Consider the following 115343-nt stretch of genomic DNA (forward strand, 5'->3'; position numbering starts at 1 on the left):
CAAAAGATCGTAAAGATATTAAAAAAGCAAAAGATATTTTAGACCATGATCACGATGGTCTTGAAAAAGTAAAAGATCGTATTTTAGAATATTTAGCAGTGACACAATTAAAAGATTCATTACGTGGCCCGATTCTTTGCTTAGCTGGACCTCCAGGAGTAGGTAAGACATCACTAGCTAAATCGATTGCGACTTCTTTAAATCGTGAATTTGTGCGTATTTCATTAGGTGGCGTACGTGATGAATCAGAAATTCGAGGTCACCGTAGAACGTATATTGGTGCTATGCCAGGACGTATTATTCAAGGAATGAAAAAAGCAGGAACGATTAACCCTGTATTTTTACTAGATGAGATTGATAAAATGTCGAATGATTTCCGCGGAGACCCTTCATCAGCGATGTTAGAGGTGTTAGATCCAGAGCAAAATAACACATTTAGTGATCACTATATTGAAGAAACATACGATTTATCAAATGTTTTATTTATCGCGACAGCAAATGATTTAAGTAGTATTCCAGGACCGCTTTATGACCGTATGGAAGTCATTCAAATTGGCGGTTATACAGAACAAGAGAAAATTCAAATTGCGAAAAACCATTTAGCACCTAAACAAATTGAAGAAAACGGTTTGAAAAAATCACAAATTCAATTTAGAGAAGATGGTTTAAAGGAAATCGTTCGTTACTATACGCGAGAAGCGGGTGTTCGAGGGTTAGAGCGTACACTTGCATCCGTATGTCGAAAAGCAGCGAAGCAAATCGTCATGGAAGAAAAGAAACGAGTTGTTATTACAGCGAAAAATGTAGCGGACTACTTAGGTAAACGTAAAGTGTCGCATGGTCAAATGGAAGAAGAAAATCCAATTGGTGTAGCAACAGGTCTTGCTTACACAACAGTTGGTGGCGATACATTACAAATCGAAGTATCGATTACACCAGGTAAAGGAAAACTCATCTTAACAGGTAAATTAGGTGATGTGATGAAAGAATCTGCACAAACTGCTTTATCTTTTGTCCGTTCTAAATTAGACTTATTAAAGGTAGAGCAATCTTACTTTGATGAGCATGATATTCATGTTCACGTACCAGAAGGCGCTGTACCAAAAGATGGTCCATCAGCAGGTGTAACGATGGTAACAGCTCTTGTATCAGCGATTACGGAAACACCCGTCCGTAAAGAAGTTGGTATGACGGGTGAAGTGACACTTCGCGGACGTGTTCTACCAATCGGTGGTTTAAAAGAGAAGTCGTTAAGTGCGCACCGCGCTGGTTTAACAACGATTATCGTTCCAAAGAAAAACGAAGCGGATATTGAAGATATACCAGAGAGTGTACGAAAAGAGCTAACATTTAAGCTAGTGTCAAGCGCTGACGAGGTATTGAAAATAGCGTTAGACGGAGGGAAAGAATAACATGAAAGTCCATAATGTCGAGATGGTCATCAGTGCAGTTCGACCAAATCAGTACCCAGAGGACGGGTATCCAGAATTTGCACTTGCAGGTCGCTCAAATGTCGGTAAATCATCTTTTATTAACAAGATGATTGGTCGTAAAAGTTTAGCACGTATTTCATCAAAACCAGGTAAAACACAAACACTAAACTTTTATAAAATTGAAGAACAACTATTTTTCGTAGATGTTCCAGGCTATGGTTATGCGAAAGTATCAAAATCAGAGCGTGAAGCATGGGGAAAAATGATTGAAGAATATTTTACAAGTCGTGAAATATTAAAAGCGGTTGTGCAGATTGTTGATTTACGTCATGAACCAACAGACGATGATTGCATGATGTACGATTTCTTAAAGCATTACAACATTCCTTGCATTATCATTGCGACAAAAGCAGATAAAGTGAAAAAAGGAAAATGGGCGCAACATAAAAAAGTGGTAAAAGAGACACTTGATATGGACCCATCTGATCCACTCATTCTTTTCTCATCTGAAACAGGTATGGGATTTGACGAAGCATGGGCAGAAATTGAAAAACGTATGTAAAGAACAAGCAGATGAAGTGATACCACTTGATCTGCTTTTTCACATCTAAAAAGGGGATTGCTATGGGACAAATACCAATTTATTTGAATAGTGAACAGATTCGCATTTTAATTGTGGGCGGTGGTAAGATTGCTTATCGAAAATGTCGTACACTTGTAGAAGCAGGAGGACAAGTTACGGTGATTGCGCAACAACTATTACCTGAATTTGAACATTATTTAACGGAACAACAAATATCATTACATAAAAGATTGTATGAATTAGGTGAGGCAGCACAATATGAATTGGTGATAGCTGCAACGAATCAAACGACAGTGAACGAACAAATTCAACAAGATAGCCAAGCAATTATTTGTCGAGTAGATGACGCAAAAAAAGGGAATGGAGTACTACCGGCAGTTGTACAGCGTGGTGATTTTGTTTTAAGTATTGGAACAAACGGTGCAAGTCCAATTTTTTCTAGGAAAATCAAAAAGCAGTTGTCACAACAGTTTGATGCGCATTATGAAAGCTACATTGCTTTTTTACAGCATGTACGCGTGCAGTATAAAGGACAAAAAGAAGTACTTGAAGAAGTGACGAATGAGATATATGTTCATATGACAGACGAAGAGAGAAACGAGACATTACAACAATTTGTAAACAACCTGTTTGAAGAACGTAACTGAATTTGTTAAAATGATTCTGGAAATATGCTGGATTGTATATAAATATGACAGTAATCGCAATTATATAAGACTTTGTAAATATAAAGTGACAGAGTATGGTATAATCATAGACGATAATTATAGAACGTGAGAGGTGTATGACGTCATGCATACAATTGTAGTAGGCTTGAACTACAAAACAGCTCCTGTCGAAGTTCGTGAAAAATTCTCAATAACAGAAGAAGCACTAGCTGAGGCAATGCGAGCATTACAAAATGAAAAAAGTATATTAGAGAATGTAATTGTTTCGACATGTAATCGTACAGAAGTGTATGCTGTCGTTGATCAACTACATACTGGTCGTCATTATATTAAACAATTTTTAGCGAATTGGTTTAATATGCCGGTTGCAGAATTCGAAAATCATCTTTACATTCGTGAAAATGATCAATCGATGCAACACTTATTCAAAGTGACTTCTGGAATTGATTCAATGGTTCTAGGAGAAACACAAATTCTTGGTCAAGTAAAGCATAGCTTCTTAGAGGCACAACAAATTGGCACAACAGGGACATTGTTTAATCGTTTATTTAAACAAAGTGTAACGTTTGCGAAAAAAGCACATGGCGAAACGGCGATTGGTGAAAATGCAGTATCTGTATCGTATGCAGCTGTTGAGCTTGCAAAGAAAATTTTCAATACACTGGACAAAACACATGTCGCAATTCTTGGTGCTGGTAAGATGGGCGAACTTGCTATGGAAAACTTATATGGTAGTGGTGTAGGAAAAGTAACTGTTGTCAATCGTACGATGGAAAAGGCAGAAATACTGGCTGATAAATTCCAAGGTACAGCGAAGTCGATGCAAGAATTACAATGTACATTACTTGAGGCAGATATTTTGATTACATCAACTGGTGCAAAAGATTATGTCATTGATTATGATTTAATGCGTTATGTGGAGAAGATGCGCAAAGGGAAGCCTCTATTCATGGTAGATATCGCAGTACCACGTGATATTGATCCGAAAATTAGTGAACTTCAAAGTGTTTTCTTATATGATATTGATGATTTACAAGGAATTGTCGAAGCGAACCTAGCAGAACGTGAACGTGCTGCTAACGAAATTACACAGATGATTGATACAGAAATCCATGAATTCAAAGATTGGATGGGAACACTTGGCGTTGTTCCAGTTATTTCAGCATTGCGTCAAAAAGCGGCGACAATTCAAGCTGAAACAATGCAAAGTATTGAAAATAAAATGCCGAATTTAACAGATCGTGAACGAAAAATTTTAAGTAAGCATACCAAATCAATCGTCAACCAATTATTAAAAGAACCAATTCTACAAGCAAAAGAATTGGCAGGTTCTCCAAATGCAGCGAAGCAATTGGAACTGTTCCAACGTATTTTTGGGATTGAAGAAGATACACAGGCTCAAATTGAGCAACAGCAACTACAATCAGAAGAGCGCTATCAAAAACGAGTAGCAGAAGAAGCCGTTGCAGAACCTAAATTTACTTTTTAAGAGCTGATTTAAGAACGTTTTCGTATCTATGTGTTAAAATATAGATGCGAGAGCGTTTTTTTCATGATATATAAGGAGCGTCGTATATGACCGATTTAGCAATGACCCGATTGCACGAAGCAATCGTTGTGCTATACGCAATCGGGATAATTTTTTACTTTGTAGATTATTTAAAAAAAGATGCAAAGTCACGTCGAATCGCTTTTTGGTTTGTTTCGGTTGTTTGGATTTTACAATCAGCTTTTTTAATTGTATATATTATTCAAACGCATCGATTCCCGATTCTGACACTATTTGAAGGGATTTATTTTTATAGTTGGTTATTAGTATCCATCTCGATTTTACTGCATTGTGTTTATCGAGCCGATTTACCTGTATTCTTTATTAATATTCTCGGGTTTATCTTTATGGTTATTCATACATTTGCACCAAACCAAGTGGCGCAATCACCTGTAGGTGAGAATTTAGTTTCTGAGTTATTATTTATTCACGTGATGTTTGCGATTTTGTCTTATGTTGCTTTTTCATTATCTTTTGTCTTTTCGACATTGTACGTTATTTTATACAATGTATTAAAAAAGAAAAAATGGACGAAGCAGTGGACGAGGCTACCATCGCTTGGACAAGCAGAAAGTAGTTCAAATTGGGCAATGGTAATTGGGATTCCCATTCTTTTTATCAGTCTGATTTTAGGGTTTATGTGGGCTTATATCACCGTCGATAATTTAAATGTATTTGATGTAAAAATCATCGGTTCATTCATTACATTGTTTGTCTATTGTATGATTGTGTTATTGAATCGTCGCGATCAACTACATTCAATTCGATTGGCATGGGTCAACATATGTGCCTTTTTATTGGTTATTATTAATTTCTTTTTAGGAAGTAGCTTATCAGGTTTCCATTTTTGGTATTAACAGAAGGGTAGGATTATTTTGCGTAAAATTATTGTTGGTTCAAGAAGAAGTAAGTTAGCCTTAACTCAAACAAATTGGTTCATCGAAGAATTAAAGAAAACAGGTGCACCGTTTGAATTTGAGGTCAAAGAGATTGTGACAAAAGGCGATCGTATTTTAGATGTACAGTTATCAAAAGTTGGCGGAAAAGGTTTGTTTGTAAAAGAGATTGAACAAGCCTTATTCGACCAAGAGATTGATTTCGCTGTACATAGTATGAAAGATATGCCAGCGGTTTTACCAGAAGGTTTAGTTATTGGATGTATTCCAAAACGTGAAGATGCGCGTGATGCCTTCATCTCAAAAAATCATGTAAAATTCATGGATTTACCAGAAGGTGCGGTTGTCGGTACATCAAGCTTACGTCGTAGTGCTCAATTATTAAAAGCACGCCCAGACTTAACGATTAAATGGATTCGTGGAAATGTAGACACACGTTTAGCTAAATTAGAAGCTGGCGAATATGATGCGATTATTTTGGCTGCTGCTGGTTTAAAACGACTTGGTTGGTCAGATGATGTTGTAACTGAATATTTATCAACTGATCTTTGTGTGCCTGCTGTAGGACAAGGATCTTTAGGAATTGAATGTCGAGCAGATGATGCCGAATTGTTAGCGGCATTGGCAAAAATGACAGACCAAGCGACTTGGGAAACAGCACATGCAGAACGTGCTTTTTTAGCAGCGATGGATGGTGGATGTCAAGTGCCAATCGCTGGATACGCAACATATGAAGCAGGGCAATTACATTTTGAAGGACTTGTTGCTGCACCAGATGCTTCTGTCTTCTACCATGAAAAAGCCACACACACAGATGCAAAAACAGTAGGAGAAGTAGTAGCAAAACAACTGACTGAGCAAGGTGCGTATGAATTGATTCAAAAAGTAAAAGCGGAGCAAAATGAGCAATAATCAACCGCTTCAACATGATACCATTGTATTAACAGGTACCTCGATTACAGGTCAAGCTCAGTCACAAATCGAGGCGCTAGGTGGAGAAGCACTTCATTTACCTTTGATTGAAGTGGCCGATGTACAGTCAAATGATGATGGCTTATTTTTGCAGCGTAGTCAGCAAGTAGATTGGCTAATTTTTACAAGTCAAAATGCAGTACATGCATTCATTAGAAAAATGGAACAATATGAACAGGATGCAAGTTTGTGGATAGAACAGCGAATTGCAGTTGTGGGTGAAAAAACAGCCGAAGCTTTAGAAATGGCAGGTTTTTCAATTCACTTTGTTCCGACAACGTATAGTGCAGATACAATGGTGAAAGAGTTTAATCGTTTTTTACAGCCTGAAACGACCTGTCTATTTATGCGAGGTTCGATGGCGAAAGACACGATTCCAAATGGTCTCAAATGTCGAGTAGAAACATGGACAATTTATGAAACACGTCCAACAAAAAAGTCAATTCCAGAATTGAAAGAGCAAATTCAACATAAAAATTGTACGGTTGTTTTTGCAAGTCCCTCGGCTGTGCGTGTGTATGCTGAGGAAATATTACCTCTACACGATTGGGAACAAATCCAAGTGGCAGCGATTGGTCATGTAACCGAAAAAGCATTAATCGCACTTGGTGCATGGGATATTATCCAGCCAAAAACATACACGATGCAACAGGTAATTGAAGAAATCGCAAGAAGAAAGGAATCTTAATATGACAAACTTACAATTTAAAAGACACAGACGTTTACGACAAAATGCAACGATGCGTGCAATGGTAAAAGAAACGTATCTACATAAAGAAGATTTCATCTACCCTATTTTTGTAATGGAAGGCGAGAATGTTAAAAACCCTGTCGCTTCTATGCCGGGAATTTATCAATTCTCATTAGATCGTTTACATGAGGAAATGGATGAGGTTGTTGCCCTAGGTATTCCTTCTGTTATTTTATTCGGTTTACCTGCTGAGAAAGACGCAGTTGGGTCAGAAGCTTATCATGATCATGGGATTATTCAAAAAGCGATTCGCTTTGTAAAAGAGAACTATCCTGAAGTCATGGTCATTGCAGATACATGTCTATGTGAATATACATCGCATGGTCACTGTGGTGTTGTGTCAGAAGATGAACGTATTTTAAATGATCCTTCACTTGATTTATTAGCACAAACAGCTATTTCACAAGCAAAAGCAGGTGCTGATATTATCGCACCTTCAAACATGATGGATGGTTTTGTTGCGGCGATTCGTAAAGGATTAGATGAAGCTGGATTTGAAGATACACCGATTATGTCCTATGCAGTAAAATATGCTTCTGCTTACTATGGACCTTTCCGTGAAGCAGCAGATGGGGCACCAAAGTTTGGTGATCGTAAAACGTATCAAATGGACCCATCAAATCGTTTAGAAGCGATGCGTGAAGCAGCTTCAGATGTTGAAGAAGGCGCTGATTTCTTAATCGTTAAACCAGCATTATCGTATTTAGATATTATACGTGATGTACGTAATAACCATGATATGCCAGTTGTTGCTTACAATGTATCAGGCGAATATGCAATGGTCAAAGCAGCAGCATTAAATGGTTGGATGGATGAAAAGCAAACGGTTTTAGAAACATTACTAAGTATGAAACGTGCAGGTGCAGATTTAATCATGACGTACCATGCAAAAGATGCGGCACGTTGGTTGGAGGAGAAATAGAGATGACACGTTCTTTTGAAGAATCACGTAAAGTTTTTGCAGAAGCAGTAGATTTAATGCCTGGTGGCGTAAATAGTCCTGTTCGTGCGTTCAAAGCTGTTAAACAAGAGCCAATCGTTATGGAAAAAGGTCATGGAGCGATTATTACAGATGTCGATGGCAATGATTATATCGACTACGTTTTATCTTGGGGTCCACTCATTATCGGTCATACACATCCAGACGTAGTAGCAGCGATTCAACGAGTTGCTACAACAGGTACATCATTTGGTGCGTCAACACGTATTGAAAACGAATTAGCGAAAGAAGTGATTCGTCGTGTACCTTCTGTTGAGATGATTCGTATGGTATCGTCTGGTACAGAGGCTACAATGTCTGCCATTCGTGCAGCACGTGGTTTCACAGGTCGCGATAAAATCTTGAAATTTGAAGGTTCATATCATGGACATGGTGATTCACTATTAATCAAAGCGGGTTCAGGTGTTGCGACACTTGGTTTACCAGATAGTCCTGGCGTTCCAATGTCAATTGCACAAAACACATTAACAGTTCCTTATAATAATTTAGAAGCAGTTCAACAAGTATTTGAAGCATTCGGTGAAGAGATTGCAGCAGTAATCGTTGAACCGGTTGCTGGAAATATGGGCTGTGTACCACCGCTTCCAGGCTTCTTAGAAGGTTTACGTGACTTGACGAAAAAAGCAGGTTCTCTATTAATCTTTGATGAAGTCATGACTGGTTTCCGCGTAGGCTACCATTCAGCACAAGGTTACTACGGTGTAACACCTGATTTAACATGTCTTGGTAAAGTAATCGGCGGAGGACTACCTGTAGGTGCTTTCGGTGGTCGTCGTGATATTATGGAACGAATCGCACCAGCTGGTCCAATCTATCAAGCAGGTACGCTATCAGGTAACCCACTTGCGATGACAGCAGGACTTGAAACGATTCAACATTTAACAGAGGATTCATATAAACACTTTGAAAAATTAGGGGATCGTTTAGAAGCTGGTTTTAGAGAAGCAGCTGAAACATACAATATTCCACATACAGTGAATCGTGCAGGTTCAATGATTGGTTACTTCTTAACAAATGAAAAAGTAATCGACTTTGATACAGCGAAAACATCTGATTTAGAATTATTCGCTGAATACTATGGTTTAATGGCACAAGAAGGAATCTTCTTACCACCATCACAATTCGAAGGTGTATTCGTATCAACAGCGCATACAGAACAACATATCGACCAAACAATTGCAGCTTTCCAAAAAGTATTTAAGCAATTACGTCGTTAATTTTTAAGAGATACTTCGGCACAGTATATGTGTCGAAGTTTTTTTATGCACTGTATTGCTAAAAGCTATAAATTCAGATACAATTAGCTTATTCAAATAAACAATTGCAATGATTGGGAGGAGTAAGCATTTTTACTTGTCGAGAGAGGAAACGGTTGGTGAAAGTTTCTCAAGTAGATGTCTGAAGGTAGCCCATGAGCAAATTTCGTGAACAGATTTTAGTAGCGAAATTCGGTTTAGAGACCGTTATCCAATGAAGTGCCAGTCAACTGTGCTGGAATAAAGGTGGTACCGCGAATTCTTTCGTCCTTTTTTTAAGGATGTGAAGGATTTTTTTTATGCCCAAAATGGATGGTCAAGAAATGAAGGAGGACGAAAACATGTCAGAACAAGAAATTTCAATGCCAACGAAGTATGACCCACAAGCTGTTGAAACAGGTCGCTACGAGTGGTGGCTACAAAAAGATTGCTTTAAAGCACAACCAGAGAGTGATAAAGAACCGTACTCAATCGTAATTCCACCGCCAAACGTAACAGGTAAATTACATTTAGGTCACGCTTGGGATACAACATTACAAGATATCTTAATTCGTATGAAGCGTATGCAAGGTTATGATGCATTATGGTTACCAGGTATGGACCATGCTGGTATTGCAACACAAGCAAAAGTAGAAGCAAAATTACGCGAACAAGGCGTATCTCGTCACGATTTAGGTCGTGAAAAATTCCTAGAGAAAACATGGGAGTGGAAAGAAGAATATGCTGAAACAATTCGTGCGCAATGGGCGAAACTAGGTTTAGCATTAGATTACTCACGCGAACGTTTCACATTAGATGATGGTTTATCAGATGCGGTAAAAGAAGTATTCGTAAAATTATACGAAAAAGGCCTAATCTACCGCGGTGAACGTATTATCAACTGGGACCCAGCAGCACAAACAGCACTTTCAGATATCGAAGTAATTTATAAAGATGTACAAGGTGCATTCTACCATATGGAATACCCAATCAAAGATAGCGACGAAAAAGTAGAAATCGCTACAACACGTCCAGAAACAATGTTAGGTGACTCAGGGATTGCAGTAAACCCGAATGATAAACGTTACGCACACTTAATCGGTAAAACGGCAATTCTACCAATCGTAGGTCGTGAATTACCAATCGTTGCAGATGACTATGTAGACATGGAATTCGGTACAGGTGTTGTAAAAATGACACCAGCACATGACCCGAATGACTTTGAAGTAGGTAATCGTCATAACCTAGAGCGCATTATGGTGATGAATGGCGACGGTACGATGAATGATATGGCTGGTAAATATGCAGGTATGGACCGCTTTGAATGCCGTAAAGAAATCGTAAAAGATTTACAAGAACAAGGTGTATTAATTAAAATCGTCGATCACTTACATTCAGTAGGTCACTCAGAGCGTTCTGGTGCAGTAGTTGAACCATATTTATCAAAACAATGGTTTGTTAAAATGGGACCACTAGCAAAAGAGGCACTTGATTTACAAGCGAAAGAAGACGAAAAAGTAAACTTCGTGCCACAACGCTTTGAAAATACGTACACACGTTGGATGGAGAATATCCATGACTGGTGTATTTCACGTCAATTATGGTGGGGACATCAAATTCCAGCTTGGTATCATAACGAAACAGGTGAATTATATGTAGGTACAGAAGCACCAGCTGATGAAGAAAACTGGACACGCGATGCAGACGTATTAGATACATGGTTCTCATCTGCATTATGGCCTTTTTCAACAATGGGGTGGCCAGACGTTGAATCAGAAGATTTCAAACGCTACTTCCCAACAGGTGCACTTGTAACAGGTTATGACATCATCTTCTTCTGGGTATCTCGTATGATTTTCCAATCACTTGAATTCACAGGAGAGCGTCCATTCAAAGACGTATTAATTCATGGTTTAGTACGTGACGGTGAAGGTCGTAAGATGTCGAAATCACTTGGTAACGGTGTTGATCCGATGGACGTCATCGCAGAATACGGTGCAGACTCATTACGCTTCTTCTTAGCAACAGGTTCATCACCAGGTCAAGATTTACGTTATACAACTGAAAAAGTAGAAGCGATTTGGAACTTCTCAAACAAAATTTGGAATGCTTCACGTTTTGCATTAATGAATATGGAAGGCATGACATATGATGAGATTGATTTAACAGGTGAAAAATCAGTTGCAGATAAGTGGATTTTAACACGCTTAAATGAAACAATCGAAAAAGTAACAGAGCTTGCTGAGAAGTATGAGTTTGGTGAAGTAGGTCGTTACTTAAATAACTTCATCTGGGATGATTTCTGTTCTTGGTATATCGAGATGGCGAAATTACCATTATACGGTGAAGATGAAGCAGCGAAGAAAACAACTCGTTCAGTACTTGCTTACGTATTAGATCAAACGATGCGTCTATTACACCCATTAATGCCATTCATCACAGAAGAAATCTGGCAACACTTACCACACGAAGGCGACACAATCGTAAATGCAGCATGGCCAACAGTACGCGAAGATCTTCACTTTGAAGAAGAAGCGAAAAACATGCAGTTATTAATGGATATTATCCATGCAGTTCGTAACATTCGTGCAGAAGTAAATACACCAATGAGCAAACAAGTACCAATGTTCATCTCAGCAAAATCAGATGTAGAATTAGCTGTACTTGAAGCGAATAAAGGATATATCGAAAAATTCTGTAACCCAGAAACATTAACAATTGGCTTAAACGTAGAACCAGAAGGTAAAACGATGTCAGCAGTTATTTCAGGAGCAGAGTTATTCTTACCACTAAAAGGTTTAATTAACTTAGAAGATGAGATTGCACGTCTTGAAAAAGAGTTAGACAAGTGGAATAAAGAAGTAAAACGTGTTCAAGGTAAATTGAACAACGAGAAATTTGTTTCAAGCGCACCTGAAGCAGTTGTTGCAGCAGAGCGTGAAAAAGAAGCAGACTATCTTGAAAAACAAGCAACTGTTCAAAAACGTATTGCAGAACTAAAAGAAATGTAATAAAAAATAGCCTGGGACATATGTGTAAAAACACCGTCTCATATGAGCATAATAAAAACCAGAATCGCACTGTGGCGCGATTCTGGTTTTTTGTTGCGAACTCTAAAAAGAAAATGAAATGTTTTATCTCAGTATCTTTTTTTAATAAATTGTTACGTTTACATAATGATTCACTAAATAATCCATCAGTAAATCAGGTAAATATTCATCGAATAAATCATAGAATGAACGAGCACCTACAGGGTCTTCAATTTCATTCAATAGCCATGTACCGTCTTCTAGTAGTAAGAAGTCCATACCGATATAATCGCTACGAATGGCTTTTTGCATCGCAAGTACATGGTCCATTTGAAGTGAATCAAGTTCATATTTTTCAATCGAACCACCTAATGTGACATTCGAACGAAAATCAGCACGACCTTGACGTTTAACCGCACCAATAATACGGTTACCGAGCACCCAAACGCGAACATCTGTCGCATTGGATTCAATATAAGGTTGAACCAGTGTTAAACGATTTTCAAACTGTTTTTGACAAGCATTTAACTCTTGTTCATCCTGACAAAGCATGACTTCTGAGCCACCATGTCCATCAATTGTTTTAAATACAAGTGGATACTCGTAATCTGAAGCTTGTTGATAGAGTGGAACAGTTGGAATGCCAAGTGTTCGAGCAAATTGTAAAGTCATATATTTATTATTTGCGAGTGCGTTTACGTGACTGCTATTTACAACCGGAATATTTGCTTGTTCCAATGAAGTAACATAGTCACAGTTACGTGCACGATAAAATACAAAACAAGCATCTTGGCAATGTTCGACTAATTCTGGAACAGAGAAGTCATTTAACAGCACAAGTTGCAAGTCAATCATCTGTTTTTTTGCAGATACGACGAGCTGATTGATAAAGGCCATATTCACTTTTGCATCAGCTGCGTCATATACAAGATATGCGCGTTTCAAAATCTTCTCATCCTAACTTTTTTAAAATATGCTGAACGAATGCATCGCCCACGTGAATACCTGTTACATTGTAAATGTTTCGAATATGTGAAGCTGCGTTGACTTCACATACAAGTGGCTGGTCTTGTTCATCAAACAGTAAATCAACACCAGCGAAGTCAGCACCAACAGCTTTGGCTGCTGCGAGCGCTAATTGTTCCTGTTCTTTTGTTAATGTAATCGTTTCAGCTTTACCACCATTTGTAATATTCGCTCTGAAATCTGTTTCAGAGTGACGATACATCGCAGCGACGACTTCATCACCAATCGTATTGACACGAATATCACGTCCATAGCTTGATGCGATATATTGTTGGAAGATGAAGTCAACACCACGTAGTGTATCTACCTTTTCGAAAAAGTCTTCTTGTGTTTCAATTAAATACACTTTCATACCAAATGAACCATGCGCCTCCTTAATAATAAGGGGTAGTCCAAGTTCTTCTAATACACCTTCAAAATAACCACTTTCACGAATTGTGAATTTAGGGTAGACTTTCGGCGCAATAATCGTTTTTGGCATACGAATATTTGCTTTGGCTAATTGTATGTATTGCTTTGCTTTATTGTCACATGTTTCAATCACTTCAGGGTCATTGAAAACGGGAATTCCTTGATTTTTTAAATACGTAGCAAGCAAAATATCCTTATCTAAAAAGATGACAAAATCAGGTGCTTGTTCTAGCTTTTTAGCGGAATGCATTTGAATTTCATAATTTTTATAAATAAACGGTTGAACGCCATGATTTTGACAGGCTTCAGCCATGAGTCTTGCTTGATCTAAAAATTTATCCGATACAAGACTACCATTGTAAATAATCCAGCATGTCTTCATACGTTCAAACCTCCGAATAACAGTGTTATAATAAAAACAATCAATACAAATTTTAGCACGAATTACGTAGAAAATGAATAGGTAGGGAAAATTCCATGATTCCAATGTTTGAAGAATATCAAAATACATATAAAATTGAGAGTGCAAATGAGATTAAGCCTGGTCTTGAAGCGATTCAAGTAGCGATGGAGAAGTTAGGTAATCCACAACTTGCTGTACCAACCATCCATGTCGCAGGTACGAATGGCAAAGGTTCTACAATTCGCATGATCGAACGAATCGCACAGGAACATGGTTTGACGACTGCAACATTTATGTCACCCTGTATCGAAAATGTCCACGATCAAATTCGGTTGAATGGACAATCGATTACACCTGAGCGGATGAATCGAGCGTTCGAAGAAGCGAAAGAAGCAGGGCTAAGTGGCTTATTGACAGAATTTGAATTATTAACAGTTATCGCTTTTATTGCCATTCGTCAAGCTAAACCAGACCTTGCGATGATCGAGAGTGGTATGGGTGGGCGTTTTGATAGTACGAATGTGGTAGAGCCCATTGTATCAGTCATTCCAAGTATTGCATTAGAGCATACGAATTTTTTAGGTGATACACTAGAAAAGATTGCATGGCATAAAGCTGGGATTATTAAAAAGAATGGCTATGCTGTAATAGGTGAAATGCCTGAAACTGCACAAAAAGTAATCGAAGAAGAAGCGCATATGCAACAAGCAACGATTAAAATAAATGGCAAAGATTTTAAAGTGTTAGATGATACGTGGTCGAATGAAGTAATCTGTATGTCAGGATTACATCCAAGCTTAAAAGGCGAACACCAAAAAGGGAATATGGCACTCGCGATTCAAGCATTTATAGAGGTGGCGAAAGTACTGCATATTGAATTAGTAGAAGATAGAGTTCAACAAGCTGTAGCAACTACTAATCTTGAAGGGCGTTTTGAACAACTTGCTTCACATGTTTGGTTAGATGGAGCGCATAATCCAGCAAGTGCAAGGAGCTTGCGAAAAACCATTCAACAAGTATTGAAAGGCGAAAAAGTGACGATGGTTGTTGGGATTTTAAAAGATAAGGATGTAGAAGCGGTATTGCGTGAACTTGAACAAGTGTCAGATGATTTTATCTTTGTAGCAGTTGAGCGTGAACAAGATCGATTAATGCAACCAGAAGAATTAATGAAGTTAAGTCATGCAAAGCACAAACAAATTGCATCATCTGTTTTACAAGCTGTTCAAGAGAAGCAAAAAGAAGGGTCTGTAGTCGTAACAGGTTCACTCTATCTTTTAGCGCAGTGGCGTTCGATTTTACAGCAAGTATTAGAATGAAGAATTTTATTCTAACTGAATGTAAGAAAAGCCAACATCACGCTTGTAGCACGATGTTGGCTTTTTGTCTTTTATTCAGACTGTTTAATTTGTCCGTACAAAGCAAAATGTTTCGGTTTATCATATACTGCATATTGAATCGGAATATTAACATTGTCTTTTAACGGTTTATGCTGCACATTTGAGTCTGTAACGACAATGGCTTGACCAAGAATAGAACCTTTAAAGTTTGTCTTGTCTTTCAATTCAATATTCGCTTTCGGTGCGAGTAATAATTTTCCTATATTTGTTTTCCCACCATTCATGACTACACGTTTACCACCCGATAAAATATTGCCTTTATACGTGTTTGCTCGTAAAGTGACATCTGCTTTTTTAGTATAAATAAAACCACTACTACGGAAATTTTTCGAGAATTCTAAAGCAGCATCCCCATCAAAATAAGTAGCGACTTTTGCTTCTTCTGCTATAATCTTACCTTCAGATTCACCCATTTCTTGAATGAATAATTTGAGTGTTCCACTGCCTAAAATATGAAGTTTTGCGCCACCAGTTAAATTTAGTGTATCTAATCGTAAAGTTTGTACACCGTCGCCAATATCAATATAAGTATCTACACCGTCCAGTGTTAACTCTTGAAGACGTTCTTCAGAAGAAGTGAATTGATAAGGTGTTTCGATTGAGAAGTCTTCTTGCGTTTTATCGGTTACGGTTAGGACACCATTTTGTAAGTAATAATACTTGATTTTTTTATCTTTTTTTTCAGGGTCTGGATTAGGGATAATTTCAGTTACATATTTTTCTTCTTCATTATATGGCTGTTCATCGATTGTTTTTAATTCATTCGTTGGGAAGGTTGGTAAAAAATTATTGAAATTTTGTTCATTCCAAATTTTTAAATCCGATGCTTCTGTATTCCCATCGTTAAAACATTCATTTAAATAATTTGTTCTGGTCATTTCATATTGGCAAGAAGAACCATCTATTTGAATATTGCGTGGATTTTTACTCGCCATTAATCCCCAAACCTTTGAAGCATTCTGGACAACAATTTCCTTAGATGCATGAATGGCATAAGGTGGCTCATAGCGACCTTGCCTCATCGTTGTATCAATTTCTAAGTCTAATTGAAGGGATTGCTTTAATTTTGTCTGCTCTCCACCGATACGTCCAGTCGATTGAATTGTATATTGATTTGGTTTTGAATCTTTTATAATGAGTGTGGTAGAGGTCGGCTGTATATCATCTACTTTTTGATGTGTGTCCCATGTTTTCGGGATACCTGATTTACGGTTTAATAAAGTTTGAATTTTATAAAGAGAAATTTCTTTTACATCAAAGGCTGCTTTTTCAGATGGACTTAATCGCTCGTATCGTTTTTGAACATCTTGATAAATTTTTACCATCTGTTGTTTAATTTCTAGTCGTGCATAATCTAATCCTTCATTTGCAACTAGATAGCTTCCTTTCGTATCTTTTGTTGTGACAAGAGGAATTTGTTTTCCTTCCACTGCTTTGTTCACAATGAAGCCAGAAATAATGAATAGACTAATTAATAAAATTGCAATGAGCGACCCATTCTTTTTTTGTAAAGGTCGCTTGTTTGTTTTTCTCACGTAATTCACCCCGGTTAATCAATTTGATTTCTGTGTATGTAAAAAGTCATGTTATTTATAATATACCCATTTTTTTCTATTTTAGCTCTTTTTTTGATGTATTATAGTAATAATCGTTTTTTTTAATGTAATTATCATACAATTTACAAAAAGTGTACTCAATAGCTATCTTGTTAATTTTTAGGGCAATATATTTATTTTACAAACTAAAAGTATTATAATAAAAAAACGTATGAAAGAAAAAAATAAATTCTATCTTTTTCCTTAAAATGTATTTGTTATGTAAAAAAATAGGGTATGTATCCAAGTAGTAACATGTGGAATGTATAATTAAAAGAGAGAAAAAGAGGAGGTACCCAAAATGTTAGGCAATAAGAAAAAGACTTTGTCTATTGTTTATAATGACTTTATGGTAAGTATGTTAGCGGTTGTAGGAAACGATTTGAGGAAGGGAATTACATATCAGATTCCTCTACAGGAAGGAATCGTACAACATGGACGTATTTTAGATCCAGATTCTTTTTATCGCGCTTTAAAAACCCCTTTAAAAAATTTAAAAATTAAAAAGTATCATGTACGTGTTATTGTACCGAATCATGATGTTGAAATGAAACAAATTATTATTCCAGAGAATTTAACAACATTTGACGAAGTTGATGATTATATATTTAAAGAAATTGGTAAATCAATTCATTTAGCATTCGAAACTCCTGTTGTTGATATTTATGATGAAGATCCAACGGATGGTGAGGCGATGCTTTTTGCAACAGAGCGTAATGAAGTCGATAAAATTATTGAAGTTGTGGAATCACTAGGTCAAATACCAGAAGTTGTCGATATTAAATCTTTAGCAAACTTACGTACATTAGAAAAAGTAATGCCTTCTTATACTGAAAAAACATCGATGATATTAGATTGGTCCATCAATGAAGTGACAATGTCGATTGTTGAAAATCATCATGTCAAATTATTGCGTACGCATACAATTCCAACAACACAGTCAGATTGGATGTTAAAAGAACAAGAAGCACACAGTTTTACACATACATTGTCTAATCATATTGAAATGTATATGGATGAACTCAGCCATGCATTCGTTGAAATTCAACATATATGCCAGTTTTACGAAATATCTTTAAATAAAGGAATGAAGCAAGTTCAACAACTCATTGTATTAGGTGATCATCCAATGTTGCCAGAGATTACAGAGTTATTGCGCGTGAAATTCCCATTAGAAGTAGTTCAAATAACAGATGAACAAGTAGGGGAAGTTTTTGCAACGTATCAATTAAAACATTGTAGTTTACTTGGATTAGAGATGAAGGAGGCTTCGATGGTATGATTCCAAATATTAACCTCCTGCCGCAAGATCAGTATCAACCCAAAAGAAAAAATAGTTTAATGAAACTAATCATCATTATTTTATTGTTTATTGTAATTATTTTTTATGGTATTAACTATTATTTGTTAAGTAATGATATTGCGAAAATGGAGAAGAAAACTGATCAGTTAGCGACACAAATTCAAACAGAAGAAAAAACGTTAACACAAGTACAAAGTAATCCATCTTATGCGATTGCAACGTCTGTACAATTTGCTGAGAAATACCAAACACCTATATCAAATATTATTGAAGTCGCTAATAAATATATGACAGGTTCTGGTGAATTAGCAGGGTTAGATTATAAAGATGGCCAGGTTGAATTTATCGTGTATTTTGATAATTTAAATGAAGCTTCGACATTTGTTCGTAATTTAGATAATGAGGCAATCTTCAAAACAGTAAAACTTGATTCAGCTTCGACTTTTACAAAAGTAGATGTGGATAATGTTGGTGAAGAACAGACATTGAATGAGAATGCACAGTACAAAGCGATTATTCTTACGACATTAAATCCATCAGCAACTATTAAAACGGGGGGTGCGAAATAATGCGTGCAAAAAAGAAGAAAAATAATTCATTTGTGTACACATTATCCATTCTCCTCGTTATAGCGATTGGTGTGGGATTATACTACTATGTGTTGAAACCAGAAATGGTTTTATACGATTCACTTAATCAAAAATATACTGAACAACAAAAGTACTTAACTAAATTATCGACTGAACAAAGTCAAGCAAAAAAAGAAGTTGAACGTGCACGTACGATGAAGTCACTTGAATCGAAAATTCCTGCAAATGCGGATTTACAAAGTATTGTAGATGCTTTAGATGAAGTGGAGTATGCAAGTTCAGCAGCTGTAACAAATATTCGTTTTAATAACTATGAAGAAGAGACCAAAGAGGTGCTTGATGAAAAGAGCACGAGTCTAACAGAAGCAGAGCTATTCCAAGTAGATGGGAATGAATTACCAATTTCTCCGTTAGCAAATCAGAAAAAGCCAGAACACTTGAAGTTAATAACAATGGATTTATCTGTGAGTGCATATGATGTAAAAGATTTGAATCGCTTTATTAATAAAATAGAAAAATTGTCGCGTTTGTTCATTGTGGATGCAGTTAAGTATGAAAATACGAATGAAAAAGAAGGTTTAGTTACAGCGAAAATACAAGCGACAACATTTTATGTAGAAACAAAAAGTAAAAAAGAAACAACTAAAGTAGCGAATGAGCAAAAGACCGTGAGTAAATAATTGATGTTATGCGCATTTATAAAAGTACACCCGTCATTAATCTAGATGATGCAAGGGTGTACTTTTTTTGTGAAAGTCGCTTTATTTTAAATCTAAAAAGAAAAATGAGTTTTTTTATAAAAAAAGAGTTAAATAAAGGATTGTTTTTGGTAAATAAAGTGAATAGTACAAAGAGTCCTTTTTAACCATACGCTATAATTTATGGAAAAAGGAGGAATTATATGAACCCCACACCAATCCATATTATAAGTTCTAACCCTTATGAAAAGGGGATATGGCAAAAATATTTTGAATATATGTCATATCAAACATTTGAATTGCCTAATGAGTATATACATGAACATCAACAAGTAAGTGAAGTACATCTTTATTTATACCAATTACTAACAGGTATTTATGATGTATATCGTTTAGCCTATCACCACTTTTTTGAAGTAGAAAAGAAAAAGCTTACGTATGAACAATGGTTATTTTATGTAAAAAAACATCCTTTTGCAAAAACAAAAGTAACGACAATGATTTTACTTAAATATCGTCAATATATTTTAACTGATGTTTATGAAACGCCTGTTCGTTCTTTACAGCCGCAAATAAAAAACCTTCAAAAATATATTCAAACTAAGGAACCTTTTTTAGATGATGTTAGTTATAATAGGGTAGGAGAAGGGCAAACTTGTAAAGACGGTAGTGAATATATTTTCACGCATGCAATTGAGTTGCCATTCCAAAGGGTTGAAATGATGTTGAGAAAGTTGGCGGAAATGGAACATCTTGATGAGGTGATGTCATGATGAAAGAAGTCAATCATTGTATCCAACAAGTAGCAACACAAGAACGACCGAGAGAACGATTGGTTTTGTTTGGTGCAGAACAACTTTCGAATCATGAGCTATTAGCGATTTTAATTGGCTCAGGAACGAAAAAAGAATCTGTTCTTGATATTGCAACACGATTATTAAATCAGTTTGAAACATTACTCAATTTGAAGCATGCCACAATTGAAGAACTGCAAGCAGTTGATGGAATTGGTCGCGTTAAAGCGATGTATTTATTGGCGGCTTTTGAACTAGGAAGAAGAAGTCATCTTCCGAATCGTTTAGAGCGAACGGTTGTGAAACATCCAGATGATGCAGCAGACTATCTAATGTCTGATTTAGCACAGTTAATGCAAGAGCATTTTGTCGTTCTATTTCTCAATGTGAAAAATGAAATCATACATAAGCAGACGATTTTTATCGGTAGCTTAAATGCGAGCATTGTTCATCCGAGAGAGATTTTTCGTGAAGCAGTAAAGCGCTCGGCAGCATCAATTATATGCGCGCATAATCATCCGTCAGGAGTGCGCCTGCAAGGTGCGTAATTTTAGTGATTTCTAAAGAAATCTAGAACTCCTTACAGTGTTCTATGGTCAGCATCTTACCTTGAGGAGAAATCCATAGAGGGAACATAGCATGATGTGAAAAGGAGAAGAGACGACAAAACTATCTAATGTCGAGTCAGTTCTTCAGACCAAGTGATATATGGTAAAAGCTAAACTGCTTGAATCCTAGACGAATGAGCGATGGGTGCGCCGTTGTCTACGATAGTTAACAGGTAACGAGGACAAAATGGGAGACACATCGACGCTGTGTTTGCTGGGTATTGCCTGAGCCCTGTCCATAGTAAGGTTTGTCCTTCAATCCTCAACTAGAGGAAACCGTCGAAAGGGATACCTAACCATCACGTATCTAAAATTATGACATAATGCAGGGATTACCTAAGTGCAAGTGCCATTTGGCTATTAGACATAGGTCTATGAAAATTGCATATGGTAACGGAGTCTCCATAGTACCCAACGTTTGCTTGTAATGAGTTTAGCAGGGGGAAGGGAGACAGGTTGATGTTAACGTTAACTAGAAAGGAGTCATGAATATGGCAACCAATCCATTTCGACAGTTAGACGTTATAAGGAACGCTTCTCAAAAAGGAAACACCATTACGGATTGTTATCGTCTTATGTATAACAAAGAGTTGTGGATTAAAGCATATGCAAAACTATATCCGAATGCAGGAAATCTAACAAAAGGAACATCTAATGAAACAATAGATGGTTTCAGTTTACAAAAAATAGATGACATCATAGAGCAATTAAAGGCTGGAACATTCCGTTTTGCACCAGTAAGAAGGGTTTACATTCCTAAATCAAATGGAAAAAAGAGACCTCTAGGAGTTCCTAATTTTAAAGATAAGTTAGTACAGGAAGTTATGAGAATGATATTGGAAAATGTTTATGAACCAAGATTCTCTGACAACTCACATGGGTTTAGAGAAGGTAGAAGCTGTCATACAGCACTTTCTCAAATTAAAAACACATGGAAAGGATTAACGTGGTGTATTGAAGGAGATATTAAAGGCTTCTTTGACCATATTGACCATACTGTACTATTAAAACTTATCTCCAGGAGAATAAATGACCATCGTTTCCTGCTATTAATTCATAATGCACTAACCAGTGGTGTAATGGAGAATTGGACATACCATAAAACCTACAGTGGTACACCACAAGGAGGAATCATTTCTCCTATCTTAGCTAATATCTATCTTCATGAGTTCGACCTCTTTATGGAAAAACAAATGGAGGCATTTGATAAAGGTAAAGTTAGAGAAAGAAATGAAGATTATATTAAGATTCGAACAAAAATCAGTTCACTGTCACGAAAGATTAAAAGACTCGATGAAAGAAACGGACATAATCATTGGGAAGGTAGGAGAGAATTAGTCCTCAGTATTCAGGAACTTAAAGCAAAACAAATAGAAGTTCCCTCTATCAATCCAATGGATAAAAACTATCAAAGAATGAAATATGTCCGTTATGCTGATGACTTTGTGATAGGAATTGCTGGCTCAAAACAAAGTGCTATGAAAATAAAGGAAACGATTAAATATTTTCTTGAGAAGGAACTCCATCTTGAACTTAGTGACGAAAAAACACTAGTTACCCATCTAGAAAACTCAGTTCCCTTTCTTGGATATGAATTTCACAGATGGGATGAGGTTAAGGTCAAGAGGGTTACTTACAAAAACCAAAAACATCCATTAAAAAAGAGAACCTTATCAGGTGCTATAAAGTTAGAGATTCCTGAAAAGAAAATCAAAGAATTTGCAATTAAAAACGGATACGGTAATTTAGACAACTTTAAAATTATCCACAGAACAAAACTCATAAACAATACGGAAATGGAAATTCTTCATACCTATAACGCTGAATTGCGAGGAATCGCCAACTACTACAAGTTAGCTAATAACTATCATCATTTAGATAAACTATTTTACTTAGCTGAAAGTAGTTTCATAAAAACAATCGCTAATAAACGAAGAAGTACCTCTATGAAGGTTGCTTCCAGTATGAGAACTCATAAACAAGGTGTCCTATCCCTTGTTAGGAAAGACAAACACGGCAATGAAAAACTACATCAATTCGTAAAGCTGAAAGAACTGCCGAAGTATAAAGGTGCAATCAAAGCAGACTCTCCCAATATTGATGTATTGGTAAATACAATGAAATATTCGGGTAGAACTGAATTTGAACAGCGTTTATTAGCAAACAAATGTGAAGCGTGTGGTACAACAGAAGGTCAGATGGAAGTTCATCATATCCGTAAATTAAAGGACTTGAAGAATAAAAAACACTTAACATATTTGGACAAGAAAATGATAGAACGCAACAGGAAAACCATTGTTCTATGCTACAAGTGCCATCATGACCACCATGAGAAACAAATTCCGATTAGTCAACTGGCGAGCCGTATACGCTGAAAGGTGTACGTACGGTTCTGAGGGGGGAACTGTGAAACCTGCTTTGGAAACAAAGCAAGGCGCATGGTTCCTACCCTACAATCCAACTCCAAGCCCTGAAGATATAGAAGTAACGAAGAGAATAGCAGAAGCCGGAGGAATTATTGGAATTGATTTACTAGATCATATTATCATAGGCGATTATCGGTATATTAGTATGAAAGGAAAAGGTTTCTTCTGATACTGTTCCTTTTTATATTTTTCCGTTATAATGAAACGTATGATTTTATGACAGCTAGTTATTATAAACGGCTAAGGAAAGGAAGAAATTAACGTGTTCGGATTAGGTGGAAAAGATGTCGGTATTGACCTTGGCACAGCAAACACACTTGTATTTATTAAAGGGAAGGGTGTCGTACTACGTGAACCATCTGTTGTAGCGAAAAATACGCAAACAAACACAACAGTAGCAGTAGGTAACGAGGCTAAAAATATGATTGGTCGTACACCAGGATCAATCGTAGCAATTCGTCCAATGAAAGATGGCGTTATTGCAGATTTTGATATCACAACGACAATGATTAAGCATTACTTACAAAATGCTTTAAAAGTAGTAGGTAGTTCATTCAAAAAACCAAACGTTGTTATATGTGTACCATATGGTATTACGTCAGTAGAAAAGCGTGCAGTAATTGATGCAGCACGTCAAGCGGGTGCTCGTGAAGCGTTCGTAATTGAAGAACCATTTGCAGCAGCAATCGGCGCAAATTTACCAGTATCAGAACCTACAGGTAGTATGGTTGTAGATATCGGTGGCGGTACAACAGAAGTAGCAGTAATCTCACTTGGTGGTATTGTAATCAGTGAATCTGTACGTGTAGCAGGTGATGCAATGGACCAAGCGATTATTGCATACATCCGTAAATCATATAACCTAACAATTGGTGAGCGTACAGCTGAAACAATTAAAATGGAGATTGGTTCTGCGACAAGTTCAATGGATGAAGAGCAAAAAATGGAGATTCGTGGACGTGACCTTGTAACAGGTTTACCAAAAACAATCGAAATTTCTTCTATTGAAATTGCAGATTCATTACGTGAATCGATTTCAGCAATTATTGATGGTGTAAAGAAAACTTTAGAACAAACACCACCAGAGCTTTCAGCTGATGTTATGGAGCGCGGTATTGTCTTAACAGGTGGCGGAGCATTACTTCGCAACTTAGATAAAGTAATTAGTGATGAAACAAACATGCCTGTATTTATTGCAGAAAATCCATTAGATTGTGTAGCGATTGGGACAGGTATGTCATTAGACCAAATCGATACATTAAAACAACAGCAAACAATTTAAGGGAGGGGAATCGGCAATGCCACAATTCTTATCGAATAAACGATTAATATTTCTTCTTATCGGAGTCATTCTGTTAGTGGCATTGATCAGTTGGACCTTAAGCGATCGCGATAAGGTATCACTCCCTGAACAAATTATTAAAGATACAGTCGGCTTAGGACAGAATATTGTTGCTAAGCCGGCTGGTTATGTTACAGGGCTTATTAATAGTGTAGATGACTTATTGAACACATATGATGAGAATAAGCGTCTTAAATCACGATTAGAAGAATTTGGTACACTTCAAGCAGAAGTAAATGAATTAGAAGTTGAAAATAAAAAGCTTCAAAAGTTATTAGATAAAAAAACGGATCTTCGTGTATATGATCCAATTCAAGCGAATGTTATCGCGCGAAATCCTGACCAATGGGAAGAAAAGTTAATTCTAAATGAAGGATCTTCAAATGGCGTGAAAAATAACATGGCTGTTTTAACATCTGAGGGCTTAGTTGGGAAGGTTGTTCAAACAACACCTTACACATCAGAAGTAGAATTATTATCAACGAATAATACAAATTACCGCGTATCGGCTACTGTCTCAAGTAAAGGCAAAGAAGCGCGTGGTTTAATTGAAGGTTATGATGCAAAAAGAGGCGAATTAATGCTAAAACGTATTGATTCAAAATTGAAAATTAAAAAAGGTGATAAAGTAACAACTTCTGGTTTAGGGGGTATTTTCCCTAAAGGTATTTTAATTGGAGAAGTAACAAAAGTGACAACGGATGATTTCGGTCTAACAAAATTAGCGTATGTTAAACCAGCAGCTGATTTCCAAATGATTGATCACGTAGTTATTGCAAAACGTCAAGCAATCCAAGTGGATGGTTCAGACGGTGATGCTACGAATAAAAACCTTTCTTCAGAAGGGAATGACAAGTAATGGCGAAGTATTTAATTCCTGCTGTCGCCGTCATTCTATTCTTCTTAGAAACAGAATTCTCACTTTTTTCACCGATTGATATTAATGGTCAACGAGAATATTTAGTTCCTCGCTTTGTTATTCTTTATTTAATTTTCCTCTCTATCTATTATGATAAGAAGCGCGCAATGATTTATGGACTTGTTTTTGGACTCGTGTACGATATTTTTTACATTGATATTATCGGTTTGTACACTTTCCTTTATCCGTTCATTTGTTTTATTGCTGGTTCTACAGTAAAATATATACATCAGCATCTAGTTGTCACAACAACATTATCATTATTGCTCGTAGCACTTCTGGAAATTGCGTTGCATCAATTTTTCTTACTCATAGGTTATACTGATATTTCTTTTACAGAATTTTTAAATCATCGTTTAGTACCGACAATGATTGCCAACTCTGTATTTTTAATTATGCTTGGTTGGACGTTTAAGTACTTACTTGAAGCAAGGGTTCTAGAAAAAGCAAATCAGTCAATAATTTAATGGAGTGAGGTGGCTTTTTTGACAACGAAACAACTTGTCAGTCTAAAGGGGACAAAAGAAGGTTTTGTCCTCAAATTAGACGACCAATGTGGCTATGAGGAATTATTGCGTGAATTGGAAGGAAAGCTTGCAGAAGATCGTCTTGATGAACAAGTAGAGGTCCAGATTGCAATCGGAAACCGTTATTGTACAGATGAACAAATGAATGAATTGCTTCAAGCAGTACAGGAAGCATTGAATGTTCGCGTATCGAAAGTGAAAAGTGACGTCATTACGATTGAAGAATCGAACCAGCGTATAATGGAAAGTCAGTCTTCTACATATATTGGCATCGTACGCTCTGGTCAAACTGTCAGTTCAGAAGGAGATCTTGTCATTGTTGGAGATGTAAATCCGAATGCACAAGTTACAGCAGGCGGAAGTATTTATGTCTTAGGAAAGTTAAAAGGAAGAGCACATGCAGGGAAAAATGGCAACTGTGAGGCAGTTATTGGAGCGTCATTTTTATCCGCTACACATTTAGCAATTGGTCATGTTCTTGAAATCATGACGAATGAAAAGCAAGAGTTGGCTGAAACACCAGAAATGGAATGTGCTTATTTACTTGATGACGAGACAATTGGCATTAAAAGGCTTCAAGAACTGCGTATTATTAGACCGAATTTGTCTACGTTTAAGGGAGGAAGCTAATGTGGGAGAAGCTATTGTAATTACTTCCGGTAAGGGTGGAGTTGGTAAAACAACAACCACTGCCAATCTAGGGACTGCATTGGCACTGCAAGGGAAGTCCGTCTGTTTAGTCGATACAGACATCGGACTACGTAACCTAGATGTTATTTTAGGGTTAGAAAATCGTATTATCTACGATTTAGTCGATGTGATTGAAGGACGATGTAAAGTTCATCAGGCACTTGTAAAAGATAAGCGATTTGAAGAATTACTATATTTATTACCTGCTGCACAAACAGCGGATAAGAATGCGGTTAACCCGCAACAAATGAAAGATTTAATCGATGAGTTAAAAGAACAATTTGACTATGTTTTAATTGACTGCCCAGCAGGAATTGAACAAGGTTACCGCAATGCAATTGCGGGTGCTGAACGAGCGATTGTTGTGACAACGCCAGAAATTTCAGCTGTTCGAGATGCAGATCGCATTATTGGCTTATTAGAGCAAGAAAATATCGAGCCACCCAAATTAATTATTAATCGTATTCGTACGCACCTGATGGATCGCGGCGAAACACTTGATATTAATGAGATTACAATGCATCTATCACTCGATTTAATTGGTATTATTCCAGATGATGATCGCGTTATTACATCTTCGAATAAGGGGGAACCGATTGTGTTAGAACCATCTACACAAGTGGGGAAAGCTTATCGTAATATCGTGAGACGTGTAATGGGTGAGTCTGTACCATTAATGACACTAGAAAAAGAAAAGCAAGGAATCTTCACTAAATTTAAAGCTTTATTTTCAAAATAAAGATGCGAGCGAATTTCACCGTTTTAGGTTTAGAAATTCGCTTTTTTCGTACAATAAAAAATTTTAGTTGTTATAAATAGAAGAATATACGTTATTATACGAAAGTAACTTGACGACTTTAAAACCGTATGGTATTATTTCATATGTTATGTAGCACCCGTGCTACAACCGCACTGACGAGGTTCAAGTATCTTTTAGATCACCTTTGAAGGCGAGTCTGAGTCTATTGAGGAGGTGCAGTTATGTACGCAATTATCGAAACAGGTGGTAAACAAATCAAAGTTGAAGCGGGCCAAGAAATCTACGTTGAAAAAATCAACGCTGAAGCTGGTGAAGTGGTAACTTTTGACAAGGTTCTTTTCGTTGGTGGTGACGACGTTAAAGTTGGAGCTCCATTCGTAGCTGGTGCAACAGTTACAGCTAAAGTTGAAAAACAAGGTCGTCAAAAGAAAATTACTGTTTTCAAACTTAAAGCTAAAAAGAACTACCGTCGTAAGCAAGGTCATAGACAACCTTACACTAAACTAGTAGTTGAAGCTATCAACGCTTAATTATTAGTGAGGTGAAAAAGTTATGATTACAGTAGAAATTCATAGTAATGAAAATCGAGAATCATATGGCTTTGAAATTTCAGGACATGCCTATTCAGGTGAACCTGGTCATGATTTAGTTTGTGCAGGCGCATCTGCTATTGCCTTTGGTAGTGCAAATGCGATTGGACAACTACTTCAAATTACGCCGGGAATCGAGCAAGGTGAAGAAGGCGGCTATTTATCAGTCGTTGTGGATCCTGCCGATTTAACTCCTGAACAAGACGCAAAACTGCAAACAATTCTTCAAACAATGGTAACCCAGTTTTATACGATGGTTGCTAGTTATGGAGATTATATCGAATTAAAATATAAAATGCTGTAGGAGGTGGAACATTATGTTATTGAAATTAGACTTACAGTTCTTCGCATCTAAAAAAGGTGTAGGTTCTACAAAAAACGGTCGTGATTCAGAGTCAAAACGTTTAGGCGCTAAACGTGCTGACGGTCAATTCGCTTCTGCTGGTTCAATTTTATACCGTCAACGCGGTACAAAAATTTACCCAGGTGAAAACGTTGGTCGTGGTGGCGATGATACTTTATTCGCTAAAGTAGACGGCATTGTTAAATTCGAACGTTACGGTCGCGATAAGAAGAAAGTTAGCGTGTATCCTGTAGCACAAGAAGCTTAATTTAAAAGTTAAGGACTGCAGTAATGCAGTCCTTTTTTGTGGTGAAAAAACGGTGTTTGCTTCAGATGCAAATACCGAATTTTTTTCGCTCAATAGAGAAATTTTCATAAAAAATTGTTATACTAACAACAAGAACATCTCGCTAAAGGAGTGTTTACTTGTGATAGATCAGCCACTATCCGTAAATGAAGTGCTTCGGCACATTCAACATGATTTTTTAAATCAATTACAATTAATCAAAATGAATCTGGCTCTAGACCATGTCGAAGAAGCCAATCAACTTGTTGACCAACTCTCAACAAAATATCAACGATTTTCAATTATAAATGGACTGAAATGTGCGCATTTAATCGAATGGCTTCAGACATGTCAGTGGCGTTTTCCTTCTATAACGATTACAATGGAGAGCGATATTTCCGATAGCGCTCCAACAGAGTGGGACGTTCCTCTGCGTAATTATTTAGAGAGCTCGCTACAGTCTGTACATGAAACAATCGACCCGTTTGTTGAACAAAATTGTCATATCTATGTGATGTCTACGAAACAAAAAGTGGAGATTGCAGTCGAGATGAAGGGACATTTTGAAAAAAGCGATTTTTCAATCCCGATTCAATCAGAAGATTTAAGTGTAATCCATGAGGAGTATTCAGATACAGTGTGGCGTTATCGTGTCATAGGAAGTAAGGAGGGAAAGTAAATAATGTTTGTCGATCACGTAAAGATTTATGTTAAAGGCGGTGACGGTGGCGATGGTATGGTCGCGTTCCGTCGAGAAAAATTTGTTCCAAATGGTGGACCAGCAGGTGGCGATGGTGGTAACGGTGGAGCCGTTATCTTCAAAGTAGATGAAGGACTTCGTACGTTAATGGATTTCCGATTCAAACGTCACTTCAAAGCTGAACCAGGTGAGAACGGTATGAGCAAGAACGCACATGGTCGCGGTGCAAAGCCAATGGTTGTTAGCGTGCCACCAGGTACAGTCGTAACAGAAGAAGAAACAGGTCGCGTTATTGCCGACTTAGTAGAACACGGACAAGAAGCAATCATTGCACGCGGTGGACGCGGTGGACGTGGTAACTCACGTTTTGCAACACCTGCAAATCCTGCGCCAGAACTTTCTGAAAAAGGAGAGCCAGGACAGGAACTTAATGTTATATTAGAGTTAAAGGTATTAGCTGATGTTGGTTTAGTTGGTTTCCCAAGTGTAGGTAAATCTACTTTACTATCAGTCGTATCTTCAGCAAAACCAAAAATTGGTGCATATCATTTTACAACGATTGTACCAAACTTAGGAATGGTTCAAGTCGGGGATGGCAAATCATTTGCAATGGCTGACTTACCAGGATTAATTGAAGGCGCTTCTGAAGGTGTGGGCTTAGGACACCAATTCTTACGTCATATCGAACGTACCCGTGTTATTGTACACGTAGTTGATATGTCAGCGATGGAAGGTCGCGACCCATACGAAGATTACCTAACGATTAATCGCGAGTTAGAGCAATATAATTTACGCTTAACTGAACGTCCACAAATTGTTGTAGCCAACAAAATGGACATGCCAGATGCAGAAGAAAATTTAGCTGAGTTTAGAAAGAAAGTAGGAGAAGATATTCAAATCTTCCCAATCTCAGCTGTTTCACGTCAAGGTTTACAAGAACTACTTTATGCAGTGTATGAATTACTAGAAGTAACACCTGAGTTCCTACTACACGATGATGAAGAGGAAGAAACAGATGCTACAGTACTTTACAAACATGAAATTAAAGGACCAGATTTCGTTGTAACACGCGACGATGACGGTGCTTTTGTATTAAGTGGTGACACAATCGAACGTCTATTCAAAATGACAGACTTTAGTCGTGAAGAATCAATTCGTCGCTTTGCACGCCAAATGCGTGGTATGGGTGTCGATGATGAGCTTCGTGAACAAGGTGCTGAAAATGGCGATACCGTTCGTATCTTAAAATTTGAATTTGAATTTGTAGAATAAACGATTCAGGGGGGAAAAAGATGAAAAATGTAGCGGATCAAAGATATTATTTAGTTCGTGAAGATGTTTTAACAGATGCGATGCACAAAACGTTGCAAGCTAAACATTTGCTACAATCAGGAAGCGTCTCATCTATCTGGGATGCTGTGAAACAGGTTGATTTATCTAGGAGTGCTTTTTATAAGTATCGAGATGCTGTTTTCCCCTTTCACTCAATTGTTCAAGAACGCATTTTAACAGTGTTCTTGCAATTAGAGGATCGTAAAGGTACATTAGCTAGACTTCTTTCTACAGTTACCGATACACATTGTAATGTATTGACTATTCATCAAACAATTCCGATTCAAGGTAGAGCCAATGTAACATTGTCCTTAGACGTGACTGCAATGGATGTTGATTTAGACGACTTATTACAAAGTCTGAAAAAACTTGATTTTGTTGAATCAGCAGAAGTGATTAGTTCAGGCGCGTTATAAGAGGGGGCTTTTGTGTTGGAATCAAAAGAGTGGGAGAATCGGGTGGCTTATCTAGGCCCAGAGGGTACATTTACGGAGTTGGCGACAAAAGAATTGTTTCCAAACGATTGGACAATCCCTTTTAAGACAATTCCAGAATGTATTGAAGCAGTTGACTCAGGACAAGTTGATCGTGCAGTGGTACCCGTAGAGAATGCTTTAGAGGGTACAGTACCACTGACGATTGATTATTTATTCCATGAGGCAGATTTGTATATTGCGGCAGAGGTCTTGTCGCCGATTGAGCAGCATTTAATGGTACATAAAGATCATGCAGCGCATTATGGTGAGATGGAGCGCGTATATTCGCACCCACACGCCCTTGCGCAGTGTCATAAATTTTTGCATTACCATTATCGTTCTGTACCACTAAGTCAAACGACTTCAACAGCAGCAGCGGCACAATATGTGTCAGAACATCCAGAGAATAATATCGCAGCAATTGCGAATATTGCAGCGGCGAAACAGTATGATTTGGCAATTGTAGAACAAAATATTCATGATTTCCATTTTAATCATACACGTTTCTTTGTATTATCGAAGCGTAATGACCGTATTGAACGTGAAGCGGATCAGGGACCAATTAAAACAACGTTGATGATTAAGTTACCAAATGATCGTTCGGGTGCATTGCATCAAGTATTATCTGTGTTTGCATGGCGTCAAATCAATTTAAGTAAGATTGAATCTCGTCCATTAAAAACAGGACTTGGTGATTATTTCTTCATCGTTGACTTACTAGAAGACGAGCATGCACCTTTAATGATGGGTGCGATGGAAGAATTGAGAGCGCTTGGCTGTTCGGTTAAGTCATTAGGTAGTTATTATACGTATCAACAAAAATAAAAACGAGGTAGTGTGGAAACACTCGCCTCGTTTTTTATTATGCTTCAGGTAATAGATAACCCTTTAGATGTAATTGTTCAATCGCTGCATCTAATTTTTTCTCATCATCAGCTGAAATCACGTGTAGATGAGCACCCTCTGTTAAATTCATTAGAAGGCTTGCTTCAGTTGCGGTCACTTTTTGAATAAATTGTTGCACATCATAACGACTTGATACCATAATCGATGCCGTAATTTCACCATATACGGGATGTTCTACCGTTACATTTTTAACCGTTACCCCTGCATCAACAAGTGTATTCAGTTCATCTTCTGCTTGTTCCGGTGTATGGAAGCTCGCAATCTCGCGTTCAAACACACGATGATTTGGATGTTCAGATAAATAGACGTAACCTTGACTTGTCGCCATGATTGGTTCGTCCTTTGCTTTTAAGAGCGCCATGTCATTCACAATCACTTGACGCGATACATTTGTTCGTTTCGCAAGTGCTGTCCCTGTGACAGGGCGTTGTTCATTTTTCAGAATCGTAATAATGGCTTCACGACGTTCTTCACCTAATAATTTTTTCATATGATTAACACCTCGATTGAATGCTTTTACGCTGTTAATCATATCATATATTTTTAAAAATGAATCACCTTATAATCGTTCGAAAGCATTCGTGAATTGTGGTATGATAGCTACTATGGGAATGTGTGTTTGTTTTTAGCGCACGACGGATTATGCTATAATGCAAAAGGCTATGAAAAGGAGAATTCGTGTATGTATGATTATATAAAAGGGCCTGTTACGCGTGTAACACCCGAATACATTGTTGTAGAGGTGACAGGTGTAGGCTGGCAATTGAATACACCAAACCCGTATGCTTTTCATGTATCAAATGAGGAAATTCAAGTATTTACACATCTAAGTGTAAGAGAAGATGCACAGCAACTATTTGCCTTCACGTCACTTGAACAGCGTGAGCTATTTCGTAAGTTGATTCAAGTGTCAGGGATTGGACCAAAAGGTGCACTTGCGATTCTTGCAAGTGGACATCCATCGCAAGTAATTACAGCGATTGAACAAGAAGATGAAGCTTTCTTAATTAAGTTCCCAGGTGTCGGTAAGAAGACAGCACGTCAAATGATTCTCGACTTAAAAGGGAAGTTAGATGCATTACTTGAACATGTAGAATTACCGAGCGCAGAAGATGAATTACCGTTATTTGGCGTGAATCCGAATAAACATGAACTTGAAGAAGCGATGCTTGCTTTAACAGCACTTGGTTACTCAGAGCGTGAACTTGCAAAAGTGAAGCCACAACTAGATGAAAATGAGCAATTACATACGACAGAAGCTTACATGAAGGAAGCGCTCAAAATATTATTAAAACAAAAATAGGAGGTGCAGATTGATGGAGGAACGGATTGTATCAGGTGAGTCTACAGAATTAGATGAACAATTAGAACTTTCATTAAGACCTCAAACACTTGATAGTTATATTGGACAACAAAAAGTAAAAGAGAATTTACGCATCTTTATTGAAGCGGCAAAAATGCGTGAAGAGTCGCTCGATCACGCACTATTATTTGGACCTCCTGGACTTGGGAAAACGACGCTTGCGGCAGTTATTGCACATGAGATGGGTGTTAATATTCGGATGACGAGTGGACCGGCAATTGAACGACCAGGAGATTTAGCTGCGATTCTCAGTTCATTAGAACCGGGAGACGTGTTATTCATTGATGAGATTCACCGTCTACCGCGTGCGATTGAAGAAGTGCTATATCCAGCGATGGAAGATTTTTGCCTCGATATCGTAGTTGGTAAAGGTCCGACAGCACGCTCTATTCGCCTTGATTTACCACCATTTACATTAGTTGGTGCAACAACACGTTCAGGCGCATTATCTGCACCACTTCGCGACCGTTTTGGTGTATTATTAAGGTTGGACTATTATGATGAACCCTCACTTGCCGAAATTGTAAAAAGAAGTGCGGACTTATTTGGTGTTGCAATTCATGACCAAGCAGCGAATGAATTAGCAAGACGCTCGAGAGGAACACCGCGTATTGCAAACCGTTTATTAAAGCGTGTACGTGATTATGCACAGGTTTTAGGAGATGGTGAGATTACGGTATCACTCTGTCAGACTGCTTTAGAGCTTCTACAAGTCGACCCACTCGGTTTAGATCATATTGACCGCAAATTAATCGAGGGAATGATTGAACGCTTTAGAGGAGGTCCTGTAGGCTTAGATACGATCTCTGCAAGTATTGGTGAAGAATCGATGACAATTGAAGAAATGTACGAACCTTATTTAATGCAAATCGGGTTCATTCAACGAACACCAAGAGGTCGTATGGTTACAGCACTTGCTTATACACATTTCGGATACGCGTATCCAGCAGAAACTTAATGAAAAGAAGGAAGTAACGATGAAACTAGAAGATTTTGATTACGTATTACCAGAAGAATTAATTGCGCAAGTACCACTTGAAAATCGTGCTGCAAGTCGATTGATGGTATTAGATAAAGAAACAGGTGAAGTAGAACATCATCACTTCCCGCATATTGTGGAAGAATTAGAAGCAGGAGACTGCCTAATTTTAAATGATACACGCGTACTACCTGCTCGTTTAATCGGTGAAAAGAAAGAAACAGGGGCACATATCGAAGTGCTACTCATTAAGCAAACAGCTGATGACGAATGGGAAACATTAGTGAAGCCCGCTAAGCGTATTAAAGTGGGAACCGTTGTCACATTTGGTGATGGTCTATTAACAGCTGAATGCACAGGTGAATTAGAGCATGGAGGTCGACTTTTCAAGTTTAATTATGAAGGGATCTTCATTGAGATTTTAGAAAAGTTAGGTACAATGCCTCTACCACCTTATATTCATGAGAAGTTAGATAACCAAGAGCGCTATCAAACGGTTTATTCAAAAGAACTAGGTTCAGCAGCAGCACCGACAGCCGGTCTGCATTTTACAGATGAAATTTTAGATGCCATTCGTGCAAAAGGTGTACAAGTTGCTTTTGTAACTTTACATGTAGGGATTGGTACATTCCGTCCTGTAAGTGTTGAAACGATTGAAGAACATGATATGCATGCGGAGTTTTATAACTTACCAGCTGAAACAGCTCAAATCATCAATGATACAAAAGCGAACGGTGGACGTGTCATCGCAGTAGGTACAACATCTACACGTACACTTGAAACAGTCGCGCAAAATAATAATGGTCAAATTATCGCAGAGTCAGGTTGGTCAAAAATCTTTATCTACCCTGGTTTTGAATATAAAGCAATCGACGGAATGGTTACAAACTTCCATTTACCAAAATCATCTTTAGTGATGATGATTAGTGCATTAGCAGGTCGTGAAAACGTACTGAATGCTTATAAAATCGCTGTTGAAAATAAATACCGATTCTTCAGCTTTGGTGATGCGATGTTCATTCGTCCACAAAAGAAAGGAAATTAATTTATGTCAGAACAACCAATTCGCTACGAACTGATTAAAACATGTAAACAAACGGGAGCACGTCTAGGGATTGTGCATACCCCACATGGTTCATTTGAAACACCAGCTTTCATGCCAGTAGGTACACAAGCAACAGTAAAAACGATGGCACCAGAAGAAATTAAAGAAATGGGCGCAGGAATTATTTTAAGTAACACTTATCATTTGTGGCTACGCCCAGGACATGAGATTATTAAGGAAGCAGGCGGACTTCACAAGTTTATGAACTGGGACCGTGCGATTTTAACGGACTCAGGTGGTTTCCAAGTATTCTCATTAAGCGATATGCGCAAAATCACAGAAGAAGGGGTACATTTCCGCAACCACTTAAATGGTAGCAAAATGTTCCTTAGTCCAGAAAAAGCAATGGAGATTCAAAATGCACTTGGTTCAGATATTATGATGGCTTTTGATGAATGTCCTCCATTCCCAGCAACATACGAATACATGAAAGCTTCTGTTGAACGTACTTCTCGTTGGGCAGAACGTTGTTTAGAAGCACATGAACGTCCACAAGATCAAGGACTATTCGGTATTGTACAAGGTGGAGAATTCGAAGAGCTACGTAAACAATCTGCAAGAGATTTAGTCTCTATGGACTTCCCAGGGTATGCAATTGGTGGTTTATCAGTTGGCGAACCAAAACCAATTATGAACCGCATGTTAGAATATACTACGCCATTACTACCTTCGCATAAGCCACGTTATTTAATGGGTGTTGGCTCACCAGACTCATTAATCGATGGTGCGATTCGTGGTATTGATATGTTTGACTGTGTATTACCAACACGTATTGCACGTAACGGTACGTGCATGACAAGCCAAGGTCGTGTTGTCGTGAAAAATGCAAAATATGCAAAAGACTTTACACCGCTTGATCCAGAGTGCGATTGCTACACATGTAAAAACTATACGAAGGCATATATTCGTCACTTAATTAAGGCAGATGAAACATTCGGTATCCGTTTAACTTCGACACATAACTTGCACTTCTTGCAAAACTTAATGCGTCAAGTACGTCAAGCAATTCGTGAAGACCGTTTAGGAGACTTCCGCGAAGAATTCTTTGAACAATACGGGTTTAATAAACCGAATGCAAAAAATTTCTGATTCTTGTATAATAATGAATGAGAAAGAGAAAGGGGGAATAGAAGAATGGATTTTGGAGCTTTAGGTAACTTCTTACCATTGATCATTATCATTGCGTTAATGTACTTCATGTTAATCCGTCCAGCGTCAAAGCAGCGTAAAAAGACAGCAGAAATGCAAGCAGCTTTATCACGTGGGAACAAGATTATTACAATCGGGGGACTACATGCAACGATTGATGCAATTGACGATAAAACAGCAGTAGTTGTATTAGAAGACGGTACAAAAATGCGTTTTGAGCGTGCAGCAATTGGTCGTGTTGTAGAAGACGACGCAGCTGAATAATCAGTGTATAAAAGACAGGCTGGGACATAAGTGTAAAAACACTATTCCATATGAGCATAAGAAAAACTGGAATCGCGCTGTGGCGCGGTTCCAGTTTTTCGTTGCAAACGTTAAAACGGGAAGTGAAATATTTTGTCCCAGACTGTTTTTTGTTTGAATAAATTGGAATTAAAGGTGTAATATAATAAAGATGGTATAAAGGTCATAATAGATAGGTCATGAATCGCTTTTATCTGAAAAATGTGAAATAATAGAATCAACTCACGTTTGAAGGAGCGAATGTTTTATGCCTACAAAAGATGAAAGACCACGAAAGATGGCGGATAGCCAAACCTATGCAAAAGTTTCAAAGTCTGAAAAACGTTTACGCTTTTTAGGCTATGTGATTATGACCATATTAATCGTGGCAATGCTTATTTGGACAGTCCGTGTATTTCTAATGTAGAGGAGGCGCATTTTACATGATGCCATTCGAATCATTGTTTCAGAAGTTGCAAACGGTTTTAAATATGAAGTGTGAAGATTTACAGGCTCAAGGTGTGGAGCAACCGAATCCATCTGTTATATGGCACTATTTTGTTCATCAACAATGGTGTGATGTGGAATCAGAGGAAGAAATGCATATTCACCAGATGGTCAGTGATTTACTAGCTTTAACAAAACAGCAATATTGTACATATATTGAGCAAACATCATATAAAATGACACCATTTGCTGAATTAGAAGAAGAAGAAATTGCCGCATTGCTCGAAAGTTAGAAAAAATTTACTGAGAAGGTTTGACAGCAGGAAAGCACTGTTTCATAATAGACCTGTTACGAATAACGGTGACAAATTGACGTTATTCCATTATAGTAATAATATATTGGTATTATATTACTGCATTTAAGAACAAGCGATGTGTTAAATGTTCAGGGAGGATTTATACATGAAATTGAGAAGTCGAATTGTTGCTTTCTTCATTGTTGTCATTGCATTATTTGCAACAATGGGAGCGACAACAGAAGGCATCGTAAAGAACATTAATCTAGGTCTTGATTTACAAGGTGGATTTGAAGTTCTTTATCAAGTAGAACCTTTAAAAGGTGCTAAGCCCATTACAGAAAAAGATTTACAAGCCACTGTAACGGCCATTCAAGAACGTGTCAACGTGCTTGGAGTGAGTGAGCCAAGTATTCAAATTGAGAGTGGTAATCGCATTCGTGTGCAGTTAGCTGGTGTTAAAGATCAAGATGCCGCACGAGAGCTATTAGCAACACAAGCGAACCTAACATTCCGCGACGTTAATAATAAGCTATTATTAGATGGTCGCGATTTAAAACAAGGTGGAGCAAGTGATGGCTTCGATTCTCAAACGAATCAACCAATCGTATCATTAAAATTAAAAGATGCGAAAAAATTCAGCGAAATCACAACAGACCTTTCACAACGTGGACCTGGTCAAAACTTAATGGTCATCTGGTTAGATTACCAAAAAGGTGATACGTATGAAAAAGAAGCCAAAAAAGAAGCTGCTGGTCAAAAGCCTAAATTTATCTCAGCTGCGTCTGTACAAAATCCTCTGAACACAACAGATGTTCAAATTTCAGGTAACTTTACTGTACAAGAAACAAAGGATTTAGCAGGTATTTTAAATGCAGGTTCATTACCTGTTCAATTAAAAGAAGTGTACTCAACATCAGTAGGGGCGCAATTTGGCCAAGATGCTTTAAAATCAACAGTACTGGCTAGTATCATTGGTGTTTTAGCTATCTTCTTCTTTATGTTAGTTGTTTACCGTTTACCAGGTGCTGTCGCAATCGTGACATTAAGTGTCTTCACATTCATCACATTATGGATTTTAGACATGATTAATGCTGTATTAACATTACCAGGTATCGCCGCTTTAGTATTAGGGGTAGGTATGGCAGTCGATGCGAATATCCTCATGTACGAGCGTCTAAAAGAAGAAATTCGTGTTGGTAAGTCTGTAAAACAAGCGTTCAAAGCAGGTTCGAAAAACTCATTCTCTGCAATCTTTGATGCGAACATTACAACATTATTAGCAGCAGGCGTATTATTCATCTTCGGTGTAAGTACAGTAAAAGGTTTCGCAACAACATTAATCATTACAATCTTAGTCAGCTTCTTAACAGCTGTTTGGGGTACACGTGTATTACTTGGCTTACTTGTAAACAGTGGTTACTTAGATAATAAGAAAACATGGTTTGGTGTGAAAAAATCAAGTATTCATGGCATTGAAGAAGGCTTTGATACACTCGATTTAAAAACGAAATTCGACCGATTCGACTTCGTTCACACACGTAAGCGTTTCTTCACGATTTCAGCTGTTCTTATTTTAGCTGGTTTAGTCGTTCTAGGAATCTTTAAACTAAACTTAGGGATCGACTTCTCAAGTGGTGCGCGTGTTCAATTACAATCTGAACATAAGTTGACAACACAAGAAGTAGAGAAATTCTTAGATAAAACAGGCTTCCCATCTAAAAATATTGTCATTAGTGGTGACAAATCAGAATATGCAGCTGTTCGTTATGATAAAGACTTCTCAAAAGAAGATGTCCAAAAAATGAACGCAGCCGCAGACAAAGCATTTGGTTATAAAGCTTCTGTAAGTTCTGTATCGCCAGACGTAAGTAAAGAGATTGCACGTAATGCGATGTATGCACTTGCGATTGCAGCAGTCGGAATCATTATCTATGTAGCAATTCGCTTCGAATGGCGCATGGGTATTGGTGCGATTGCCTCACTAATTCATGATGTATTCTTCATGGTAGCGATCTTCAGTCTGTTCCGATTAGAAGTCGATATGACCTTTATCGCAGCAGTTCTAACGATTGTTGGTTACTCAATTAATGATACGATTGTTACGTTTGACCGTATTCGAGAGAACTTACATCGTGCAAAAGTTATTAAAACACCAGATGATTTAGCTAATATTGTCAATAAATCATTACGTCAAACATTAGGTCGTTCGGTTAATACTGTAATGACAGTCATCATTGTTGTTGTATCATTATTAATCTTTGGTGCACCATCAATTGAAAACTTCTCCATCGCGTTACTAATTGGTTTAGTAACAGGTATGTATTCATCTATTTACATCGCAGCACAGATTTGGTATGTATTAAAAGTACGCCAAATGAAAAAGCTTGGTGGTAAAGTGAATGTAGAGAAGAAAAAACGTCAATGGGGTTCAGATGAACCACAAGTATAATGTTTAGACTAAAGCACTAGCTTATGAAAATAAGCTAGTGCTTTTTGTGTAGAAAAATATATTCAATTTATACATCTGATGATATAATTTGGATAGAGAAAGGGGAGATTCATGTGAAATATACAAAAATTCTAGTCGGCAGTCTCTTTCTAGCATGGCTTGGCTTTCAACCGATTTCAGCTCATGCCGAAAAAGAAGTAGAACACGTATCTGTTTTTTATAAGTCAGAGGCAGGGAAGGAACTTGTTTTAGATCAAGTGGAAGACGCAAAAAAATTAGATGCAATTGATGCAGTAGTTGGAACATTTTCAAAAGAAGAAATTAAAAAATTAGAAGCTTCTAAACAAATCGAGGTTGTACATACAGGTACACGAAAATTACGTACACAAGATGTTGGACTTCCCGTACCATTCGCAAATTTCACAACGAATTGGAACCAACAATTAATCACTGTTCAAAATGCATGGAAAAAAGGATTGGATGGTCAAGGCGTTAAAGTAGGAATTATCGACTCAGGTATAGCCAATCATATAGCCCTTCCAAAAGTGCAGCGCAAAACGATTATTTCTGACTCAAGTCAAGTTACGTATGCATCGAGTGCTACATCACATGGTACATTTGTTGCAGGTATTATCGCAGCACAACCAGGAAAAGCGGGCAATGTAATTGGTGTGGCACCTGGTGTTGAATTATATAGTTATAATATTGACGGCAAAGACGGAGCCGATTTAATCGACTTCATGACAGCAATCAACTATGCGATCCAACAAAAAGTCAATATTTTAAATATTTCGATGGGAATCTCTCAAGCGGATTTATTATTACCGAATGAAAAAGTAAGCGACAATCCATTATATATCGCAGTGAAAAAAGCATTGGATGCAGGTGTAATGGTCGTTGCAGCTTCAGGGAATGACGGACGTAATCAAATTGATTATCCAGCTGCGATCCCAGGTGTTGTAGCAGTTGGTTCAGTTGAAAAGACGAAAAAGTTGTCTTACTTCTCCAATACGGGGAGTGTATTAGACCTTGTAGCACCGGGAACGGATATTACATCACTTGCATACAGTGGCGGTACATCTACCGGCTCAGGCACATCGTTTTCAACGCCACATGTGACAGGTTTACTCGCATTATTAAAACAAGCGTATCCAAAAGAATCTGCGAAACAACTAGAAAATCGCCTCTATGCAAATGCAATAGATTTAGGCGTAAAAGGACCTGACTCAATATATGGTTACGGACTCGCACAATTTTCGTCTAAAATTTTAACAGCGAGTGTACAACCAGTTGAATCAGCAGCCGCTAAATATGTTCGTGTGAATCAATCCAAAATTAAAACAATCGTTCAAAATATGAATAATAAAAAAACAGTTCATTATGTAACGGAATTTATTCCACTCTATACCGTTACAAATCAATTAACGAAAGCACAAAAAACAAGTGTTGAAGTATACCGTAAAAAAGTCGGCGCAACGATTGTTTCAAGTACTCAAAAATCAAGTCGAATCAAAGCAACGAATTATACAACATTGAAAACTAAAAAAACATCGACATGGATATGGGCAACACCAGTGAAAAAGTCGACAGTTCGTACATCGGCATATGCAGTATATAAAGACGGTGCGAAAGTATCAGGCTTCACCTTCTCGACGAGTGCCTCAGGTAAATATACAACAGTGAAAGCGACGAAAACACTCGCAAAAGGCACGTATTACATGACACTTGATCCGAAAAATGTACGCACAACGAAAAACAAAACAGTGAAACCCGTCATTGTGAAATATGTAGTGAAATAAAAAATCGACTTCGGCATGAGATGCTGAAGTCGGTTTTTTTGATATGAAAAAAGAAGAAACCTCGCTAGGAGATTTCTTCTCAATTATTTAAGGATTATTAACCTCGACTGAACCACTATCAGAGTTTGGTGTTAAAGAGGAGTCGATTTGACCATTTGCCCCCCCACCTGTACCAGAATTATCATTATCTATATTTGGTTTTTGATAAATTACTTTAGTACCACCAGACATAGTTATATTGTTCCCTATAAGAGCCCCCGTAATTTCACCCCCACCACTTACATTAATATTAAATTTTGGAGCATAAAAATAAAGGGGAGTTTTTGTAGAACTTCCTCCACTGATTCTAACATCTTTTTTAGCGATATCATTATCTCCTCGTAATATAATATTCCCAGAGAGCTTTATCCCTCCATTTATATCAATAGGCGCATATAAAAAATCTAAATTAACAGCATTTTCAAAACCACCATTTATTGTAGGTTTATTATTTCCAGTATAGTAAATATTAGTTTCTTTACTATTTATTGTAGTAGTATTATTTAATTTTAGAGAGTCATATGCAAAAATATTTACTTTTTCTGTCATATTCATTGTGGAACTAGAGCCGAATGTAACTTTATTAGAATATATATTTAAATTTTTAGCATTAGATATATGACCACTACCTGATTGAGAAAATTCATCTGCGGAATAAATATTAATGTTATTCGCTGATTTTAAAATTGCAGAACCGGAAAGAGAAAAGTTACCTTTTGTGTAAATATTTATTGAATTGCCAAAGAAATTTATATTACCGCTACCCTTGGAAAATGAATTTGAAAAAATAGAAATATTTCCTTCACCCTCAATATTAATATCTCTATAATCAAAATCTGCTTTTTCAATGTAAAAATTCACATTATTTTTACCAATATTCAAAGAATTTTTATAAAAATCTTGGGTACTAACTTTGTAATTTCCAGAAGGAATAGGATTTTTATTAGGGATACCTTGTTGAATATTATTAGGTAAATTTAGGTTTGTAATGTCATTTAATGAAATAAATTTATTTATTGGAAAGTCAGGGATTTTAGGCATTTTAGAATCATTGAAAGTGACATCCTTATTTTTTATTGCAGTTGAAATTCCTTGATAAGAAGAGTCCCCACAAATATTGTTCTCTTTCCACCAGCTACAAGGTCTGTAAGTAGTGCCGGATGTTGAACCAGTATAAGAAACGCTTCCTGAATTACTTGTAAATGGATATTTAATATCTGACGGCTGAGGACCAGAAAAACCTAAATTGCCTATAATGCTACCATTTGATAAGTCTAAATTATTTATAGCATGAATGGCATATTTAGAAAAACTAAATTCTTCTTCGGCTGGTTTTTCAGTAATTGTTAACTTATAACTATCCACCGACTGAACTGTTCGTTTCTTTTCGTTTGTGGAATCGTTTGATTTGATAATTCCTGTTGATGTAATCGTGAATTTAAGTTCAGTTTCTGAAACGGTCATTACTGTTTTCACATTTGCTTTCGCGTTCTTTCGTTTGAATAGATCTGTACCGTACTCAACTGGTTTTAATAGATCTGAGAGTCGTCCTTCCACAAATGTTCTTAATTTGCTGACAAACTGCTCTTTCGTTAATTTTTGGCCTTTTACTTCCGAAGAATTAACAAAATCATCATAAATCACTTTCGCATCCTTCAATTCCTCTTTCTTCTGATTCAGTCCTGCTTCCGCAATGTAATATGCTGTTTGGTCTTTACTTTCTTCTTCCGATAATTTCTTCGATGAGCTCGTCGTTGTTAAAATACCGAGTCCGAGTACAGTGACAACGGTAATAACGAGTAGGGCAATGACAAGGGCATAGCCATCATTCGATTTTACATATTTTCGCATCGTTTATCCTCCTCTAGAATAAAGTGTCGTTTCCACTCTTTTGCCGTTCGTATTTTCGATATTTAAATAGATTCCTTCCTGTGCACTCGGTGTTTTTGATGTACTCAGGCAGTCTGGTGTTCGTTTTGAAGGTTCTTTCGTACTTTGAACACAGAATGAACGAATCTTCGTTTGATAAGGTGAGCCGTTTTTACTTAATGTATCGCCTGTTTTTGTGTAGGTCGCAATGACTTTTTCTTGATTATTTTCTTTTGTTTTAAATACAACCTGATTATTTTGAATGTCGACAATTTTTGTTTTTCTAAAATCGCGTGTGATTTCTTTCATAATAAAAGAGAGTTCATTCAAATTCGTTGTATCGTCTACTTGTGATTTATATTCTTTGTTGGAGGAGGTGAGCAAGTTGAATAGAATGGAGCCGACAATCGCCAAAATGACAATCACTGCTAATACTTCGACAAGTGTAAAGCCTTTTTCATTTTTCATATTAATCACCTGCTCTCATAATATTCTCCATCTGTGCTTTCGGATTCACTTTTGATTGGCATGGATCTGTCACTTTTTTCTGGTCATATACCGACACCATCACATTGCGTAATGTATCAATTTTTGCGTTTTTAAATACTTCCACAACGACCACTTCATTTTTATATTTTGTGTCATTTGTGTAAATCGTCTTAGATGGGTTTGTACAGCTTTTCATTTGGTATTGTAATGTAGATAAAATGTTTTTCATGCTTGCATTAGAAGCTTGTTTCGTTGTTGCATAAATCGACTCCATCTCTTGTTGTGCAGTGTATGTAGCGTCAATTGTCTTCTTCGACTCGACCGTTGTTTCTCTGCCTTTAAAGAACAGTGTAAAAAAAGAAATCAAAATGATACTAATTAGTACAAAAGCAGCCATTACTTCTACGAGTGAAAATCCTTTTTCATTATTATATGGCATCTTAATTCCCCCAACATGTAGTTTCCTAATATATCCTTCTTATTATAGTGTGTAATAAAAATATAGTCAAAAAACACTATTCGTTTTCGTATTTTGTCACAAAAAAATTTAAAAATATGCTAATAGTTATGGAAGTTTCCATTTTTTTGAGTTATATTATAATTATTAAAGCAAATATTAGTTATATTTTCCATATAAAAAGCATTTAAAGGAGATTCAACATGAGTCTATTTAAGAGAATCGTCATATTTACGATTTTAGGTACTATGACGCTATTTTTCATACATACATTATCAGTACAAGCGAGTGGTAGTCAGGCGAAAATTGGTCCAGTCGATGTAAGTGGGATGTCGCAAAAAGAGATGCGAAAAGAAACGCAGAAAATTGTGGATGTGTGGCAAAAGAACGATATTATCATCCAGATTGGTCGAAATGAAGTGACGGTGTCGGGCGAAGATTTTAATTTTGATGTACAGCAATCTGTTAATGATTTATTGAAAAAGATTGATAAACCATGGTATGACTTTTGGTCTCCTACACCAAGTGCGTCTGTTGACCTAGTAGTGAACGAAACAGAAAACTTACGTCAAAAGCTACAGCCGATTTTAGGGGACGAAACGGATTTACAAATGAAAGAGTTGCTGAAACAAGTTGCGCTTTTACCGAATCGACCGCTAAAAATTGAACGAAAAAATTTTTCGTTTGAAGAAGGTATTGAAATCTCATCTGCTTCTATCAATTTGAAGGAAGATGAAGTAGAGTCGATTACGCAAATGACGAAAAATGTGAATGGTGTATTAGTGAAGCCAAATCAGGAATTGTCATTCTTCCAACAAGTTGGCGTGCCAGAGAGTATTCGTTTAGGGAGTATTATGGCATCTGCACTTTATCAAAATGCATTACAATCAGGATTTGAAATTGCGGAACGTCATCAAGCACTCTTACAGCAGAACTATACAGAGCCAGGAATGGAAGCTGTTATTAAACCGTCTAAGCAATATGATTTAAAGTTCATTGTGTCACGTGATTCTTCCATTAAGATGCGTGCAGAAGTGGAAGGAAATACATTGAATGTGAAGTTTTACATCGCAGCAGGAGAGAAAAAGCCAGATGTAAAAGTATACACAGCAGACGAGGAATCGATTCCGAGTGGTGTGATTTATCGTTATAACGAATCACTAGGAGCGGGTGTGACAGAGTCTGTTCAACAAGCGAAAGATGGATTAACAATCTCTGTATATCGTCAAATTCGAACAGAGAAGGGCGAAACAAAACGAACATTAATGAGTAATAATTATTACGCGCCAATCCATGAAGTGATTGAAACGTCGAATGAAGAAGTGATTGTGGAAGAATCAGTGACACAGAATCTGACAGTGGATGGTTCATTTGAAGTAAATGAAGATATAACAGAAGTACCGACAGAGGACGATGTAGTAACACCAACGCCACCGCCGAATGAGCCAACAGCAGATGAATTGAAAAATGCGACTGTGGATTATTCAGAAGATGAAGATTATTACTATTACATTTATTCCGTTGAAAAATAGAAGGGTGGGCGCAATCAGTGAAACAAGGAAGAAAGCGACTAGGTGATTTACTTGTCGAAGCGAATGTATTAACGGAAGATCAATTACAACACGCACTTACAATCAAACAACCGAATGAACGACTGGGTGATGTATTGATTAAGGAGCAGCTCGTAACCGAACAAACGTTAATCGAAGTCCTTGAATTTCAGTTAGGAATACCTCATGTGAACTTGGGGCAGTTCCCTATTGATTCGGAAATCATACAATTAGTACCAAAAGAAATTGCGAAACGTTATTTACTCGTTCCTTTACGAAAAGAGAAAAACAAATTATTTGTGGCAATGGCAGATCCAATGGATTACTTTGCGATTGAAGAATTGCGTATGTTGACAGGGTTCCGTATTGAGCCTTGTATCGCGACAAAACAAGATTTAAATAAAACGATTAGTAAATACTATGAATTACAAGCAACGATGGATGCGGCACTCAGTGATTTAGTTGGTACAACGGAAGAAGACAATTCTGACATTGTGGCAGAAGATTCACCGATTGTTGTACTTGTGAATCAAATCATTAACGATGCAGTTGTACAAGGGGCGAGTGATATTCACTTCGACCCGCAAGATAACGAATTCCGCATTCGCTTTCGTGTAGATGGTATGTTGAAAACAGAACGTTCATTACCGAAAAGTATGCAAAATATGGTCATTGCCCGTTTAAAAATTATGGGGAATTTGAATATTACGGAGAGTCGTTTACCACAAGATGGGCGTATTCAAATTCAAGCGCAAATGCGAGCGATTGATATCCGTCTATCGACATTGCCAACCATTTACGGTGAAAAAGTGGTAATGCGTGTGTTGGATACGAAGAATGCACAAATCTCAATTAGTGGTTTGAAATTCTCGGAACAGAATCAACAGAAGTTTGAGCGTATGATACGTAAGCCGAATGGTATCGTTCTTATTACGGGTCCAACAGGTTCTGGTAAATCATCTACGTTATCGGCAACATTGAATGATTTGAATGATGAAGCGCTAAATATTATTACGGTTGAAGATCCGGTGGAGTATCAATTAGAAGGTATTAACCAAATTCAAGTGCGTGAAGAAGTCGGGTTAACATTCGCAGCTGGTTTACGCTCCATCTTACGTCAAGATCCCGATGTCATTATGATTGGTGAGATTCGTGATACGGAGACAGCACAGATGGCGACACGTGCTTCATTAACAGGTCACTTAGTATTTAGTACACTTCATACGAATAGTGCAATTGAGTCGATTGACCGTTTAAAAGATATGGGTATCGAACCTTATTTGATTACGTCTTCACTTGAAGGCATTGTGGCACAGCGTCTTGTACGTCGTGTTTGCCGAGATTGTGGTCGTACACGTGATGTCACTGCAACAGAACAAGCAGTGTTATTAAAATATGGTTTCCATTCGACACAGGTGCATGCAGGAACAGGATGTCCAGCATGTAACCACACAGGCTATCGCGGTCGAATTGCGCTACATGAAGTATTTGAATTAGATGAAGAAGCGAAGCAACTCATTTTAGTAGGTGCCGCTTCAAATGGAATTTTACAAAATGCGATGAAAAAAGGATATGAGCCACTCGTACATGATGGCTTACAAAAAGCATTGAACGGTTTGACAACCATTGAAGAAGTCATTCGCGTCGTTACAGATTAAGTAGGAGGGTGCAAAGATGTCTAAAGACATGATTGAATTATTAACGAAAGCTGATGAGATGAATGCATCCGATTTACATATTACAGTCGGAATTCCACCTACTTTTCGTGTAAATGGAAGACTACAAGCTTATGGAGAAGAAAAGTTATTGCCAGATGATTTAGAGCGTATGGTGAAATCCGTTATTCCTGAATTTCGACTGGCAGAATTCGAAGAGCGTCGTGAACTCGACTTCAACTACTCACTTCAAAACCGCTGTCGTTTTCGTATGAATGCCTATCATCAACGCAATAGTTTGACGCTTGCTGCACGTAAGATTGACTCAACGATTCCGACGATTGAGCAATTAAATATGCCGCAAGTATTATATCGCTTATGCGAAAAGCCACAAGGACTTATTCTTGTAACAGGTCCAACAGGTTCAGGTAAGTCGACAACACTTGCTGCCATGATTGATTTTATTAATAAAAATCAAGCGAAACATATTATTACATTAGAAGATCCAATCGAGTATTTACACAGTCATCAAAAATCCATTGTCAATCAACGTGAAGTTGGTTCAGATACGAAAAGTTTCGCCAATGGATTAAGAGCCGCATTACGTCAAGACCCCGATATCATCTTAGTCGGAGAGATGCGTGATTTGGATACGATTTCAACAGCGATTACAGCTGCTGAAACAGGTCACTTAGTTATGGCGACGCTTCATACGAGTAGTGCACCGACAACAATCGACCGAATTATTGATGTCTTTCCGCCACATCAACAAGGACAGATTCGTGTTCAATTAGCCAATGTCTTACAAGGAATTGTATCGCAACGTCTATTCCGTCGTATTGATACGGAAGGGCGTATCGCAGCGACAGAAGTGTTAGTTCAAACCCCTTCTGTTGCGAACTTAATTCGAAATGATAAAGTTCACCAAATTTCGAATATTATGCAGACATCGCGTTCGCTAGGGATGCATACGCTTGACACATCAATTCAACAATTACTAACGGAACGTAAAATCGACTTCGAAACAGCGCAGACGTTTATGCGTACAGGTGATTTAGGATGACCGTTTATAAATATTCTGGGCGCTCAAAACTTGGTGAACAAAAGAAGGGCTCAGTGGAAGCAGAGAGTAAAACACAGGCAATCGCGAAGATTCGTGATTTAGGTATTAGTCCGCGTGAAGTAAAAGAGTCGAGCAGTATTCTACATCTGGATTTAACCATTGGGAATGCAGTGAAGATGGAGCACTTCGTCATCTTTTGTCGTCAGTTTGCGACATTGATACGTGCAGGTGTCTCGATTGTCGAGTCGATTCATATCTTAGCGGCACAGACGGAGAGTAAGGCGCTGAAAAAAGCACTCTATACAGTAGAAGACGATCTACGTGCTGGGATTGCCTTTTCAACATCTGCTGTTAAATTCCCGAAAGTATTCCCTACGCTATTCGTTAACATGATGAAAGCAGGGGAAGCGACAGGGAACATGGACGATACGCTAGATCGTTTAGCAGGCAGTTATGAAAAAACATTCAAGTTAAAAAAGAAAATTCAATCAGCGATGATGTATCCGATTATGCTCATTATCTTAATTTTAGGTGTCGGTGCATTCATGTTGCTATGGCTTGTACCACAGTTTACACAAAACTTTGCGAGCTTTGGTGCCGATTTACCACCGATTACAATATTTGTACTCGGACTGAGTGATGCGCTGAAAGCTTATTGGTGGCTATTCTTAGGAATTCTCATTGCAATCATCGCAGTGTTCAGTTTCCTATTTAAAAATAACAAGCAATTCCATTTTGGTGTGTACTATGTATTATTAAAAACACCGATTTTCGGTCCTGTATTACAAAAGGCTGCGATTGCGCGTATGACACGTACACTTGCTTCGCTCTTTAGTAGTTCTGTACCGATTTTAAATGCACTAACGATTGTGGAGAAAATTTCAGCCAATCCCATTATTGAAAAAGTATTGCGTGAGGCGAAGAAGTCGCTTGAAAGCGGAAGTTCACTCGCAGAACCATTAGAAAAAAGTTGGGTATTCCCACCGCTTGTGACGCAGATGATTCTCATTGGTGAGAAGACAGGTTCACTCGACTATATGTTAGAAAAAGTGGCTGAGTTTTATGAAGATGATGTAGATCGTACCGTTGATGCACTAAAGTCACTCATTGAACCACTAATGATTGTCTTACTTGCAGGAATTGTTGGCTTCATCGTCGCAGCGATTATGATGCCAATGTTAAGTCTATACGAACAAATCTAAAATAAATGATCACCTTGAAGGGAGGTGAACGTACAATGACAAACGAACGTACTTTCAGCAAGGGCAAAAAAGAAAGAGGAGGAATTTCGTTGAGAAATTTATTAAATAAGAAATTAAAAAATGAAAAAGGTTTAACGCTAATCGAGCTACTAGCCGTAATCGTTATTCTAGCAATCATCGCATTAATCGCTATTCCAGCAATCGGCAACATCATCTCGAATTCAAAATCAAAAGCCATCTTATCTGACGCAACAACAATTGTCGCAGGTGCAAAAACAGCGATTGCAGATGGTGCATGTACAGCAAATACATGTACAGCAGATCAATTAAAAGATTATGTTGAAGGATTAAAAGTACCAATGAACGATGGTACTACTACTGGTGATCAAGTTGTAAAATCAGGAGATACTTATACTATTACTTACGCTCCTCTTGCAACATTAAATGAAAAGTATACAAAAATATTAACTAAAGCACAAAGTGGGACAGAATCTACTACAGGAATTAAAACTGCTTCAAATAAAGCAATTGCTAAAGCAATGGGTGGAGAATAAGAATTTATTTCACCTTTAATAGTATGATTGAAAAGTAAAATTTATCGGAAGAAGGTTTATTCATTGAGAAACTTACTAAATAAGAAATTAAAAAATGAAAAAGGTTTAACGTTAATCGAGTTACTAGCAGTTATCGTTATTCTAGCAATCATCGCATTAATCGCCATTCCAGCAATCGGCAACATCATCTCGAATTCAAAATCAAAAGCCATCTTATCTGATGCAACAACAATTATCGCAGGTGCTAAAACAGCAATTGCCGATGGTGCGTGTGATGGCACAACTGCAAAACCATGTAATAAAACAGCTTTAGATGGCTATGTTGAAGGATTAAAAGCTGGAAATGAATTAGCTGCTGCTGATGTTGTTACAAAATCTGGAGGTGTGTACACAATTACTTATACACCTCTTAAAGATTTAAATGCAAAATATAAAACAGCTACTGGTGTAACTAATACAAATACACTTACTCAAGAGAAAATTGCTGAGGCAATGGGGAATTAGTAACCAGCCTTTCGTTTAGAAGCCGTCCTTCGACGGCTTCGTGCCGAAGTGTTGGTTTGATTTAGAAAAGTAGGAGGCAATCATGATGAAATTGGGCTCGAAGAAAAAGGTTGCGTTGACATATAATGATTATAAAATCCAATTATTTCAATATCATGAGCAAGATTTAACGAAAGCAATCTTAATTGAGCAAGACTTACCAAAAGACTTGATTCGAGACGGTGCAATTGTTGATGAAGTCGGTGTATTTGAATTAATTAAACAAATTGTAAAAGAATCTAAATTAAAAGGGCAATCGGTTATTTTTACGGTTCCTGATAATGCATTAACGATGCGTAAAGTCGATTATCCACTTGATTTAAGTGGTGCTGCGATTAAAGAATATTTTGAACTAGAAATTGGGCAGTCAGTACATTTACCATTTGAAGAACCGGTCATTGACGTGGTCGATTTACCAGAAGAAGGACAGGCACTATTATTTGCGACGAATGGTATCGAGATTCGAAAAATTCAAGGGATTTTATACGATGTGGGATTAAAGCCAATCGCTGCCGATGCACGCGCACTTGCGACATTGCGTATGGTAGAACAAATCTTCCCGGAATTTGTGGATCGTATTACGATGACGGTTGCAGTGTCGATTAATGAATTATCGCTATCGATTTATGATAAGGGTGTACTTGAATTCATTCGTTATCATACGATTGAAACGGAATTAGTACAGTGGGAGCCGACAGAAGAAGGCGACCATCTAACATTTACGTATAAGGGAAATACAAGTGAGTATCAAATGGATTTAATGGAAGCGTTAGCTGAAATGAATCGTATTATGAACTTCTATCGTTTCTCGATTAATAAAGATCAACAGAATGTCGAGCAAGTTATATTACTAGGCGATTGTCCTGAAATTACATACATAAAAAATATGTTAGAGAGTCAGATGGATGTTCCGATTTATACATTGGAAGATAGTCGCGTTAAAGAACAGTTCCCAGCACTACATGCGAGTAATGCGGAAGTAGTCGGCTTAGCATTAAAAGATGAATTATTATCAGCCATTCCAAACATTAACTTACTTCCATCATTCAAAGCTGAAGGTAGTAAGAAAGTATGGATTTGGGGAGCAGCAGTTGTCGTGACAATTTTGATTGCGAGTATTGCGCTTTGGAATGCATCCATCTCGAAAGAAATTAAAGCATTAGAGCAAGAAAAAGCAGCGAATCAAGCGATTGTTGATGATGAAAAAGCAAAAGTAGCAGCTTATGAACAAGAGAAGCAAAATTCACTGGATGCGGCAGTAAAAGTGATTGAACGTCTTGCCTATCCTGTGACGCCGGTCATGGATGCGATTCGAAAAGACTTACAACCGTATGAATATGAGCTGAACTTTACATTTAGTGCAAATCAAGCGACTGTCGATATTCAATATGAAACATTTACACAGGTCGCAAATTATGTCGATCAGTTACAGACGAATCCGTTATTTACAGATATTAAAGTCACAACAATTGAAGTGAATTCAGTAGCATTACCGAACGCTGCGACGAGTGTACCGCGTCACAAAGCGCAGTTAACGCTTGATCTAAACTTAGCCAAATTAATTGAAGGAGAGAAGGAGTCATGAAAAAACAGTTAAACAGACAGCAACTCATTCTCATCCTTCTTGCAATCTGTCTAGTAGGCGCAGTTGTTTATGGTATTTATGCGTATATATTAGAACCAAAATGGTCGGAGCGAGATGCTTTAAAAGCTGAAAATGTACAGTTAGTAGATGAAGCATCGAATTTACGTATTCAATTGCAGCAAGATCAAAAGAACGCGGAAGCATCAAAAAGAAGCGATGCGGAATTGCGTATGAAAGTACCAAAAAATCGTGATATTAGTCAGTTGATTCGTATGCTAGAGCAGTTTGAAGGACAAACAGCAACAGAAGTGAGTAGTGTCGCATTTAATAACTACGATGCTTCTGCAAAAGATACGCTTCAAGGTGATGCATCAAATGAAGAAAATACGTCTAATTCAAATACGCCGACAAAAACAACCGAAGAAGCTGAAAAACAAGTAGAAGATGAGGCGAAAAAAGAGGAAACAGACGAAACGAAGACAGAAACACCAACATCTGACCTTGCTAATGAAGAAATTCTTGGTAACATGGAGTTAATTACTGTGTCGTTCACTGTATCAGGTGAAGATATAGCAGATGTGCGTCAATTTTTACAAAATATCGAGCGCTATCCGCGTTTAATGAAGATTGACTCGGTTGATTATGAGATTGCAAATCCAGAAGCGGCTGTCGAACAGCAAACAACGGATCCAGCAACCAATTCAGAAGATACACCTGCTGAATACCCTGTACAAGCAAACGTACAGATTACGACATTTTATGCAAAAGATCAGAAATAGTAGGTGATGAAGTTTGGAACTGTATTACACAATCGTATTCGCTTTAATCGGGTTAGTATGTGGTTCGTTTTTTAATGTAGTTGGTATGCGCTGGCCAAAAGGGGAGTCGATTATTCGACCAGGGTCGCACTGTGAAAGCTGTCAGACACATCTTACTGCGCGTGATTTAGTACCTGTTTTTAGCTATCTCTTTTTACGTGGGAAGTGTCGTACATGCGGTGCAACATATGGACCTTTTCACGTCATTATTGAAGCATTAACAGGTATTCTCTTTGCGTATGCTTATGCGCAACTTGGGTTTTCAAAAGAACTGGTTGTAGCACTATTACTGATTTCATTATTAGCGATTATTACCGTATCTGATTTACTCTATACGATTATTCAAGACCGCGTATTATTAATTTTTGGTACTTTAATTGCCATCATGCGCATCATTTCACCATTACAACCGTGGTGGGATGCGATCTTAGGTGCTGTATTTGGCTTTAGTTTACTGTTGTTACTATCCATCCTATCAAAAGGCGGTATGGGCGGTGGCGATATTAAGCTGTATTTTGTGCTGGGATTAGTTTTAGGGCTTAAACTAACATTCTTATCCTTATTCTTTGCAGCACTTATTGGTCTCATCGTCTCCATCATTTTACGACGTGGGTTCGGGAAGACGATTCCGTTTGGACCATCGATTGCGGTGGCAACATTAATCGTTTACTTTCATGGTGATGCCATTTTTAATTGGTATTTACATCTATTTACATAATCGTAGCGCATCGATTCTTCGGAAAAGATGCGCTCTTTTTATATCAAATGGTATCTATTCGTCCATGACTTTCGTTATAATGAGTAGATGAGGAAGTGAGAATATGACAAATAAAAGATGGCGCATTCAACAGCCAGATGAACAATTAGTGACGTTATTTCAACAAGCTTTACAGTTACCTACACTTGCGGCCAAAATTTTAGTGGCACGTGGCTTTCAAACAGTCGAGGAAGCACAAGCTTTTTTACATATGGATGAACAAGTAGTACACAATCCTTTTCTAATGCATGGTATGAAAGAGGCAGTAGAACGTATTCAACAAGCCATTGAGCAACAACAGTCGATTCTCGTATATGCCGATTACGATAGTGATGGTATTACGAGTGCGACGGTGTTAAAGAGCGCTCTAGTCGAGTTAGGGGCAAATGTTACACATGTGATTCCGAACCGTTTTATCGACGGTTATGGCCCTTCAGAGCGATTATTTAGACAGGCGGCAGAAGATGGTATTCAACTCATCATCACAGTCGATAACGGGATTGCAGGGAATGGTCCGATTGCTGTTGCAAAAGAACTAGGGTTAGATGTTATTGTGACAGATCACCATGAACCAGCAGGAACGTTACCAGAAGCAGATGTCATCATTCATCCGCGTATTCCAGAAGGGCAGTATCCATTTGGTGAGTTAGCAGGTGTTGGTGTCGCGTTCAAACTAGCGCATGCCTTACTTGGACGATTCCCAGAGCATTTAGTGGAGTTTGTAGCGATTGGTACAGTAGCCGATTTAGTACCACTGCATGATGAGAATCGCTATTTAGTGAAGCGTGGGTTAGAACATTTACAGCGCACACAGCACGTATCGCTACAAGCATTAGCGAAGGTATCAGATGTTGCACTTGAAGAGATTACAGAAGAAACACTCGGCTTTTCATTCGGTCCGCGCCTAAATGCGATTGGTCGATTAGGCGATGCCACAGAAGCAGTCGACTTTTTAATGACGCAAGATGCCGACACTGCGATGCAAATGGCGACATTGCTTGATGAGAAAAATAAAGAGCGAAAAGATATTGTGGCAGATATGACGAAACAAGCGATTGATATGGTTGAAAATATAGATGAAATTCGTGACTCACGTGTCCTCGTTGTCGCAGAAGAAGGATGGAATCCGGGGGTAGTAGGAATTGTCGCTTCTCGTTTAGTCGAGCGCTATTACAAGCCAACGATTGTGCTTGGTATTGATTTAGAAAAAGGAATTGCGAAAGGTTCAGCACGTAGTATTGAAGGATTTAATATGTATCTAGAACTCGACAAAAATCGCGATATCCTTCCTGCGTTCGGCGGACATCCAATGGCAGCAGGTATGACACTTGCGATGGAAGATGTTGATGAATTACGTGAACGACTTCATGAGCAGGCAATGGTCTGTCTAACAGAAGAAGACTTGATTCCGATTTTAGAAATTGATGTTCCTGTCGATGTGTCAGAAATTGATGTTTCAGCGATTGAGGCAGTTCGCACACTTGCTCCGTATGGTGTTGGATTTACAAAACCAATGTACGGTATTCCGAAAACGTCAATCCAATCCATGCGTAAAATTGGTGCGAATGAAGACCATGTGAAGATGGAGCTTGGCGATGGTAAACATACACTGGATGCAATTGGTTTTCATAAAGGGTATTTAGCAGATGAATTAACAAAAGGAATCGAGCTATCATTTGCGGGTGATTTGCAAATTAATGAGTGGAATAATCATAAAAAAGCGCAGTTGTTAATCTCAGATGTACACACAGATGATTGGCAATTATTTGACTTGCGTGGCGGTAATAAAATTTCAAAATGGCTTCAAAAAATGCCGATTGAAGAAACGACATTTATTGCGTTTAAGCGTGAAACAGTCGACTATTTTACAACACTTATTCCAAAAGAAATTGCGCTTTATGACGAGGAAAAAGAATTATCTACGTACACGTCATATATTGTCTTTTTAGATTTACCAAAGCATGAACAACAAGTGAAGCATATTTTACAAACGGTTCAACCGATGCGTGTGTATGCGCATTTTCATGTAGCGAATTCACACCTATTTGAAGGGATGCCAACACGTGAACAATTCATCTGGTACTATAGTTTTTTGAAAAAACGTCGTGAATTTCATTTACGTCAACATCTAAATGATTTAGCTAAACATAAAGGTTGGAGTCGTGCGATGTTGATTTTCATGACACAGGTGTTTTTTGAGCTGAAATTTGTTACAATAGAGAATGGACTTGCGAAAATTATAGATAATCCAGATAAGCGTGCAATCGAGTCTGCAACAATCTATAAGGAACGCAAGGAACAAGTAGCTTTAGAACAAAAACTCTTGTACGCCCAATATATGGATTTAAGAGATTGGTTAGACTTGTGTAGACAAGAACAATCAGTTTCTGAGGAGGAATAAGGAAACCATGGATTTAAAAAAATACGTAACAGTTGTTGAAAACTGGCCAAAAGAAGGCATTTCATTCAAAGATATTACAACAATTATGGATAATGGCCCAGCTTACAAATATGCGACAGACCAAATTGTTGATTATGCGAAAAAAATGGGTGCTGAACTAATCGTAGGCCCTGAAGCGCGCGGTTTCATTACAGGATGCCCGGTTGCCTATGCTTTAGAAATTGGCTTTGCACCTGTTCGTAAACCAGGTAAATTACCACGTGAAGTTATCTCACAAGAGTATGACTTGGAATATGGTACAAATACATTAACAATGCATAGTGATGCTGTAAAACCAGGTCAAAAAGTATTAATCGTTGACGATTTACTTGCGACAGGCGGTACAGTAGAAGCTTCAATTAAACTAATTGAACAATTAGGTGGCGAAGTTGTCGGTTGTGCATTCTTAATCGAATTAACAGAATTAAAAGGACGCGAAAAAATCGCAGGATATGACATTTTTTCTCTTATGGAATACTAATATTTACGTCTTTTAAAAAAATCCGTTCAAAGAGTTTCGACTTTTTGAACGGGTTTTTCACTATTCGGTGAAGGAGCAAGGAAATTCATGTACTTAACCTTTACAAGATAGGTAGTTATTTTATACAATTATTCTTATATCTTAATCGGTAAATTTATGAAATAGGGTGAGCTGAACATGGCGAAAGATCGAGTGATGACAGTGGAAGAGGTTTTTGAAACGCTTACCTCTTATATGAACGAAGAACATGTGGCATTTGTAAAAAGAGCATATGATTTAGCGGAGGAAGCACATAGAGAGCAATTCCGCAGTTCAGGAGAGCCGTATATTCTTCATCCTATACAAGTTGCAGGTATATTAGCAGAGCTTCAAATGGATCCTGAAACTGTCTCGGCTGGTTTTTTACATGATGTTGTAGAAGATACGAATTATACGCGAGAAGATTTAGTGGAGCATTTTGGTGAAGAAGTAGCGATGTTAGTGGACGGTGTAACAAAGCTAGGGAAAATTAAATATAAATCAAAAAAAGAACAGCAAGCAGAGAACCATCGCAAAATGTTTGTAGCGATGGCGCAAGATATTCGTGTCATCTTAATTAAATTAGCTGACCGTTTGCACAATATGCGTACGTTGAAACATCTACCGATTGAAAAACAGCGCCGCATTTCAAAAGAAACACTTGAAATTTTCGCACCGCTTGCACATCGTTTAGGGATTTCGACAATTAAGTGGGAGCTAGAAGATACAGCACTTCGCTATCTGAACCCACAGCAATATTATCGTATTGTGAATTTAATGAAGCGTAAACGTGTTGAACGTGAACAATACTTAAATTCAGTAATGGAGGAAATTGGCGATCAATTAGATGATATTCGTATTGAAGCGGAACTTTCAGGTCGACCAAAACATATCTATAGCATTTATCGTAAAATGGAGATGCAAAATAAGCAGTTTAACGAAATTTATGATTTATTAGCTGTTCGTATTATTGTAGAGAGTATTAAGGATTGTTATGCAGCACTTGGGATTGTGCATACATTATGGAAGCCGATGCCAGGACGTTTTAAAGATTATATTGCGATGCCAAAACAAAATCTATACCAATCATTACATACGACAGTGATTGGCCCATACGGCGATCCACTTGAAATTCAAATTCGTACGGTTGAGATGCACAATATCGCTGAATACGGGGTAGCAGCGCACTGGGCTTATAAAGAAGGAAAAAGTGTACAGCCGGAACAACAAAATATTGATAGTAAATTATCATGGTTCCGTGAGATTTTAGAATTCCAAAATGAATCATCGGATGCGGAAGAATTTATGGAATCATTAAAATTCGATTTATTCTCTGACATGGTCTATGTATTCTCACCAAAAGGCGATGTATTAGAATTACCAGCCGGCTCTGTACCAATTGACTTTGCGTATCGTGTCCATTCTGAAATCGGTAACAAGACGATTGGTGCGAAAGTAAACGGTAAGATGGTACCTTTAGACACGCCACTACACACAGGTGATATCGTCGAGATTATGACGTCAAAACAGTCATTCGGTCCATCGCATGATTGGCTGAAAATTGCCCAATCTTCACAAGCAAAACATAAAATTAAGCAGTTCTTTAAAAAGCAGTCGCGTGAAGATCATGCAGAAAAAGGACAGCGCCTAATTGAAGAAGAGATTAAGGCACAAGGCTTCGATCCAAAAGAGGTACTAACGTCAGAAAACTTCAAACGTGTTTGTGAAAAATTGAACTATGCGACAGAAGAAGACTTAGTTGCAGCAGTTGGTTTTAATGGTATGACAGCACAACAAGTTGTTAATCGCCTAGCAGAAAAAATCCGTAAACAGCGTGACCATGAAGAACAGATGGAAAAAATCACGAAAGAGATGAACACGCCAAAAGATACGAAGCCAACTGAAACGGGTGTTGTTGTCAAAGGTTTGGATAATCTATTAATTCGTCTATCGCGTTGTTGTCGTCCCGTACCAGGTGATGAAATCGTTGGTTTTATTACAAAAGGACGTGGCGTATCGGTTCACCGAGCAGATTGTCCAAATGTTGCGACAGCAGATGAACAGGACCGCTTAATTGAAGTAGAGTGGAGTCAGGCATTACAACAAGACTCTAAATTATATTCGGTGGATATTGAAGTAACAGGTTATGATCGTCCAGGCTTTATTGCTGAAGTAATGGCAGTTGTATCTGAAACAAAAACATCCATTCTTGCAGTGAATGCACGTGCAAATCGTGATAAGATGGCGACGATTCATTTAACGTTACAAATTCGTGATATTCATCATATGTTAAAAGTAGTTGACCGAATCAAGTCGATTCAAGATATTTATTCGGTACAACGTGTGAATAATTAAGTGGGGAGCTGTTAACAGTTGAAGGTTGTATTACAAAAAGCAAAACAAGCTTCAGTGACAGTAGACGGTCAAATTGTTGGACAGATTAATCGTGGATACGTATTACTTGTTGGCATTACAGCAAGTGATACAAAAGAACAAGTAGAGGCATTGGCGAATAAAATTGTGAAATTACGCATCTGGGAAGATGAAGAGGAGAAGATGAATCGTTCCATTGTTGATGAACAAGGTGCGATTCTATCTATTTCACAGTTCACGCTCTATGCCAACACGAAAAAGGGGAATCGTCCGAGCTTTACAGAAGCTGCACGCCCAGAAATTGCAGAACCTCTATGGCAAGAATTCAACGACACGCTTCGCCGCTTAGGTATGCATGTTGAAACAGGTATTTTTGGAGCGATGATGGATGTTCAATTAACGAATATTGGACCAACAACGATTCTGCTAGAAGCATAATAAAAACGAGGTTTGAGCATATGCCCAAGCCTCGTTTTTTCATACATATTATTATTCACCGAAGTAGTATTCCAATACGCCGTTTGCAATACCTTCTGCAATCGTTGCACGGTATTTATCTGTGTTCATACGTGTTAATTCAGTTTTATTAGAGATAAAACCAAGTTCTACTAATGTAGCAAATACTGTATTTTCACGTAATACCATAACATTTTGGAATTTTGGACCGCGGTCTTTAATACCATTATATTCTTCTTTAAGAGCTTCCATTACATTTTTATGAATTGTACTTGCGAATTCTTTTGAATCGGCTTTGTAATAAAGTGTTTCGATTCCTTCAGCAGCAGGTGTTGCTGAATTATAGTGTAAGCTAATAAATGCGTTTGCACCGTATTTTGCTGCCGCTTTTGCACGTAAACCTAAATCGGTTACTTTGTCAGAAGAAAGTGCACCTGTACCTGTACGTGTCATAAACACTGTGCCGCCAAGTGATTCGATTTTAGATTGTACTGCTTTTGCCGATTTTAATGTTAATTCAGCTTCTGTTACACGTTTACCATTTAAGTCTGTACCAACAGCACCTGAATCGTTACCACCATGTCCAGCATCGATTACGAATTTCAAACCTTTTAATGGTTTGCTACTTGGGTTACCAACTTGATCGATTTTATCTGTTAAAATACTTAAATCTGTATTAGCAGATACCCAACCGCGTTTACTATTGCTATATTCAATTTCAACCCAGTTATTATTTGATGTACGAAGTACTTTACCTGTGAAGCCAATGCCAATAGATGCTACTTTTGGAGCTGCTACATTTGGCATTTTACGTACATTTAATGAATTACCTTTCATAACAAGGTATGTTGTTTTTGTCACCTTCACTGAAGTGAAAGCGAAACTTGTTGTTGATTTAAAACCATAAGCTGTATGGGCATTAATCCAACCTGTTTTACCTTTGTACGTAACTTGAATCCAATTATTTTTGTTTTCTTTTAGGATTTTTACTTTTGCTTCAAAAGGAACGGTTACACCTAATGATTTGTAGTTTACGCCAGCACCAGAACGAAGTGATAGACCCGTTTGTTCTGTTACATAGAAGTATGTAGTTTTTGCAGGTGTAGAAGATGTAGATGTTTCAGATGATTTAATCGCAGTTAAATATTTAGAAGATACATAACCTGTCTTCGAACCATATTTAATTTTGAACCATGTACCGCTTGTTGCTTGCTTTGTTACGACTGCATTCTTTTTCAATGTGAACACGACTTTATAATTTGTTGAAGGACCAGAACGGGCATTCAAGCTTGAAGCATTCACCTTGTATTGTGTTGATGTTGCAGAACTTACTGTTACTTTTTTCACTGCCGTTAAGTACTTAGAAGAAACATAGCCAGTCTTTGAGCCTGATTTGATTTTAAACCAAGAACCCTTTGTTGCTTGTTTCGTTACGACGGTGTTTTTCTTCAACGTGAAAACGACTTTGTAATTCGTTGAAGGACCCGAACGAACATTTAAACTGGATGTGTTAACCTTGTACTGTGTCGTTGTTGCGGCAGAACTTGTTGCTGGTAACGCGGTTAAAATTGTTGCAATTAGTAGCAACAGAGCGATACCTAATTTTTTACTTTTTTGAATAAAGTTGACCATAATTCTCCTCCTTTCTTACATTGTATATGCTTTAGGTACTAAAAAGCTATAATAACTTTAAAAAAATGTATTTTTAATAATATTTTTTATGTATATATTCAAAATTAGGTAAATAGCTTCACTTTATTGCTCTTTTTATTTAGGAAATTGGGGATTCGTCAGATAAGTCAGTTTATATTTACGTAAATAGATGTTGACAGAAGGTAGGGAAAACTCTATCATATTAGTTAATCTGAAATGAATTATATATCACCTATGACCGAGCAAGTAGTCAACTCTATAGACTGTTTTAGAGAGAAAAAGACGTGGCTGAAATCTTTTTCAATAGTACGAGTAGATGAATAACACTCGAGAGGTTTCTTTTCGAAATGAGCAATCATAGTAGGGGAGAACGGAGTCGGCCGTTATCCGAATTTGAGAGGATTTATGCGATTTTGTATAAATCAACTAGGGTGGAACCGCGGAAGCTTATACAGCTCTCGTCCCTTGCGTAATGCAAGAGGCGAGAGCTTTTTATATTGCGCACAATCATTCAGGCAAAATGAAGTGAAAGGAGTTAAATCGTATGAGTTTTAAAGTACCAAGAGGAACACAAGATATACTTCCAGGTGAAGTGGAAAAATGGCAAAAAGTAGAAGGTGTTATGCGCCATCTAACAAATGTCTATCGTTATCCAGAAATTCGTACACCGATGTTTGAATCAACAGAATTATTCCAACGTGGTGTAGGTGATTCAACAGATATCGTGCAAAAAGAAATGTACACATTCGAAGATCGTGGTGGTCGTTCAATGACATTACGTCCTGAAGGAACTGCATCGATTTCACGTGCATATGTGGAACACAAGATGTTTGGTAATCCTGACCAACCTGTTAAAGTATCTTATTTAGGACCAATGTTCCGTTATGAGCGTTCACAAAAAGGTCGTTATCGTCAGTTCGTTCAATTTGGTGTAGAGGCGATTGGCTCAAAAGACCCGGCAATTGATGCGGAAGTTATCGAATTAGCGATGCGTGTCTATCAAGAATCGGGATTAAAGCATTTAAAATTAGTCATTAATTCACTTGGAGATCAAGAAGTACGTCAAGCACATCGCCAAGCATTAATTGATCACTTTGCACCACATATTGGAGAATTCTGTTCAGACTGTCAAAAACGTTTGGAGCAAAATCCACTACGTATTTTAGATTGTAAAGTAGATGCAGAGAATCCATTAACTACTTCAGCACCTAAACTAACAGATTATTTAAATGAAGAATCTGCCACATATTTTGAACAAGTGAAAATGTACTTAGATGCACTTGGTATTGACTATGTTGTTGATCCAAATTTAGTGCGCGGATTAGATTATTATAATCACACAACATTTGAAATTATGAGTACAGCAGAAGGCTTCGGTGCGATTACAACACTTTGTGGTGGTGGTCGTTACAACGGTTTAGTTGAGGAAATTGGTGGGCCTGAATCACCAGGTATCGGTTTTGCGATGAGTATTGAACGTTTATTACTTGCTTTAGAAGCAGAGGAAGTAACACTTGATACAGAAAATGCACTTGATTTATATATCGTGACAATGGACGATGCAGCGAAACTAAAAGCAGTTGAATTTGCAAGTTCATTCCGCGCGCGTGGTATTTCAGCAGATATCGACTATGCAGGTCGTAAGATGAAAGCACAAATGAAAGCAGCGAATCGTCTTGAAGCAAAATATGTGATGGTTTTAGGAAGTTCTGAATTAGAAGAACAAGCTGTCAACATTAAAAACATGGAAACAGGTGACCAAGAAAAAGTACCATTCCATGATGTTGTCAATTACTTATTAACACATAAACAATAATTGGGGGATAAAATAATGGCTACAAGAACACATGAATGTGGCGTACTACGTGCAGAAAACGTAGGCGAACGCGTTGTATTAAAAGGTTGGGTACAATACCGTCGTGACTTCGGTGGATTAATCTTCATCGACTTACGTGACCGTACAGGTTTAACACAGGTTGTATTCACACCAGAGAACTCACAAGAAGCACTAGATCTTGCTGATTCATTCCGTAGTGAATATGTTATCGAAGTAGAAGGTGAAGTGCGCGCACGTACACCAGAAATGGTGAACCCGAACTTAGACACAGGTGCGATTGAAGTGTATGTTGACCGTGTAACATTAATCAACAAAGCAAAAACTCCACCATTCCAAATCGAAGATCGTATTCAAGTAAATGAAGATTTACGTTTAAAATACCGTTACTTAGATTTACGTCGTCCAGTTATGTATAACACATTCAAACTACGTTCAGACGTAACGAAAGTGGTACGTAACTTCTTACAAGACGAAGGTTTCCTAGAAGTTGAAACACCAATCTTAACAAAATCAACACCAGAAGGCGCACGTGACTACCTTGTACCTTCACGTGTACATGATGGTGAATTCTATGCTTTACCACAATCACCACAATTATTTAAACAATTATTAATGGTGTCAGGTTTCGAGCGTTACTTCCAAATCGCACGCTGCTTCCGTGATGAAGACTTACGTGCAGACCGTCAACCAGAATTCACGCAAATCGATATGGAGATGAGCTTCTTAGATCAAGAGCAAATCTTAGAAATCAATGAGCGTTTAATTCAAAAAGTAATGAAAGAAGTAAAAGGCATAGACATCCCACGTCCATTCCAACGTATGAAATACGATGAAGCAATGGCACGTTACGGTTCAGATAAGCCAGATGTTCGTTTCGGTTTAGAATTAATCGAGTTATCAGATGTTGTAGATGGTTGTGGTTTCAAAGTATTCGCACAAACTGTTGCAGATGGTAAACAAGTAAAAGGTTTAAATATCAAAGGTGCAAACGACAAATACTCTCGTAAAGACTTAGATGAATTAACAAAATTTGTTGGTCGTTACGGTGCAAAAGGTCTTGCATGGATTAAAGTGACAGAAACAGGTGTTGAAGGCTTAACAGGTCCAATCGGTAAGTTCTTCCAAGACGATTACGGCGTAAAATTAATGGAACGTATGGGTGCAGAACCTGGTGATACATTAGTATTCGTAGCAGATAAGCCAGCAATCGTGGCAGATGCTCTAGGCGCCCTTCGTAAAAAATTAGGTAAAGATTTAGAGTTAATCGATGAGTCTAAATTTGCATTCCTATGGATTACAGACTGGCCATTACTTGAGTATGATGAAGAAGCAGGTCGCTACACAGCAGCACATCACCCATTCACTCGTCCATTCGATGAAGATTTAGAATTAATGGATACAGACCCAAGTAAAGTTCGTGCACAAGCATACGATATCGTATTAAACGGTTACGAGCTTGGCGGTGGTTCATTACGTATTTATGAAAAAGAATTACAAGAAAAAATGTTCAAATTACTTGGTTTCACAGAAGAACAAGCACAAGAACAATTCGGTTTCTTAATGGATGCATTTGAATTCGGCGTACCGCCACATGGTGGTGTAGCATTCGGTCTTGACCGTTTCATCATGCTACTTGCAGGTCGCGATAACTTACGTGATACAATTGCATTCCCTAAAACTGCATCAGCAAGCTGCTTATTAACAGATGCACCTTCTGATGTATCAACTGCACAATTAGATGAATTACACATCCGTGTAAAAACATTAGCAGACGAAGATTAATTAAAAATGAGAGGAACTTTGGTATGAATTCATGCCAAAGTTCTTTTTTAAATTCTAGACTTTTAATCACTTACTAAAGTATATACAATATTGTTTTGAAGACATAAAACAGGGAAATAAATAACTATAGTTGAAGTATGAATTTATTTTGAATTTTTAAAAGGAATTATTTCCCTTTAGTACTTATAGTGATATAATAAAGGGATAAAATGGAACAGATAGAAGATGCTTATGATTTGAAATATACAGATTGCTTATGTTATATTATCTGTAATACAAATCCTGATGTGTTCGTCACACATACATCAGTTTTAACCGAACACTAATGATAAGGGAGTTTTATATTCTTTAGGAAAAGGTATGTCTTTTCGGAGAACATGATTTTTCTAGAGTGCGAACACCCACCTGCGGAGAGCGGGTTCAAACGATGCATTAATGGACGGCACAATCGGGATTTGTATTTAATATTGACACATTTCAAAACTCTGATTCCATATTGAATCGGAGTTTTTTTATTTATATTGAATAAATGGGAGGATGTGACTTACGTGGCATACGAAGAACTACTATGTCCTTGTCAGAGTGGCAAGAAAGCGAGTATGTGTTGTTTCGTTAAAAAAAATAATACACTTGAAAAACATTGGACAGCGATTAAAGGCCGAGTTGTTCAAACTTTTCTATCTGAACATCCAACTGCAGAAGAACTGATTGCGCTTCAACAGTGGGTTGGTATAGAGCGTCTTCAATGTTTTAAAGAGCAAATTGATTCTGCCACACTCCAACATTTATTGACGGATCTCTATTTCTTTACTGAGAATCGTTTGGAGTGGGGGTATCATCTAATCGAGCAGATGAAAGCGATTGTCCAACCAAAAACACATCTCATTTTATCTAGTTGGCAAACACCTTATTATTTTGTTGGTCGAATGAAGTTTTTCTATGAAGACTATGTGATTGCTGAACATATTTGGACAGGTGAATGTATTTATTTAGCCGATGTTGATTTGGAAGATCAAGTAGAAGGTAATTTGATTTTAGGACATGTCGTACCAGGTGTAAATGAGCGTTTTTATGGACTACTAAGTAGTGCTATTATTTTAGAAGCTTCTCAAGAGATTTTGTTAGATAGTTGGTTCCATCGCTTCGAACAATCGAAGCATGAAGAATTAGAAGCTTTTTTTAAAGAAAGTTTATTGGATTGTCTATTAGACTTGATTACAGAAAACCCAGTATTACAACCAGATGAAAAAGGAATGAATGTTGAAGTACTTCAGCTTATTGTTAATTTAGACATGTTATTTCTTGATTTAGATGTAAAGAGTGATCGTTTGACATGTCTATTTTTCAACTATCTCATGGAAGAACAGCGTATTGAGCATGTGCGAAAAAAACAGGCATTAATTGCAGCAGTTCTTGATTTTGGTATGCGCTACGACTTTGTTCCACGTGTCATCACACAAAAAAGACTTGGTACGATTTTTGATGTATCACCAAGTACAATTGCACGTTATAGTAAGAAAATTTCGATGTATTTTGAACAAGATTTTGATGTTTTTATGTTTGATAAAATTCGACAAGCTATTTATTTTGTTGGTACAGACGCAACAATGGATGAATTCAAACAATGGCAAATGCATAAACATTTAGAAAAAATGATTTTTACAAATGATTTAGATGAAAAACGTATGGAAAAAAAGCTTGAACATATTCCATATAAACCAATTAAAAAACATGAAAAAGCACAAAAGTATGCATACGAAGCTTTTTTAGAAGATGGCGAACGTAAGAGATATGAACTAGCACGTTTAGCATTAAACTATGACCCGAATAATCATGATGCCCAAATTATTTTATCGGAATATGAAACAGCTGATGAACGTTTAGCTATTTTACAAGACTATCCAATTACAATGTTGAATCGCAATCGGATTTATTTACTCAAAACTACATTATTATATCAACAAGGACGTTTTGAGGAAGCGTTAGCCATTTTGTCAGACATTCCATTCAATGAGTTAAGGCAGCATACAATACTATATTATTTCTATGCGTGCTTACACTTTTTAATTGATCAACCAAAAATTTTAGAAGATTTATTACAAACAGCCATTGAAGACACGGCTTTGTTTAGATGGTTAACATGGGTTTTCATGTTGGCATACCAACTGGATGAAGAAGAGTATGCGATGCAAGCAATTCAAGCAAATCCATTCGTTCAGAAGTATATTGAAATGCAGATGGAACCCTACTCCTTCCCAACGCATCAATTTTGTGCAAAAGGTGATCCGAATGAAGCGAAGATGATTCACTTCGTTATTCACCCGCTTTTACAAAAAATTCAAAAATAATTTTAACTATACAGGTTATCGAAAAAAGCTATTTTAGCAACGATAATCTGTTTTTTTGTTTCATACCAATTATAAAGGGAAAAGAACAATTATATAAAGGGGTTTTCAAGTCTGTGAAAACGCTTTATAATTGGTATAGACAACTATACCAATAAGAAAATTTTAACAAAGGAGTGGGATAAACATGTTGGCTTTTTTACAAAAAATTGGTAAGTCTTTAATGTTTCCAATTGCGACATTACCAGCTGCTGCAATACTAGTACGATTCGGCTCGGATGATATGTTAGGGCATATCGACATTGCATGGATTCAATACGTAGCTGCTATTATGGTAGCTGCAGGTAATGCAATTCTAGGCAATCTACCCATTATTTTTGCTGTTGGTATTGCGATGGGATTAGCTGTTGACGGTGCAGGTGCTGCGGCTTTAGCCGGTTTGATTGCACAGCTAGTACTTGTAGCTGTTTTAGGGTCCGTTAATGACAAACTAGATATGGGAGTGTTCGGTGGTGTAATTTCAGGGGTGACAGCAGGTCTACTTTATAATAAATTCCGTAATATTCAATTCCCTGAATGGCTCTCCTTCTTCGGTGGTCGACGGTTTGTTCCCATCATTACATCGATTGTCATGGCAATTTTAGGGGCAATTTTAGGTGTGTTATGGGGCTACCCTCAAGCACTACTGGATAGTGTAGCGAATTGGATGATAGGTGCAGGGCCTCTTGGTGCAGGGATTTATGGTTTTTTAAATCGATTATTAATACCAACAGGCTTACATCATGTTATTAATACAGTCGTATGGTTTGATTTTGGAACATTTACGACAACAGCAGGAAATATTGTAAAAGGTGATATTCCACGTTTCTTAGCAGCGGATCCAACAGCAGGACATTTCCAAGCTGGTTTCTTCCCGATTATGATGTTTGGTTTACCAGCTGCATGTTTAGCGATGTTCTTAGCAGCAGAAAAGAAAAGACGTCCGCTTGTAGCAGGTATGTTCTTATCGATTGGTATTACAGCATTCTTAACAGGTGTAACAGAACCAATTGAATTCTCATTCATGTTCTTATCACCAATCTTATATGGAATTCATGCCGTATTAACAGGTATTTCACTTGCTGTTGCTTACATTGTAGGCTTCCGTGATGGTTTTGGTTTCTCCGCTAGCTTTATTGATTATCTTTTAAATTATAGGTTAGCTGAAAATCCATTATTACTGATACCTCTTGGTTTAGTCTTCGGTGCACTTTACTTTGTTATTTTCTACTTCTTAATTCGCAAACTGGATTTAAAAACACCAGGACGTGAAGATGAGGAAGAAGAAGCAGATATGGTAGGTATGTCTGGAGATGAAGTATTAGAAGCCAAAGCGTATCATACTATCGAAGGATTAGGTGGCGTAGATAATATTCAACAAGTTGATTATTGTACAACGCGTCTTCGTATGACATTAAAAGATTCAGAAAAAGTAGATGAAAAAGAATTAAAAAAATATGGCGCACGTGGTGTTATGAAAATTAGTAAAACCAATGTACAAGTGATTATTGGAACATCTGTTGAGTTCCTAGCAGAAGCAATTAAAAATCGAATAAAAGCTGGGAATCCACCATTAAAAGATGAATCTATTGAAATTACAGCATTAAAAGAAGATGCACCAACAGAGAATGAAGCGTTCATTCCAGGAGATTTTGAAATGCCGATTACAGGTAAACTTTTACCACTTGCAGACATTCCAGATCAAGCATTTGCGTCTGGAGCAATGGGACCTGGATTTGGTATTGATATTCAAGACGGTGTTATTCAATCACCGGTTGACGGTAAAGTCGTGATGGTATTCCCAACAAAACATGCGATTGGTATTCAAGCAGATAATGGGATGGAAATTCTCATTCATGTTGGTTTAGACACTGTAAAATTAAATGGTGAAGGATTCGAAATATTTGTAGAAGCTAATCAATTTATTCAACGAGGCGACAAATTAATGAATGTGGATATTGAAGCGATTCGCTCACAAGTTCCATCGCTCGTAACGCCAGTTGTCTTCACAAATTCACAAGGAAAAGAAGTTACGCTGAAAAAATCAGGATATCAAGAAGCAGGTACAGCAAGTATTATTGATGTAAAATAATTAATCACTACAATGCGGGAGAAACTTCTCCTGCATTGTCCTTTACTTAAATAGAAAGGATGATAAAGCACATATGTCTACAGTCAAAATAAAAAACGTGCATATTGTCAATGCCGATCAGTCATTTGAAAATCAAGATGTAGTGATTCAAGAGGGAAAAATTATAGCTATTGGTTCATCTCTAACGCAACAAACAACTGAAGAAATAGATGGAGAAAATCAGTATCTATTTCCAGGGTTCATCGATTTACACATCCATGGGTCTGCCGGTGTAGATACAATGGATGCTACCGAAGATGCTTTGCATACGATGGCAAAATCACTCGTCAAAGAAGGGGTTACAAGTTTTTTAGCCACAACAATGACACAAAAAATAGAAGCCATTGAATCAGCACTACAAACTATTGCACATTTTGAAAATACAGAAGATGAAGCAGAAGTTTTAGGTGTCCATGTAGAAGGGCCATTTATATCCATTCATCGTGTAGGTGCACAACCAGAAGAATATATTATTCCACCATCTATTGAACTCTTTAGAAAATGGCAGCAACTAAGTGGAAATAAAATAAAGGAAATTACGGTAGCACCAGAGGTAGAAAATGGTTTTGAATTTGTGAAGGCGGTCTCAAAAGAAGGAGTCATTGTATCGATTGGTCACTCTGATGCAACGTACGATGAGGTGGAACAAGCAGTAAATTATGGTGCGACACAAGGAACACATCTCTATAATCAGATGCGACCATTCCATCACCGAGAACCTGGTGTGGTGGGAGCAAGTTTATTACTGGATGCGATTAAAGTCGAGTTAATTGTCGATTTTATTCATAGTCACGAACAAGCAGTTAAATTAGCATATCGTATGAAAGGTGCATCTGGCATTATTTTAATTACAGATGCAATGCGTGCAAAGGGTGTCCCTTATGGTGACTATGATTTGGGTGGTCAAACAGTACATGTAACAGAAACAGGAGCACACCTTTCAAATGGTGCTTTAGCAGGCAGTGTGCTCACAATGGATGCAGCTCTTAGACATATGAAACAATTAACAAACTGTACAATGGAAGAACTTGTAGCTATGTCATCAGCAAATGCAGCGCAACAGTTGAACGAATTAAATAAAGGGAAAATCTGTGTTGGTGCAGATGCAGATTTTGTCTTATTAGACCAGGATTTGATTGTACAAAAGACTATTAAAAAAGGTAAAGTTGTCTTTGAAGCGCACAAAATGTAAAGGATGATGTATTTTGGTAAACAAAAGTTCACATATTCCAATCTATGTCCAAATTGAAGAAGAACTAAAAAGACGTATCGATTCGGGTGAATATGTAGTGGGAGAGCCAATTCCTTCAGAAAGAGAATTATCTGTGATTTTTGGAGTAAGTCGTATGACAGTGCGCCAAGCAATCACAAATCTTGTATTAAATGGCTTATTGTATCGTGAAAAAGGGAGAGGTACTTTTGTATCAAAACCTAAATTAGAACAGCCATTGAACGGTTTGACGAGTTTCACAGAAGATATGCGTGCGAGAGGTTTAGTGCCAAGTAATAAATTAATTAAGTTTGAAAAACAACAACCACCATTTGATATAGCACGAGATTTACTATTAGAAGAAGGCGAAGAAGTATATTTCATCGTGCGAATTCGTAATGCAGATGAGCAACCGATGGCAATCGAACGTACGTATATTCCAGTTAGAGCTTTACCTAATTTAACAGAAGAATCATTTAATGGTTCGCTCTATCGTTTGGTAGAAGACACATATGGTTTGAAAATTGGGAACGCGATTCAGCAGATGGAAGCTTCTATTGTAGCAAAAGAGGATAGTAAGTATCTTCAAATTGATCCATCTGCAGTTGTACTAATGATTAAGCGTATTAGTTACTTAACAGATGGAAGACCATTTGAATTGGTACGTTCTTCTTATCGAGCAGATCGTTATAAATTTATTAGTGAAATTCAGAGGTGAAAGAATGAGCATCTATTTGCAAAAAGTGGCGAATCTTCTTCAAGTACTAGAAGAACAAGAGCAACAAGCAATCGAACAAGCTGCAAATATAATTTATCAGTCTATTGAACAAGGGGGCATTTTGCAATTGTTTGGTTGTGGTCATTCGCAATTAATTGCTCAAGAGGCTTATTACCGAGCAGGTGGTTTAGTACCAGCTAAAGCTGTATGCATCGAACCACTCATGTTGCATAAAGGTGCAGAAATATCTTCAGAAAATGAAAAGGACCTTTCGCACATCGAAGAATATTGGTCGCATTTTGAATTTCAATCTCATGATGTACTTATTGTTATTTCAACAAGTGGAAAAAATGCTGTACCGATTGAGATAGCTTTACGAGCAAAAGAAAAGGGTATACCTGTGATAACACTGCAATCATTAGCATATTGTGAACAATCTTCTAAACATCCAACAAAAAAAAGATTAGAAACCTATGCAGATGTGGTATTAAATACACATGTACCACTTGGTGATGGTATTATGGAGCAAAACGGTTTGCGTTATGGTCCAGTATCAACTCTTGCAGGCGTTACATTATTAAATGAAGTCATTGTGCGCGTTGTGCAATTATTTCACGATGACAAAAAAACGTTTCCTATTTTTGTGAGTAATAACGTTGAACAAGAAGGAAATACAAATGCATTTTATATGAAGCAATATGAACACCGTATTAACTTTTAATTAAATGGAGGTTTTTAGAATGGAAAAACAATATAAAATTACAAGCTCAGAAGGCTTACATGCACGTCCATGTACACTATTAGTATCAGCGGTAACACCGTTCTCATCGGATGTTCAATTAACATATGATGGTCGTTCAGTAAATTTAAAATCAATTATGGGTGTTATGGCATTAGGAATTCCAGCAGATGGAATTATTACAATTTCAGCAAATGGTAGTGATGAAGAGGCAGCGGTAGAAAAAGCAGGTGCAGTAATTCTAGAAGAAGGTATTGGAGTAGAGGTATAGTATGTTGGAGATTAAAGGAATTGGCGTTTCAAATGGTATTGCCGTTGCTAAAGCCTACCGCCTTGTAGAACCAAACTTAACCTTTAATAAGTACGAAATAAAAGATTTTTCAGAGGAAAAAGCACGATTACAGCGCGCAATCGATCTTGCAAAAATCGAGTTAGAGTTGATTCGGAATCACGCTATTGAAAAGTTTGGAAAAGAAAATGCTGAAATTTTCTCTGCACATCTACTTGTTTTACAAGATCCAGAAATGCGTATGACAATAGAAAGTAAAATTGATAAAGGTGTAAATGCTGAAGCTGCACTAGATGAAGTGGCTTCCACATTTATAGCTACTTTTGAATCAATGGATAATGAATATATGAAAGAGCGTGCTGCCGACATTCGTGATGTCTCGCAACGTATTCTCGCTAAGCTACTTGAAGTTGATTTACCAGATTTAACCACTATTGCAGAGGACGTCATTATTATTGCAGATGATTTAACACCATCTATGACAGCACAATTGAACAAACAATTTGTACAAGGTTTTATAACAGATATCGGTGGACGTACATCGCACTCCGCTATTTTAGCACGTACGCTTGAAATACCTGCGATTGTTGGTACAAAAATCGCGACCACATCTGTTGAACATAATGAAATGGTTGTATTAGATGGTTCAACAGGTATTGCAATCTTCAACCCGACGCAAAAAGTTGTAAACGAATATGAGCAAAAGAAAGAAGCCTTTGAAGCAGAACAAGCGGCGCTTCGTGCTTATATTGACCAACCAAGTGTAGATCGAGATGGTCATCACGTCGAAATTGCAGGGAATATAGGTAGACCAGATGATGCGGAGGTTGTGAGAGCAAATGGTGGGGATGGTGTAGGTCTATTTAGAACCGAATTCCTATACATGGACCGTAATGATTTTCCGTCCGAGGAAGAGCAGTATATAGCATATAAAACAGTTCTTGAGAAAATGGAAGGGCGTAAGACAGTAGTTCGTACACTTGATATAGGTGGGGATAAAGAACTGAGTTATTTAACGCTTCCAGAGGAAATGAACCCCTTCTTAGGATATCGTGCAATTCGTCTATGCTTAGAAGAGCGCTCATTATTCCGTGTGCAATTACGTGCATTATTACGCGCAAGTATTCATGGGGATTTAAAGATTATGTTCCCAATGATTGCGACACTCGATGAATTCCGTACAGCTAAAAACTTTTTAATGGAAGTAAAAGCTGAATTAATTGAGGAAGGGTTCGAAGTATCAGATGATATTGAAGTGGGTATGATGGTAGAAATTCCATCTGCAGCAGTTATTGCTGATTTATTCGCAAAAGAAGCAGACTTTTTATCGATTGGGACGAACGATTTAATTCAATATACATTAGCTGCTGATCGTATGAACGAAAAAGTATCTTATTTATATCAACCTTACCATCCAGCAATCTTGCGTTTAGTTAAAAATGTAATAGATGCTGCACATGCAAATGGTAAATGGGTTGGCATGTGTGGTGAAATGGCAGGAGACGAGATTGCCATCCCAATCTTGCTTGGTTTTGGTTTAGATGAATTCTCGATGAGTGCTTCATCTATCTTACATGCACGTGCTCAAATTTCGAAGTTATCAAAAGCTGAAATGAAAAAACACATTGATCATATTTTAACGTTAACGACATCAGCTGACATCGAAAATTATGTAATTGAAAATCTATTATAAATTAAATAAAAGCTATCTTGAAAATAGGGTAATTGTATCGCTATTTTCGGATGGCTTTTTTTAAAACATCGAGGGGGTTTTTATAGAAATTTACACTTTACAGTCCATGATTACTATTCAGTAGAAGAAGCAATTTAGCGTTATGTTTTTTCGCATGCCTCTAGTATTGATAAAGTAAGAGGTGTTATATCAATAGAACAGAAATTTATGTTGTCATTTACTAAACCACAAATTAAACAACAACGAAAACGAGAAACGATGCTCCGTATTGTAGATGTATATGCTTTTTTTACATAACTGACATTACCAAAAAAATATTTCTTTTTATATACAAGTTCTGGGTACATTTGCACTTTGGAATGAAGGTGTTTTTCCTATCCATAAAGGATCTGTTGAGAAATAATAATAAAACCTACTACACGCTTATGGACGATTTCAATCCAACATTTGGCTTCTTTAGTTGCTGGTTATGACCCAATTGAACAACTTCTTTATCGCCAATGTGTACAAGTAGATGGTGAGATTATTTCAGAAATAAATCAACTCTTTCCGAAAAGTAATTGTCTTTTCAATGAGTATTTTAAATAAGGAGAAAATTGGACTATACCACTTAAATTCAAAGCTTTGATAGTATTATTTTATCTAAATGTACCAATGCAATTAATAGTTAAAATGTGAAAAAAGTTGTGGTATATATCAATAAATGCTATGTTCAAATCAAGAAAACGTTTACATTTCAAAGGGGAGTTGCACAGTGAAAACGATTATGTTGGTATGCGTAGCAGGGATGAGTACAAATTTACTCGTAACGAAATGTAAAAAGTAGCACAGAGACAAAATATGGAGGCAGATATTTTTGCCATTGCAGAAAATGAAGTAAAAAAACAATGGACAACAAATCAATTGATGTCCTGTTACTTGGACCACAAGTCCGTTACTTAAAATCATCTTTCGATAAAAAGTTAGCAGGTACAGGTATTCCGCTAGATGTTATTAGCATGTCCGACTACGGTATGATGAACGGTGAAAATGTATTAAATCAAGCACTTCATCTAATGAAGAAACTTTGTGAAAATTAAATCGTCACATGTTAGAGTTGACAGTTAAATTTCCACTTTTTACAAGAGCGAAATCCTGTTGTTTTTCATTTAGTTAAAAGTTATTTTGCTAGGCATGTTGGAGTAATGGAAATGGGATTAGAAAAAAGTGTCTATTCTATTTTCAAAAGGTTTTATGGTGATGAAGTTTCGATTATAATAGAGAGTGACGCGTGTATCGCTTTATATGCAGATACACTTCGAAAACTAGGCATTGTACATATTGCAAGAACGAGGACCTGAAACGATATTGACAACAAAAGTTTTAAAGCATTGTGGTGTTGAAAATGTGCCCGAATTAGTCCATTGTGTTTATTCACAAGAGCATCCACGCACATATATTGCTTCTTTAAGTCGATATGTGGAAGAATCTGCACTTCAAAAAGATCCAATAGCTAGAGAAATTATTGAGACATCTTGTGCTCAATTTATTGAGGCAATCGAAGCGTGTCGAAAACAAACAGAATGGCAAAAAGGAATGTTTATTCCCGTTGTACTAATGGGTGGCGTTTTTACAAATTTTGAATTATATGAGGAGTTATTGTCAATTATTATTGCGAAAAAACAATTACCCTATGTTTTTATTGCACCAAAAGTCTCGCCCGTTGGAGGTGCGGTTATTGGCGCTTTGCAAAGAATTGAACGTACACTTGCTTATACATTTCTGAAACAGTTTTCGCAAGAGTTAAAAACACATTAAAAGGAGTAAACTATGTCAATCAAATTAGAAGTAATTTCGAATTTAGATGAATTATACACAAGAGGTATGGAGCTTTTTAAAGAAGCAAAAGAAAATGGCGCAAAAACATTTGGTTTGGCAACTGGAGGAACGATGATTCCTTTATATGAGAAAATTTGTGCGAGTGATTTAGATTTTTCTACATGTGAAAGCTTTAATTTAGATGAGTATGTAGGATTACCTGCGACACATACAGAGAGTTATGTATCTTTTATGAAAAAGCATTTATTTAATCAAAAGCCATTTGCAAAATCGACGTTACCGAATGGTGAAGCTAAAGATGCAAAAGCAGAAGCGGCAGCGTATGAACAAAAATTGCAAGCAACAACACTTGATTTTCAACTATTGGGAATCGGAGTAAATGGGCATATTGGTTTTAATGAACCAGGGACGCCATTCGATGCGCCTACACATGTTGTAACATTGACAGAGTCGACACGTGAAGCGAATGCACGTTTTTTCCATTCGATTAATGAAGTACCAACAGAAGCGATTACGATGGGGATTTCATCTATTCTTCGTGCGAAACAAATTGTACTGATTGCAGTAGGTGAAAAAAAACGTGCTGCACTTGAAGCATTAATTCATGGTGAAAAAACAATCGATGTTCCAGTTACAGCATTACAAGATCATGCAAATGTGATTGTCTTAACTGATTTAACGATTTAAAAAGAATCCAAACAATTCGTTATGCGTTCGAGTTGTTTGGATTTTTACTTGCAATTACGTGCGTTACATTGTATATTTTTTTCAGAGTAATTAAGTAGGAATACTTACAAAAAACATATCGGAGTGGGTTATTTTGTTACATCAATTTTCTCGTAATGAGTTAGCAGTGGGTACAGAAGGTATTGAGTTATTAAAAAATAAGACAGTCGCTATTCTAGGTGTAGGTGGAGTAGGTTCATTCGCAGCAGAAGCCATCGCACGTTCTGGAATTGGTCGTATTATTTTAGTAGATAAAGATGATGTGGATATTACAAATATTAACCGTCAGTTAGTCGCATATATGTCAACAATCGGACGCTCAAAATCAGCAGTCATGAAAGAACGTATCGCAGATATCAACCCAGATTGTGAAGTACATGATTTACACATGTTTTATACAGAAGAAACATATGAAGAATTTTTCAGCTACAAGCCAGATTATGTTATTGATGCATCAGATACAGTAATATATAAAATTCATATTATGAAAGAGTGCTTAAAGCGTGATATTCCAATTATCTCAAGTATGGGTGCTGCGAATAAGATGGATCCAACGCGATTCCAAATTGCAGATATATCTAAAACACATACAGATCCACTTGCAAAAGTCATTCGTACAAAACTTCGTAAAGAGGGGATTAAAAAGGGCGTGCCTGTTATTTTCTCAGATGAAAGCCCGATTGTGATTCGTCCAGATGTTGTAGGAGAAGTTGGGAATCCAGATGCAGCTATTCGTAAAGCGAAAATGCCACCATCATCTAATGCATTCGTTCCATCATCTGTAGGTTTGATTGCAGCGAGTTGGGTAGTACGTGATATTTTATCACCGATTCATATTGCAACAGTAAAAAATCAATAAATTATAAAAAGTTTTCGACGAATAATTCAAATCGTCGGAAGCTTTTTTTGATTTACTGTAAATAAGACGAAATAAATTCTTTTTAAGGAAATAAGTGGTACACTTGAACAGTATGAGTCTTTAATATTTGTAAAAAAATTTCATAATTAATTGAAAGAATTGTTTTTGGAAGTATGATTACATGAAAAAACAATCTTTTTTTGTATAATTAAGGGGTATATGTATAAATATGTACATATATTTTATGTCTTTTTCTTTATAACTGAATTAAGGACTAGAGGAATTTAAAAAGGGGTACGTTTTAAAGAGTAAGAAGAATGAGGTTGTGTGCGTGTGGAGCGAAAACTAGTCGAATAGATAATTGAATAATACGTTATTTTGTATTATACAACTTACTTGAGCAAAGGTTGGACAAAATAGTTTTATACCATTACATACGAAGCAGAGAAAATGTAAATAAAAATCGAACCCTCTAAGAAGATTCGATTTTTAAGAAGTAGTCTTTTTTAATGCATTCCAAATTGGTTCAAGCGTATGTGTAATCGTAATGGTTGTCAAAGGTTTTCTTTCAATCAGTTGATTAGCCCCTGTACCACCTAAGAAAAAAGTTATTTTTGGACGCTTTTTGGCGAACTCATCCAATTCATATAAATAGTTTGGATGATCCAACGGTATATGAGTTGTAGCTGATAATAGTACAACAGTTGGGTGTAATTTATCTACAAAGTCCTCGATTGTACCTGCTGCTGGTGAACGTCCAATTAAAAATACGCGATAACCTTTTAATAGAATTTGTAAGAGTAGAATGTGCAAAGGTAGTTCATGGTTTTCGTATGGTAAGCAAGCGCCAATCACCAGTGGTGCATTTTTAGAAACAGGGATTTGTTGTTTCACTTCAACAAGATGATTTTGAATAATTGTAGATACGAATTTTTCTTGATATTCGGACCATTGTTTTGTTGACCAACGTCTACCTACTTCTTGCAAGAACGGGCGAATAAGTTGTTGCAAGTAAACGGTCAAACCAAGTGTTTGATGAGCTTGATGTAATGTGATGGAAAAAGCTTCTTCGTCACATTCTTCTCCGTAGGCGAGTAATTGGTAAAGAAAAGGTTCGACAAGAGAAGGGGTAGATGGTCTTTTTTCAGTTTGCTCAGTTGCATACTGAATAGATTTTTTTAATGAAATGCCTTGTTGCAATTGACTTTGTAATAAACATAAAAACTCTACTTGTTGCTGTGAATACTGACGATAACCATTCTCTAGTCGTGTTGGATGTAAAAAGTCATAGCGTTGTTCCCACTTACGCAATGTTTCTTTTTTAATCCCAGTAATCGCTTCAACGCTAGATATAGAGTAATTTTGAGAAAAATCATCCATGGAATCAACTCCTCTCACAATGAAGTATGTACTAGTCATTATAGACGCTTTTATAACTTTGTCCAACCTTTTATTAAATAAGGTTTGACAAAAATGAATTAACGGTATAAATTTAATTATACTTACTGGTATATTTAATACAGTAGGAATGATATGTAAAAATGCTGCAATTATACTCAACTAATCCTTTACAGGGGGAAATATAAATGAAAAAAATTTATGTAGTCGGTGCAGGTCCAGGGGGCCTAACATCAGCCATGTTATTAGCGCATGCAGGATATGATGTAGAAGTATTTGAGAAAGAAAACTTTGTTGGTGGACGTACAAGTTCTATCCAATTAGGTGATTATACATTTGATCGCGGTCCAACGTTTTTAAATATGATGTACTTAGTACGTGAAATTTTTGAATTAACAGGTCGTACATTAGAAGATTATGTAGAGCCAGTCGCACTATCACCTCTTTATGAGTTGGTTTACGCGGACAAGCGTTTTACTGTAAGTTCAGATTACGATCAAATGATTGAAACAATCTCAAAAACCTTCCCAGGTAACGAAGAAGGTTATACACGCTATTTACAAGAAACACATAAAAAGCTAGAAGCACTTGCGCCACTTTTACAACGTAAGATGGACAGCGTGACGGATTTATTAGCTCCTGAAACATTAAAAGCGCTACCAGAGTTAGAATTTGGTAAATCTTTAATGGATAAATTAGGAAAGTATTTTGATGATGAACAATTACAGCTAGCATTTACATTTCAATCAAAATATTTAGGTATGTCACCGTGGAATTGCCCTGGTGCATTCTCGATTCTTTCGTATATCGAACAAGCTTACGGAATTTATCACTTAAAAGGTGGTTTAAATCAATTAACAAAAGCGATGGCGAAAGTATTGGAAGAACAAGGCGTAAAAATTCATTTAAATACACCAATTAAAGAAGTTGTACAGTATAAAAAGCGCATTGAAGGTATCCGTTTAGAGGATGGACAACTCCTTCATTGTGACGATGTAGTCATCAATGCTGACTTCGGTTATGCTTTAACAAAGCTATTAAATGTACCGAAAAAACGTCAGTGGTCACCACAAAAAATTGAGAAAAAACAATATTCTTGTTCAACATTCATGTTGTATCTAGGAATCGATACACAATATGATTTACAACATCATACAATCCTATTTGCTGAAGATTACCGCAAAAACATGGAAGAAATCTCGGGTACAAAAGTGATTTCAAAAGACATGTCAATTTACGTTCAAAATCCAGTTGTTACAGATGACACGCTAGCACCAGCCGGTAAATCAACGCTATATGTACTAGCACCTGTTCCAAATAACTTTAGTGAGATTGAATGGAATGAAGTAAAGCAACAATATCGTGATTTATTAATCGCGACACTTGAAGAGCGTTTAGGTCTAACAGATTTAGCTTCACATATCGAAGAAGAACTAATCTATTCACCAATTGATTGGGAAGAAAAAATGAATGTGTATAAAGGTGCAACATTTAACCTTGGACACCAACTAAACCAAATGATGACATTCCGACCTCACAATCACTTTGCGCCATACGAGAATTGCTGGTTAGTAGGTGGCGGAACGCACCCAGGTAGTGGTCTACCAATCATTATTGAATCTGCACGTATTACAGCGAACTTAATGTTAGAGCGAGATGGACAAAAGACATTCCCAATCAAGCCGCTACCACAAGAATTAGATTATCGTATTACGGAATTGAGTCATGCTGGTTTATAGGCTCTATCTAGTTTGGTTTACAATTGGCTGTATCCTCGTTGGATTCAGCCTCATTCCACCATGGTTGGAATGGGCAAATAGTGTATTCTTAATTCTTGCAGGATTAATTGCAGTTCGCTATGCAATGCATGCTTTCGGGAACGGAAAAGGTTTACTCATTTCCATCTTTATTTGGATTGTTACGTTTAGTGTAGAAGGATTAAGTGCCTATTTTAATATTTTCTTTGGGAATTATGATTACACAGATCGTTTTCCACCATTATTATTCGGTGTTCCAATCGGCATAGGGTTTGCGTGGATTGTCATGGTTATGGCAGGGCATGCTTTAACGATTCGTCTAAAACATCGTTTTTCTCGTGCTTTCTTTGCGGCACTCTATGTCGTTCTTTTAGACTTAATTCTTGATCCTGTTGCTTTCGTTGCAAAGCAGTATTGGATTTGGGAGGACAATAGTGCGTATTATGGAATACCAGCGAGTAACTTTATTGGCTGGTTCGTTGTTGCTTTTATTTTACAATTATTATTACCACGTACGCGTAAAAACGAGCCGAGCGTCAACATGATTAAACAAATGCGTATCGTCTTTTGGACCATCGTTATTTTATTCTTATGGATTGCTATTTTATCCAAACTATACTTAGCATTTTTCGTGGGAGTGATTGGTTTTTTACTACTCCAATTTATAAGGGGTGCTGCAAATGATTCGCAAAAAATCTAATTTATTATTCTTTCAAATTGGTCAGCGCTTCATGATGCGAAGAATGTTTCAAACGATGAAAGTCAATCTGACAACGATTCAAGAACCGTGTATGGTCGTTGTCAATCATAGTAGTTTTTATGATAGCCTCGTTCTTTTTGAATTATTCAAGCGAGGCTATTTGCCTTCAAACATTGTCGCAGGTATGAGTGCAGAGGGCTTGAAAAAGTTTCCTTTGTTTAAAGGAATCGGAACATTTCCTATCTCAAAGCCGATTAAAGTATCTGAAATCAAACAGATGTATGCACTAGCTAAAACGAATACGATTACACTTTTTCCGCAAGGTGTAGAAGAACATCAGGAAAAGCGGCCTTTGACGATTCAACCAGGTATGGACAAAATAATAAGTAAATTCCCTCAACATGGAATTTTATATATTTCAATTTACTATTCATATACAGACGGTTTAAAAGGTGAAGTAGCTTGTCGGATGGATTATCAACCGGCAAGTAAGCGAACATCGATTCAAGAAGGTATGACATATTATTTAGATTGTTTAAAAGCACAAGTAATTGCAAAAGAAGAAGAAGGGTTTGTACGCTTATGGTAATAACCATACCTTTTTTAATCGGACTTATTTGGCTGATTTTCAATATTCAATTTTTGAAGAAATTACGAGTAGCACAGCATAATGATTCAAAAATAAGTGTGTTAGTGCCACTACGAAATGAAGAAACACATGTACATGAATTAATGACGAGTTTGAAAAATGTAACGTATAAAAATGCAGAATTTATTCTATATGATGATGATTCAACAGATTGCACAGCGCAGTTAATCGAAGAGCGATTACATGAAGATACACGCTTTCGCATGATTCGAGGAAAAGCTTTACCAGAAGGATGGCGTGGTAAACCACATGCATGCCAAGTATTAGCAGATGAAGCAAGTGGTGATGTACTCCTTTGGATTGATGCAGATGTAACGCTTCAAAAGAAAACATTAGAAGCAGTGGCAACGATGTTTACACAACCGATTGATGCATTAACGGGTTTTCCTCGTTTTAAAGCGAGCAATGTGTTGGAATGTCTGTTAACGCCATTGCTTCATTTTTTTGTTTATTTCCATCTACCAATCGCACTTGCGAATCATCAACGTATGGTAGCGGCAACCGCTGCAAGTGGTGCATTTATTGCAATTCGAAAAGAAGTGTACGAAGAAATTGGAGGACATGCTTCTGTAAAAGATGCGGTAGTAGAGGATGTGGCATTATTTCGTATTTTAAAGCATCATGATAAAAAAGCCATGCTCTATAATATTACCGACTTCGTATCTTGCGCGATGTATGCGAATCGCCAAGAAACATGGCAAGGGTTTCAAAAAAACTGTTTTAGAGGAATTAATCATTCTTATCTAACAGGCATTTTTTTAGTCGTATTCTATTTTCTTTACTTTGTCAGTCCAGTAGGTTTGGCAATCTATGGGGTTTTTATAACAAAGTATGTATTATTAGTGCCGCTCGTTTGTATTACACTCATGCGTTTAATTAGTGATTTACTTGCGAAAAAGTTGAATATCTATACGCTACTTATGCCTGTTAGTGCCATCGTTTATTGTGTATTACTCATCACAACAATGATTCGAACAGTTAGACAAAAAAATACTTATTGGAAAGGACGTATATTATGAAGCCGACAGCGATTGTGGTGGGGGGTGGTTTAGGTGGTTTAGCGACTGCACTCACATTAAGTACGCATTACGATGTGAAAGTTTTCGAAAAAAATAGTTGGTTAGGCGGCAAGATGCAATCAATTCAACTCGGTGAGCATACATTTGATTTTGGTCCCAACACGCTTACAATGCCACGTTACTTTTGGGATGTACTAGCGCCTTTTGTACAGCCAAAAGAAGCCTTACCATTTCAGCGAGTGGAACAACCGACTGCACATCGCTTTAAAGATGCCACAATCACATTTACAACAGACGTAGCGGAGATGCAGCGTCAAATTGCGCTTATTGATCCAGTGAGTGCAGAAAATTATCCAGCTTTTATTTTAGAGATTACACGTCTATTTCATCTAAGTGAAAAAGCTTTTTTAAATAAAACATTCTTTAATGTAAAAGATTATACAAAGGCTTCATTAATGAAAAATTTAATGGCAGCACGTCCGTTTCAAACATTAGATGCATTTTTAGGTCACTATTTCCCTAATAAGAAAATTCGACAGTTATTCAATCGCTTTGCGACGTATATCGGTTCTTCTCCATATGAAACACCTGCGACATTTGCGATGATTGCCTATTTTGAGTTAGTTGAAGGAACTTATTTTTTAGAGGGTGGACCACCGAATATTGCGGCTACATTTGAACGTGTATTACGCGAACAAGGTGTTAAACTTCATCTAAATGAACCAGTTTTGAAATTCGCGATGGACGGCGATACAATTCGCTTTTGCGAAACAGAAAAAGGGCGTTATGAAGCGGATATTTTTGTGAGTGATATGGATTATGATGTCATGCAATCTTTACTAGGTCGAAAAATACCGAAGCGAGAACTTTCAACTTCTGCTTACGTAGAACTCATCGCGTTAAAAGAGCCGGTTGATTTACATCATCATAATTTATTATTTAGTAATGATTATGTAGCCGAATTTAAAACATTACGTGAAGGAAATTATGCGCGTAAGCCGAGTGTCTATGGTTGTTATCCATATGCGTCCGATCCAAGTCGATTACCAACACTTTTTGTTTTGATTAACGCACCCGCAAATCTCTATGCTTCACAAGATGGCTTAGTAGAGCAAGTGGATGATGCCCTTCGAAAATGGGGGATTAAAGAGGAACAAATTGCTGAAAGAAAAGCTTTGCCACCTCATTATATTGCGGATACATTTGCTGTTAGACAAGGGGCCATCTATGGTCAAGCTTCGAACACGTGGAAGGGGAGTTTCTTTAGACCATCGAACCATGATTTAAAATTAGATAACCTTTACTATGTAGGTGGAACAGTACACCCAGGTGGTGGTTCACCGATTGTTGTAAAAGGTGGCTATGAAGTAGCGAAACGTATTATACAGGAGCGACAAGAAGTATGATGTATAAAGTGGGATATCGTAGTAAACGGTGTCCTACTTTTTATTTTTTACAACCTCTTTGGAAATAAATGAAACTTTTTACTTATTTATTCTGTATAATAAATAGATAACATGAAAAGGAGTGTGTTCCATGACACTAGAAGTGAGACAGGTAACAAAAAAGTATAAAGATTTTGTTGCTGTCAATGCACTAGATTTCACGATTAATGAAGGAGAAGTCTTCGGATTAATCGGTCAAAATGGTGCAGGTAAAACAACGACTTTCCGTATGATTTTAAATCTTCAAGATACGACAGAAGGAACAATTTTATGGAAAGGAAAATCGGTACATAAGCTAGAGCGGGATTTTTTAGGTTATTTACCTGAAGAACGTGGCATTTATCCGCAGATGAAAGTAGAAGAACAGCTTTACTTTTTCGGCATGTTAAAAGGGAAATCAAAAAAAGAATTAAAGACGGAAATTCAGTACTGGTTAGAACGATTTGAGCTGACAGATAAGCGAAATGATAAAGCAGAGACACTTTCAAAAGGGAATCAACAAAAAGTACAACTGATTGCGAGTTTTATTCATAAACCAGAATTTTTAATTTTGGATGAGCCGTTTAGTGGGCTAGATCCTGTGAATCGTCAGTTATTAATGGATGCGATTTTAGACTTAAAAAAGCAAGGAACGACAATTTTATTTTCAAGTCATCAAATGGATAATGTCGAAGAACTATGCGACCACTTATGTATTTTAAAAAGAGGTGCTTCGCTTTATACAGGTGGGTTACAAGAGTTAAAGGCGCTATACGGAAAAATCAAACTGAGTATTCGTACGGCGAAAACAAAACCAGAGCTTGAAGTATTAGAAGGTGTCGAACGTGTGGAGCAGACGAGAGATGGTTACACGTTATATCTACAAGACGAAAGTTATGGTGAAGCATTATACCAAACGATTAGTGAAGGTTCTTATATGGATAAATTCAGCATGGACTATTTGTCGCTCGATGAAATCTTTAAATTGAAAGTAGGTGCGCCAAATGAATAAACTTGGACTACTCATTAAGCAACTTTATATTCAAAAGATTAAGTCGAAGTCCTTTATATTATTAACGCTTTTATATTTAGCTATTATTGCAGTAGCAGTGAACTGGTCAAGTATTAAAGGGATTTTTACAGATGACAATAAGTATGTAACAATCGCACTGGTAGATGATACAAAACTTGATTTAGCAAAGCAATTTCCTTCGGATAAAGAAGTGAAGTTCAAAGTTGTCAAAGAATCGAAAAAAGAAGTAGATGCACTTGTCAAAAAGGAAAAATACGATGCAGCAGTTTATTTAACATCAAAAGATCAACAATTAGCTGTTGAACTTGCAACAGCGAAATCACTTGATTTACAAGTTCAATCTAAAATTGATGCACTTGCTGAAAATGCAGGAAAAGTATATAGTGTACAACAATTAAATTTATCAGCTGAGCAAGCAGCGAAAATTTTACAGACGAATACAGTTGTAAAACAAGTCGATTTACAAGAGAAAACATCGAATAAAACAGCTGAAGAAAAGTCAGCAGGTATTCTAATTGCATATATTATGGGCTTTTTAATCTATTTATTCGTCACAAGTTATTTATCAATGATTACAACCGATATTGCTTCTGAAAAAGGCTCTCGTGTATTAGAAGTATTAATGGCGAGTGTTAAGCCATCTACACATTTATTCTCTAAATTAATTGGTGTATTTTTAACAGGCTTAACGCAAATTGCGATTTTAGCAGTCGGTGCATATATTCTCATTCAATTCACAGCAAAGAAATCAGTGACAGATGGTTTACAAGAGATGCTCGGTCAACTACCAGCTACTTACTTTATCTATGTCATTCTCTTCTTCTTATTATCAATCATCCTGTTCTTATTAATTGGTGCGCTTGCAGGTTCACTCGTATCAAAGGTAGAAGAAGCTTCACAAGTAATGATGCCAGGCGTATTCATTATGTTAATCGGTTTTTACGTGATGCTTTCAGGTATTTCGAATCCAGATTCTTTACTTATTAAAGTATTCTCGTATATTCCATTTACATCAGGTATGCTTATGACATTACGTTTAGGTGCGACAGATATTTCAAATGTCGCGGTATGGATTTCACTCGCTATTTTATTCGCGACAGTTGCACTACTCTTCACAATTAGTGTGACATTCTATAAACGAAGTGTTCTCACATATAGCTCTGGTGGGATTATGCAAAAAATTAAAACCGTCTTAAAAGTAACGACATAAGAAAAATGAGAAGCAGCGCATGGCTGTTTCTCATTTTTTCTTTTTGAATGATTTTAATTTATCGTAAATGGTAGCCATGCGTTGTTCTTTACCTGCGATAACAGGTGTGTAGTATTCGCGTGTTACAAGTTCATCAGGTAAGTATTGTTGATTCACCCAGCCACCGAATGTACCAATTGGTGTATTATGCGGGTACTGATAGCCGACATTTCCAAGTTCTGCTGCACCGCTATAATGTGTGTCACGTAAGTGCATAGGAATGTCGCCGGTTTTGCCTGCATGGATATCATGTATGGCCGCGTCAATGGCACTTATCGCAGAGTTTGATTTTTCAGCGAGGCACATTTCGATGACAGCTTGCGCAAGTGGAATGCGTGCTTCTGGCATACCGAGGCGTTCAGCCGATTGAACAGCTGCTAACACATGAGGCCCGACTTGTGGGTCAGCTAAGCCGACATCTTCGTAACTAATGACGAGTAGTCTTCGGTTCACTGCCACTAAGTCACCATTTTCTAAACAGTGCGCTAAATAATAAAGTGCGGCGTTGACATCACTACCGCGAATGGATTTTTGTAAAGCGGATAATAAATTATAAAATTGATCACCTTTCGCATCTCCATATAAACCAATCTTTTCAGCGAGTTGTGCGACTAATTTATCTGTTACGATTGCCACATCATCTTCTTCATCAGCAGCGTAGTAAACAGACTCTAATAAATTTAATGCTTTTCTCGCATCTCCATTCCCAGCCTGTGCAATTTGGTGAATTTGCTCTTCTGTGATTTGAATGTTATAACGCCCAAGCCCACGCTTTTCGTCTTGTAGTGCTTGTCGGATTAATTGTTCTAGATTTTCAGTTGTCAGTCGTTTTAATTGTTTAATCTCACCACAACGAGAACGGATGGCGGGATTCACGTCGTGAAATGGATTTTCGGTCGTTGCACCAATTAAAATAATCGAACCATTTTCGACATGTGGCAGTAACGTATCTTGTTGTAATTTATTAAAACGATGAATTTCATCTAAAAATAAAATAACTTGACCTGAAAAATGAGCTTCCGCTACAATTCCTTCGACATCTTTTTTTCCAGCGCGTGTGGCGTTTAATGCAAAGAAAGGAATAGATACACTTCCTGCAATAGCATAAGCAATTGATGTTTTGCCAATACCTGGATTTCCGTAGAGGAGCATAGACGGTACATGTCCTTTTTGAATCATTTTATAGAGATGCGTGTTAGGTCCAATCACGTCTTCATGTCCAACAATTTCTTCTATATTTTGTGGTCGCATACGGTAGGCAAGCGGTTCATTCGGCATAATCATCTGCTCCTTTCCTTAAATAAGAATGTTACATAATAAATAATAGTATAGCAAAACCAAGTACGATGGGTGGTAATATGTTATAATTTAACGATAAAGAATTTATAATTTAGATGAGGTGCATACGAGTGAAGATCTCAACAAAAGGCCGTTATGGGCTTACAATTATGATTGAGTTAGCAAAACAGTACGGACAAGGACCAATTCCACTGCGTCAAATTGCCGCAGATAATCATTTATCAGAAGCTTATTTAGAGCAATTAGTATCACCACTTCGTAACTCGGGTTTAGTCAAGAGTGTACGTGGTGCTTACGGTGGTTATATGTTATCGAAGCCACCACATTTGATTTCAACAGCAGATGTGATTAAAGTATTAGAAGGCCCGATTCAACCTGTAGAAGGAATCGAAAATGAAGCACCACCACAACGTGAGTTATGGATGCGTATTCGCGATGCTGTAAAAACAGTGTTGGATACCACAAGTCTGGAAGATTTAGCGAAATATACAGACGAAAACACAGATGAAAACTTTATGTTCTATATTTAAAGGAGATTTTTTTCATGAACGAAATCTATTTAGACCATGCGGCAACATCACCGATGCATCCACAAGTGATTCAAGTGATGACAGAAGTGATGTCAGAGGTATTTGGTAATCCATCAAGTATCCATCAGCTTGGTCGCCATGCACGAAAATATTTAGATGATGCACGTCATGTGATTGCAACATCTATTCAAGCCAAAGACAATGAAATCATCTTTACGGGTGGTGGCTCGGAGGCAGATAATTTAGCGATTCGCGGAACAGCCTATGCGAAAAAAGCGCAAGGTCGTCATATTATTACAACAGCAATTGAACATCATGCGGTATTACATCCATGTGAACAGCTTGAAACAGAAGGTTTTGAAGTGACCTATTTACCTGTTAATGAACAGGGAGTTGTATCAGTTGCAGATGTAGAACAAGCACTTCGCGAAGATACGATTCTCGTTACGATTATGGCAGGTAATAATGAAGTAGGTTCTATACAACCAATTGCAGAAATTGGTGAATTATTAACTGAACATCAAGCGACATTCCATACGGATGCAGTGCAAGCATTTGGACTTGAAAAAATCAATGTAGACGAGTTAAAAGTTGATTTATTATCTGCTTCAGCGCATAAGTTGAATGGTCCAAAAGGTGTCGGATTTTTGTACCAACGTGAACAAACACCTTTGCAACCACTTATTTTAGGTGGGGAACAAGAACGTAAACGTCGTGCGGGTACAGAAAATATTCCAGGGATTGTTGGGTTTGCTAAGGCAGTCGAAATTGCACAGGCAACAATGGATGAAAAACGAATACAGTTGAAAAAATATCAACAAATCATAGTAGACACCTTTACAGCGAGTGGGATTCATTTTAAAGTTAATGGGCAAGTCGAAAATGGTCTACCGCATGTATTGAATATAAGCTTTGCAGGAATGGATGTAGAGTCATTCCTTGTCAATTTAGATATGGCTGGTGTTGCGGTATCAAGTGGTTCAGCATGTACAGCAGGTTCAATTGATCCATCACATGTTTTAGTTGCGATGTTTGGAAAAGATTCTGCAGAATTGCGTAATTCGATTCGTTTTAGTTTCGGATATGGGCTAACAGATGATACAGTAGCAGAAGCTGCAAAACGTACAGTAGATATTGTACAAAGATTAGCGAATGTATAGAAATCAGGTGAGAAGAAAATGAATGAAGTAAAAGACCCCTCAAAAACACGTGTTGTCGTAGGGATGTCGGGTGGCGTTGACTCGTCTGTAGCAGCGTACCTATTAAAAAAACAGGGCTATGATGTGATCGGTATCTTCATGAAAAACTGGGATGATACAGATGAGAATGGCGTATGTACAGCAACGGAAGACTATGAAGATGTCATTAAAGTATGTAATCAAATTGGGATTCCCTATTATGCTGTCAATTTTGAAAAACAATACTGGGATAAAGTATTCTCATACTTCCTAGAAGAATATAAAGCAGGACGTACACCAAACCCGGATGTAATGTGTAATAAAGAGATTAAATTTAAAGCCTTTTTAGAACATGCATTAAAATTAGGTGCCGACTATCTTGCAACTGGTCACTATGCACGCGTTGAACAAACAGAAGATGGCGTGAAAATGTTACGTGGTGTAGACCATAATAAAGACCAAACATACTTCTTAAATCAATTATCACAAGAACAATTATCACATGTGATGTTCCCAATCGGTGATTTAGAAAAACCGCGTGTACGTGAAATTGCAGAAGAAGCAGGACTTGCGACAGCGAAGAAAAAAGACTCAACAGGGATCTGTTTCATCGGTGAACGTAACTTCAAAGAATTTTTAAGCCAGTACTTACCAGCACAACCAGGTAATATGGAAACATTTGATGGTAAAGTGATGGGTAAACACGACGGTTTAATGTATTACACATTAGGTCAACGTCATGGTTTAGGAATCGGTGGAGACGGTGAGCCTTGGTTTGTAGTTGGTAAAGATTTAGAGCGTAATGTTTTATTAGTTGGACAAGGTTTCCATAACGACTTGTTATATTCAACAAGCTTAACGGCTGTGAAAACAAGCTTTACAACGAATCGTACATTCGACAAGCACTTTAGCTGCACAGCGAAGTTCCGTTACCGTCAAACAGATGTGCCTGTAGATGTAACATTACTAGATAATGGCGATTGGTCTGTGACATTCTCAGAACCAACACGTGCGATTACACCAGGACAATCGGTTGTATTATATGATGGTGATGAGTGTATCGGTGGCGGTACAATTGATGAAGTATTTAAAAACGGTGAAAAATTAACATATGTAGGGTAATAGGAGTTGGATTTTTGTGAATCATAATGAAGAAGGCATCAAAGCGATGCAAGAAAAGCGTTTTGAAGATGCAGCAAAAGCATTTACTGAAGCAATCGAAGCAAATCCTGAAGAAGCGATTGGCTACATTAACTTCGGTAATCTACTCGCTTCAATGGATGATACAGAACGTGCAGAGCGCTTTTTCCAAAAAGCTATTACATTGGATGAAGATGCAGCGACTGCTTATTATGGTTTAGCGAATCTTTATTACAATAATGAGCGTTTTGAAGAAGCGGCAAAAATTTATGAGCGTTCAATTCGTAAAGGCATTGAAGGGGCAGATGCTTACTTCATGCTTGGAAAATCACTTGAAGCAAGTGGGAATACGAAACTAGCACTTCCTTATTTACAGCGTGCAGCAGAATTAGCACCAGAGGATTTACAAATTCGTTTATCATTTGCGATTTTAATGTGTTCATTAGAAATGTTTGAAGAAGCAGAAAAAGAACTGCGTCATATTATCGATGAAGATTGGAATAATGCAGATGCACATTATAACTTAGGTGTATTATTTGCAGTTTCAACAGACAATATTAAAGATGCGCAGTATCATTTAAAACAAGCTTACACATTACAACCTGAATTTGATCAAGCGCGTTATATTTACGATATGCTTGAACAAAAGAAGAATAACCAATAAAAAAGGAGGGGACAGTGTTGACTGAAAATCTTTCACTATTTGCGAATGAACCATTTTTCGTAGTAGGTCGACCTGTCGTCTCTATTTTTCATAATGCAGAAAATTTATTTTCAATTGTGAAAGTGAAAATTCAAGAGACGAATACAGATTATCAAGAAAAAGAAGTGATTGTCGCTGGATATTTTCCAAAGGTAGTAGAGGATGCGCTCTATCGTTTTACAGGGCGTATGACAACCCATCCGAAATACGGCACACAATTCAAAGCAGAAACATTTGAAAAAGAGATTCCTGCAACTGAAGCAGGTGTCATCTCGTATTTATCAAGTGATTTATTCCCAGGAATCGGACAGCGAACAGCTAAAATCATTGTCGATCAATTGGGTGCGGATGCAATTAAGGTCATCATTCAAGATCCTTCATCTTTGGATGGTATTCCGCGTTTAAATGAAGAAAAGAAAGAGACATTGCGACTTGTACTTCAACAAAATCTAGGAATGGATCGTATTATGATTAAATTAGGCGAATGGGGTTTTGGTGCACAATTAGCAATTAAAATCTATCAGCTCTATTTAGATGATACACTTCAACTCTTACAAGAAAATCCATACCGACTCATTCAAGATGTAGAAGGTGTCGGTTTTCAGCGTGCAGATGATTTAGGCGCTATTTTAGGAATTGAAGGAAAGCATCCAGACCGTATTGAAGCAGCAGTGTTACATATTATTAATCAAGCATCGATTTCAGAAGGACATACCTATGTCTCTGCTGAACAGGTTATTCCACAAGCAAAAGCTCTTTTGGAACAAAGTCAGCCTATCCAACTCACTTACGAAGAGATTTCACAAGCGATTATTCGTCTTGGTGAAAATGGACAGTTATGTGGTGAAGAAACACGTCTCTATTTACCGTCTCTTTATTATTCAGAGGTGGGAATTGCATCAAAGATTTTGCAGTTAAAAGAGAAGAATGAACAACAATCAGCCTTTCCACTTTCTGAAATTCGCACATGGATTGGGGACGCAGAGGAACGCTTTGGTGTGACCTATGCGACGACACAAATCCATGCAATTGAGACAGCTATTAATAGTGCGGTCATGATTTTAACAGGGGGACCAGGTACAGGGAAAACAACCGTTGTACGTGGGATTGTTGATGTATTTGCAGAGTTACATGGATTATCGCTTGATCCGAAAGAATATAGTAAAAAAGACGAAGAATTTCCCATTATTCTTGTTGCACCAACAGGTCGTGCCGCGAAGCGTTTAAGTGAATCGACAGGCTTACCTGCACAGACGATTCACCGTCTACTTGGCTTTAATGGACAAGATAAAGACGAAGAAACAGAACGAGAAATCGGTGGTAAATTAATTATTGTCGATGAGATGTCGATGGTTGATACGTGGCTCGCACATCAATTACTACGTGCATTAAATGACCACTGTCAAATTGTATTCGTTGGTGACCAAGATCAGCTACCGCCTGTAGGTCCGGGGCAAGTGCTAAAAGATTTACTCGCTTCAAAAGCGATTCCAACGGTGGAGTTGACCGATGTGTATCGTCAAGCAGATGGCTCGTCTATTATTGAGTTGGCGCATCAGATGAAAATGGGAGAGCAACCGACGAATTTAACCGAGAAAACAAAAGACCGCTCCTTTATCCCTGCCTATACGAATCAAGTTGCGAGCGTCGTTCAACAAGTGATTGGTTCCGCGCTTAAAAAAGGATTCTCAATTCACGATGTCCAAGTACTAGCGCCGATGTATAGAGGAGATGCCGGAATTGATGCATTGAACAAAATGATTCAAGAGTTTGTCAATCCGAAAAAGAATGCGAAGACGAAAGAGATTGTCTTTGGTGACACAACGTACCGTATTGGTGATAAAGTGTTGCAACTTGTCAATCAGCCGAATAGTAATGTCTTTAATGGGGATATGGGCGAAATTATTTCGATTTTAAAAGCGAAAGAGACGACGGAAAAACAAGACGTTGTCATCGTGTCATTTGATGGTATTGAAGTAACGTATGAACGCTCCGATCTAAATCAAATTACACTTGCCTATTGTTGTTCGATTCATAAATCACAAGGTAGTGAATTCCCAATGGTCATCATGCCCGTTGTAAGAAGTTATGCAAAGATGTTACGAAAGAATCTTCTTTATACAGGTCTGACACGTGCGAAAAACTTTTTGATTTTGTGCGGAGAACCCGATACATTTTTACGTGGTATTCAAAATGATGCAGATGTTTTAAGGCAGACAACACTTGCGATGCGCCTTGGTGAAACATCTGAACAAATTGCTGAAAAAGAAGCTACTGAACAAAAAGTAGAAGTAGAAGAAACGAATGATGAGATGATTCAACGCAATACATTTGTTCTAACGATGGACAATTTTATGGACATCTCGCCAATGATTGGTATGGATGGTTGTAAACCAAGTGATTTTTTAATTGAAGTACAACAAGAGTTACTAGAAAATGAATAAATTGAAGAACGCCTAAGTTGATTTGTTATAAATCGATTTAGGTGTTTTTATTTCCATTTTAATCCATGTGGTGATATAATCGTTGGAACTTTAAAAGGGGATGATGAAATGATTCGACAATTGACAGAACAAGACCATCAACAAGTACTGCAGTTGATTGGAAAAAAGCCAGCAGAGAATTTATTCATTATTGGTGACTTGGAGGCGTATGGATACGACTCTGACATACAACAACTTTACGGGGAATTTCAATATGAGCAGTTGATTGCACTGCTGTTAAACTACGACCATATGTATGTGATGTATGCAGAAGGAACATATGATGTAGAAGGCTTCGCTCGTATTGTGAATACAGATGAACAACTGTTAGGTTTATCTGGTATGTACGATATTTTAACGTCTTTATATCCTTTAATTGAAAAAACGCCTAAACGCTCAGGTAAGATGCACTATGCAAAATGTACAGCACTAATCGGAGAAGCGCCACCACACCGTTTTACAATTCGTAAAACAACTGTAAAAGATATTCCACAGCACCGTGCATTATTACAACAAATACCAGAGTTTGCGAATAGTACGACAACAGAGGAACAAATGGTTCGAACGATTGAAAATCAAACAGGTCGTACGTATGCGCTTTGGGAAGATGATCAAATTGTTTCGGTTGTCTCAACAGCTGCAGAAAACTTGCAGTCAGCAATGATTGTCGGTGTAGCGACGCATCCTGATTATGTAGAAAGAGGATATGCGACAGCACTTCTTTATAGAATGTGTGAGGAATTACTAGCAGAAGATAAGGTAGTTTGTTTGTTCTACGATAACCCGAAAGCAGGAAAGATTTACGAGCGCATTGGATTTGAACCGATTGGTTACTGGGGAATGCATAACTTTTAATAGGATGCGGGCATTGACAGGTTAAGCGACTTTATTTTATAATCAGCAGTAGAATAATTGAACACGATGACGGAAAAGAGTACGTTATACTGATTGTGTTAAGAGAGAGGTTTCATGGCTGAAAAAACCTTCACGATTGATAACGGAAAGCTATTCCAGAGTGCAGTTAATCCCTGCCGTTCACTACGTTATAGTGCTAAGAGATAAAAAGTGTTGCTTGATACTTTTTATAAATTAGGGTGGTACCACGAAAACGAATTGACAGTTCTCGTCCCTTTCCATAGGGATGGGGACTTTTTATTTTGTTTAAAAAGCACTTCATCGCATTTAAATTTTAGGAGGAAACACACATGAAAGCTTCAGATATTCGTCGTAAGTATATCGAATTCTTCGTTGAAAAACAGCACAAACAAGAACCAAGTATGCCACTTGTTCCAATTAATGATGCGTCATTATTATGGATTAACTCAGGTGTAGCTACATTAAAAAAATATTTTGATGGCTCGGTTATTCCAGATAACCCACGTATCGTAAATGCACAAAAAGCGATTCGTACAAACGATATTGAAAACGTTGGTAAAACAGCACGTCACCATACATTCTTCGAAATGTTAGGGAACTTCTCAATCGGTGATTACTTCAAAAAAGAAGCAATTCATTACGCATGGGAATTCTTAACGTCAAAAGAATGGTTAGGGTTCGACGGTGAAAAATTATCTATTACGATTCACCCTGAAGATACAGAAGCATATAACATTTGGAAAGACGAAATTGGCATTCCAGAAGAACGTCTGATTCGTTTAGAAGGAAACTTCTGGGATATCGGTGAAGGTCCATCGGGTCCAAACTCAGAAATTTTCTATGACCGCGGCGAAATGTACGGAAACGACCCAAAAGATCCAGAATTATATCCAGGTGGCGAAAACGAACGCTACTTAGAAATCTGGAACTTAGTATTCTCTCAATTCAACCATAATCCAGATCACACATATACACCACTACCAAAGCAAAATATTGATACAGGTATGGGTTTAGAGCGTGTTGCGTCGGTTATGCAAGATGTTCCAACAAACTATGACACAGATTTATTCATGCCAATCATTGAAACAATTGAAAAATTCGCAAACCGTCGCTACATGCGTCCTGGCGAAATTGAATTAAGTGAAATTTTTGGTACAGAAGAAGATGTAAATACACCATTCAAAGTCATCGCTGACCATATTCGTACGGTTGCTTTCGCAATTGGTGATGGCGCACTTCCATCAAATGAAGGTCGCGGTTATGTATTACGTCGTTTATTACGTCGTGCAGTACGTTATGCAAAACAAATCGGTATCGAAAAACCGTTCATGTTTGAATTAGTACCAACTGTTGGTGAAATCATGCAAGATTTCTACCCACAAGTAAAAGAAAAAGAAGCGTTCATTCAACGTGTAATTAAAAATGAAGAACAGCGCTTCCACGAAACATTAAATGATGGTTTAGCAATTTTCAACGAAGTTGTTGCAACGCAAAAAGAAAAAGGCGAAATGGTTATTCCAGGTGCAGATGCATTCCGTCTATATGACACATACGGTTTTCCAGTAGAATTAACAGAAGAGTACGCTGCTGAAGTTGGGATGACAGTGGACGAAGCTGGCTTTGAAGTTGAGATGGAAAAACAACGTACACGCGCACGTGAAGCACGTCAAGATGTTGACTCAATGAAAGTACAATCAGAAGTGTTAGCAAACTTAAAACAAGCTTCTACATTCGTAGGTGGCGATACATTACAAACAGAAACAGTTATTACAGCAATCGTTGCAAACGGCGAAGAAGTAAAAACTGTTTCTGAAGGTGAAGAAGCACTTGTGATTTTAACTGAAACACCTTTCTATGCAGAAATGGGTGGACAAGTAGCGGACCACGGTACGATTTCAAATGATGCATTCACAGCGTTTGTAAAAGACGTACAAAAAGCACCAAACGGTCAGTCATTGCATACAGTTGTAGTAGAGTCTGGTGAAATGAATGTAGAAGATGAAGTGATTGCAAGCGTAAATCGCGAAGAACGTAACTTAATCGTGAAAAACCATACAGCGACACACTTATTACAACGTGCATTAAAAGATATTTTAGGTGACCACGTTAACCAAGCAGGTTCATATGTAGGTCCAGATCGTTTACGTTTTGACTTCTCACACTTCGGTGCAACAACAAAAGAAGAAATTGAAGCAATTGAACGTGCAGTAAACGAAAAAATTTGGGATGATATCGAAGTAATCATCGAAGAAATGCCAATTGACGAAGCAAAAGCAATGGGCGCAATGGCATTATTCGGTGAAAAATATGGTGATGTTGTACGCGTTGTTCAAGTATCAGATTACTCAATCGAATTATGTGGTGGTATTCACGTAAAACGTTCATCTGAAATTGGTTTATTCAAAATTGTTTCAGAAGGCGGTATTGGCGCTGGAACACGTCGTATTGAAGCTGTAACAGGTCGTGCAGCATACTTTGCAGTGAAGGAAGAACAACACACATTAGAAGCAGCAGCACACGCTTTAAAATCAAATCCAAAAGACGTACCAGCACGTATTGAATCATTACAACATGATTTAAAAGATGCACAACGTGAAAATGAATCATTATCAGCGAAGATGGCAGCAGCACAAGCAGGTGATATTCTAGCGAATGCAAAAGACATCAATGGTGTAACAGTATTATCAACACGCGTAGAAGCGAAAGATAATAACCAATTACGTCAACTAATGGATGATTTAAAAGCGAAAATGTCAAATGCGGTGATCGTTTTAGGTGCAGTAGCAGACGATAAAGTAATGCTATGTGCAGGTGTAACAAAAGAAATCGCAGGAAAAGAATACCATGCAGGAAACATTGTCAAAGCAGTAGCAGAACAATGTGGTGGTAAAGGTGGCGGTCGCCCAGATATGGCGATGGCTGGTGCAAAAGATGCGAATCAACTGGATGCAGCACTTGCATCTGTTTATGAAACATTAGCAAAATAATTAATGAATAGAAGAAGTCAGTTCTTAGGCAACTGTTTGAGAACTGGCTTTTTTCTATGATGTAGTAAAAACAGATGACGTTATAAAAATAAGTAGCCAAAAACGGTGGAACAAACAGGAAAACAATGCTTTTTAAACCTTATTTTCTTGCCACTAGTAATTATTTCATAGCGAATGGGCAAAATGAGTTTCAAACGAACAGGGAATAAGTTATACTAGTTGAAAGAGTAGTACACTACTTAACTTTACTGTGAGGTGCTTAGCATGAGTAAGTTTGATCAAACGATGAAATTTAATTTTCCCGAAGAACCTATGGAACAAGAAGTTCGCGAAACGATGCTTCATGTTCATGCAGCACTAGAAGAAAAAGGGTATAACTCAATCAATCAAATGGTGGGTTATTTGCTTTCGGGCGATCCGGCATATATTCCACGTCATCAAGATGCTCGTACAAAGATTCGCAAGCTTGAACGAGATGAAATTTTAGAAGAGCTTGTGAAATTTTATATTAAAAAGAATAACGAGGCAAAATAATGAGAGTAATGGGTTTAGATGTCGGTTCTAAAACAATCGGAGTAGCTGTAAGCGATGCACTTGGCTGGACTGCTCAAGGGATTGAAACGATTAAAATCGACGAAGAGAATGAAAAGTTTGGTATGGAACGAATTCGTGAACTCGTAAAACAATACGATGTGAAGGAATTTGTCGTTGGTTTTCCAAAAAACATGAACAATACAGTGGGTCCGCGTGGAGAAGCATCACAGCGTTATGCTACACTGTTAGAGCAGGAGTTTGGATTTCCCGTTACACTATGGGATGAAAGACTGACAACGATGGCCGCAGAACGCGTGCTAATTGAAGCGGATGTTCGTCGTAAAGATCGTAAAAAGGTCATTGATAAGATGGCTGCAAGTATGATTTTACAAGGATATTTAGACCGCAAATCTTTTTAGAGGAGAATGAGAGTATGACAAATGAAAAACAAAACACAATTACAGTAGTAGACGAGGAAGGGAACGAAATTCTTTGTGAGATTCTTACAATCGTAGAATCAGAAGAATTTGGTAAAAACTTCGTATTATACAGCGAAATCGGTTCAGAGGATGAAGAAGGTTATGTACAAATCATGGCTTCATCATTCACACCAGCAGAAAATGGTGAAGATGGCGAATTACAACCAATCGAATCAGAAGAAGAATGGGCTTACTTAGAAGACATTCTTGAGCAATTAGACGACGAAGAATAATTCACTATTTCAACAACCATAAGGGAGGCTTTTAATATGTCAGAAGAACACAACCATGAACATATTGTAGCAATTGATGAAAACGGAAACGAAATCGTATATGCTGTCATCACACGCGTATACTCAGAAGAATTCGAAAAAGAATACGTTCTTTTTGCAGAACATAGCGATTCAGACGAGCCTGTAGAAGTACAAGCAGCAATCGTTGTAGAAGACGAAGAAGGCGACCGTTTAGTTGGAATCGAGAGCGATTCAGATGCAGAATGGGAATTCATCGAGAGCGTCTTATCTGAGCTAGCTGACGAAGAAGAATAGTCCTTACAAAACGAGGTGAATGTTCATGTCTCAAGATTATAGTGGTCAATTCTTTACGGAATTAGATGAAGATGGCAATGAGGTTGTCTATACGATTCTAACGCGCATTGAACCAGACGATTCAGATTCAACGTATATCGTGTTTTATGAAGATACAGAAGAAGACGATATTCAAATTGAAGCAGCAGAAGTCATCGAAAATGAAGATGGTAGCGGCGAGCAATTATACGAAATCGAAACTGAAGAAGAATGGGCAATGATTGAAGAAGTAGTCAATACAATTATGAGTCTGTAAAAGAAAGTCCGTCCAATATTGTTTTGTGCTTATGAAAAGTGCAGATAATAGGGGCGGATTTTTTGAATCGTATAAAATATTTTTGAAAAAAAAGAGAGAATCAAGTAATATGAACATGTTGTGACTTTACATAAGAGTCAGGATGAGAGTGATATGAAGGAGGATTATGTGTGGATCCAAAATTGCCCGATGATCAATTAAAGAGATTACAAGAGCAACGCCATGAAAAAAGAATAGTCCGAAAAATTGTGATGTACGTGGGAATCGCTATTATTGCTATTGCATTAATTGGGAGTATTAGTAGTTATTTTTATATTTCAAATGCTTTAAAACCAGTAGATCCAGATAATAAAAAAGCAGTAAAAATCGAATTGCCAATCGGTTCGAATATTGATACGATATCACAAACTTTAGAAGATAAAGGCGTTATTCGTAATGCGAAAATCTTCAAATATTATACAAAGTTTAAAAATGCTTCTGGTTTCCAAGCTGGAACGTATCAAATTCCACCATCTATGTCGATTGATGATATTATCAAATCGTTAAAAACGGGTAAAGTATATCGTAAAGCAGATTTACAAATTACGATACCAGAAGGATTAACGCTCGATCAAATTGGTAATATTATCGCGAAAAATACAGACTATACATCAAAAGAGTTTATGAAACTCGTAACGAATGAAAAATTCATTAAAGAGATGAAAGCGAAGTATCCAGAAACAGTAACGAAAGATATCAATGGAAAAGATATTCGCTACAAGTTAGAAGGTTACTTATATCCATCTACGTATGATTTCTTCACGAAGAAACCAACTTTAGAAGAAATTGTTGAAAAGATGATTGCACAAACAGATGCGATTGTTCGTTCATATGAACCGCAATTAAAAGAATTAGGCATGACACCGCACGAGTTCTTAACATTTGCTTCACTTCTTGAACGTGAAGCGACAGCACAAACAGACCGTGAAACGATTGCAAGTGTATTCAATAACCGTATTGAGCAAGGTATGCCACTTCAAACAGACCCAACCGTTTTATATGCGCTTGGTGAGCATAAAGACCGCGTGCTGTATAAAGATCTAGAAGTGAAAAACCCGTATAATACGTACTTGAATAAAGGTCTACCACCAGGCCCAATTGCGAATGCAGGACGTGCATCACTTGATGCAACGGTTGACCCTGCGAAAACAAAATATCTATACTTTGTTGCAGATAAAGATGGTAATAATCACTTTGCTGAAACGTATTCAGAGCATCAAAATAATGTAGCCAAGTACATCAAATCGCAAAAATAATGATGCTATTTTAGCCTCATAGATAGCGTTAATATAAAAATCTAGATGATGAATGAACATCGTCTAGATTTTTTTAATGTTGTTTTCTTTTCAAAACTTTGTCGAAAAAGCATGAAATTATGGATTTGCAAGGTTGAAATCTAGATTTTAAAATACTTTTATGTTAGGATAAAGTGTGTTTTGTATATAATTAAGGAGGAATAGCAGATGGAAATTTCAGATGCCTATATTCAATCCTTCATACCTAAACGAGATGAACTTTTAATTGAAATGGAACAGTTTGCGGCTGAAAATTACATACCGATTATGCAGCTTTCAGCGATTGAAAACTTATTACAGTTACTAAGAATTCAACAACCGAAATCAATTTTAGAAGTAGGTAGCGCGATTGGTTACTCAGCAATTCGTATGGCACAAGCTGTACCAAATGTTGATATTGTAACGATTGAAAGAGATGAAGCACGCATTGAATATGCAAAAGCATTTATCGGACGTTCCGATGTAAAAGAAAATATCACATTAATCGAGGGTGACGCGTTAGAAGTGGACATTGCAAGCAAATATCCATCTTTTGATGCTGTTTTTATTGATGCGGCAAAAGGCCAATATCAAAAATTCTTTGATCAATATAGTCCACTTGTCAAACAAGGGGGCATTTTATACATTGATAATATGTATATGCACGGTCTATCAGATTTAGACATGAAAGATGTACCAAAACGTAAAAGAACGATGATTCGAAACCTTCATCAATTTGCGGAATGGATTATTCAAAATGAGCAATATCAATCAACTTTCTTCCCAGTAGGCGATGGTTTATTGATTTGTATTAAGAGGTGACCAACATGAAAAAACCAGAATTACTTGTAACACCCCATTCAGTTGAACACGTAGCACGTTTGATTGAAGCTGGTGCAGATGCTTTTTTAATTGGTGAACAAAAATTTGGTTTGCGTTTAGCAGGCGAATTTTCAATTGAAGAAGTAGCAGAAGCAACAAAAATGATTCATGCAGCAGGCAAAAAAGTCTATGTTGCAATGAACGCGATTTATCATAATGATCGTGTCGATGATTTAGCTCCTTATATGGAAAAACTAACGGAATTACATGTAGACGGTATCGTATTCGGCGATCCAGCTGTTATTATTGCACGCCGAGAAGCAAATTGTGAAATTCCACTTCACTGGGATGCAGAAACAATTTCTACAAACTGGTTCCAAGCGAATTACTGGGGTAAACGCGGTGCAACACGCGCGTATTTAGCTCGTGAATTAAGCATGGAAGAAGTTGTAGAGATTAAAGAAAACGCAGAAGTTGAGATTGAAGTACTTGTGCATGGTATGACATGTATGTTCCAATCAAAACGTCCGCTTTTAGGCAACTACTTCTTATTCCAAGATAAAGCGATGGAAGTTGAAAATCGTAAAGAAGCGAAAAATATGTTTTTACATGATAAAGAACGTGAAAATAAATACCCAATCTATGAAGATTTAAATGGTACACACATTTACAGTCCGAATGATGTATGTATTATTGATGAACTGAATGAATTATTTGAAGCAGGCGTTGATTCATTTAAATTTGATTCGGTTCTATGCTCAGATGACTATGCAGTTGAAGTAACAGCTTGCTACCGTCAAGCGATTGATGCGTACATGGAGTCAGAAGATGCATACGAAGATATGAAGCAAGACTTACTTGAAAAAATTGAAGAGATTCAACCAGAATTACGTCCGTTAGATACTGGATTCTACTTCAAAGAAACAGTTTATTAGGAGGAGACGTAACATGACGACTATTATAAATGATCGTATTTCAGAAATCATTGATGGCAAGCGTGTCATTACGAAGAAACCAGAACTGTTAGCACCTGCTGGGAATCTGGAAAAATTAAAAATTGCCGTACATTATGGAGCAGATGCGGTATTTATCGGTGGACAAGAGTTTGGACTACGTTCAAATGCAGGGAACTTCTCAATCGAAGAGATGGCAGAAGGTGTTGAATTTGCTAACCGTTATGGTGCGAAAATCTATGTAACAACAAATATTTTTGCGCATAATGAAAATATGGACGGTTTAGAAGATTATTTACAAGCATTAGAAGGCGTTGGCATTACAGGAATTATCGTAGCTGACCCATTAATTATCGAAACATGTAAAGAAGTCGCACCAAAGCTTGAAATCCATTTAAGTACACAACAATCTCTATCGAACTGGAAAGCAGTTCAATATTGGAAAGAACAGGGCTTAGAACGTGTTGTATTAGCACGTGAAACAGGTGCTGAAGAAATTCAATTAATGAAAGAAAAAGTAGATATCGAAATCGAATCATTCGTACATGGTGCGATGTGTATCGCTTATTCAGGACGTTGTGTATTATCAAACCATATGACAGCGCGTGACTCAAACCGCGGCGGTTGCTGCCAATCATGTCGTTGGGATTATGATTTATATGCGGTAGAAGATGGCGAAGAAAAGCCATTATTCGAAGAAGGACAAGAAGCATTTGCGATGAGTCCAAAAGACTTAAAGTTAATTGAATCGATTCCAAAAATTATCGAACTAGGCATCGACTCATTAAAAGTAGAAGGTCGTATGAAGTCAATTCACTATATCGCAACAGTTGTAACGGTGTACCGTAAAGTAATTGATGCTTATTGTGCAGACCCAGAAAACTTTGTCATCAAACGTGAATGGTTAGAAGAATTAGATAAATGTGCAAATCGTGAAACAGCTTCTTCATTCTTCGAAGGCGAACCAAGTTATGAACAACAAATGTTTGGCGTTCATGGTAAACAAACAAACTACGACTTCTGTGGTATGGTACTTGATTACGATGAAGAAACACAAATGGTTACATTGCAACAACGTAATTACTTCAAACCAGGCGACGAAATCGAATTCTTCGGTCCAGCGATTGAGAACTTTACAATCGTTGTAGAAGAAATCTTTGATGAACAAGGCGAATCATTGGATGCAGCAAGACATCCACTACAAATTGTTCGTTTCAAATGTGAGCATAAAGTGAATGCACATGATATGATTCGTAAGGAGATGCGCTAAGATGACAAAAAAGAGACCGGTTGTCATTGGAATTGCAGGAGGTTCAGGCTCTGGTAAAACGAGTGTGACACATGCAATTCATGAAGTATTTAAAAACCATAACCTTGTCGTGATTGAACAAGATTATTATTATAAAGATCAAAGTCATTTGGAGTTTGAACAACGTCTTGAAACAAACTATGACCATCCAAATGCATTCGATACCGATTTATTAATTGCAGATATTGAAAAGTTATTGAATCGTGAGCCAATTGAAAAGCCAATCTATGATTATGCTTTGCATACACGCTCAAAAGAAACAGAGCATATTGAACCACAAGACGTAATTATCTTAGAAGGTATTCTTGTATTAGCAGATGAACGTTTACGTGACTTAATGGATATTAAATTATTCGTTGATACCGATTCAGATTTACGCATCATTCGTCGTATTTTACGTGATATTAATGAGCGTGGTCGTTCAATTGATTCAGTTGTTGAACAATACCTATCAGTTGTTCGTCCAATGCATAATCAATTCATCGAACCGACGAAGCGTTATGCGGATATTATTATCCCAGAAGGCGGTCAAAATGAAGTCGCAATCGATTTAATGGTTACAAAAATAAAAACAATTGTTGAATCTGACACCATTGTGTAATATCATGGTAATGATTAACAGAAGTTAATGAGAAATCACTATGTCGCGTTCGTTACGAATGGCGACATAGTATTTTTATATCGTACTTAAGGAGTGGATTGTATTGTCTAACGAAAAACAATACCCAATGACAGCAGCGGGTAAGCAAAAATTAGAAGAAGAATTAGAGTACCTAATTACGACAAAACGTAAAGAGGTTGTAGAACGTATTAAAATCGCACGTGGTTTCGGTGACCTTTCTGAGAACTCGGAATACGATGCAGCAAAAGATGAGCAAGGTTTTGTAGAAGGACGTATTTCTTTATTACAAACAATGATTCGTAATGCGATGATTATCGAAGAAGGTTCAGATGCACGCGATACAGTAACAATCGGTTGCACAGTAAAATTCGTAGAACTTCCAGACGAAGATGAAGAAGAATACACAATCGTTGGTTCAGCAGAAGCAGATCCATTCGAAGGACGTATTTCAAACGATTCACCAATCGCTAAAGCTTTACTAGGTCGTAAGGTTGATGATGTAGTAAAAATCAATACACCTGGTGGCGATATGGACGTTCGTATCGTATCGATTAAATAAGAAGTAATAGAAAAAAGACTGGGACAATTGTGTTTTAAACACGCGTGTCTCAGTCTTTTTTAATAAAGAACTCTTTATCTAAAAAAACGTCTTATGAATGTAAAATATGTTATGCAACCTTTAAAATATTTCAATTTGCTAACAACGTATTCAAACAGAAAGCATATTTTCATTAAATATGCTATTATGACGGTAACTAAGAGGTGAAAGTATGGAAGAACAAAGAAGATATCGTTCAAAAAAACATATGACGAGTAAACAAAAAGGCGACCGTATTTTAAATTATTTAATCGCACTTGTTGTCGGTTTAATTATTTTAGTAGCTGGTATTATTTTTTCGGGCGGTGAAGAACAACAAAAGGCGAAAGAGCCAGAAAAAGAAGCTGTAACAGCTCAACCCCAAAAAGAGACGCCTAAAGAGGAAGAACCTGTTAAAAAGAAAAAAACAGTTAAACCAACTGTCGTAAAAGATGTGGAAGAACTGAAAAAAAGTGATACGGTGAAAGTATCAAAATCAGATGAGGCAATTGTTGATGAAGTAATTGAAGATAAGGAATGGAAGCCATATAAAACAGCGCAACAAGATGATGGTACAACAATGCACGTATCAAGTTATAGTGCGGGTACAGTTGACTGGAATGAAAAATTACAAGCTGTTCAAAATATTACAGGTCTTAAAGAAGAAGACTGGATTCTTTGGTATGCGAAAGGTAATGGATCAGCAGATGCATCAATTATCACAGTATCTTCAAAAGATCAAACGAAAAAATATCGTGTATCTTTAAAATGGGTAGCAAAAAAAGGATGGAAACCAGAAAAAGTAGAAGTGCTAAATCAACTACAAGGTGCTTATTAATTGGCATTGACGGATTTTCAAATAGTCTGTAATGTAAGATAGAACGTATTTTTTCTATGGAAGGCGGAACAAACGATGAAAATTGCCGTAATCGGTGCAATGGAAGAAGAAGTGGAGTTACTACGTGCAGCCATTTCAAATCCAAAAACAACAGTCATTGCAAACTCAGAATATACAGAAGGTACATACGAAGGTAAAGATGTAGTCCTTTTAAAGAGTGGTATTGGTAAAGTGAATGCAGCCATGTCTACAACAATTCTTTTACATGAGTTCAAACCAGATGTTGTCATTAACACAGGTTCAGCTGGTGGATATGATGAGAATTTAGAAGTAGGTGCAATCGTTATTTCAGATGAAGTACGCCATCACGACGTTGATGCAACAATCTTTGGTTATGAGATTGGTCAAGTACCTCAAATGCCACCTGCATTCAAATCAGATGCAAACTTAATGCAAGCAGCAGAATTAGCAGTTCAAAAGATTGGTGAACACCAAGCAGCGACGGGCTTAATTACAACAGGTGATGCATTCATGAATGATCCTGTACGTGTGGAAGTCGTTCGTAAGCAGTTCCCAACAATGAAAGCTGTTGAGATGGAAGCAGCAGCAGTTGCACAAGTATGTTATCAATTCGGTACACCATTCGTTGTGATTCGTGCGTTATCGGATATCGCAGGTAAAGAATCGAATATTAGCTTTGATGAATTTTTACCAGTAGCTGCAAAGCATTCGACACAAGTTGTATTAGAAACAATTAAAAGTTTATAAGATAATGGGGTCACGTACTGAAAAGGCGTGGCTCATTTTTTTTGTGAACTTTCATGAAACAAATTCAATTTTCTTTCGTATAAATAATGGAAAGAAGATACAATAGAATAGTATAACAAAAAAACGAAAGTCACACCTAAGAGGCATAACTTTCGCTTTATTTACACTTTCTTCAATGAGAAATTACTAATCATTAAAATCGCAAGTAATGGGAACAATACGACATAGAAAGCCGTTGATAACCATGGCGAGAAGAAAAACGAGATGGTTAAGATTGCTCCGGCAGCCGTAATCGGTAGTCCAGTGAAATAACCATTTGATTCAGTAACATTGAATCGAGCAAGTCGGAATGCACCACAAGCGATATATAATACCGCGATGACCATACCTAAGTTACCATAAGCGGTCAATTCAACTTCATACATTAATACTGCAGGTGCTACACCAAACGAAATAATGTCGCTCATCGAATCGAGTTGTTTACCAAGCTCTGATTCTAGATTATATTTTCGTGCGACTTTACCATCGTATCGATCCAGCAAAGCAGCAATAAGAATAAATAAGACCGCGTAACCGTATGATTCATTGATTGTAGCCATTAGCGCTGCACCACCGAATGAGATGTTTCCAAGGGTGATGAGGTTCGCTAGATTTGCTTTCATCTTCTTTACTGTGATATCCACCATATTCAATGGACAACACTCCTTTAATTTTATTCAATATTAGACTATTATAAGTCTTTAAGATATCAACTGTAAATCATTAAAAAAATCGGAGGCATAATTATGCTCAAAAAGAAACTGTACCAAACTGCGATTGAACTCACGAATAAGAAGTGGTCATCGCATCTTTTAAAAACAATGATGAACTCCAAAATTAGCAAACGATTCATCCAGTCATATATCCATATATACGATATTAATACCCAGGAAGTTTCAAAAAAAGTCGATTCTTTCCCAACTTTACAACAATTTTTTACGAGAGAGCTAAAATCGAGTGCTCGTCCGGTTGATGGTCGCTTAGATGTGATGACAAGTCCAGCAGATTCTAAAATTGAATCATTTGGTGTTATTACACAAAATACATCGATTACTGTAAAAGGGCAGGTTTATCAATTAGATGAGCTTCTAGGTAAACATGACAATGCACAGCGCTACAAAAATGGGCAATATATTGTATTCTATTTAAGTCCTGCAGATTATCACCGTGTACACAGCCCTGTAGATGGTCAAATTGAGCGCCAATACATTTTAGGGAATAATAGCTATCCTGTAAATCAAGCCGGTTTAAAGTATGGTAGAAAGCCGATTTCAGGAAACTACCGCATGGTCACAGAACTAAAAACAAAATATGATGATACAGTGGCAGTCATTAAAGTAGGTGCGATGTTCGTTAATACCATTCAATTAACCAATACATCTACTAGATGGGCAAAAGGCGAAGAGATTGGTTATTTTGCATTCGGTTCAACCGTTGTAATGTTATTTGAAGAAAAATCCGTTGAATTTTTACCAAATGTTCAACAAGGTGCACATATACAGGTGGGAGAAGCCTTTTGTAATATGTTATAATCTTATGAGGTAAAATGAAAAATCAATTGAAAATGGAGAGAACATCATTTGTATAAATTAATTATGCCAAAGGAATTTGTCGGTTCTGTTTTAGATTTAACACCTGAAAAGTTACAAGCTTTGGGTATTAAAGGAATCATTACAGATTTGGACAATACCTTAATTGAATGGGATCGTGCTTTAGCGACGCCTGAAGTCGAACAGTGGCTGAAAACAATGAAAGAAGCAGGCATTCGTGTCATCATTGCTTCAAATAATGCCGAAGATCGCGTGAAAAAATTTGCAGAACCGCTTGAGTTGCCTTATATTTACCGTGCGCGTAAGCCATTGACAGGCGCTTTTAAAGAAGCATTATCTACTTTACATTTACCCGTAAATCAAGTATTAATGCTAGGAGATCAAATGTTAACGGATATGATGGGCGCAAATCGTATGAAAATTTATACGATGCTTGTCAAACCAGTCGCGAACTCAGATGGTTTTGTGACGAAGTTTAATCGTGCGATTGAAAAAAGAGTCTATAAGTATTTAGACAAAAAAGGAATACCAACTTGGGAGGAACAATCATAATGGAAGAAAAGTTACACTGCATTGGTTGCGGAACAGAAATACAAACAGAGGATCCAAAAGCACCGGGCTATGCACCTGCATCTTCATTAGAAAAGGAAGACGTAATTTGTAAACGCTGTTTCCGTTTGAAAAATTATAACGAAATTCAACCTGTTTCTTTAACAGATGATGATTTTTTACGCATTTTAAATGGCTTAGGTACACAGAATGGTCTAATCGTAAAAATCGTTGATATTTTCGATTTTAATGGTAGTTGGTTACCAGGTTTACACCGATTCGTTGGTTCGAATCCAGTATTATTAATTGCGAATAAAGTGGATTTATTGCCGAAGTCTGTGAATAAGAAAAAAGTGGTACATTGGATTAAGCAAGAAGCGAAGAAGTTAGGCTTAAAACCAGTTGATGTATTACTTGTGAGTGCACATAAAGGTCTTGGTATGGATGAAGCGATGGAAGCAATCGACACATACCGACGTGGAGAAGATGTATATGTGGTAGGTTGTACGAATGTAGGGAAGTCAACATTCATTAATCGCATTATTAAGACGGCTACAGGGCATGGCGATGTGATTACAACATCACACTTCCCGGGAACGACGCTTGATATGATTGAAATTCCACTGGATGACGAAAAAGGAATCTATGATACACCAGGAATTATTAATCATCATCAAATGGCACATCATTTAGATTCATCTGAATTAAAATATATTATGCCAAAAAAAGAAATCAAGCCGAAAACATTCCAGTTGAATGCAGAGCAAACATTGTTTGTAGGTGCATTAGCACGTTTTGACTTTATCAAAGGAGAGCGTTCAGCCTTCACAGTTTATGTAGCGAATGATTTAACAATTCACCGTACAAAATTAGAAAAGGCAGATGAATTGTATGAGAATCACAAAGGTGAATTATTAGCACCACCAACTGCTGAATTCATCGACCAACTTCCTCGTTTAGTACGTCATGAATTTTCGATTAAAGAAGGTAAAACAGATATCGTCTTTTCAGGTTTAGGTTGGATTACTGTACAAGATCCAAATGTCGTGATTGCAGCTTATGCACCAGAAGGCGTAGAAGTACAAGTTCGTCCGTCACTCATTTAGGGGGTATTTTGACATGAAAAAGTGGTACGCAGTCATTGGAGATCCAATTGGACATTCTTTATCGCCAATGATGCATAATGAATGGTTTCAACAACTCGGAATCGACGCGACTTATTTGCCGATTCATGTGAAAGAAGAAGATTTAGAAGCGGCTGTTGCTTCGATGAAATTACTTGGAATTAGCGGTTTTAATGTGACGATTCCACATAAAGAAAAAATTCGACCATTTTTAGATGCTTTAGATGAAACAGCTGAAAAAATGGGCGCAGTCAATACGGTTGTTCGCTTAGAAGATGGACGTTTAAAGGGCTACAATACAGATGGTTTAGGATTTGTTCGTTCGTTAGAAGAAGTCATTGGCGATGCGAAAAGACATGAAAAGGTATTGTTGATTGGGGCTGGTGGTGCAGCGCGAGGAATTGCGTTTGCACTTGAGTCAATAGGCTATACAGATGTAACGATTTGTAATCGTACAGTTGAAAAAGCACAGCAAATTTGCGCTGAATTAACAATTCCAGCACAAGCGATTTCGTTAAATACAGCAAGTGAACAATTGGATGAGTACGCGATTCTGATTCAAACAACACCTGCTGGTATGAAAAATAGTCAGGTGACGATACCTTTCTCACTTGAAAAGTTAAAATCATCAGCAATTGTTGCAGATATTGTGTATAATCCATTAATGACGCCTTTATTACAGGTAGCACAAGACAAGGGTGCAACGATTGTATCGGGTTTAGGTATGTTCATTCATCAAGGTGCCCTTGCCTTTGAATATTGGACGAAGCAAAGTCCCGACCCAACAGCTGTGAAAGAGCAGTTGTTGACACATTTAGGAGGAAATTAATTATTATGTTAACAGGTAAACAAAAACGTTTTTTACGTGCAGAGGCACATCATTTAGACCCGATTTTCCAAGTAGGTAAAGGCGGCGTAAATGAAGCGATGCTCGTGCAAATTACACAAGCTTTACGCGTACGTGAGTTAATTAAAGTGCGTATTTTAGATAACTGTGAATTCGATAAGCGCGATGTAGCAGCTGAATTAGCAGAAGGAACAGATGCAGAATTAGTTCAATTAATCGGTTTAACAGTCGTGCTTTATAAAGAAGCACCAAAACGCGAAAACCGTCGCATTGAATTACCAAAAGCAAAGTAGGGTGAAGATGATGAAGAAAATAGGAATTATGGGAGGCACGTTTAATCCACCACATGTTGGACATTTATTGATGGCGAATGAAGTATTACAAGCACTTGACTTAGACGAAGTACGTTTTATGCCAAATGCGATTCCGCCGCATAAAGAAGAACCGAATGGTGCGACAGGCGAACAACGTTTACACATGACAGCCCTTGCCATTGAAGATCATGCCAAGTTTAAACTTGAACCGTATGAAATTCAAAAAGGCGGTACGTCGTATAGCTTTGAGACGTTGCAAGTTTTAAAAGAACGCGAGCCAGATTGTGATTTCTATTTTATCATCGGAGGCGATATGGTCGATTCGCTTCATACATGGTATCGCATTGAGGATTTACTTAAACTCGTTCATTTTGTTGGTGTTGATCGCCCAGGAACAGAGGGTAAAAGTGAATTACCAGTCATACATGTAGCAGCGCCAATTATCGATGTATCATCTACTCTTTTACGTAGACGTCTAAAAAATAATCAGTCCGTTCGTTATCTGTTACCACAGAAAGTCGAACACTATATACGAGAGGAAGGGTTATATGGAACGACAACAGCTACTAGCAGCCATTAAAGACCGTATGCCTGAAAAACGTTATATTCATACGATTGGTGTGGCTGATACGGCGATGAAACTCGCAGCACGTTTTGGTGAAGATGTAAAGAAGGCAGAGATTGCGGGTATTCTACATGATGTATGTAAGTATGCCAACCGCGATTGGATGAAACAGGTGATTGAAGAACAGCAAATGGATCCTACATTGTTAGCGTATCATCATGAATTATGGCATGGACCTGTTGGAGCTTACGTGGCAAAAACAGAATTTCATATTGAAGATGAAGATGTGTTGCATGCGATTCGCTATCATACGACAGGGCGAGCAGGTTCAAGTAACTTGGAGCGCATTATTTATATTGCGGATTTAATTGAGCCGAATCGTAAATTCCCTGGAATTGATGAACTGCGTGAAGCAGCAGAAGTAGAGAATCTACATGATTTATCACTGCGCTCTGTTCGCCACTCTATCGCCTTTTTAATGAAGCAACAACAAGCAGTATTCCCAGATTCTTTTAAATTTTATAATGACTTATTGTTATAGGAAAGAGGTTACGAGTTAATGGAACATGAATTATTAAATCTTGTTTTTAAAGCAGCAGATGATAAACGAGCAGAAGATTTGGTCGTATTAAATATGCAAGGAATCTCATTACTAGCAGATTATTTTGTAATTTGCCATGCAAATTCAGACCGTCAAGTACAAGCAATCGCACGTGAAATTCAAGAGAAAGCACATGAGGCAAACTACACAGTAAAACGTGTAGAGGGCTTTGACGCAGCACGTTGGGTATTAATTGACCTAGGTGATGTAGTTGCACACGTATTCCACCGCGATGAGCGTAGTTATTATAACTTAGAACGTCTATGGGGCGATGCACCAGAGCTATATGTAGAAGATGACACACATGAATAGTTACGGACGTTTTGCAGAAGTTTATGATCAATTAATGGAAGATATTCCATACGATCAATATGTTGAATGGATTACAAAACATGCACCTGCAACAACGCATTCTAAATTATTAGATGTAGGATGTGGAACGGGTGTCATGTTATCCATGCTTTTACAATCGGGTTATGAAGCAGCTGGTCTTGATTTATCAGAAGAGATGTTAATGATGGCTAATACACGTCTACAAACACAAGGCCAACAAGCATTGCTCGTCTGCCAATCGATGGACGAGTTAGATGGCTTTGTGGATCTAGATGTTGTCTGTATTCCGATTGATTCCATCAACTATTTACAAGAATGGTCGCAAGTAAAAGAGACGCTAAAACGCATTTACGAATCACTTCGTAAGGGTGGTCAACTCTTTTTCGATGTGCATTCACTTTATAAAATGGATACGATTTTTATGGATGGACCTTTTACATATGATGATGGAGAAGTCACATATATTTGGCATACGGAAGCTCTTGAAACACCGCACACTGTCGAACATGATATGACATTCTTTGTTGAAGTAGAAGAAGATCTTTTTGAGCGCTTTGATGAACAACATATTCAACGTTCGTTTGCGGTAGATGATTATGTTCAACTGTTGCAAGAGATTGGTTTTACAAACATTCATGTAACTGCTGACTTTAGTGAACAAGCACCAACAGCAGAATCAGAACGTATTTTTTTCCATGCAGTAAAATAAAGACTTCCTATTTTTGGATAAATAAGATAAGATGGCATTAGCTCATGTGAACTTCCTCGAATGAAAGGAAGTCAAGCAATGCCATCTTTTTTTATACAATATAAAAAACATCTTGGCATACTCCTTCTGGTGATTGGTGCAATCAGTCTTTATCTTTGGACGAAAAAAGAACCATCACTACAAGCGACACAAGAGCCAACCTCACTTATTCAACCTGTGGAAGTACCCCCAACTTCTACTGAAACCCCCAACAAGCAAACGAATAGTACACAACTTACGTCAACAGCGATTATTGTCGATGTAAAAGGTGCTGTTAAAAAACCAGGTATTTATCAGTTAGATGCGGAAGCACGTGTTATGGACGCGATTCGTGAAGCAGGAGGCTATAATCAGTCTGCAAATCCGAAAGCAATTAATCTTGCAGAGAAGTTGAAAGACGAAATGGTTGTCTATGTACCGAAAAAAGGTGAAAAGACGGACCACACTCCTGTAAGTACGCCACCTGCTACATCGACTGCACAAGGAAATACAAGTAGCTCGACAGAACAAACAGTACTTGTAAATTTAAATACAGCAGATGAAACACAACTACAAACTTTAACAGGTATTGGTCCAGCGAAAGCAAAAGCCATTATTGCATACCGCACAGAAAGCGGTCTATTTCAAACCATTGATGACTTAAAAAAAGTAACGGGTTTTGGTGAAAAAACATTCGAAAAGTTAAAATCATCGATTACTGTACAATAATATTTACTATGGGCAACAACTCATCCATCATGTAGAATAAAAGTAAACACGCAGTGCGTAAAAGTAAAGAATCGAGGGATTTCACATGGAGCGAATAACTTGGAATCAATTTTTCATGGCACAAAGCCATTTACTAGCATTAAGAAGTACATGTACCCGTCTATCTGTAGGTGCGACAATT

At 37.3% G+C, this 115343-nt stretch carries 111 protein-coding genes, 1 other RNA gene, 3 pseudogenes and 4 other annotated features (2 of these 119 running past the window's edge); of the genes and pseudogenes, 104 read left to right on the forward strand and 11 right to left on the reverse strand.

Translation table 11 applies throughout. The annotated features are described in order from the left end of the window. The 10 genes from lon to ACKVQX_RS04760 all read left to right on the forward strand — a co-directional run. On the forward strand, positions 1-1412 hold the 3' portion of the coding sequence (lon, locus tag ACKVQX_RS04715; RefSeq protein ID WP_409136055.1) for an endopeptidase La. 916 nt of this gene lie to the left of the window's left edge; 1412 of the gene's 2328 nt are visible here — the last part of the coding sequence; its start codon lies off the left edge, out of view; its stop codon occupies positions 1410-1412. A 1-nt stretch (position 1413) separates the two neighbouring features. Continuing rightward, positions 1414-1995: a ribosome biogenesis GTP-binding protein YihA/YsxC gene (gene yihA, locus ACKVQX_RS04720; RefSeq protein WP_068452215.1), complete on the forward strand. Its 582-nt coding sequence runs from the start codon at positions 1414-1416 to the stop codon at positions 1993-1995. A gap of 62 nt (positions 1996-2057) precedes the next feature. Then, positions 2058-2663 carry a bifunctional precorrin-2 dehydrogenase/sirohydrochlorin ferrochelatase gene (locus ACKVQX_RS04725; protein ID WP_068452218.1) on the forward strand — a complete coding sequence of 202 codons (606 nt, stop codon included), beginning with the start codon at positions 2058-2060 and terminating at the stop codon, positions 2661-2663. A gap of 145 nt (positions 2664-2808) precedes the next feature. Next, the gene (gene hemA, locus ACKVQX_RS04730) at positions 2809-4173 is read left to right on the forward strand and encodes a glutamyl-tRNA reductase (RefSeq protein ID WP_336663462.1); all 1365 of its coding nucleotides are present in this window, start codon (positions 2809-2811) and stop codon (positions 4171-4173) included. A gap of 86 nt (positions 4174-4259) precedes the next feature. Next, the gene (gene ccsA / locus ACKVQX_RS04735; RefSeq protein ID WP_336663464.1) at positions 4260-5090 is read left to right on the forward strand and encodes a cytochrome c biogenesis protein CcsA; all 831 of its coding nucleotides are present in this window, start codon (positions 4260-4262) and stop codon (positions 5088-5090) included. Between the two features lie 18 nt (positions 5091-5108). Next, complete coding sequence (hemC, locus tag ACKVQX_RS04740; protein WP_068452227.1) at positions 5109-6041, forward strand: hydroxymethylbilane synthase; 933 nt, start codon at positions 5109-5111, stop codon at positions 6039-6041. Continuing rightward, complete coding sequence (locus ACKVQX_RS04745; protein ID WP_068452230.1) at positions 6031-6789, forward strand: uroporphyrinogen-III synthase; 759 nt, start codon at positions 6031-6033, stop codon at positions 6787-6789. Before hemC ends, ACKVQX_RS04745 begins: the two co-directional genes overlap by 11 nt. 1 nt (position 6790) lies before the next feature. Then, positions 6791-7774: a porphobilinogen synthase gene (hemB, locus tag ACKVQX_RS04750; RefSeq protein WP_068452233.1), complete on the forward strand. Its 984-nt coding sequence runs from the start codon at positions 6791-6793 to the stop codon at positions 7772-7774. Positions 7775-7776: 2 nt separating this feature from the next. Next, positions 7777-9069, forward strand: coding sequence for a glutamate-1-semialdehyde 2,1-aminomutase (hemL, locus tag ACKVQX_RS04755; RefSeq protein ID WP_068452236.1), 1293 nt, complete (start codon positions 7777-7779; stop codon positions 9067-9069). 100 nt (positions 9070-9169) lie between these two features. Next, positions 9170-9383: a binding site (T-box leader), on the forward strand. A gap of 66 nt (positions 9384-9449) precedes the next feature. Beyond that, complete coding sequence (locus ACKVQX_RS04760; RefSeq protein ID WP_325943290.1) at positions 9450-12098, forward strand: valine--tRNA ligase; 2649 nt, start codon at positions 9450-9452, stop codon at positions 12096-12098. Positions 12099-12239: 141 nt separating this feature from the next. Here ACKVQX_RS04760 and ACKVQX_RS04765 read toward each other — a convergent pair whose 3' ends face one another. Both ACKVQX_RS04765 and ACKVQX_RS04770 read right to left on the reverse strand, forming a co-directional pair. Further along, entirely contained in the window at positions 12240-13061 is an 822-nt protein-coding gene (locus tag ACKVQX_RS04765) for a RimK family alpha-L-glutamate ligase (RefSeq protein WP_068452242.1), read from the reverse strand. 7 nt (positions 13062-13068) lie between these two features. Beyond that, entirely contained in the window at positions 13069-13935 is an 867-nt protein-coding gene (locus ACKVQX_RS04770; protein WP_068452244.1) for a RimK family alpha-L-glutamate ligase, read from the reverse strand. Between the two features lie 95 nt (positions 13936-14030). On the opposite strand from ACKVQX_RS04770, the gene ACKVQX_RS04775 reads away from it, so the two are divergent. Further along, a complete protein-coding gene (locus tag ACKVQX_RS04775; RefSeq protein WP_068452247.1) occupies positions 14031-15275 on the forward strand; it encodes a folylpolyglutamate synthase/dihydrofolate synthase family protein in 1245 nt (414 codons plus the stop codon). A 71-nt stretch (positions 15276-15346) separates the two neighbouring features. On the opposite strand, the gene ACKVQX_RS04780 is transcribed toward ACKVQX_RS04775, so the two are convergent. Next, the gene (locus ACKVQX_RS04780) at positions 15347-16891 is read right to left on the reverse strand and encodes a hypothetical protein (protein ID WP_325943291.1); all 1545 of its coding nucleotides are present in this window, start codon (positions 16889-16891) and stop codon (positions 15347-15349) included. A gap of 361 nt (positions 16892-17252) precedes the next feature. On the opposite strand from ACKVQX_RS04780, the gene pilM (ACKVQX_RS04785) reads away from it, so the two are divergent. From pilM (ACKVQX_RS04785) to pheA, 19 genes and pseudogenes are all read left to right on the forward strand, one after another. Then, positions 17253-18233: a type IV pilus biogenesis protein PilM gene (pilM, locus tag ACKVQX_RS04785; protein ID WP_068452253.1), complete on the forward strand. Its 981-nt coding sequence runs from the start codon at positions 17253-17255 to the stop codon at positions 18231-18233. Then, positions 18230-18823 (forward strand): hypothetical protein, encoded by a 594-nt coding sequence (locus ACKVQX_RS04790; RefSeq protein ID WP_068452256.1) that lies wholly within the window; start codon positions 18230-18232, stop codon positions 18821-18823. The genes pilM (ACKVQX_RS04785) and ACKVQX_RS04790 overlap by 4 nt, the downstream gene beginning before the upstream one ends. Next, positions 18823-19524 carry a hypothetical protein gene (locus ACKVQX_RS04795; RefSeq protein ID WP_068452259.1) on the forward strand — a complete coding sequence of 234 codons (702 nt, stop codon included), beginning with the start codon at positions 18823-18825 and terminating at the stop codon, positions 19522-19524. The genes ACKVQX_RS04790 and ACKVQX_RS04795 overlap by 1 nt, the downstream gene beginning before the upstream one ends. A 221-nt stretch (positions 19525-19745) precedes the next feature. Then, a complete protein-coding gene (locus tag ACKVQX_RS04800) occupies positions 19746-20315 on the forward strand; it encodes a hypothetical protein (protein ID WP_068452262.1) in 570 nt (189 codons plus the stop codon). Then, positions 20315-20866: pseudogene (gene radC / locus ACKVQX_RS04805) on the forward strand (RadC family protein); the annotation flags it as partial. The gene ACKVQX_RS04800 and the pseudogene radC, both read left to right, overlap by 1 nt. 569 nt (positions 20867-21435) lie before the next feature. Beyond that, entirely contained in the window at positions 21436-23319 is a 1884-nt protein-coding gene (locus ACKVQX_RS04810; protein WP_409136056.1) for a reverse transcriptase domain-containing protein, read from the forward strand. A gap of 79 nt (positions 23320-23398) precedes the next feature. Next, positions 23399-23539 (forward strand): annotated as a pseudogene (locus tag ACKVQX_RS04815) (JAB domain-containing protein); the annotation flags it as partial. Positions 23540-23632: 93 nt separating this feature from the next. Continuing rightward, complete coding sequence (locus tag ACKVQX_RS04820) at positions 23633-24652, forward strand: rod shape-determining protein (protein ID WP_068452268.1); 1020 nt, start codon at positions 23633-23635, stop codon at positions 24650-24652. Positions 24653-24668: 16 nt separating this feature from the next. Beyond that, positions 24669-25571 (forward strand): rod shape-determining protein MreC, encoded by a 903-nt coding sequence (mreC, locus tag ACKVQX_RS04825; RefSeq protein ID WP_068452271.1) that lies wholly within the window; start codon positions 24669-24671, stop codon positions 25569-25571. Then, on the forward strand, positions 25571-26098 hold the full coding sequence (gene mreD, locus ACKVQX_RS04830) for a rod shape-determining protein MreD (protein ID WP_068452275.1): 528 nt from the start codon (positions 25571-25573) through the stop codon (positions 26096-26098). Before mreC ends, mreD begins: the two co-directional genes overlap by 1 nt. 18 nt (positions 26099-26116) lie before the next feature. Next, the gene (locus ACKVQX_RS04835) at positions 26117-26788 is read left to right on the forward strand and encodes a septum site-determining protein MinC (protein WP_068452278.1); all 672 of its coding nucleotides are present in this window, start codon (positions 26117-26119) and stop codon (positions 26786-26788) included. A gap of 1 nt (position 26789) precedes the next feature. Beyond that, positions 26790-27587, forward strand: coding sequence for a septum site-determining protein MinD (minD, locus tag ACKVQX_RS04840; RefSeq protein ID WP_068452281.1), 798 nt, complete (start codon positions 26790-26792; stop codon positions 27585-27587). A 156-nt stretch (positions 27588-27743) separates the two neighbouring features. Continuing rightward, positions 27744-27816 (forward strand) — a sequence feature (ribosomal protein L21 leader region). Between the two features lie 13 nt (positions 27817-27829). Beyond that, positions 27830-28138: a 50S ribosomal protein L21 gene (gene rplU, locus ACKVQX_RS04845; RefSeq protein WP_068452285.1), complete on the forward strand. Its 309-nt coding sequence runs from the start codon at positions 27830-27832 to the stop codon at positions 28136-28138. A gap of 22 nt (positions 28139-28160) precedes the next feature. Next, positions 28161-28502, forward strand: a complete 342-nt coding sequence (locus tag ACKVQX_RS04850; RefSeq protein ID WP_068452288.1) for a ribosomal-processing cysteine protease Prp — start codon at positions 28161-28163, stop codon at positions 28500-28502. 13 nt (positions 28503-28515) lie between these two features. Then, on the forward strand, positions 28516-28809 hold the full coding sequence (gene rpmA, locus ACKVQX_RS04855) for a 50S ribosomal protein L27 (RefSeq protein WP_068452291.1): 294 nt from the start codon (positions 28516-28518) through the stop codon (positions 28807-28809). 160 nt (positions 28810-28969) lie between these two features. Continuing rightward, on the forward strand, positions 28970-29506 hold the full coding sequence (locus tag ACKVQX_RS04860; RefSeq protein ID WP_068452294.1) for a Spo0B domain-containing protein: 537 nt from the start codon (positions 28970-28972) through the stop codon (positions 29504-29506). A gap of 3 nt (positions 29507-29509) precedes the next feature. Continuing rightward, on the forward strand, positions 29510-30799 hold the full coding sequence (gene obgE, locus ACKVQX_RS04865) for a GTPase ObgE (protein WP_068452297.1): 1290 nt from the start codon (positions 29510-29512) through the stop codon (positions 30797-30799). Positions 30800-30819: 20 nt separating this feature from the next. Next, a complete protein-coding gene (locus ACKVQX_RS04870) occupies positions 30820-31275 on the forward strand; it encodes an ACT domain-containing protein (RefSeq protein WP_068452300.1) in 456 nt (151 codons plus the stop codon). 15 nt (positions 31276-31290) lie between these two features. Then, a complete protein-coding gene (pheA, locus tag ACKVQX_RS04875; RefSeq protein WP_068452303.1) occupies positions 31291-32160 on the forward strand; it encodes a prephenate dehydratase in 870 nt (289 codons plus the stop codon). A 37-nt stretch (positions 32161-32197) separates the two neighbouring features. Here the strand turns inward: pheA and ACKVQX_RS04880 are convergent, their stop codons facing one another. Next, entirely contained in the window at positions 32198-32731 is a 534-nt protein-coding gene (locus ACKVQX_RS04880) for a transcription repressor NadR (RefSeq protein WP_068452306.1), read from the reverse strand. A 192-nt stretch (positions 32732-32923) separates the two neighbouring features. Between ACKVQX_RS04880 and ruvA the strand changes: the two genes are divergently transcribed. The 9 genes from ruvA (at position 32924) to ACKVQX_RS04925 (ending at position 42113) form a co-directional block, all read left to right on the forward strand. Continuing rightward, positions 32924-33544 carry a Holliday junction branch migration protein RuvA gene (gene ruvA, locus ACKVQX_RS04885; protein WP_285215235.1) on the forward strand — a complete coding sequence of 207 codons (621 nt, stop codon included), beginning with the start codon at positions 32924-32926 and terminating at the stop codon, positions 33542-33544. Between the two features lie 13 nt (positions 33545-33557). After that, positions 33558-34562 (forward strand): Holliday junction branch migration DNA helicase RuvB, encoded by a 1005-nt coding sequence (ruvB, locus tag ACKVQX_RS04890; protein ID WP_325943292.1) that lies wholly within the window; start codon positions 33558-33560, stop codon positions 34560-34562. Between the two features lie 19 nt (positions 34563-34581). Further along, entirely contained in the window at positions 34582-35628 is a 1047-nt protein-coding gene (gene queA, locus ACKVQX_RS04895) for a tRNA preQ1(34) S-adenosylmethionine ribosyltransferase-isomerase QueA (protein WP_068452317.1), read from the forward strand. Positions 35629-35631: 3 nt separating this feature from the next. Further along, positions 35632-36777: a tRNA guanosine(34) transglycosylase Tgt gene (gene tgt / locus ACKVQX_RS04900; protein ID WP_068452320.1), complete on the forward strand. Its 1146-nt coding sequence runs from the start codon at positions 35632-35634 to the stop codon at positions 36775-36777. 45 nt (positions 36778-36822) lie between these two features. Further along, positions 36823-37101, forward strand: a complete 279-nt coding sequence (gene yajC / locus ACKVQX_RS04905; RefSeq protein WP_068452329.1) for a preprotein translocase subunit YajC — start codon at positions 36823-36825, stop codon at positions 37099-37101. Between the two features lie 286 nt (positions 37102-37387). Then, positions 37388-37546, forward strand: a complete 159-nt coding sequence (locus ACKVQX_RS04910) for a hypothetical protein (protein ID WP_156422332.1) — start codon at positions 37388-37390, stop codon at positions 37544-37546. 16 nt (positions 37547-37562) lie between these two features. Next, positions 37563-37859 (forward strand): post-transcriptional regulator, encoded by a 297-nt coding sequence (locus tag ACKVQX_RS04915; protein ID WP_068452331.1) that lies wholly within the window; start codon positions 37563-37565, stop codon positions 37857-37859. A 169-nt stretch (positions 37860-38028) separates the two neighbouring features. Beyond that, positions 38029-40314: a protein translocase subunit SecDF gene (secDF, locus tag ACKVQX_RS04920; RefSeq protein WP_409136057.1), complete on the forward strand. Its 2286-nt coding sequence runs from the start codon at positions 38029-38031 to the stop codon at positions 40312-40314. Between the two features lie 113 nt (positions 40315-40427). After that, positions 40428-42113: a S8 family peptidase gene (locus ACKVQX_RS04925; protein ID WP_409136058.1), complete on the forward strand. Its 1686-nt coding sequence runs from the start codon at positions 40428-40430 to the stop codon at positions 42111-42113. A gap of 87 nt (positions 42114-42200) precedes the next feature. On the opposite strand, the gene ACKVQX_RS04930 is transcribed toward ACKVQX_RS04925, so the two are convergent. Genes ACKVQX_RS04930 through ACKVQX_RS04940 form a run of 3 tightly spaced genes read right to left on the reverse strand, consistent with a single transcriptional unit; the run spans position 42201 to position 44949 of the window. Then, positions 42201-44003, reverse strand: coding sequence for a pilus assembly PilX N-terminal domain-containing protein (locus tag ACKVQX_RS04930; RefSeq protein WP_409136059.1), 1803 nt, complete (start codon positions 44001-44003; stop codon positions 42201-42203). 3 nt (positions 44004-44006) lie between these two features. Continuing rightward, complete coding sequence (locus ACKVQX_RS04935; protein WP_068452343.1) at positions 44007-44489, reverse strand: type II secretion system protein; 483 nt, start codon at positions 44487-44489, stop codon at positions 44007-44009. Between the two features lies 1 nt (position 44490). Then, positions 44491-44949 (reverse strand): prepilin-type N-terminal cleavage/methylation domain-containing protein, encoded by a 459-nt coding sequence (locus ACKVQX_RS04940; RefSeq protein ID WP_409136060.1) that lies wholly within the window; start codon positions 44947-44949, stop codon positions 44491-44493. A gap of 221 nt (positions 44950-45170) precedes the next feature. Here ACKVQX_RS04940 and ACKVQX_RS04945 point away from each other — a divergent pair, with 221 nt between their 5' ends. The 13 genes from ACKVQX_RS04945 to dtd all read left to right on the forward strand — a co-directional run bounded on the left by ACKVQX_RS04945 (position 45171) and on the right by dtd (position 60444). Continuing rightward, positions 45171-46499: a VanW family protein gene (locus ACKVQX_RS04945; RefSeq protein ID WP_409136061.1), complete on the forward strand. Its 1329-nt coding sequence runs from the start codon at positions 45171-45173 to the stop codon at positions 46497-46499. Between the two features lie 17 nt (positions 46500-46516). Further along, a complete protein-coding gene (locus ACKVQX_RS04950; RefSeq protein WP_409136062.1) occupies positions 46517-48175 on the forward strand; it encodes a GspE/PulE family protein in 1659 nt (552 codons plus the stop codon). A gap of 16 nt (positions 48176-48191) precedes the next feature. Beyond that, positions 48192-49235, forward strand: a complete 1044-nt coding sequence (locus tag ACKVQX_RS04955) for a type IV pilus twitching motility protein PilT (protein ID WP_068452357.1) — start codon at positions 48192-48194, stop codon at positions 49233-49235. Continuing rightward, the gene (locus ACKVQX_RS04960) at positions 49232-50437 is read left to right on the forward strand and encodes a type II secretion system F family protein (protein WP_409136063.1); all 1206 of its coding nucleotides are present in this window, start codon (positions 49232-49234) and stop codon (positions 50435-50437) included. Before ACKVQX_RS04955 ends, ACKVQX_RS04960 begins: the two co-directional genes overlap by 4 nt. Positions 50438-50526: 89 nt before the next feature. After that, positions 50527-50991 carry a prepilin-type N-terminal cleavage/methylation domain-containing protein gene (locus ACKVQX_RS04965; RefSeq protein WP_231726982.1) on the forward strand — a complete coding sequence of 155 codons (465 nt, stop codon included), beginning with the start codon at positions 50527-50529 and terminating at the stop codon, positions 50989-50991. Between the two features lie 63 nt (positions 50992-51054). Continuing rightward, positions 51055-51495, forward strand: coding sequence for a prepilin-type N-terminal cleavage/methylation domain-containing protein (locus ACKVQX_RS04970; RefSeq protein ID WP_325943296.1), 441 nt, complete (start codon positions 51055-51057; stop codon positions 51493-51495). A gap of 85 nt (positions 51496-51580) precedes the next feature. Continuing rightward, the gene (gene pilM / locus ACKVQX_RS04975; RefSeq protein WP_409136064.1) at positions 51581-53119 is read left to right on the forward strand and encodes a pilus assembly protein PilM; all 1539 of its coding nucleotides are present in this window, start codon (positions 51581-51583) and stop codon (positions 53117-53119) included. Then, a complete protein-coding gene (locus tag ACKVQX_RS04980) occupies positions 53116-53898 on the forward strand; it encodes a hypothetical protein (RefSeq protein ID WP_409136065.1) in 783 nt (260 codons plus the stop codon). The genes pilM (ACKVQX_RS04975) and ACKVQX_RS04980 overlap by 4 nt, the downstream gene beginning before the upstream one ends. A 13-nt stretch (positions 53899-53911) precedes the next feature. Beyond that, positions 53912-54655 carry a prepilin peptidase gene (locus ACKVQX_RS04985; protein WP_409136066.1) on the forward strand — a complete coding sequence of 248 codons (744 nt, stop codon included), beginning with the start codon at positions 53912-53914 and terminating at the stop codon, positions 54653-54655. 103 nt (positions 54656-54758) lie between these two features. Further along, positions 54759-57095, forward strand: a complete 2337-nt coding sequence (gene recJ, locus ACKVQX_RS04990; protein ID WP_409136067.1) for a single-stranded-DNA-specific exonuclease RecJ — start codon at positions 54759-54761, stop codon at positions 57093-57095. A 7-nt stretch (positions 57096-57102) separates the two neighbouring features. After that, on the forward strand, positions 57103-57615 hold the full coding sequence (locus tag ACKVQX_RS04995; protein ID WP_087680331.1) for an adenine phosphoribosyltransferase: 513 nt from the start codon (positions 57103-57105) through the stop codon (positions 57613-57615). A gap of 177 nt (positions 57616-57792) precedes the next feature. Next, positions 57793-59988: a bifunctional (p)ppGpp synthetase/guanosine-3',5'-bis(diphosphate) 3'-pyrophosphohydrolase gene (locus ACKVQX_RS05000; protein WP_068452382.1), complete on the forward strand. Its 2196-nt coding sequence runs from the start codon at positions 57793-57795 to the stop codon at positions 59986-59988. 18 nt (positions 59989-60006) lie between these two features. After that, the gene (gene dtd / locus ACKVQX_RS05005) at positions 60007-60444 is read left to right on the forward strand and encodes a D-aminoacyl-tRNA deacylase (RefSeq protein WP_068452385.1); all 438 of its coding nucleotides are present in this window, start codon (positions 60007-60009) and stop codon (positions 60442-60444) included. Positions 60445-60495: 51 nt separating this feature from the next. Here the strand turns inward: dtd and ACKVQX_RS05010 are convergent, their stop codons facing one another. Next, on the reverse strand, positions 60496-62094 hold the full coding sequence (locus tag ACKVQX_RS05010) for an SH3 domain-containing protein (protein ID WP_068452388.1): 1599 nt from the start codon (positions 62092-62094) through the stop codon (positions 60496-60498). Between the two features lie 246 nt (positions 62095-62340). Then, positions 62341-62584, forward strand: a binding site (T-box leader). Positions 62585-62659: 75 nt separating this feature from the next. Here ACKVQX_RS05010 and hisS point away from each other — a divergent pair. The 14 genes and pseudogenes from hisS to ACKVQX_RS05080 all read left to right on the forward strand — a co-directional run bounded on the left by hisS (position 62660) and on the right by ACKVQX_RS05080 (position 78301). Continuing rightward, positions 62660-63931, forward strand: coding sequence for a histidine--tRNA ligase (gene hisS, locus ACKVQX_RS05015; RefSeq protein ID WP_068452390.1), 1272 nt, complete (start codon positions 62660-62662; stop codon positions 63929-63931). 15 nt (positions 63932-63946) lie between these two features. Continuing rightward, positions 63947-65734, forward strand: a complete 1788-nt coding sequence (gene aspS / locus ACKVQX_RS05020) for an aspartate--tRNA ligase (protein ID WP_068452392.1) — start codon at positions 63947-63949, stop codon at positions 65732-65734. Between the two features lie 276 nt (positions 65735-66010). Continuing rightward, a non-coding RNA gene (ssrS, locus tag ACKVQX_RS05025) (6S RNA) lies at positions 66011-66193 on the forward strand. Between the two features lie 89 nt (positions 66194-66282). Further along, complete coding sequence (locus tag ACKVQX_RS05030) at positions 66283-68082, forward strand: hypothetical protein (RefSeq protein ID WP_068452394.1); 1800 nt, start codon at positions 66283-66285, stop codon at positions 68080-68082. Positions 68083-68266: 184 nt separating this feature from the next. Further along, positions 68267-70210 (forward strand): N-acetylglucosamine-specific PTS transporter subunit IIBC, encoded by a 1944-nt coding sequence (nagE, locus tag ACKVQX_RS05035; protein ID WP_285215212.1) that lies wholly within the window; start codon positions 68267-68269, stop codon positions 70208-70210. 73 nt (positions 70211-70283) lie between these two features. Then, the gene (gene nagA, locus ACKVQX_RS05040; RefSeq protein ID WP_068452399.1) at positions 70284-71441 is read left to right on the forward strand and encodes an N-acetylglucosamine-6-phosphate deacetylase; all 1158 of its coding nucleotides are present in this window, start codon (positions 70284-70286) and stop codon (positions 71439-71441) included. A 13-nt stretch (positions 71442-71454) separates the two neighbouring features. After that, positions 71455-72177 carry a GntR family transcriptional regulator gene (locus ACKVQX_RS05045; protein WP_068452402.1) on the forward strand — a complete coding sequence of 241 codons (723 nt, stop codon included), beginning with the start codon at positions 71455-71457 and terminating at the stop codon, positions 72175-72177. Between the two features lie 4 nt (positions 72178-72181). Then, positions 72182-72898: a sugar isomerase domain-containing protein gene (locus ACKVQX_RS05050; RefSeq protein WP_068452405.1), complete on the forward strand. Its 717-nt coding sequence runs from the start codon at positions 72182-72184 to the stop codon at positions 72896-72898. 19 nt (positions 72899-72917) lie between these two features. Beyond that, a complete protein-coding gene (locus tag ACKVQX_RS05055; RefSeq protein WP_068452408.1) occupies positions 72918-73187 on the forward strand; it encodes an HPr family phosphocarrier protein in 270 nt (89 codons plus the stop codon). Position 73188: 1 nt separating this feature from the next. Then, complete coding sequence (ptsP, locus tag ACKVQX_RS05060) at positions 73189-74898, forward strand: phosphoenolpyruvate--protein phosphotransferase (protein WP_409136068.1); 1710 nt, start codon at positions 73189-73191, stop codon at positions 74896-74898. Positions 74899-75652: 754 nt separating this feature from the next. Further along, positions 75653-75977, forward strand: a pseudogene (locus tag ACKVQX_RS05065) (PTS sugar transporter subunit IIB). Positions 75978-76245: 268 nt separating this feature from the next. Next, positions 76246-76695 carry a BadF/BadG/BcrA/BcrD ATPase family protein gene (locus tag ACKVQX_RS05070; RefSeq protein WP_409136069.1) on the forward strand — a complete coding sequence of 150 codons (450 nt, stop codon included), beginning with the start codon at positions 76246-76248 and terminating at the stop codon, positions 76693-76695. Between the two features lie 12 nt (positions 76696-76707). Then, entirely contained in the window at positions 76708-77403 is a 696-nt protein-coding gene (locus ACKVQX_RS05075; protein WP_165442699.1) for a glucosamine-6-phosphate deaminase, read from the forward strand. Positions 77404-77536: 133 nt separating this feature from the next. After that, positions 77537-78301, forward strand: a complete 765-nt coding sequence (locus ACKVQX_RS05080) for a ThiF family adenylyltransferase (protein WP_068452419.1) — start codon at positions 77537-77539, stop codon at positions 78299-78301. A 489-nt stretch (positions 78302-78790) separates the two neighbouring features. Here the strand turns inward: ACKVQX_RS05080 and ACKVQX_RS05085 are convergent, their stop codons facing one another. Next, complete coding sequence (locus tag ACKVQX_RS05085; protein WP_342302639.1) at positions 78791-79681, reverse strand: MerR family transcriptional regulator; 891 nt, start codon at positions 79679-79681, stop codon at positions 78791-78793. 206 nt (positions 79682-79887) lie between these two features. On the opposite strand from ACKVQX_RS05085, the gene ACKVQX_RS05090 reads away from it, so the two are divergent. The 7 genes from ACKVQX_RS05090 to ACKVQX_RS05120 all read left to right on the forward strand — a co-directional run bounded on the left by ACKVQX_RS05090 (position 79888) and on the right by ACKVQX_RS05120 (position 87491). After that, positions 79888-81438: an NAD(P)/FAD-dependent oxidoreductase gene (locus ACKVQX_RS05090; RefSeq protein ID WP_087680317.1), complete on the forward strand. Its 1551-nt coding sequence runs from the start codon at positions 79888-79890 to the stop codon at positions 81436-81438. After that, positions 81425-82156 (forward strand): carotenoid biosynthesis protein, encoded by a 732-nt coding sequence (locus tag ACKVQX_RS05095; RefSeq protein WP_336663495.1) that lies wholly within the window; start codon positions 81425-81427, stop codon positions 82154-82156. Before ACKVQX_RS05090 ends, ACKVQX_RS05095 begins: the two co-directional genes overlap by 14 nt. Further along, entirely contained in the window at positions 82137-82745 is a 609-nt protein-coding gene (locus ACKVQX_RS05100) for a 1-acyl-sn-glycerol-3-phosphate acyltransferase (RefSeq protein ID WP_285215206.1), read from the forward strand. The genes ACKVQX_RS05095 and ACKVQX_RS05100 overlap by 20 nt, the downstream gene beginning before the upstream one ends. Continuing rightward, a complete protein-coding gene (locus ACKVQX_RS05105; protein ID WP_121178062.1) occupies positions 82739-83824 on the forward strand; it encodes a glycosyltransferase family 2 protein in 1086 nt (361 codons plus the stop codon). Before ACKVQX_RS05100 ends, ACKVQX_RS05105 begins: the two co-directional genes overlap by 7 nt. Further along, positions 83821-85230, forward strand: a complete 1410-nt coding sequence (locus ACKVQX_RS05110) for a phytoene desaturase family protein (RefSeq protein WP_409136070.1) — start codon at positions 83821-83823, stop codon at positions 85228-85230. The genes ACKVQX_RS05105 and ACKVQX_RS05110 overlap by 4 nt, the downstream gene beginning before the upstream one ends. Before the next feature lie 130 nt (positions 85231-85360). After that, positions 85361-86260, forward strand: a complete 900-nt coding sequence (locus tag ACKVQX_RS05115) for an ABC transporter ATP-binding protein (RefSeq protein ID WP_409136071.1) — start codon at positions 85361-85363, stop codon at positions 86258-86260. Then, positions 86253-87491 (forward strand): ABC transporter permease, encoded by a 1239-nt coding sequence (locus ACKVQX_RS05120; RefSeq protein ID WP_409136072.1) that lies wholly within the window; start codon positions 86253-86255, stop codon positions 87489-87491. Before ACKVQX_RS05115 ends, ACKVQX_RS05120 begins: the two co-directional genes overlap by 8 nt. Before the next feature lie 30 nt (positions 87492-87521). On the opposite strand, the gene ACKVQX_RS05125 is transcribed toward ACKVQX_RS05120, so the two are convergent. Then, a complete protein-coding gene (locus ACKVQX_RS05125; protein WP_409136073.1) occupies positions 87522-88808 on the reverse strand; it encodes a replication-associated recombination protein A in 1287 nt (428 codons plus the stop codon). Between the two features lie 131 nt (positions 88809-88939). Between ACKVQX_RS05125 and cymR the strand changes: the two genes are divergently transcribed. The 20 genes from cymR to mtnN all read left to right on the forward strand — a co-directional run bounded on the left by cymR (position 88940) and on the right by mtnN (position 107784). Continuing rightward, on the forward strand, positions 88940-89359 hold the full coding sequence (gene cymR, locus ACKVQX_RS05130) for a cysteine metabolism transcriptional regulator CymR (RefSeq protein WP_068452451.1): 420 nt from the start codon (positions 88940-88942) through the stop codon (positions 89357-89359). A gap of 14 nt (positions 89360-89373) precedes the next feature. Next, positions 89374-90519 carry a cysteine desulfurase family protein gene (locus tag ACKVQX_RS05135; RefSeq protein WP_409136074.1) on the forward strand — a complete coding sequence of 382 codons (1146 nt, stop codon included), beginning with the start codon at positions 89374-89376 and terminating at the stop codon, positions 90517-90519. A gap of 18 nt (positions 90520-90537) precedes the next feature. Beyond that, positions 90538-91659: a tRNA 2-thiouridine(34) synthase MnmA gene (mnmA, locus tag ACKVQX_RS05140; protein WP_068452457.1), complete on the forward strand. Its 1122-nt coding sequence runs from the start codon at positions 90538-90540 to the stop codon at positions 91657-91659. 16 nt (positions 91660-91675) lie between these two features. Then, on the forward strand, positions 91676-92341 hold the full coding sequence (locus ACKVQX_RS05145; RefSeq protein WP_068452460.1) for a lipopolysaccharide assembly protein LapB: 666 nt from the start codon (positions 91676-91678) through the stop codon (positions 92339-92341). 17 nt (positions 92342-92358) lie between these two features. Beyond that, a complete protein-coding gene (locus ACKVQX_RS05150; RefSeq protein WP_068452463.1) occupies positions 92359-94824 on the forward strand; it encodes an ATP-dependent RecD-like DNA helicase in 2466 nt (821 codons plus the stop codon). 108 nt (positions 94825-94932) lie between these two features. Next, entirely contained in the window at positions 94933-95718 is a 786-nt protein-coding gene (locus ACKVQX_RS05155) for a GNAT family N-acetyltransferase (RefSeq protein WP_409136075.1), read from the forward strand. Between the two features lie 57 nt (positions 95719-95775). After that, positions 95776-95997, forward strand: a binding site (T-box leader). 71 nt (positions 95998-96068) lie between these two features. Then, positions 96069-98726 carry an alanine--tRNA ligase gene (gene alaS / locus ACKVQX_RS05160; protein WP_068452469.1) on the forward strand — a complete coding sequence of 886 codons (2658 nt, stop codon included), beginning with the start codon at positions 96069-96071 and terminating at the stop codon, positions 98724-98726. 264 nt (positions 98727-98990) lie between these two features. Next, positions 98991-99260, forward strand: coding sequence for an IreB family regulatory phosphoprotein (locus tag ACKVQX_RS05165; RefSeq protein WP_068452472.1), 270 nt, complete (start codon positions 98991-98993; stop codon positions 99258-99260). Then, on the forward strand, positions 99260-99679 hold the full coding sequence (gene ruvX, locus ACKVQX_RS05170; RefSeq protein WP_068452475.1) for a Holliday junction resolvase RuvX: 420 nt from the start codon (positions 99260-99262) through the stop codon (positions 99677-99679). Before ACKVQX_RS05165 ends, ruvX begins: the two co-directional genes overlap by 1 nt. Positions 99680-99693: 14 nt before the next feature. After that, complete coding sequence (locus ACKVQX_RS05175) at positions 99694-99972, forward strand: DUF1292 domain-containing protein (RefSeq protein ID WP_068452478.1); 279 nt, start codon at positions 99694-99696, stop codon at positions 99970-99972. A gap of 36 nt (positions 99973-100008) precedes the next feature. Beyond that, a complete protein-coding gene (locus ACKVQX_RS05180) occupies positions 100009-100287 on the forward strand; it encodes a DUF1292 domain-containing protein (RefSeq protein ID WP_068452481.1) in 279 nt (92 codons plus the stop codon). 25 nt (positions 100288-100312) lie between these two features. Continuing rightward, positions 100313-100582, forward strand: coding sequence for a DUF1292 domain-containing protein (locus ACKVQX_RS05185; RefSeq protein WP_068452485.1), 270 nt, complete (start codon positions 100313-100315; stop codon positions 100580-100582). 170 nt (positions 100583-100752) lie between these two features. Then, the gene (gene mltG, locus ACKVQX_RS05190; RefSeq protein ID WP_068452489.1) at positions 100753-101877 is read left to right on the forward strand and encodes an endolytic transglycosylase MltG; all 1125 of its coding nucleotides are present in this window, start codon (positions 100753-100755) and stop codon (positions 101875-101877) included. Between the two features lie 207 nt (positions 101878-102084). Next, a complete protein-coding gene (locus ACKVQX_RS05195) occupies positions 102085-102717 on the forward strand; it encodes an O-methyltransferase (protein WP_068452494.1) in 633 nt (210 codons plus the stop codon). Between the two features lie 5 nt (positions 102718-102722). Then, entirely contained in the window at positions 102723-103652 is a 930-nt protein-coding gene (locus tag ACKVQX_RS05200; protein ID WP_068452496.1) for a peptidase U32 family protein, read from the forward strand. 13 nt (positions 103653-103665) lie between these two features. Next, positions 103666-104940 (forward strand): U32 family peptidase, encoded by a 1275-nt coding sequence (locus ACKVQX_RS05205; protein ID WP_087680302.1) that lies wholly within the window; start codon positions 103666-103668, stop codon positions 104938-104940. Position 104941: 1 nt separating this feature from the next. Then, positions 104942-105580: a uridine kinase gene (udk, locus tag ACKVQX_RS05210; protein ID WP_068452504.1), complete on the forward strand. Its 639-nt coding sequence runs from the start codon at positions 104942-104944 to the stop codon at positions 105578-105580. Between the two features lie 103 nt (positions 105581-105683). Further along, the gene (gene greA / locus ACKVQX_RS05215) at positions 105684-106160 is read left to right on the forward strand and encodes a transcription elongation factor GreA (protein WP_068452507.1); all 477 of its coding nucleotides are present in this window, start codon (positions 105684-105686) and stop codon (positions 106158-106160) included. Positions 106161-106371: 211 nt separating this feature from the next. Beyond that, entirely contained in the window at positions 106372-107016 is a 645-nt protein-coding gene (locus tag ACKVQX_RS05220) for a DUF1510 family protein (RefSeq protein ID WP_068452510.1), read from the forward strand. A 75-nt stretch (positions 107017-107091) separates the two neighbouring features. Then, the gene (gene mtnN, locus ACKVQX_RS05225) at positions 107092-107784 is read left to right on the forward strand and encodes a 5'-methylthioadenosine/S-adenosylhomocysteine nucleosidase (protein ID WP_068452512.1); all 693 of its coding nucleotides are present in this window, start codon (positions 107092-107094) and stop codon (positions 107782-107784) included. Positions 107785-107945: 161 nt separating this feature from the next. On the opposite strand, the gene pssA is transcribed toward mtnN, so the two are convergent. Beyond that, the gene (pssA, locus tag ACKVQX_RS05230; RefSeq protein ID WP_068457299.1) at positions 107946-108470 is read right to left on the reverse strand and encodes a CDP-diacylglycerol--serine O-phosphatidyltransferase; all 525 of its coding nucleotides are present in this window, start codon (positions 108468-108470) and stop codon (positions 107946-107948) included. Positions 108471-108569: 99 nt separating this feature from the next. Between pssA and ACKVQX_RS05235 the strand changes: the two genes are divergently transcribed. From ACKVQX_RS05235 to ACKVQX_RS05285, 11 genes are all read left to right on the forward strand, one after another. Then, positions 108570-109355: a phosphatidylserine decarboxylase gene (locus ACKVQX_RS05235; protein WP_068452514.1), complete on the forward strand. Its 786-nt coding sequence runs from the start codon at positions 108570-108572 to the stop codon at positions 109353-109355. A gap of 48 nt (positions 109356-109403) precedes the next feature. Next, entirely contained in the window at positions 109404-109925 is a 522-nt protein-coding gene (locus ACKVQX_RS05240) for a YqeG family HAD IIIA-type phosphatase (RefSeq protein WP_068452516.1), read from the forward strand. After that, positions 109925-111028, forward strand: coding sequence for a ribosome biogenesis GTPase YqeH (gene yqeH, locus ACKVQX_RS05245; RefSeq protein WP_068452519.1), 1104 nt, complete (start codon positions 109925-109927; stop codon positions 111026-111028). The genes ACKVQX_RS05240 and yqeH overlap by 1 nt, the downstream gene beginning before the upstream one ends. 13 nt (positions 111029-111041) lie before the next feature. After that, entirely contained in the window at positions 111042-111875 is an 834-nt protein-coding gene (gene aroE / locus ACKVQX_RS05250; RefSeq protein WP_087680299.1) for a shikimate dehydrogenase, read from the forward strand. A gap of 5 nt (positions 111876-111880) precedes the next feature. Further along, positions 111881-112186 carry a ribosome assembly RNA-binding protein YhbY gene (gene yhbY / locus ACKVQX_RS05255; RefSeq protein ID WP_068452524.1) on the forward strand — a complete coding sequence of 102 codons (306 nt, stop codon included), beginning with the start codon at positions 111881-111883 and terminating at the stop codon, positions 112184-112186. A 10-nt stretch (positions 112187-112196) separates the two neighbouring features. Next, positions 112197-112787 (forward strand): nicotinate-nucleotide adenylyltransferase, encoded by a 591-nt coding sequence (locus tag ACKVQX_RS05260; RefSeq protein ID WP_338839101.1) that lies wholly within the window; start codon positions 112197-112199, stop codon positions 112785-112787. Beyond that, positions 112756-113313, forward strand: coding sequence for a bis(5'-nucleosyl)-tetraphosphatase (symmetrical) YqeK (gene yqeK / locus ACKVQX_RS05265; protein ID WP_068452529.1), 558 nt, complete (start codon positions 112756-112758; stop codon positions 113311-113313). The genes ACKVQX_RS05260 and yqeK overlap by 32 nt, the downstream gene beginning before the upstream one ends. An 18-nt stretch (positions 113314-113331) precedes the next feature. Beyond that, positions 113332-113685, forward strand: a complete 354-nt coding sequence (gene rsfS, locus ACKVQX_RS05270) for a ribosome silencing factor (RefSeq protein ID WP_068452532.1) — start codon at positions 113332-113334, stop codon at positions 113683-113685. After that, on the forward strand, positions 113678-114415 hold the full coding sequence (locus tag ACKVQX_RS05275) for a class I SAM-dependent methyltransferase (RefSeq protein WP_068452535.1): 738 nt from the start codon (positions 113678-113680) through the stop codon (positions 114413-114415). Before rsfS ends, ACKVQX_RS05275 begins: the two co-directional genes overlap by 8 nt. A 78-nt stretch (positions 114416-114493) precedes the next feature. After that, positions 114494-115162, forward strand: a complete 669-nt coding sequence (locus ACKVQX_RS05280) for a helix-hairpin-helix domain-containing protein (protein WP_409136076.1) — start codon at positions 114494-114496, stop codon at positions 115160-115162. An 85-nt stretch (positions 115163-115247) separates the two neighbouring features. Next, positions 115248-115343, forward strand: partial view of a ComE operon protein 2 gene (locus ACKVQX_RS05285; RefSeq protein ID WP_087680296.1) — the 5' portion only. 486 nt of this gene lie beyond the right edge of the window; only the first 96 of its 582 coding nucleotides appear in the window; it begins with the start codon at positions 115248-115250; its stop codon lies beyond the right edge, outside the window.

Origin of the sequence: Kurthia sp. ISK08 (assembly GCF_046159805.1) — a bacterium.
GTDB lineage: Bacteria > Bacillota > Bacilli > Bacillales_A > Planococcaceae > Kurthia > Kurthia gibsonii.

Coding starts and splice junctions, on each gene's coding strand:
- yihA (WP_068452215.1), top strand. CDS start 1,414: ATGAAAGTCCATAATGTCGAGATGGTCATCAGTGCAGTTCGACCAAAT.
- ACKVQX_RS04725 (WP_068452218.1), top strand. CDS start 2,058: ATGGGACAAATACCAATTTATTTGAATAGTGAACAGATTCGCATTTTA.
- hemA (WP_336663462.1), top strand. CDS start 2,809: ATGCATACAATTGTAGTAGGCTTGAACTACAAAACAGCTCCTGTCGAA.
- ccsA (WP_336663464.1), top strand. CDS start 4,260: ATGACCGATTTAGCAATGACCCGATTGCACGAAGCAATCGTTGTGCTA.
- ACKVQX_RS04745 (WP_068452230.1), top strand. CDS start 6,031: ATGAGCAATAATCAACCGCTTCAACATGATACCATTGTATTAACAGGT.
- hemB (WP_068452233.1), top strand. CDS start 6,791: ATGACAAACTTACAATTTAAAAGACACAGACGTTTACGACAAAATGCA.
- hemL (WP_068452236.1), top strand. CDS start 7,777: ATGACACGTTCTTTTGAAGAATCACGTAAAGTTTTTGCAGAAGCAGTA.
- ACKVQX_RS04760 (WP_325943290.1), top strand. CDS start 9,450: ATGTCAGAACAAGAAATTTCAATGCCAACGAAGTATGACCCACAAGCT.
- ACKVQX_RS04770 (WP_068452244.1), bottom strand. CDS start 13,935: ATGAAGACATGCTGGATTATTTACAATGGTAGTCTTGTATCGGATAAA.
- ACKVQX_RS04775 (WP_068452247.1), top strand. CDS start 14,031: ATGATTCCAATGTTTGAAGAATATCAAAATACATATAAAATTGAGAGT.
- pilM (WP_068452253.1), top strand. CDS start 17,253: ATGTTAGGCAATAAGAAAAAGACTTTGTCTATTGTTTATAATGACTTT.
- ACKVQX_RS04790 (WP_068452256.1), top strand. CDS start 18,230: ATGATTCCAAATATTAACCTCCTGCCGCAAGATCAGTATCAACCCAAA.
- ACKVQX_RS04795 (WP_068452259.1), top strand. CDS start 18,823: ATGCGTGCAAAAAAGAAGAAAAATAATTCATTTGTGTACACATTATCC.
- ACKVQX_RS04800 (WP_068452262.1), top strand. CDS start 19,746: ATGAACCCCACACCAATCCATATTATAAGTTCTAACCCTTATGAAAAG.
- ACKVQX_RS04810 (WP_409136056.1), top strand. CDS start 21,436: ATGGCAACCAATCCATTTCGACAGTTAGACGTTATAAGGAACGCTTCT.
- mreC (WP_068452271.1), top strand. CDS start 24,669: ATGCCACAATTCTTATCGAATAAACGATTAATATTTCTTCTTATCGGA.
- mreD (WP_068452275.1), top strand. CDS start 25,571: ATGGCGAAGTATTTAATTCCTGCTGTCGCCGTCATTCTATTCTTCTTA.
- rplU (WP_068452285.1), top strand. CDS start 27,830: ATGTACGCAATTATCGAAACAGGTGGTAAACAAATCAAAGTTGAAGCG.
- ACKVQX_RS04850 (WP_068452288.1), top strand. CDS start 28,161: ATGATTACAGTAGAAATTCATAGTAATGAAAATCGAGAATCATATGGC.
- rpmA (WP_068452291.1), top strand. CDS start 28,516: ATGTTATTGAAATTAGACTTACAGTTCTTCGCATCTAAAAAAGGTGTA.
- obgE (WP_068452297.1), top strand. CDS start 29,510: ATGTTTGTCGATCACGTAAAGATTTATGTTAAAGGCGGTGACGGTGGC.
- ACKVQX_RS04870 (WP_068452300.1), top strand. CDS start 30,820: ATGAAAAATGTAGCGGATCAAAGATATTATTTAGTTCGTGAAGATGTT.
- ACKVQX_RS04880 (WP_068452306.1), bottom strand. CDS start 32,731: ATGAAAAAATTATTAGGTGAAGAACGTCGTGAAGCCATTATTACGATT.
- ruvA (WP_285215235.1), top strand. CDS start 32,924: ATGTATGATTATATAAAAGGGCCTGTTACGCGTGTAACACCCGAATAC.
- ruvB (WP_325943292.1), top strand. CDS start 33,558: ATGGAGGAACGGATTGTATCAGGTGAGTCTACAGAATTAGATGAACAA.
- queA (WP_068452317.1), top strand. CDS start 34,582: ATGAAACTAGAAGATTTTGATTACGTATTACCAGAAGAATTAATTGCG.
- tgt (WP_068452320.1), top strand. CDS start 35,632: ATGTCAGAACAACCAATTCGCTACGAACTGATTAAAACATGTAAACAA.
- yajC (WP_068452329.1), top strand. CDS start 36,823: ATGGATTTTGGAGCTTTAGGTAACTTCTTACCATTGATCATTATCATT.
- ACKVQX_RS04910 (WP_156422332.1), top strand. CDS start 37,388: ATGCCTACAAAAGATGAAAGACCACGAAAGATGGCGGATAGCCAAACC.
- ACKVQX_RS04915 (WP_068452331.1), top strand. CDS start 37,563: ATGATGCCATTCGAATCATTGTTTCAGAAGTTGCAAACGGTTTTAAAT.
- secDF (WP_409136057.1), top strand. CDS start 38,029: ATGAAATTGAGAAGTCGAATTGTTGCTTTCTTCATTGTTGTCATTGCA.
- ACKVQX_RS04930 (WP_409136059.1), bottom strand. CDS start 44,003: ATGCGAAAATATGTAAAATCGAATGATGGCTATGCCCTTGTCATTGCC.
- ACKVQX_RS04935 (WP_068452343.1), bottom strand. CDS start 44,489: ATGAAAAATGAAAAAGGCTTTACACTTGTCGAAGTATTAGCAGTGATT.
- ACKVQX_RS04940 (WP_409136060.1), bottom strand. CDS start 44,949: ATGCCATATAATAATGAAAAAGGATTTTCACTCGTAGAAGTAATGGCT.
- ACKVQX_RS04945 (WP_409136061.1), top strand. CDS start 45,171: ATGAGTCTATTTAAGAGAATCGTCATATTTACGATTTTAGGTACTATG.
- ACKVQX_RS04955 (WP_068452357.1), top strand. CDS start 48,192: ATGTCTAAAGACATGATTGAATTATTAACGAAAGCTGATGAGATGAAT.
- ACKVQX_RS04960 (WP_409136063.1), top strand. CDS start 49,232: ATGACCGTTTATAAATATTCTGGGCGCTCAAAACTTGGTGAACAAAAG.
- pilM (WP_409136064.1), top strand. CDS start 51,581: ATGAAATTGGGCTCGAAGAAAAAGGTTGCGTTGACATATAATGATTAT.
- ACKVQX_RS04980 (WP_409136065.1), top strand. CDS start 53,116: ATGAAAAAACAGTTAAACAGACAGCAACTCATTCTCATCCTTCTTGCA.
- recJ (WP_409136067.1), top strand. CDS start 54,759: ATGACAAATAAAAGATGGCGCATTCAACAGCCAGATGAACAATTAGTG.
- ACKVQX_RS04995 (WP_087680331.1), top strand. CDS start 57,103: ATGGATTTAAAAAAATACGTAACAGTTGTTGAAAACTGGCCAAAAGAA.
- ACKVQX_RS05000 (WP_068452382.1), top strand. CDS start 57,793: ATGGCGAAAGATCGAGTGATGACAGTGGAAGAGGTTTTTGAAACGCTT.
- ACKVQX_RS05010 (WP_068452388.1), bottom strand. CDS start 62,094: ATGGTCAACTTTATTCAAAAAAGTAAAAAATTAGGTATCGCTCTGTTG.
- hisS (WP_068452390.1), top strand. CDS start 62,660: ATGAGTTTTAAAGTACCAAGAGGAACACAAGATATACTTCCAGGTGAA.
- aspS (WP_068452392.1), top strand. CDS start 63,947: ATGGCTACAAGAACACATGAATGTGGCGTACTACGTGCAGAAAACGTA.
- nagE (WP_285215212.1), top strand. CDS start 68,267: ATGTTGGCTTTTTTACAAAAAATTGGTAAGTCTTTAATGTTTCCAATT.
- nagA (WP_068452399.1), top strand. CDS start 70,284: ATGTCTACAGTCAAAATAAAAAACGTGCATATTGTCAATGCCGATCAG.
- ACKVQX_RS05050 (WP_068452405.1), top strand. CDS start 72,182: ATGAGCATCTATTTGCAAAAAGTGGCGAATCTTCTTCAAGTACTAGAA.
- ACKVQX_RS05055 (WP_068452408.1), top strand. CDS start 72,918: ATGGAAAAACAATATAAAATTACAAGCTCAGAAGGCTTACATGCACGT.
- ptsP (WP_409136068.1), top strand. CDS start 73,189: ATGTTGGAGATTAAAGGAATTGGCGTTTCAAATGGTATTGCCGTTGCT.
- ACKVQX_RS05075 (WP_165442699.1), top strand. CDS start 76,708: ATGTCAATCAAATTAGAAGTAATTTCGAATTTAGATGAATTATACACA.
- ACKVQX_RS05085 (WP_342302639.1), bottom strand. CDS start 79,681: ATGGATGATTTTTCTCAAAATTACTCTATATCTAGCGTTGAAGCGATT.
- ACKVQX_RS05090 (WP_087680317.1), top strand. CDS start 79,888: ATGAAAAAAATTTATGTAGTCGGTGCAGGTCCAGGGGGCCTAACATCA.
- ACKVQX_RS05095 (WP_336663495.1), top strand. CDS start 81,425: ATGCTGGTTTATAGGCTCTATCTAGTTTGGTTTACAATTGGCTGTATC.
- ACKVQX_RS05100 (WP_285215206.1), top strand. CDS start 82,137: ATGATTCGCAAAAAATCTAATTTATTATTCTTTCAAATTGGTCAGCGC.
- ACKVQX_RS05105 (WP_121178062.1), top strand. CDS start 82,739: ATGGTAATAACCATACCTTTTTTAATCGGACTTATTTGGCTGATTTTC.
- ACKVQX_RS05110 (WP_409136070.1), top strand. CDS start 83,821: ATGAAGCCGACAGCGATTGTGGTGGGGGGTGGTTTAGGTGGTTTAGCG.
- ACKVQX_RS05115 (WP_409136071.1), top strand. CDS start 85,361: ATGACACTAGAAGTGAGACAGGTAACAAAAAAGTATAAAGATTTTGTT.
- ACKVQX_RS05120 (WP_409136072.1), top strand. CDS start 86,253: ATGAATAAACTTGGACTACTCATTAAGCAACTTTATATTCAAAAGATT.
- ACKVQX_RS05125 (WP_409136073.1), bottom strand. CDS start 88,808: ATGCCGAATGAACCGCTTGCCTACCGTATGCGACCACAAAATATAGAA.
- ACKVQX_RS05135 (WP_409136074.1), top strand. CDS start 89,374: ATGAACGAAATCTATTTAGACCATGCGGCAACATCACCGATGCATCCA.
- mnmA (WP_068452457.1), top strand. CDS start 90,538: ATGAATGAAGTAAAAGACCCCTCAAAAACACGTGTTGTCGTAGGGATG.
- ACKVQX_RS05155 (WP_409136075.1), top strand. CDS start 94,933: ATGATTCGACAATTGACAGAACAAGACCATCAACAAGTACTGCAGTTG.
- alaS (WP_068452469.1), top strand. CDS start 96,069: ATGAAAGCTTCAGATATTCGTCGTAAGTATATCGAATTCTTCGTTGAA.
- ACKVQX_RS05165 (WP_068452472.1), top strand. CDS start 98,991: ATGAGTAAGTTTGATCAAACGATGAAATTTAATTTTCCCGAAGAACCT.
- ruvX (WP_068452475.1), top strand. CDS start 99,260: ATGAGAGTAATGGGTTTAGATGTCGGTTCTAAAACAATCGGAGTAGCT.
- ACKVQX_RS05175 (WP_068452478.1), top strand. CDS start 99,694: ATGACAAATGAAAAACAAAACACAATTACAGTAGTAGACGAGGAAGGG.
- ACKVQX_RS05180 (WP_068452481.1), top strand. CDS start 100,009: ATGTCAGAAGAACACAACCATGAACATATTGTAGCAATTGATGAAAAC.
- ACKVQX_RS05185 (WP_068452485.1), top strand. CDS start 100,313: ATGTCTCAAGATTATAGTGGTCAATTCTTTACGGAATTAGATGAAGAT.
- ACKVQX_RS05195 (WP_068452494.1), top strand. CDS start 102,085: ATGGAAATTTCAGATGCCTATATTCAATCCTTCATACCTAAACGAGAT.
- ACKVQX_RS05200 (WP_068452496.1), top strand. CDS start 102,723: ATGAAAAAACCAGAATTACTTGTAACACCCCATTCAGTTGAACACGTA.
- ACKVQX_RS05205 (WP_087680302.1), top strand. CDS start 103,666: ATGACGACTATTATAAATGATCGTATTTCAGAAATCATTGATGGCAAG.
- udk (WP_068452504.1), top strand. CDS start 104,942: ATGACAAAAAAGAGACCGGTTGTCATTGGAATTGCAGGAGGTTCAGGC.
- ACKVQX_RS05220 (WP_068452510.1), top strand. CDS start 106,372: ATGGAAGAACAAAGAAGATATCGTTCAAAAAAACATATGACGAGTAAA.
- mtnN (WP_068452512.1), top strand. CDS start 107,092: ATGAAAATTGCCGTAATCGGTGCAATGGAAGAAGAAGTGGAGTTACTA.
- pssA (WP_068457299.1), bottom strand. CDS start 108,470: ATGGTGGATATCACAGTAAAGAAGATGAAAGCAAATCTAGCGAACCTC.
- ACKVQX_RS05235 (WP_068452514.1), top strand. CDS start 108,570: ATGCTCAAAAAGAAACTGTACCAAACTGCGATTGAACTCACGAATAAG.
- yqeH (WP_068452519.1), top strand. CDS start 109,925: ATGGAAGAAAAGTTACACTGCATTGGTTGCGGAACAGAAATACAAACA.
- aroE (WP_087680299.1), top strand. CDS start 111,042: ATGAAAAAGTGGTACGCAGTCATTGGAGATCCAATTGGACATTCTTTA.
- yhbY (WP_068452524.1), top strand. CDS start 111,881: ATGTTAACAGGTAAACAAAAACGTTTTTTACGTGCAGAGGCACATCAT.
- ACKVQX_RS05260 (WP_338839101.1), top strand. CDS start 112,197: ATGAAGAAAATAGGAATTATGGGAGGCACGTTTAATCCACCACATGTT.
- yqeK (WP_068452529.1), top strand. CDS start 112,756: ATGGAACGACAACAGCTACTAGCAGCCATTAAAGACCGTATGCCTGAA.
- rsfS (WP_068452532.1), top strand. CDS start 113,332: ATGGAACATGAATTATTAAATCTTGTTTTTAAAGCAGCAGATGATAAA.
- ACKVQX_RS05275 (WP_068452535.1), top strand. CDS start 113,678: ATGAATAGTTACGGACGTTTTGCAGAAGTTTATGATCAATTAATGGAA.
- ACKVQX_RS05280 (WP_409136076.1), top strand. CDS start 114,494: ATGCCATCTTTTTTTATACAATATAAAAAACATCTTGGCATACTCCTT.